Source organism: Phytohabitans sp. LZ39 (assembly GCF_059359075.1).
Genome location: NZ_JCADBM010000015.1, coordinates 115,044 through 230,386, shown reverse-complemented (window position 1 = coordinate 230,386; position 115,343 = coordinate 115,044). Strand labels below are relative to the sequence as shown.

Sequence of the window (115,343 nt, the reverse complement as noted above, 5' to 3'; positions counted from 1 at the left end):
CCGCGAGGCGGTGGTCGACGTTTGTCCACAATGCCCGTTCCCGGATCGGCGACCCGGAAAGCAAACGAAGTCCCGCCCCTGGGCTGGTAACGCTGCGTCAGGACGGCGGAGGTAAAGCCCGCGAAGACCCTGTCTCGCGGAGCTGGCAGTGGACGGCCGGGGGGTCGGCGAGCGCTGCGAGCCGCCGGCCGGGAGCGGTGCCCGCGGGAGCATACGGTCCGCCGCTGACGCGGACGCGGGCAAATATGCCTCGAAGCAACGCCACGACGAGCGACCCTTACCCGAAAGGTCTCTCGTGACACGGCGAACTCCGTCTCTACCGCCCGTAGCTCGTACGCGGGCGGCATGCTCACCCCTTGAACGCGCCCTTCGCGAGGTCGGCGATGAAGCCGCGCGCGAAGATGGTGAACGCGATGACGAGCGGGAACATGGCCAGCAGCGCGCCGGTGACGATCCGGCTGTAGTCGAGCTGGTGGGTGCCGTTGAGCTGCGAGAGCGCCACCTGCAACGTGACCTTCTCCGGGTTGGTCAGCACGATGAGCGGCCACAGGTAGTCGTTCCAAGTGCTGACGAACGTGTAGATGCCCAGGAACGAGAGGCCGGGACGCAGCACCGGCAGCGCCACGCTCCAGTAGAGGCGGAAGAACCGGGCCCCGTCGAGCCGGGCCGCGTCGAGCAGGTCGTCGGAGATCGCACCCTTGATGTACTGCCGCATCCAGAAGATGCCGAACGCGTTGGCCGCGGCCGGGATGATCAGCGCTTTGAGGTCGCCGATCCAGCCGAGCTCCGCCATCGTGATGAACTGCGGGATCACTGCGAGCTGTACCGGCAGCATGAACGTGCCCAGCAGCAGCCCGAAGAGCAGCCGCCGCCCCGGGAAGTCGAACTTGGCGAACGTGAACGCGGCCAGCGAGTCGAAGAACAGCACCAGCACGGTGACCGAGCAGGCGACGATCAGCGTGTTCAGCATCGAGCCGAAGAAGTCGATGCTGTCGAAGACGTTGCGCACGTTGGTGCCGAACTCCGAGCCGAGCGTCAGCTTCGGCGGGAAGCGGTAGATGTCCTCCGTGCTGTTGGTCGCCATCACGAGCGTCCAGTAGAACGGGAACAGCGACACGATCGCGCCGAAGACGAGCGCGGCGTGCAGCAGGACGCCGCGGCGGCGGATCCGAACCTTGAGCACCGACATCAGTCCTCCCGCCGTTGCACGAGGCGCCAGTTGATGACCGCGAAGAGCAGGATGACCATGAAGACCGCCCACGAGATCGCGGCCGCGTACCCGAAGTCGTTGTTGTCGAACGCCTGGTGGTAGAAGTAGAGGACCATGGTCAGACCCTCCTGGCCGGGCCCGCCGGTGTTCGGCGTGGTGTTGTTGCCCGGGATCATGACCTGCGGCTCGGTAAACGTCTGCATCCCGCCGACCGTCGAGACGATCACCGTGAAGAGGATGACCGGGCGCAGCATCGGCAGCGTGATCCGGAAGAACGACTGCACCGGACCGGCACCGTCCACCTTGGCCGCCTCGTAGAGGTCGCCGGGGATGGCCTGGAGGCCGGCGAGGTAGATGATCGCGTTGTACCCGGTCCACTGCCAGGTGCCCACCGCGGCGATCGCGATCTTGAGGCCCCACGGGTCGCTGAGCCACCGCACCTCGGGCAGATGCAGCCAGTGCAGCACCGCGTTGGCCAGCCCGAAGTTGGAGGCGAAGACGGCGCCGAAGAAGAGCGCCATCGCGACCACCGACGTGACGTTGGGGACGAAGTAGGCGATCCGGTAGAAGCCCCGGAAGCGGACGGCCGAGTTGAGCATCGCCGCGATCACCAGCGCCAGGCACAGCATCGGCACGGTCGAGAACAGCCAGATGATCACGGTGTTGCGCAGCGAATGCCAGAACGTGGCGTCTTCCACCAGGTACTTGAAGTTGGCCAGGCCCACGTACTCCATGTCGCCGAAGCCGTCCCAACGCTGGAACGCGAGGTAGAGCGAGAACAGCATCGGGAAGAGCCCGAACACGGCGAAGAGCACGTAGAACGGGGAGATCGCCAGGTACTGCGGCCAGAACCGCCACGGCCCGCGGCGCCGCCGGGTGGGTGCGGCATGCGCACCCACCCGGGTCACCGTTGGCGCCGCCGGCCGGTGGATGGTGGTCACGTCAGCTGACTCCCAGCCGTTCCCCGATCTTCTTGGCCTCGCTCACGGCGTCGTTCCACGCCTCGTCCGAGTTCTTGCCCTTGGCCTCCACGTTGGACAGTTGCGTGTAGAACGGCGCCTTGACGGCCGCGTCGTTCGGGCCCTCGTACGCGACCGGCACCTTCTCGGCGGCCGGGCCGAAGACCTTGATCGTGACCTGGTCGCCGAAGAACGGGTCCGGCTGGTTGAGCGCCGGCATCGCGTACGTCGCCGGGGACGCCGGGAAGATGGCCGCGTCGGTGAAGCCCTGCGCCTGGTTGTCCGGGCTGAGGATCCAGCTGATGATCTCGAACGACTTGGTGGGGTTGCGGCTCGCCTTCGGGATGGTCAGGAACGAGCCGCCGTAGTTGCCCGGGCCGCCCGGCGTCGCCGCGACGCGCCACTTGCCGGACGTGGACTCGGCCGCCGACCGGATGTCCAGTGCCATCCACGCCGCGCCGATGACGCTCGGCAGCGTGCCCTTGGTGAGCGCGGCGTTGAAGTCCTGGCTGCCGCCCGGGGTCTTCGCGTTGATGCCCAGCTCGAGCGACTTGACCGCGAGGTCCCACGCGGCGCGGACGTGGTCCTGGTCGCCGATGAACTTGTTGTTCTCGTCGACGAAGCGCTTGGCGCCCTGCCCGATCGCCATGTCGAACACGGCCGTCGTCTCCACGACCATGAACGCGCCGGGCACCTTGCCCTTGAGCTCGACCCCGGCGTCGAAGAACGCGTCCCAGGTGGGCATGGCCGCGGCCACCTTGTCCGGATCGGTGGGCAGCCCCGCCTTCTCGTACACGTCCGCCCGGTAGTACAGCGCGGTCGGCCCGATGTCGATGGGGAAGCCGATCACCTTGCCGTCCTTGGTGGTGGCCTGCCGCCACTTCCACTCCACGTACTGGCTCTTCAGCGTGTCGAACCCGAGCTCGTTCAGGTCGAGGAACTGCTCCTGCTGGGCCAGGAACGTGGAGATGTCCTCGCCCTTGACCCCGGTGATGTCGGGGATGCCGGACCGGCCGCTCATCGTGGTCAGCAGCTTCTCCTTGAAGGTGCCGCCGATCTCGGACATCGTCACCTTGACGTCGGGGAACCGCGTGGCGACGCCGTCGAGCACCTTCTTGCTCAGCCCGCCGCTCCAGTACCAGAGGGTCAGCTCCTTGCTGTCTCCGCCGGTGCCGCCGCCGGCCGCGTCGTCGTCGCCGCACGCGGCCAGCCCGCCGAGCGCCGTGCCGGCCAGCCCGAGGGCGCCGAGCTGGAGCAGCCGTCTTCTGTTCATATCCATGGGGGTGCCTACCCTTCACGTTCCACAATGGATCAGTCTGCTATCGCGGTGTCGAGGAAGCCGTAGTCGGTGCCGCCGTTGGTGCGCCGCCAGGCGGCGATCTCCGCCCAGGTCGGCGCCGCGGGCGCGCCACCCAGCCGGCGTACCGACAGGGCGGCGGTGAGGTTCGCGAAGCGCAGCCGGTCGGCCAGCGGCCAGCCGGCGAGGCTCGCGACGATGAACCCGGCGCCGAACACGTCCCCGGCGCCGGTGGTGTCCAGGGCCGGGACGGAAATCCCGGGCACGGACGCGGATTCCCCCGTCGTGGCGTCCACCGCGAGCGCCCCCTCGGCGCCGCAGGTGATGACCGCGACCGGCACGAGGTCGGCCAGCCGGTGCAGCGCGCCGGCCGGTGTCGAGGCGCCGGTGTAGTGCATCGCCTCCATGGCGTTGGGCAGGAAGGCGTGGCAGTAGGAAAGCTGGCGCAGCACCTCGCGCGACCAGGTGCCGGACGGGTCCCATCCGACGTCGGCGAAGACCAGGCTGCCCTGTGCGTGTGCCCGGGCCAGCCAGTCCTGCTCCCACGGTCCGATGTGGACCATGGCGGCCCGGCTCGCCGGCGGCAGCCCGATCAGCTCGTCGGCGGTCACAGGCGGCGGTGTGCCGTGGGTGACCAGGGCCCGGTCGTCGTCGTACGCGAGGGAGACGGTGACCGGCGTGGACCAGCCGGCGAACCGCCGTGACACGGACAGGTCGATGCCCTCCTGCCGCGACAGGTTGTCCCAGCAGATGTCGCCGTAGGTGTCCGCGCCGAACGCGGCCGCGAGCGACGTGCGGGCGCCGAGCCGGCTCAGCGCCACCGCGAAGTTCGCGATGCCGCCCGGTCCGACGCCCATCTGGTCGGTCCAGACCTCGGCGCCCAGCGTCGGCGGCTTCGCCAGTCCGGTGAAGACCATGTCGTAGAAGAGCAGGCCGGACAGGAAGACGTCGACGGGCTCCGCGTCAGCCATGGACAACCTCCCGTTCATAGTTGCGCAGAATTTTGCACCCCATGAGCGAGGTTGGCAATAGTCGCTCAAACTCCGTCATAGCGCTGAGCGAGTTTGAGTGATAGCTTCTTGCCGTGCTTCCCCAACAGCGTCACGAGATGATCTTGCGTACGCTGCGGGCCGATGGCCCCGCGGCGGTGCGGGTCCTGGCCGACCGCCTCGGCGTGAGCCAGGCGACGGTCCGCCGCGACCTCGTCCAGCTCCAGCAGGAGGGTCGCCTCACCCGGGTCTACGGCGGAGCCGTGTCCTCCACCGACGTCGACGAGCCGTTCGCCGAGGTCGCCGCCGTCCGCGTGCGGGAGAAGGACGACATCGCCGCACGCTGCGCCGAGATCGTCAAGGACGGCGAGACGATCATCCTCGACATCGGCACCACCGCACACCGGCTGGCACACCGGCTGCACGGGCGCTCGATCACGGTCATCACCAGCAGCCTCGCGGTGTGCGAGGAGCTCGTCGATGACCACGACATCCAGCTCGTGCTGCTCGGCGGCGTCGTGCGCCGCAGCTACCGCTCGATGGTCGGCTTCCTGACCGAAGACGCGCTGCGCCAGGTGCGCGCCGACCGCCTCTTTCTCGGCACCAGCGGCGTGCGGTCGGACGGGCAGGTCATGGACACCACCGTGGTCGAGGTGCCGGTCAAGCGCGCGATGATCGCGGCGGCCGAGCAGGTGGTGCTGATCGCCGACGAGAGCAAGTTTCCCGGCACCGGCATGGCCCGGGTCTGCGGGCCGGAAGACCTGCACGTGGTCGTCACCAACGGCACCGCCGACGCGGGCACCCGGGCCGCTTTCGCCGACGCGGGCGTGGAGGTCCAGACCGTATGAGGCTGACCATCCTGGGCGGCGGTGGCTTCCGGGTGCCGCTGGTGTACCGGGCCCTGCTCGACGACCGCCGGGCCGGGCGGGTCACCGACGTGGTCCTGCACGATGTCGACGCCTCCCGCCTTGCCGCCATCCGGCGGGTGCTGGCCGAGCAGGCCGACGGTGTCGCCGACCCACCGCGGATCACCCACACCACCGACCTCGACGAGGCCATCCGCGGCGCCGACTTCGTCTTCTCCGCGATCCGGGTCGGCGGCCTCGCCGGCCGCGCGTCCGACGAGCGGATCGCGCTCGACGAGGGCGTGCTCGGCCAGGAGACGGTCGGCGCCGGCGGCGTGTCCTACGGGCTGCGCACCCTGCCCGTCGCCATCCAGGTGGCCCGCCGGGTCGCCGCGCTGGCGCCGGAGGCCTGGGTCATCAACTTCACCAACCCGGCCGGCATGGTCACCGAGGCGATGGCGGCGCATCTCGGCGACCGCGTCATCGGCATCTGCGACTCGCCGGTCGGGCTGGGCCGCCGCGTCGCCCGCGCGCTCGGCCTCGACCCGGCCGCGGTGCAGCTCGACTACGCCGGCCTCAACCATCTCGGCTGGCTGCGCGGCGTGCACGCCGGCGGCGTCGACCACCTGCCCCGGCTGCTGGCCGACCCGGAGGCGCTCTCCTCGTTCGAGGAGGGCAAGCTCTTCGGCACCGACTGGCTGCGGACGCTGGGCGCCCTGCCCAACGAGTACCTGCACCACTACTACTACACGCGCGAGGCGGTCACCACTGGGCGGGCGAGCGCGCAGACCCGCGGCGCCTTCCTGCTGGAGCAGCAGGACCGCTTCTACACGGCGACGGCGAGGGGCTCCGGCTCGGCGCTCGCCGCGTGGGAGGACGCCCGGCTGGAGCGCGAGCGGACGTATGGCGCGGAGAGCCGGGCCGCCACCGGCGCCGGCCCGCGCGACTCCTGCGACCTGGACGGCGGCGGCTACGAGCAGGTCGCGCTCGCCCTCATGCGCGCCATCGCGCACGACGAGCCGGCCACGCTCATCCTCAACGTCCGCAACCGCGCCCCGGGGCCGGCAAGCTCCGACCCGAGGAGCGGAGCGACGAGGGCGGAGCGCGCCGGGCGCCCGGGGCGCTCCGCGAGCGAAGCGAGCGCAGCCAGCAGAGTCACGCTGTCCATCTTGGACGCGGACGCGGTCGTCGAGGTGCCCTGTGCCGTCGACGGCGGCGGTCCCCGGCCGTTCGCGGTCGACCCGCTGCCCGAGCACGCGGCCGGGCTCGTGTGCGGCGTGAAGGCGGTGGAGCGGGCGGCCATCGAGGCGGCCGTGACCGGCTCGCGCGCCGCCGCGCTCAAGGCGATCGCGCTGCACCCGCTCGTCGACTCGGTCACCGTCGCCCAGCGCCTGCTCGACAGGTACGTGCGGCACCATCCACACCTGGCCTACCTGAGCTGAGGGAGACGGCGTTGCACGACAACCGGAGACTCGTCGAGGAACGGCTCGCCCGCGCGCTGCGCGAGCGGATCCGCCCGGCGCGCTACGCGGCGTCCGTCCCGCTGCGGGTGGAGGCCTGGCAGGCGCCGGGCGAGCCGGTGCCGGTCGCGGAGGCGCTCGCCGCCGGCTACTCACCCTTCGCGATCGGCGAAGCGTGGGGTCCGCCGTGGTCCACCACCTGGTTTCGGGTACAGGGAAGCGTGCCGGCCGCCTGGGCCGATCGCCAGGTGGAGGCGGTCTTCGACCTCGGGTTCGTCGGCGACTGGCCAGGCAACCAGGCCGAGGCGCTTGTCTACGACCACAGTGGACGACCGATCAAGGGTGTCGCGCCGCGCAACCAGTACGTCCCGGTCCCGTCCCGCGGCGACGTGCGCCTGTTCGTCGAGGCGGCGGCCAACCCGGACATCCTCGCCGGCGGCTTCCGGCCCACGCCGCTCGGCGACAAGGCGACGGCGGGCGACGTGCCGCTCTACCGGCTGACCCGCGCCGACCTCGCCGTGCTCGACCTCGACGTGTGGCACCTGACGCTCGACATCGAGGTGCTCAGCGAGCTGATGGCCGAGCTGTCCGTCAACGAGCCGCGCCGGCACGAGATCCTGCGCGCCCTGGAGCGCGCGCTCGACGTGCTCGACCTGCTGGACGTGCCCGCCACCGCGGGCCGGGCCCGCAAGGAGCTGGCCGACACGCTGGCCCGGCCGGCCCACCGCAGCGCGCACATCCTCTCCGCCGCCGGCCACGCGCACATCGACAGCGCCTGGCTGTGGCCGCTGCGCGAGACCGTGCGCAAGTCCGCGCGCACGTTCGCCAACGTCACCGCCCTCGCCGCGGAGTACCCGGAGCTGATCTTCGCGGCCTCGCAGGCGCAGCAGTACGACTGGGTCAAGCGGCACCAGCCGGAGATCTACGCCCGCGTCAAGGCCACTGTCGACAACGGACAGTGGGTGCCGGTCGGCGGCATGTGGGTCGAGTCCGACGCCAACCTGCCCGGCGGCGAGGCGCTCGCCCGCCAGCTCACGCACGGCAAGCGGTTCTTCCTCGACGAGTTCGGCGTGGAGTGCGAGGAGGTGTGGCTGCCCGACTCGTTCGGCTACACGGCCGCCTTCCCGCAGCTGGCCCGGCTGGCCGGGATGCGCTGGTTCCTGACCCAGAAGCTGTCCTGGAACCAGACCAACCGGCTGCCGCACCACACGTTCTGGTGGGAGGGCATCGACGGCACCCGGGTGTTCACCCACTTCCCGCCGATCGACACGTACGTGGCGGCGTTCGAGGGCAAGGAGCTGGCCCACGCCGTCGCGAACTACTCGGAGAAGGGGCGCGGCACGCGCTCGCTCGTCCCGTTCGGGTACGGCGACGGCGGTGGCGGCCCCACCCGGGAGATGATGGAGAAGGCGCGCCGCCTGCGCGACCTGGAGGGCTCGCCACGGGTGGTCATCGAGCGCCCGTCCGACTTCTTCCGCGCGGCCGAGGCAGAGTACCCGGACGCACCGGTCTGGTCCGGCGAGCTCTACCTGGAGCTGCACCGCGCCACGTACACCACCCAGGCGCGCATCAAGGCCGGCAACAGGCGCAGCGAGCACCTGCTGCGCGAGGCCGAGCTGTGGGCGGCCACCGCGTCCCTCCACACCGGACACCCATACCCCTACGACGACCTGGACAGGTTGTGGAAGACGGTGCTGCTGCACCAGTTTCACGACATCCTGCCAGGCAGCTCCATCGCCTGGGTGCACCGCGAGGCCGAGCAGACGTACGCGCGGGTCGCCGCCGAGCTGGAGTCCATCATCGACGGTGCGGTCGCCGCGCTCGGCGGTTCCCCCGCGGTCTTCAACGCCGCGCCGCACGCGCGGGCCGAGGTCGTCGACGGCGTCTTCGTGCGGGTGCCCGCGCTCGGCGCCGCGCCGCTGACCCCGGCCGACCCGCCGAGCATGGTGGCGGTCACCCCGCGTGTCCTCGACAACGGCCTGGTCCGGGTGGAGATCGACGACGACGGGCTGCTCACGTCGGTGCGCGACATGTCCACCGGCCGGGAAGCGCTCGCGCCCGGCGGCCGGGGCAACCTGCTCCAGCTCCACGCCGACCTGCCCAACGAGTGGGACGCGTGGGACATCGACGAGCACTACAAGCGGCAGCGGGTCGACCTGACCGCCGCCGACGCGATCACCGTCGAGTCCGCCGGTCCGCTCGTCGGCGCGGTGCGGGTCGAGCGCAGCTTCGGCTCCTCGCGGATCAGCCAGACCATCACGCTGCGGGCCGGCAGCCGCCGCGTCGACGTGGTCACCGAGATCGACTGGCACGAGACCGAGAAGATCCTCAAGGCGGCGTTCCCGCTCGACGTGCACGCCGACCGGTCCACATCGGAGATCCAGTTCGGGCACGTGCACCGGCCCACGCACGTCAACACCGGCTGGGAGGCCGCCCGTTTCGAGGTCTGGGCGCACCGCTGGGTGCACGTCGGCGAGACCGGCTACGGCGTCGCGCTGGTCACCGACTCGACGTACGGACACGACGCCGGCCGGCACACCCGCGAGGGCGGCGGCACGACCACGACCGTGCGGCTCAGCCTCGTGCGCGCGCCCCGCTCGCCCGACCCGCACGCCGACCAGGGCGCGCACCGGTTCACCTACGCGATCGTGCCCGGCGCCACGGTCGCGGACGCGGTGGCCGAGGGCTATGCCCTCAACCTCCCGCTGAGGGCGACCCCGGGTGCGGCGGCGGCCGGTGCGCTCCCGCCGCCGCTGGTGACGTGCGAGGGCGCCACCGTGGAGGCGGTCAAGCTCGCCGACGACCGCACCGGCGACGTGGTCGTGCGCCTCTACGAGTCGCTCGGCGGCCGCGCCGAAGCCGTGCTGCGGGCCGGCTTCCCGCTGGCGGCGGCCGAGGTGGTCGACCTCCTGGAGCGCCCGTTGCCCGACACTCCGCTGGAGGCCGGCGAAGTCCGCCTACCCCTACGCCCCTTCGAGATCGTCACCCTCCGCCTCCGCCCCGCCGCCTAGCCGTGTTGATCAGGGAGTTGGTGACGCGGCGCGCCGGCCGACCCGCCCACCAACTCCCTGATCGACGGCAGAGGGGCTAGCCGCGGAGGGCGGCGGCGCCCGCGGGGGAGAGGGTCAGCGCGCCGTCGAACGTGAGCCAGGACTCGCCGCTCGGCGACGGCAGGCCGGTGATCGCGTCGAAGATGTCGGCGATGATGATCGGGCACCGCCACGTGCGGTTGGCGCGCGGGATGGCGCCCTCGTTGCCGACGAGCTTGCCGGTCAGGTTGGCCGGGTCGGTGCCGGCGAACGGCGCGCCGGTCAACGATCCACTTTGGTCGGTCGTGAGCGACGTGCGGAACGGGCCGATCGTGCAGGTGTTGAGCAGCACGTCCGCCTCGGCGACCACCTCGCCGCTGAGCGAGATGTGGATCCCGTCCGCGCCGAACGTCACCGGGCCGGTGAAGTCGCTGGCCGGCTTGATCCGCACCGGGACGTCGATCAGGCCCAGCTTGTCGATGGGCACCGACAGCGGCGCGAACGCGAGGTTCGCCCGTGGGATGGTGGCCTCGAGGGTGAGCTCCGGCGTGAAGTCGACGACGCCGCAGGCCGTGCCGCTGGCCCCCGTCGCCGGGTCCAGCCGGCCGATCTTGACCTTGCCGTTGCTGAGCGTGCTGGTGAACGGGATGCCGTTCGTCGGGCATGCCGGAGCGGCCACCGCCGGGGAGTGGGGAATCGCGGCCGCGGCCACGGCGAGGAGCAGCACGGTGAGTAGGGAGACCGGACGAGTGAGCGACATGTGTACACCTCCACAAGGTGCGTGCGGGGCCCCGCAGCGTCGCTACCGATCGGTAAGTTACCGGCGAGTTTAGGACTCGCAACGGTGTCCGTCAATGTCCCGACCACGTGCGGATGGGCCACCCTGAGGCTAGTTTCCTAGGACGCTCTAGGGGGTGTGCCCGTCCGGCGGCCGTGCCACAGGTCGCGGGCGATGAGCTGGATGGTGCCGGCGACCGGGATGGCCAGGAGGGCGCCGAGGATGCCGGCCAGCTCGACCGCGATCAGGATGGCGATCAGCACCGTGAGCGGGTTGAGCTGGACGGTGCGGGCGAAGACCAGCGGCTGGAGCAGATGGTTTTCCAGCTGCTGGTACGCGACGAAGAAGACGATCAGCACGATGCCGGCGGTGACCGACTCGGTGAAGCCGGCGAGGATCGCGACCGCGGCGCCGAGGGTGGCGCCGACGAGCGGGATCAGGTCGGCGATCGCGACGAACAGGGCGATCAGGCCGGCGAACGGCACACCGAGGATCATCAGGACGACGTAGGTGAGGACACCGCAGACGAGGCTGATCAGCAGGTTGCCGGTGATGTAGCCGGTGACGGTGCGGGCGCAGGCGGAGCCGACCCGCCGGATCCGCTCGGCCGTCGCGGGCTCGAACAGGCCGAGGAGCGCGGCGACGAACTTCGGGGCTTGAAGCACCATCAGGTACGCGAGGACGAAGATCGTGACGATGCCCACGACGGTCGTCGCCACACCGGTGAGGAAGCCGAGGGTGGGCCCGCCGAGGTTCGACGCGTACTGGCGGATCTGGTCGGAGTGGCTTTCCAGGTACGACACGACGTGGAAGCGCTCGGCGAGGTGGCCGACCGGGCCGCGGCCCGCGCGGATGTCGGCGACGATCCGGGGAAAGTCGTCGTAGAGCTGGCTGCCCTCGCGGACCAGCGGCACCGCGAACAGGGCCACCAGCCCGGCGAGGAGGAGGGCTACCGCGAAGAAGACGAGCAGTGTCGCCAGCCATCGCCTGCACCAGGTGAGCCGGCGTTCCGTCCAGTCGACCGCCGGCTTGAGCGCCACCGCGAAGAACGCGGCGACGACGATCCAGACGAGCACCCGGGCCGTGTGCACGACGAGGTACAGCGACACCGCCGTCGCCAGTACCAGGGCGATGACGACAAGAGTGCGCCGCGCGGTGGTCCGCGTATCGGCGGAGGCCATGGGGCGGGGCTACCCGCCGGCGGGCGTTCCATGCATGGGTGAGGGGTCGTCCCGGGTGCGGCTGTAGAGGTAGCCGTCGCGCCACTGGCCGGCGCGAAACTCGCAGGCGCGCACCACGCCCTCCAGGTGGAAGCCGGCCTTCTCCAGCGACTTCTGCTCGGCGATGTTCTCCGGGTGGGTGCCGGCCTGCACGCGATGCATGGGCGTGTGGGTGAAGAGGTAGTCGGTGAGCATCGCCTGCGCCCGCCAGCCGATGCCCTTGCCGCGCCACTCGGGGAGCAACGCGATCCCGATCTCCCAATGCTTGGTCGGGCCGCCGAAGTCGCGCAGTGCCCAGCTCACGAAGCCGGCGGCGACCTTCTCCGGCGCCACCTCGACCATCAGCCGGCTGCTCGTCGCGCTGAGGTAGCCGTCGGCGGCGAACCGGCGCGCGGGCTCCTGCGCGTCGCGGAAGCCGGTCCAGTCGAGCCCGACGAGCCCCGGCTCCGTCGCGAACCGGCGGAACATCGCCAGATCTTCCTCGACGACCGGGCGCAGGCGGATCTCCAGATCGTTCATGCCGGAACGGTAGCCGGCCGCGGCGGGGGAGCGCCGCGGCCGGTACTCAGGGGTTCGATACCCGGCGTCAGGTGTCGGAGAGCACCGCGTAGGCGCGGTTCCAGTTCTTGGCGTCGGTGTCGGGGCGGTAGTTGTTTTCGATGTTGCCGGCGGCGTCCACGGAGAACCAGAAGACCCGCGTGCCGTACGGCACGGTGAGGGTCTCGCCCGCCTCGCGGATGCCCGCCGACGCGTACAGGGTGGACTCGAAGGTCGGCTTGGCGCCGTCGAGCGTGTAGAACACCGCGGCCGGCTCGCTCGTCTCGAACTTCACCTCGACCATGCCCTCGGTCGGGCTCGGCGCGACCGCGAGGGTGCTGGTCGGGCGCTTCTTGTCCTTGTCGTAGTCGCGGGCGACCCGGAAGAGCTCGACGAGGCCGTTGGAGAACTCCATCGTCTCGGCGTGCGCTTCCTCCCACTCCGGCTGGAACTCGGTGCCGACCTCGAAGTTCCAGGCGTAGATGCCGTACTTGTACCAGAGCATGTCACCGGAGTTGCCGGCCGCCGAGTACAGCACGTCGGAGATCGGGCCGGTCCGGGCCGGGGTCACCGCCATGTTCCGGTGGCGCTTGATGGCGGTGAGGATCCGCGAGGACGCGCCCCAGAAGTACGACTCCTCGGCCAGCGTGGGCCGCGGCGCGGAGATCCGGCCCGGCAGGCTGTACGAGCCCGGCGACCACATGAAGTAGTTGCCGGAGGAGTGCAGGTTCATCGAGAACTTGATGTTGGGGCGGCTGGCCAGCCAGTTCAGGTTCTTGTTCTCCGGTTCGGTGAGCTCGCTCGGGCCGGCGAACGTGCCGCTCGTGCAGCTCGTCGACGCGCCCGAGTACCCGTCGAAGAGGCTGTACTCGGTGTAGTTGCGGTTGTTGTCGACGCCCCAGGAGTTGCGGCCCAGCGCGTCGGTCTCGGCGCCCGGCGCGCAGTGGTTGGTCATGTTCTTGCGCTGCGAGTTGAAGTCGTAGAACGAGTAGTGCCCGCCGTCGGGGTTGATCGACGGGGCGATCCAGATGTCGAGCGAGCGGAGCAGCTCCTGGGTCTTGGGGTCGTGCTTCTGGTTGCGCAGCAGCCGCTCGGCGGTCTCGATAGTGACCAGCGGCGGCACCCACTCGCGGGCGTGTTCCTGCGCGTAGGCGAGCACACCGGGCCGGGAGCCGTCGCGGAACTTGCCGATCCGCAGCGCGTACACCGGCTGGGGACCGCGGATGACGCTGGCCGGCGCGTGCAGGTTGTCGGTCAGCGGCGTCGCCGCGATCGGCGCGACCACACCGGCGCCGGCGTTGCCCCGGTAGGTGTACGCCTTGACGAGGCTGCCCGCCGCGCCGTTGATGACGGCGGCGACCTGGGCCGCGGTGCTGGTGACGGTGCCGGCGGCGTCGGTGGACAGGCTCACCCGGATGGCCTTGCCGGTCACGGTCGCGGTGAGCGGCTGGTCGGCGGCGCCCGGGTTGGCCAGCTCGACGGTGATGTCGTTGCCGCCCTCGTGACCCCAGGCCAGCGAGTCGACCGCCACCCGGCTGTCGTTGGCCGAGCCGAGCACGACCTGCGCCTTGCGCCGGTAGCCGTTGGTCTTGTAGGGCAGCTCGACCACCTCGGCGAGCTGCGGGTACTCCGCGGCCAGCCGCTTGATCCGGTCGTACAGCTCGGTCGGGGTGAGGTAGCTGGTGACGAAGTCCTTCTGGTAGCCGGGGCCTTCCGGGGACTCGCCGGGGATCGGCAGCCACTCCTTGACCTGCGCGACCGCGACGTCACCGGTGGGGCTGGTGATCTGGATCTTGTCGGGTCGGCTGGTGACGGCGGCGGCGCCGCGGTGGTAGAGGTACACGCCCGCGTCGACGAACCGGGAGATGGTCTGCGTGCCGCCCGAGCCCATCTCGGTGCCGGGGCCGCTGTCGCGGCTCACGGTCAGCGTGTTGGCCGCGGTCTGGCCCTGGGCCCACTTCGCCTCGACGGAGAGCACCTGGCTGGTTCCTGAGGTGTAGTAGTCGGCCCGAATGATCTTGACGTCGGAGACGGTGGCGCTCCGCGCCGCGGCGCTGAACGCCTGGTTCTCCGCCTTGTGGTCGGCGATCGTCGCGTCGCGTTCGGCGATCCGGTGGGCGCTGTCCGCCGGGTCGAAGAGCGTCCCGCCGACCCGGTAGCCGAGGGTGCGCAGGCCCTTGACCTCGTTCGGGGTGACCACGGCGTGGACGACGATGCCCGCGTGCGTGTGGGAGACGTGGTGGTCGAGGTCGACGCCGGTGGCGACGAGCCGGTCCAGCTCGTCGCGGTCGGCGACCGTCACCTCGACGACGCTGGCCTCTTCGTCGGCGAGGCGTTCGAGGGCGGCGGGGGCCGGCTCGGCGGGAGCGGTGGTGGGGATGGCGGTGGCGGGAGTGGCCACGATCAGGAAGGCGGCCGCCGCCGCGGTGGCGATGACGATAGCTCTTCGCGACATCTCGGTACCTTTCATGTCCATAGTGGACGGAAGGTCGGGGGTGTTCGACCATCGTGGATGGCGCCGACTTGATCTGTCAATCACCGGCGAAAGCGTTCGTCACCTGTAACAAAGCCAGGACCGCCGCACGCGACACATGTCGCGTGGATCTAGCAGAATGTCCGCTGTGTACCGCGTTCTAGTGATCGCCCTCGCCCTGGTCGTGGCCGGCTGCACGTCACGGGACACCGTGGCGGAGCCCCTGCCGTCGCCCTCGCCTACGCCCTCTCCAACCCCGGCCGCGTCTCCGTCCGGGCCCTCGCCGATCCCGACCGCGTCGCTGACCGGGCCGCTGCGGGTGACCGCCGGCATGACCCGGCCGGGGACCCGGCTCCGCTTCGGCCAGAAGGCGACCGTGCCGATCCGCCAGTTCAACCCGCGGCGCGACGCCTATCTCGAAGGGGTGCTCGGCATCGTGGTGCAGCCCATCCGCAGCATCCCCGGCTCCCAGGTCAAGGGCAACTTCGACGCCCGGAGCGCCGCCGAGCTCAAGCGCAGCCGCGCCTACTACGTCAAAATCATCATCACGAACGAGAGCGGCAACCCGCTGCCGCTGGAACGCCCCCAGTTCGACGGGCTGTACGGCGACGGTGACCTCTCCTACAACGTGCTGATCGGCGGCGAGATACCGGGCTGCGAGGAGGTGGGCGCCCCGGAGGCCTTCGACCGCAAGGGCGCGCGCTGGGAGACCTGCGACCGGTGGATCTCCTCGCCGTCCGAGCCGATCCGGCAGGTCAGCTACCAGGGAGTGCCGTACGGCGAGGCGCCGAAGGCCTTCGCCGACTCGAAGTTCAACCGGCACTACAACCTCGGCCCCATCGTCTGGCGCTAGAGACTGACGATGGCGGACGATCTGGAGTTCCGGCTGCTGCGCTACTTCGTCGCGGTGGCGGAGGAGCTACATTTCGGCCGGGCGGCGCAGCGGTTGTTCGTGGCGCAGCAGGCGGTCAGCCGGGACATCCGGCGGCTGGAGCAGCGGCTTGGCGTGACCCTGCTCGACCGGGGCACCCGGCGGGTGGCGCTCACCCCGGCCGGCGAGCGGCTCCTGGCGCGGGCGCGGCAGCTGCTGGCCCTGCACGACGAGACGGTGCGGGAGGTGCGCGCCGGCACGGCCCCGCTCTACGTCAACGTGGTGGGCCAGAAGCTGACGCCGGCGCGGCTGCTGGCCTCGGCGCGGGAGGAGGCGCCGGACCTGGAGTTCGCGGCGACGTTCCACGCGCGGTTGGAGACGTCGGTGCCGTTGCTGCTGTCCCATCGCCTCCAGGTGGTGTTCGGCCGGCGGGCCGGTCTTCCCGCGCACCTGGCCGCGCGGGTCGCGCACCGGTTGGTGCGGTGGGAGCCGCTCGCGCTGCTGCTGCCCGAGGGGCATCCGCTGGCCGGCGGCGGGAGTGTGGCGTTCGCGCGGCTGGGCGGGCTGGAGCTGTGCCTGCACGCGGGTAACCAGTCGTCGCCGGAGTGGACGGACGTGGGTGTCCAGCTGGCCGCGGCGAGCGGTGCGGTCCTCGAGCCGGACCACCCGCCGGCGTACGGCGTGGACGAGTTGGCGCACCGGGTGCGGCGGCACGGTACGCCGGTGCTGGCGTTGAGCACGCAGCCGGCGGTGCCGGGGGCGGTACTGGTCCCGATCGTCGATCCGGTGCCGGTGTACCCGTGGAGCATGCTGTGGCACCGCGACGTGCGCCACCCGGGCCTGGACGTGCTGCGGGCGGTGGCCCGGCGGGCCGCGCGGGCCGAGGGCTGGCTCGACCTGCCCGGTGGCGCGTGGCGGCCCGAGCCCGAGGCGACAACCGGAGTGCGTTAATCGGGCGTGGACAGGTGTTGGACCGGCGGGTGGGCCGGCGCCGACCGTTGAGTCATGCCACCGTCCTTCGCCCGCTTGTGGATCGTTCAAGCCGTGTCCGACTTCGGCACGTACCTGACGTTTGTCGCGCTGCCGCTGATCGCCGTCGTCGAGCTGGACGCGTCGGCGGGGGAGCTCGGCCTGCTGGTAGGCGCCGGCACGGCTCCGCTGGCGTTCGCCTGGCCGCTGTTCGGGGTGCTGGCCGACCGGGTCGACCGGCGGCACATCATGCTGGTGACATACGCCGGCCGGGTGCTGCTCCACGCCTGGGTGCCGGTCGCCGCCGTGGCCGGTGTGCTGAGCATGGCCCAGCTGGTGGTCGCGTACTTCCTCGTCTCGTTCCTCAAGGTCGGCTTCGACGTCGCGGCGCCCAGCCTGCTGCCGGCGCTGGTCGGACCGGACCACCTCGTCCTGGCGAACAGCAGGCTGGAAGCCACCCGCTCGCTCGCGATGATCATCGGGCCGGCGCTCGGCGGCGCGCTCGCCGAGGTGATCCGGCCCAGCGGCGCGGTCGCGGTCGCCGCCACCACCTACCTCGCCGCGGCGCTGCTGGTCGGGACCATCCCGCCGCTCAGGTCCGCCGGCGGGCCACCGCGCGCGGTCGACGAGGCGCTCGGCCGTCGTGGTGGGGCCGACCGCGCCCGGCGCCGCGGCGTGGCGCGGGAGATGTGGGAGGGCGTCGCGGCCGTGTGGCGGCACCCGGTGCTGCGCCCGATGGCCGTCTCGTCCGCGCTGCTGAACGCCTTCTACGCGCTGCGCACGCCGCTGGTCGCCGTCTACGTCGTGCGCGACCTCGGCTTCCCGCCGGCCGCGTTCGGCCTGGTCCTCGGCGCGGCCGGACCGGGCGCGCTGCTGGGCTCGCTGGCCGCCGCCCGGGTCGCCGCCCGGCTCGGCTTCGGCCGCACGATGGTCGCCGCGGCCCTCCTGGCCGGTGCGCCCGTGCTGCTCGTGCCGCTCGCGACCGGCCGGGGCCCGGGCTCGCTCGGGCTGCTCGCCGGCAGCGCGCTGCTGGTCGGCTTCGGCATGCAGGTCTACAACGTCACCCTGATCGCCGGCCGCCAGGCGATCACCCCGGACCACCTGATCGGCCGCGTCACCGCCAGCTTCCGCTGGGCCGCGTGGGCGGCGGCACCGCTGGCCGCGGCCGCCGGCGGACCGCTCAGCGGTGCGCTCGGGGTACGCGGGGCCATCGCGGTCGCCGGCGCGGGCCTGCTGCTGCCGGCCGCCCGCCTGCTCGCCTCGCCCGTGCGCCGGACGGCCGCCCTCTCGGCCCGCTGATCCGCCGGTGCACGCTGTGCGTATTCATGGTTATCGTCCTGACGTGGGAGGTGGTATGCGGGTCGTCGGTCGGATGGCGGCAGCGGTCCTGGCGGTGGGTGCCCTCGTCGCGTGCGACGGTTCGGGCACAGATTCACCGCCGGCCGGGGTGTGGACGGCCGCGAGCAGCCCACCGCCGAGCGTCGCGCCGAAGGCGGCCCCGGCCGCGGCGGGCTTCTACGTCGACCCGGACACCTCGGCCGCCGACTGGGTCGCCGCCAACCCCAAGGACCCGCGGGCCGCCGTCATCCGCGACCGCATCGCGCGCGTGCCGCAGGGCCGGTGGTTCACGCAGAAGAACACCGCGGCGGTACGCTCCGAAGTGGACGCTTTCGTGGGTGCGGCCGCCGCCGCGGGGCAGACCCCGATCCTCGTGGTCTACAACATCCCCAACCGCGATTGCAGCGGTGCCAGCGCCGGCGGCATGCCCAGCCACGACGAGTATCGAAAGTGGATAGACGAGGTGGCCGCCGGGCTGGCCGGGCGCCCCGCGACCGTCGTCCTCGAGCCCGACGTGCTGCCGCTGATGAGCAACTGCCTCAACACCGCCCAGCAGGCCGAGGTGCACGCCTCGATGGCGTACGCGACCCGGAAGCTGAAGGCCGCCTCGGCGGCGGCGAAGGTGTACCTGGACGCCGGACACTCCAACTGGCTGCCGCCCGCCGAGATGGCCGGCCGGCTCGTCGCCGCCGGCATCAAGGAGAGCGGGGACGGCATCTCCACCAACGTCTCCAACTACCGATCCACGCGGGACGAGGTGGCGTACGCGAAGAAGGTCCTCGCCGCGGTCGGCGTCGCCAGGCTGCGCGCCGTGGTCGACACGAGCCGCAACGGCAACGGGCCGCTGGGCGACGAGTGGTGCGACCCGAAGGGCCGGGCGATCGGCACGCCGAGCACCACCGCCACCGGCGACCCCAAGGTCGCGGCGTTCCTGTGGGTGAAGCTGCCCGGCGAGTCGGACGGCTGCATCGCGGGCGCCGGCCGGTTCGTACCCGAGCGGGCGTACGAGCTGGCCACCGCCAGGCGCTAGAAGAGCTGGAGCGAGCCGGTCTTCTGCGCGTGGCGCTCGCCGACCCGCAGCGTCACCGCGGTCAGGGCGAAGAGCGCGGCGGAAAGGACGCCCAGCAGGGCCAGCTCGCCGCCCAGTTCGCGTACGCCTTCGCCGTCGAGCAGGGCGCCGCGGAGCACGGCGAGGCTCGTCGTGAGCGGGAAGGCGAGGCCGATCGCCTTGACCCACAACGGCATTGCGAACAGCGGCAGCCGCACACCAGCGACGAACCACAGTGGATCGTCCAAAAGGGTGTAGAGGAACGCCGAGTCGCGGGAGAACATCAGCAGGCTGTTGAGAAACGCGCCCCAGGCGACCGCCGGCACGAGGAGGGCGGCCAGCGCGAGCGGGTACATGCCGGGGTGCGCCACGTGCAGCGTGCCCGTCGCGGCCGCCGCCGCCACCGCGAAGGCGCCGAAGAGCCACGCGTTCTGCACGAGCGCGCCGGAACCGTTCGCCACCACCAGGGCGAGCCGGCTCGCCGGCGTCAGGAACAGCGCCTCCAGCGTGCCGCTCACCCGTTCGAACGAGAAGTGCCACGCGGACTGCACGAGCGAGAAGAAGAACGTGTACGCGAGCGCGCCGGCCGCCAGGAACGCCGCCAGCCGCTGCGGCTCGGCGACCAGGGGCCAGCGCGCGGCGGCGCCGGGTGTCGCGGTGACCGGCAGGATCGTGTAGTACGCCGTCGCGAGCGTGAGCACCGGCCACACCAGCATCGAGAAGACGACGAGCTTGGTGCCGAAGATGCGGCGGTGCTGCTTGAGCGCCTCGGCGAGCACCACCCGCCACGCGGCGCTCATCGGGCGGCCATCGCGAGGATCGCGTCCTCCAGCGTCGGCGGCGACACTTCGACGCGGGCGATGGCGCCGCCCGCACGTACCACGGTGGTCGTCAACTCACCGGCGAGGTCGTCGGGATGGCGGAGGGTGACCCGCGGCCGGCCGTCGACGTCCGTGTCGTGCCAGACCTCGGCGCCGGCGCGGGCGGCGAGCGCGTCCACCGCCTTGCTCGCGTCCGGCGCCGGCTCGGTCAGCGTGAGCTCCACGGTGTGCGGCAGGCGGGTGCCGGCGGTCAGCTCGGCCGGGCTGCCGGCGGCGACGAGCGCGCCGCGGTCGATGACGTGGACGTACCGGCACAGCTGCTCCACCTCGGCCAGGTAGTGCGAGGTCAGCAACACGCCCACGCCGCCGGCGGCCAGGTCGGCGACGACCGCGCGCAGGTCGCGGGCGATCGGCGCGTCCAGTCCGAGCGTCGGCTCGTCGAGCAGCAGGTAGGCGGGGGAGTTGACGAGCCCGCGGGCGATGCTGAGCCGCTGCCGCATGCCGCGCGAGTAGCGCTCGACGAGCGTGCCGGCCGCGTCGGTGAGGCCGACGAGGTCGAGCAGCTCGCCGATCCGGCGGTGGAGGGTGGCGCGCGGCACGTCGTAGAGCTGACCGAAGTACCAGAGGTTTTCCCGGCCGGTCATCCGCGCGTACACCATGCGCTCGCCGCCGGCGATGAGGTTGATCCGGCGCCGCACCTCGCGCGCGTCGCGCACCACGTCGAGACCGTCCACTGTGGCCGTGCCCGAGGTGGGGCGGAGCAGCGTGGCCATCATCTTGATGGTGGTGGTCTTGCCGGCGCCGTTGAGCCCCAGCAGGCCGGTCACCGCGCCGGGCGGGATGCTCAGCGAGAGCCCGTCGACGGCTGGCGCGCCCGCCGGCGGCCGCCTGCCGAACAGCCGGCGCGGCGGCGGAAACGTCTTGGTCAGCCGCTCGGTGACGATGCCGGCGCTCACGCGGCACCGCCCCGCTGCACGGCGATCCGCTCGGCCGGCCCGAGCAGGCGGAGCCCGACGGCGAGGTACGCCAGCCCGAGGCCCGCGCAGAGGAGCAGGTCGGGAAGGATCGCGCCGACGGTCTCGTGTCGCAGGGCGGCGCCGCGCAGCGCCCGCAGCCCCGAGGTGAGCGGCAGCGCCTCGCCGAGCCACCGCAGCGGGTCGGGCAGCGACGCCGGTGGAAACGTGAACCCGCAGAGCAGCGCCATGCCGACGAACAGCGTGTTCTGCGTGATGTGCGCCTCGCCGACCGAGATCATGATGGCGCTGAGCGGCACCGAGATCCCAAACACCGCCGCCCCCGCCGCCGCGACCGCGCAGAGCAGCGCGAGCGGGTCGGGCGCCGGCAGCCGCACCCCGATCGCCACCGCGAACGCGAGCATCACCGCCACCTCGGCCACCGTCGTGGTGAAGGCCTGGAGACCCACACCGACGAGGTACGGCAGGCGCCGGGCCGGTGCCAGGAGCTGGCTTTCGAAGGTGCCCTCGCGCTGCTCGGTGATCTGCGCCTTCGCGACCCACAGCACCATGCGGGTGGCGAACATGAGCGCGGCGGCGCCCACGGTGACGTAGCCCAGGTAGTCGCTCGTCCCTCCGTCGGCCAGGAAGACGGCGCTGACCTGGCCACCCCCGATCGCGTGGAAGGCGAGATAGGCAAGGCCCACCGTGAGCACCCCGGTGGCGACGGTGCCGACGAAGTACGTCCATGGGTACGCGCGCAGGGTCACCAGCCAGTTGCGGCGCATCGTGGGCAGAGCGGTCGGCACGTCGTATCCTTCCTGGCGAGGACTGAGTGAGTTTCGAATGGGAACTTACCCCGGAGGGGGTGGTCATGTACATAGGCCGGGTCGCCGACGAGACGTGCGGCATCGCCCACGCCGCCGCCGTCATGGGCGACTGGTGGAACCTGCTCGTGCTGCGCGAGGTCGCCCGCGGCCACATGCGCTTCGACGAGCTGGTCGGTGAGCTGGGCGTGTCCCGCAAGGTGCTCACCGAGCGCCTCACCCACCTGGTCGAGCACGACGTGGTCGCACGGGTGCCGTACCAGGACCGCCCGCCCCGGTACGAGTACCGCCTCACCGAGCGCGGCCGGGCGTTCCTCCCGGTGCTGGTCGGCATGCAGGACTGGGCCGACCGCTGGCTGCTCGGCGACGGCACGCTCAGCGCCAGCGCCCCGTCCGACGGCGCCGAGGCCGCCCGCGTGCGCTCACTGCCCGGCGGCACGATCCCGGCCGACCTCACCCTCGTCGACTCCACCGGCGCCCGACGCGACCCGGTGGCGCCCGACGTGCCCGCCACGGTGCTCTTCACCTATCCGGCGACCGGCCGCCCCACCCCACTGCCCGCGGGCTGGAACGACATCCCCGGCACCGTGGGCTGCACGCTGGAGAACCGCCTCTTCCGCGACCGGTGGCCGGCGTTCACCGGCGCGGGTGTCGCGGTACACGGGGTGAGCACGCAGCGCCCGGAGGAGCAGGCCGCGTTCGCCAAGGCGGAAGGCGTGCCGTTTCCACTGATGTCCGACGTCGACCTCCGCCTGGCCGCCGCGCTCCGCCTGCCCACCGCCCGCATCGGCCAGCAGCCCCGCCTCAAACGCGCGGTGCTCGTGGTCACCCGCGACCGCACGGTCCGCCACACGATCTTCCCGGTCACCGACATCCCCGCCGCCGTCGAGGACGCCCTCGCCGTCGCCACCGCCCTTTCGAAACCCTGACGCGACCGCCTTCGGCCCTAGCCCGCCCCCGCGGTGGGGTGGCTTCGATTCCCTATTTGGACAGAGATTTGAGCTACCGCGACGTCCCGTCGTGGTCCAGACCGTTGCTCCCGCGGCCTCACCCGTCCGCCGCTGGTCCCGCTCACCCCTTCCCCGCCCGGCTCTCAAGAGGGCAGCCCTGTCACTGTCTGGGCGGGTATACGGGACCCCTGTTGGGAATTCACGCCCAAGAGGGCTGCCCTCTTGGGGCAAGGGGCGGGGCTTGTCGCGTGGAGCTGGCAGTGGACGGCCGGGGGTTTCGGCGAGCGCTGCGAGCCGCCGGCCGGGAGCGGTGCCCGCGGGAGCATACGGTCCGCCGCTGACGCGGACATGGGCAAATATGCCTCGAAGAAAACGTCACGACCGGCGACGCCTTCCGCGAAGGGTGGGCCTGCTTGGAGGGTGGGCGGCGCGGGTACGGGCGGGAGATGAGGATCGCGCATCGCACGGTCGAGGTGGACGGGGCTCGCGTCTTCTACCGGGAGGCTGGGCCGCCGGACGGGCCGGTCGTGCTGCTGCCGCACGGGTACCCGTCGTCGTCGTTCCAGTTTCGGCACTTCATGGCCGCGCTGGGCGACCGATGGCGCCTGATTAGCCCGGATTATCCCGGCTTCGGCTACAGCGTGGCGCCCGCCGGCTTCGCCTACACGTTCGACGCGTACGCGGGGTTTCTCCGCCGCTTCGTCGACACGCTGGAGTTGCGCCGCTACGCGATCTACCTCCAGGACTACGGCTCGCAGTTCGGGCTGCGGCTGGCCATGTCGGCGCCGGATCGGGTGGCCGCGCTCATCATCCAGAACGGTGACATCTACCCCGACGAGCACGGGCCGAAGTACGCGCCGCTGAAGGAGTACTGGGCGAACCCGACCCCCGAGGGCCGCGAGAAGCTCAAGGCGGCGGTGAGCGAGGAGGGGTTCCGGGACGAGTTCGTCGGCGAGATCCCCGCGCACCTGCGCGAGCGGGTGAGCCCCGACCTGTGGCGGCTGTCCTGGTCGGTGCTCGGCGACCCGGAGCGGCGGGAGAACGTCACGACGCTGCTGGCCGACCAGGGGAGCACGGTCGCGTGGTTTTCGCGGCAACAGGCCTACCTGCGCGAGCATCAGCCGCCGGCGTTGATCGTGTGGGGGCCGGAGGACGGGTACATGCCGGCGGGCGCGGCCCGCGCCTATCTGCGGGACCTGCCGGACGCCGAATTGCACCTGCTGGACGGGGCCGGGCACTGGCTGCTAGAGACACATCTGGACGAAGCGGTCACACTGGTCCGAGATTTCCTTGATCGCGTGCACGGCACCTGACAACCGGATCGTCTGCCGTACCCGTCTCAGGGGTTGATGACCGTGACGGAAGGGCGGGCGATGCCTGACGCTTCGGAAGAGGAGTACGTCGAGTACGTCTCGGCGCGGATTCCCGCGCTGCGGCGGCTGGCGTACCTCCTGGCCGGCGATGAGCACCGCGCCGACGACCTGGTCCAGCAGACCATCACCCGGCTGTACGTGAAGTGGCGGCACGCGCGGGCCGCCGACAACATCGACGCGTACGTGCGGACCATGCTGGTGCGCACGTACGTCGACGAGCGGCGGCTGGGTTGGGCACGGGTCCGGCTGTTTCGCGACGCGCCGGAGCCACCGCCGCTCCACAACGACGGGATCGAAGACCGCCAGGTCGTGCGGGCGGCGCTGCGCAAGGTGCCGCGCCGGCAGCAGGCCGTGCTGGTGTTGCGGTTCTTCTACGACCTGTCGGTGGACGAGGTGGCCGGGATGCTCGGCTGCTCATCCGGCACGGTCAAGAGCCAGACCGCTCGCGGGCTCGCCACACTGCGGCGACTGCTCGGGGAGCGGGAGCTGGCGGGGTTCTCCACCAAGCAATAAACGAGGAGCCGATAGATGCCATCCGAAGTAGATCTGCTGCGGTCGCTCGACGCCGAGCCGCGTACACCGTCCACGGTGGACATCCGGCGGGCGATCGCGGACGGGCGCCGCCACCGGGTCCGCCGGGGCGTGGGGTACGCGGGCGCCGCGACCGTGACCGCCCTCGCCGTCGCGGGCGTCTCGGTCGCCGGCGGGCTTGCCACCGGTTCGGCGCCGCAGACCGGGGCGACCGGTGAGCCGCCGCCCACCACCGCGTCGGCCGTGCCGAAGGGGGAGTACACGATCCCGGGCACGCCGGATTGGCGCGCGCCCGTCACGCCGCCACCGACCTCCTGCACGCTCGAACAGCTGCCCACGCCCGACGGCGAGCCGATGGCGCTCATCTCCGGCGGCGACCCCACCGGCCGCTACCACGTCGGGCGCTCCTACCCGAAGGGCGGCGGCTACCAGGCGGTCATCTGGAACGACGGCGCACCGAAGAAGGTGATGCTCCCTGGCGACCTGGAGGAGTCGCTGCGCGACGTCAACTCGTCGGGCACCGCGGTCGGCTGGAGCTACGCCGGCGGTGAGGACGACAGCGGCCCGGTCCCGTACGCCTACCACGACGGCGAGGTGTCCAAGCTGCCGGGCGTGCGCCGCGGATCCGCGTCGGCGATCAACGAGGCGGGCGCGATCGTAGGCGACGACGACGCCGGTCACGCGCTGGTCTGGCCCTCGCCGGCGACCGCGCCGATCCGGCTGCCGGTCCCCGCCGGCACCAAGGAGGCGACGGCCGTCGACATCGACGAAGACGGCACCACCGTCGGCAACGTCGGCAACAACCGGGCCTACGTCTGGTTCCCGGACGGCACCCACCGCGCGCTCCCGGTGCCCGACCTCGACGGCAAGCCGGGCGCGACCACCCGGGTCTTCGCGATCCGCAACGGCTGGGCGACCGGCCTGGTCGCCCACGAGGGTGCCGCCAGGGGCATACCCGGCGGCGCGGAAGCCGCCAAGTCCGGCGGCGGTAGCGTGCCGATCCGGTGGAACGTCCGCACGGGTGAGGTGATCCGGTTCGACGGGTTGACAGGCCCCGCGGACGCGGTGAACGCGCAGGGGTGGCAGGTCGGCATCGGCCAGCGGGACCGCGCGGTGCTCCTCGCCGGCGACGCCACCGTCGTGCTGCCGGACCTCGGCGAGCCGGGCAACCTCGCCACCATCGCCAACACGCTCAGCGACGACGGCCGCACCGTCGCCGGGCAGTCGGACGACTCGACCGACACGATCCAGGCGGTCGTCTGGCACTGCGAGTAGAGCCAGAGGAGGGTCGGCCCTCGTCGGGCCGACCCTCCTTCATCACCTGGCGCGCTGGAAGACCGTGATGAGCACACCGGCTCCGACGGTGGTCGCGCTGGTCAGCTTCCAGGCCGACTTGTCCGGGGTATCGGCGAACAGCCGCCGCCCCGTGCCGAGGATGACCGGAAACGTCATGAGGTGGATCTCGTCGACGAGGTCGCGGGCGAGCAGCCCTTGCGCCAGCCGGATGCTGCCGGCGACCGAGATCTCACCCTCCACCTCGGACTTGATCCGCGCCACGTCGTCGACCTGGATCACCCGGGTGTTGTTCCACTCTGGACTTTCCAGCGTGGTGGAGACGACGTACTTGGGCATCCCGTTGTACTTGTCGGCGAGCTCTCCTTCGTATCCCGGCCAAGCCGCGGCGAAGCCCTCGTAGGTGCGGCGGCCGAGGAGTAACGCGTCGGCGCCGAGCGCCTCGTCCACTTTGAACTGCTCGCCCTCCTCGCCGCGGTCGAACTCGAAGCTCCAGTTCGGATACTTGAAGTCCTCCCCGCCCGGCGCCTCCACGACGCCGTCGAGCGAGATGAACTCGGTGACTACGATCCGTCCCATGTCGTGCCCCCTCACTTGCCCACGAAGTCGCGCAGCGCGGCGGCGAGCACGGCGGGTGGGGCGCTGTGCTGCTCGCCCTCGACCGGGCGCAGCGTCGCGGTCGGCAGCAGCTCGGCGAGGGCCCGCGCGGCCGGGATGATAGACGGGAACGTGCGTATGCCGTACATCACCAGGACGGGCACGGTGATGGCGTCCCACCGGTCGCGGGGGAGCGGGTTGCCGGACATCGTGGTGCCCATGATGCGGCCGTCGTACGAGATGGTCGGCGCGACCGCCTCCATGATCGGCCAGAAGTCGCTCTTGCGGAGCATCTCGACGTCTTCGGCCGACCCGCCGACCGCGTCGGTCATGAAGATCGCGGCGGCGTCACCCGGACGCCCGGCGGCGACCGCCGCCTCGAGGCGCTCGACGTAGTCGGCGGGGAGCGGCGGGCGGCTGTCGTCGACGACGAACGGCGGCTCGAACAGCGCCAGCCGCGCGATCGGCAGCCCGGCCGCCGCGGCGTCGAGCGCCAGGACGGCCCCGGACGACCACCCGAACACGGTCGCCGGCGCGCCCGCGACCTCGATGAGCGCGGCGATGTCCTCGATCTCCCGCTCGACCGCGTACGGTGCGGTGTCCGTGCTGTCGCCACGCCCGCGGCGGTCGTAGGTGTAGGTCCGGAAGTCGCCGTCCAGCTCCTGGGCCAACTCCCGGTTGAGCGGGTTGATCGCCGGGTATGCGGTCGCGCCGTCGACGACGATGAGCGGCTCACCCGCCCCCCAGGCGTCGAATGCGATCACGGTGCCGTCGGCGGACACGGCGGCGGCTCGTGCGTTCTCGGACATTTCGCTTGCCCTTTCCTGATGTCGGTTGCGTGCGACTCACGTTAGGGGCCGGCGGTGTCCTCGATCTTGTACAGAAGCGACAGGGGCTCGGCCGGCTCCGGGCGGCGCAGCTCGGTGGCGGTGCGGCCGATGAAACGCTGGAGCGAGCGTGCCAGGTGCGGCTGGTCGTAGTAGCCGAGCAGGTCGACGACCTCCAGCGGGGTACGCCCCTCGGTGAGCAGGATCGCAGCCTGCCGGGCACGCTCGATCTGCCGGATGCTGCCCTGCGTGAGCCCCGTCGCCGCGGCCACCCGCCGCTGCACCGACCGCGTGCCGACCTCCGGTGACCCGCCGGCCACCACCTCGTCGACGAGCGGATCGCGCACGAGCACACCCTCCCGCACCAGCCGCGCCACGAACTGCTCCGCGCTGTCGAAGTCGGGCACCGGCCACTCGTCGCCCCGCAGCAGGAACGTCGTCGCGGTCGCGTGCGGACTCTCCAACGCCGAGTCGACAAGGCGCGCCGGCGGCAGATGCGGCATCGACGAGCCGTGCGCGAACGTGATCCCCCACGACTCCGCACCGTCACCCACGTCGACGCTCGTGACGGTGGTCTCCGGGCCGCGCACGGCGGCGTGGAGGCCGCCCTCCCACCGCCAGAACACGATCTCCCAGTTGGAGGTCGCGACCGACGTCATCCGGGCGACCCCGGACGCGTGGCTGCGCCAGACCCGGTGGATGTACGGCGAGTCCGAAGGCCGGTCCTCGTTTTCCAGGGGCACCCGCCGAGTCTGCCACGCGCCCACTTCTGTGTGCCTTACAAAAAGTTCGACATGTATGGACCGAAGTTTCGAGTGACAGGACTTAACATCTAGACGACACGCGCGAAACATCTTAGTCTCGCCTCAGGTTATCGCCAGACTCCAATGTGTCGGTGGTGATCGGCGTGATCGGCGCACGCCTGTCCGGAAGTTTGTTCGACAGGAAGCGAGACAGCCGATCATGTTCCGAAGATTGGCCTTCTGCCTTGCCTTGATCATGGCGGCGGTCGGCTTCACCACCGTCCCGGCCCAGGCGGCGGCGGACTTCAATGTTCTGGTCTTCAGTAAGACCGCCGGCTTCCGGCACGACTCGATCCCGGCCGGCATCGCCGCGATCCAGCAGCTGGGCGCGCAAAACAACTTCACCGTCGAAGCCACGGAGGACGCGGCGCAGTTCACCGCGGCGAACTTGGCGCGTTTCCAGGCGGTCGTCTGGCTCTCCACCACCGCGGACGTGCTGAACGCCAGTCAGCAGGCGGCGTTCGAGGGCTTCATCCGGGGCGGCGGGGGATACGCGGGTATCCACGCGGCGTCCGACACCGAGTACGACTGGCCGTGGTACGGCAACCTCGTCGGCGCCTACTTCGCCAGCCACCCGGCCAACCAGAACGCCACCGTGCGCATCGAGGACACGACGCACCCGTCGACGGCCGGGCTGCCCACGGCGTGGCAGCGGCTGGACGAGTGGTACAACTACCGGACCAACCCGCGTTCGCAGACCCACGTGCTGGCCACATTGGACGAGAGCACCTACACGGGTGGCTCGATGGGTGGGGATCACCCGATCGCGTGGTGCCGCGGCTACGACGGCGGCCGCTCGTGGTACACCGGCATGGGCCACACCATCGAGAGCTACGGCGAGGCCAACTTCCGCTCCCACCTGCTCGGTGGCATCCGGTACGCGGCCCAGGGGACCGGCAACTGCTCGACCGGCCAGCCGCCGCAGGCCGGCTACCGCCAGGTGACCCTCGCCAAAGGCGTCGCCGAGGTCGGCGAGCCGATGGGCCTGACCGTGCTGCCCAACCGGGGCGTGCTGCACACCTCGCGCGACGGCACCGTCCGCTACACCGACCCGGCCGGCAACACGAAGGTGGCGCTGACCATCCCGGTGTACACGCACGACGAGGAGGGGCTTCAGAGCATCAAGGCCGACCCGAACTTCGCGTCGAACCGCTGGGTCTACGTGTACTACGCGCCGCCACTGTCCACGCCGGCCGGTGACGCGCCGGCGACCGGCACGGCCGCCCAGTTCGCGCCGTTCAACGGGGTCAACCGGCTGTCCCGCTTCACCGTCAACGCCGACTTCACGCTCGACCCCAACTCGGCGGTCACGGTCCTGGACGTGCCGACCAGCCGCGGCATGTGCTGCCACGTGGGCGGTGACATCGACTTCGACGCGGCCGGCAACCTCTACCTGTCCACAGGGGACGACACCAACCCGTTCGACTCCAGCGGCTACACGCCGATCGACGAGCGGGCCGACCGCAACCCCGCGTTCGACGCGCAGCGCACCTCCGGCAGCAGCAACGACCTGCGCGGCAAGGTGCTGCGAATCCGGCCGAGCGCCGGCGGCGGGTACACGATCCCGGCCGGCAACATGTTCCCCGCCGGCACGGCCAACACCCGCCCGGAGATCTACGCGATGGGGTTCCGCAACCCGTTCCGGATGGCCGTCGACCGGGCGACCGGCGTCGTGTACCTCGGCGACTACGGGCCGGACGCCGGCACCAGCAGCCCCACGCGCGGGCCGGCCGGCACGGTGTCGTTCGAGCGCATCACGCAGCCCGGCTTCTACGGCTGGCCGTACTGCTCGAACTACAACACGCCGTACATCGACTTCACCTTCCCGTCCGGGCCGTCGGGCGCCGCGTTCAACTGCACCGGCGGGCCGGTGAACAACTCCCGCAACAACACCGGCATCACCCAGCTGCCGCCCTCCCAGACGGCGTGGCTGCCCTACGGCGGTGGGCAGGACCCGCCCGCGCTCTGCTGCGGCAGCCTGTCGCCGATGGGCGGCCCGGTCTACAACTACAGCGCCACGCTCGCGTCGGACGTGAAGTTCCCGGCGTCGATGAACGGCAAGGTCTTCCTCGGCGAGTTCGGCCGCCGGTGGATCAAGACGGCCACCGTCTCCGGCACCGTCGAGGCTTTCCCGGCGTACACCGGCACCCAGGTGATGGATCTGGAGTTCGGGCCGGACGGTGCCCTCTACGTGCTCGACTACGGCACCGGCTGGTTCGGCGGCGACGCAAACTCGGCGCTCTACCGGATCGAGTACCACTCCGGCGGTGGCCGGTCGCCGGTCGCGTCCGCCGCCGCGAACCCGACGAGCGGGAACGCGCCGCTGACCGTGCAGTTCAGCTCGGCCGGCTCCGGCGACCCGGACGGCGACCCGATCACCTACGCGTGGGACTTCACCACCAACGGCAGCACCGACTCGACCGCCGCCAACCCGGCGTTTACGTACACGACCAACGGCGAGTTCACCGCCACACTCACGGTGAGCGACGGCACCGGCCGCAGCGCGACGGCGAGCGTGGTGATCGGCGTCGGGCGGCCGACGGTCACGCTCGGCCTGCCGGCGAACGGGCGGGTGTTCAACTTCGGCGACGCCGTCCCGTATCAGGTGACGGTCAGCGACCCGAACGCGCCGACCGTCGACTGTGGCCGGGTGCGGGTCAACTACATCCTCGGCCACGACAGCCATGGCCACCCGATGACCAGCGCGACCGGCTGCTCGGGCACGATACAGACCACCGTGGACGGTGAGCACGACGCCAACGCGAACATCTTCGGCGTGATGGTGGCCGAGTACACGCCGGTCGGCGCGACCACGCCGGTGACCTCGCCGCAGGCCGTGCTACAGCCACGGACCCGCCAGGCCGAGCACTACAGCGGCCAGCAGGGCACCACCACCGTCGCCAAGCCGTCGGCCAACGGCGGCAACGCGGTCGGCTTCGTCGAAAACGGCGACTGGATCTCGTTCACCCCGTACAACCTGAGCGGCGTCGGCTCGTTCACCGCGCGGGTCGCGTCGGCCGGCACCGGGGGCACCATCTCCCTGCGCACCGGCTCGGCCACCGGCCCGGTGGTCGGCACCGCCACTGTCGCGCCGACCGGCGGCTGGGAGACGTGGACGGACGTCACCGGCACCGTCACGCCGCCGGCCGGCACGCACAACCTGTTCCTGGTGTTCACCGGCGGCGCCGGCTCGCTGTTCGACATCGACTCGTTCACCTTCAACGGCGGCACTCCGCCGCAGTCGCCCAATCTCGCGCTGAACAAGCCGGCGACGGCGTCCAGTGTGGAGGCGGCGGAGTATCCGGCGTCGAACGCGGTGGACGCTTCGGCGACGACCCGGTGGGCGAGTGCCTTCTCGGATCCGCAGTGGATCCAGGTGGATCTGGGGGCCACCTACACGGTGAGTCGGGTGCGGTTGGTGTGGGAGGCGGCGTACGGTTCGGCGTACCAGATCCAGACGTCGACGAACGGTACGACGTGGACGACGGCGCGGTCGGTGACGGGCGGCAACGGTGGTGAGGACGACAACACCGGTCTGAGCGCCCAGGCACGTTATGTGCGGATCAACGGGACCGCGCGGGGCACCGCGTGGGGGTATTCGTTGTTCACCTTCGAGGTCTACGGCGACCAGGGCCCGCCGCAGGCGACCAACGTGGCGCTGAACAAGCCGGCGACGGCGTCCAGTGTGGAGGCGGCGGAGTATCCGGCGTCGAACGCGGTGGACGCTTCGGCGACGACCCGGTGGGCGAGCGCCTTCTCGGATCCGCAGTGGATCCAGGTGGACTTGGGGGCCACCTACACGGTGAGCCGGGTGCGGTTGGTGTGGGAGGCGGCGTACGGTTCGGCGTACCAGATCCAGACGTCGACGAACGGCACGACCTGGACCACGGCGCGGTCGGTCACGGGCGGCAACGGTGGTGAGGACGACAACACCGGTCTGAGCGCCCAGGCACGATATGTGCGGATCAACGCGACCGCGCGCGGCACCGCGTGGGGGTACTCGCTGTTCACCTTCGAGGTCTACGGCAGCTGATCCACTACAGCGGCCCGGGAGCGTCGCGCTCCCGGGCCGCTGGCTCCCGGAAAGCGCTTGCCATATGATCAGCGTCAATCCCTGCGAATTGAGGCTCCGCTAAACCCACCGAATAACGCGCATATCTGGACCGACCGCCGCGTCGGCATGCCGTGTTGAGCGGATTTGGTGCAACAAACCTGCACATGGCCCCCATTGACTGGTTTGATTCCTTCTTCCTACGTTGGCAGGAAAGCGCATTCCAGCGCGGGGAGGTCCTTTCCATGCAGAAGGCAAGACGCCATCAGATCGCGCTGGTGGCCGGCATCACCGCGGCGGCCACCGCACTCGTGTTCACCATCGGAAGCGCGGCCAACGCGGCCACGCTCTTCTCCGACAACTTCGACGACGGCAACGCCAGCGGCTGGAGCACTTCCGGCGGCACCTGGTCGGTCTCGTCCGGCGCCTACTCCCAGTCGGGCACCGGCGCGAGCGCCAAGGCGCTGGCCGGCTCCACCTCGTGGACCACCGCCACGGCCTCGGCCCGGGTACGGGCCAACACGTTCAGCAGCTCGGGCTCGCGCGGGATCGGGGTGGCGGCCCGCGTGCAGAGCACGTCGAGCTTCTACGCGCTGGTGCTCACGCCGACCTCGGTGCAGATCCGCAAGGGCGCGACCACCACGCTCGCGTCGGCGTCCTTCTCGGCGAGCACCGGCACCTGGTACACGCTGACGTTGAGCGCGACCGGCAGCTCGCTGGTCGGCTCGGTCAACGGCGCCCAGCTGGTGTCCACATCGGACAGCTCGTACGCCACCGGGCGCGCGGGCCTGGTGGCCAACTACACGGCCGGCTCGTTCGACGACGTGCTGGTGACCGACGCGGCCGGCCCCAGCCCGACGACACCCTCCTCGCCGTCGGTCTCACCGTCGGTGTCGCCCTCCGCCTCGGTGTCGCCCTCGACGCCGCCGACCAGCAACCCACCGCAGCCCGGCGGGATCGTCGGCTGGGCCACCCAGGCCGGCGGCACCACCGGCGGCGCGGGCGGTGCGACGGTCACCGTGAGCAACTGGAACGACCTGCGCACCCAGGCGCAGGCGTCGGGCACCCGCACGATCCTCGTCAACGGGATGCTCAGCGGCTCGGGCACCATCGAGGTCACCGCCAACAAGACGATCCGCGGCGTCGGCGCCGGCTCCGGCGTCTCCGGCACCACCCTCAACATCGAGGACATGCAGCCGGCCAACGTCATCATCCAGAACATGAACATCCGCGGCGTGCCCGGCGGCGACGCGATCCAGATCGAGAACGCCACCCACATCTGGATCGACCACAACACGCTCTCCAGCACCATCGAGGACGACGTCGACTTCTACGACGGCATGATCGACATCACCCACGCCGGTGACTACATCACGATCTCGTGGAACGTCGTCCGCGACCACTGGAAGACCTCACTCGTCGGCCACTCCGACGGCAACGCGGGCGAGGACGTGGGTCACCTGCGGATCACGTACCACCACAACTGGTTCGACCGCACCTTCGAGCGCAGCCCGCGCGTGCGCTTCGGCGAGACGGTGCACGTGTTCAACAATTACTACACGAACGTCAACAACAACACCTCCTCGTACGCCATCGCGTCCACGATGGACGCCGGCGTGCTCGTCGAGGGCAACGTGTTCGAAAACGTGCAGCAGGCGTGCTGGTCGGCGAGCGGCTACGCGGACTCCGACCCGGGCCGCCTGGTGGCGCGCAACAACTCGCTCACCAACTCCGGACCCTGCGAGGTCAACGGGACGGTGGACCCCATCCCGTACGGCTACACGGCGGAGAACGTAGGCACCGTCAAGGCGACCGTCACCTCGGGCGCCGGCGCCGGCAGGATCTAGCCACCACGAGACGGTGGAGCCGGCGACCGGGCGTCGCCGGCTCCACTAGCGTGGACCGCATGACGCTGATCATCACGGACCTGCCCGCGGAGCTGCGCCTGACCGCCGCGCCCCGCACCGACCTCTTCGTCGACCCCGGCGGCTCCGCGCCCACACTCAACGCGGACCCGACCCTTGCCACACCGCCGGACGGCCCGTTTCAGCTCTCCGCCCGCGTCCGTGTCGACTTCGCCGGCACCTACGACGCCGGCGCGTTGCTGGTGTGGGTCGACGAGTCGACCTGGGGCAAGCTCTGCTTCGAACGCTCCCCGCAAGGCGACACCATGGCCGTCTCCGTGGTCACGCGCGGCCTCTCCGACGACGCCAACTCCTTCACCGTCCCGCCCGGCGACCCGCTGTGGCTGCGGGTCTCCCGCCTGGGCCCCAACTGGGCCTTCCACGCCAGCGTCGACGGCGGCCACTGGCACTTCGTCCGCCATTTCGCCCTGGGCGAGGGCGCGGCACCGGTGCGGGTCGGCTTCGTCGCCCAGTCACCCATGGGCGAAGGCTGCACGGTCACGTTCGACCACATCACCTTCACCCACGAGCTCCTGCCCGACCTCCGCAGCGGGGTGTAGCCGCGCCGTTTCCCCCAAGCGGATTTGCCCGCGCCAGCCGCACTTCCAGCCAAAGCACCCGCCACGCACCGAGTGTCGCCGCAAGGCCTTGATCGGCGGCGAGGGTGGGGAAGTCCTGGTGATCGTGGTCGTCTAGACCCCCGTCACGTGGGAGATGTCAGGGCCGCAGCGGCGGCGTGCATGATCGTTCGCCCGATACCTGCACTCTTCCCGGCGTGTCGTGTCGTTTCCGGGCGAACGATCCTGACGCCGTCCACATGCTGAGCCACATCCCCAACGAGTGGGAACGTGGGCCGGCGATCCGCCGGTCGGTCGGCCCCTAGCCGCAGCCACCCCACCAACAGAACGAACCAAGCCGGGGACGGCCCGGCCGGAGCCGGAGGCCCCGCCGGAGGCGCGCTAACCGCAACCAACAGCGGACGGCGAGGCCGCGGGCTTGCACCGCGGACCTGGCAGTGGAGGTCGGGGGTTTCGGCGAGCGCGCATGCGGTCCGCAGGTGACGCGGACGGGGGCAAATCCGCGTGAGTGGAAACGTCACGACAGGTGCGACCCGGAGGCGGCGACGGGTGACGGCGGGGTGGTGTGCGCGGCGAGGTGGGGGGCGAGCAGCCCGCGGAAGTGGCGGGTGGGGACTATGCCCAGTTCGTTCGCGAGGATGTGGCGGCACTGCTCGTACTGGCGGATGGCCTCGCAGATGTTGCCCTCGGCGAGGTGGACCTGGGCGACCACGCGGTGGGCGCTTTCCCGCAGTGGGTTGAGGCGGACGGCGGTGAGGCCGGCCTGGAGCGCGCGGTGGTAGTCGCCGTCGCGGGTGAGGAGTGCGGCCAGGTGCTCCAGGGCGTGGAGTTGTAGCTGGTGCAGGCGTTCGCGGTGGAGCATGACCCAGTCCTCGTACCAGCCGGGAAGCAGGTCGCCTGCGGACAGCACGGTCAGCGCGTCCGCTGGGGTCTGGCCCTCCTCGAGGATGGCGGCGGCGCGGCTGAGGATGCGGTCGACGTCGAGGCGGACGGCGGGGTCGAGGGCGATGGCGCCGCGCGCGGTCCGGACCAGGCCGGGGTGCTGGTGCCGGATCCGCCACAGGGCGGAGCGGAGGGCGCCGTGGGCGTGGCGTTCGTTGCACTCGGGCCAGAGTTGGCCGGCGATCCAGGCGCGGTCGTGCGGGCCCTGGAGGGCGAGGAAGGCGGCGAGTCGCTGGACGGCGGGGGTGGTGGCGACGGGGTCGGCGCCGCTCCGCAGCTCCCAGCGGTCGATGAGGGTCATCGACCACACGAGGGTGGGAAAGACGCCGAACACCAGTCCAGGTTTGTCCCCATTTGTCGCAGGGTCAATCGACCGAACGTGGCCGCTGCTCCCACATACGTCCCGCTTTTCTAGCTGGTCACCGGTCCGTTATCCGCGATCCGGTGACTACCCGGCGGTAGTAGCCCAGTGTGACGGCACGGTGACGCAGCGACAACGGAAGTGGTGTTAGCCACGGAGGGTTACCTGACGCACGCCGACCTGGGAGGCGGGGAACCCATGACGACATTGACGTGGCGGGCGCGCGGCCGATCGGCCCTGGCGCCGCTCCGGATCGACGGCCACGCTCTCCGACCTCGGATCAGCGTCGTCGTCCCCGCCCTCAACGAGCAGCGGAACATCGCCTGGGTCCTGCGCCGGATGCCGGCACTGGTGGACGAGGTGGTGCTGGTGGACGGGCGCTCGGCCGACCGCACCCGGGAGGTGGCGGGTGCGGTCCGCCCGGACCTCGTGGTCGTGACCCAGCGTGCCCGTGGGAAGGGTGAGGCGCTGCGGACCGGGTTCGCGGCCGCCAGCGGCGACATCATCGTGATGATCGACGCCGACGGCAGCATGGACCCGCAGGAGATCCACCGGTTCGTCACGCCGCTGTTGAACGGGTACGACTTCGTCAAAGGCTCGCGCTTTCTCAGCGGGGGCGGCTCCACCGACCTCACGCCCCTGCGCCGGCTGGGCAGCCAGGCGCTCGTCCGGATGGCGAACGGGCTCTTCCTCATCCGCTTCACGGACCTGTGCTACGGGTACTGCTCGTTCCGGCGCGCCTGCCTGCCCGCGCTGGCCCTCACCGCGCACGGGTTCGAGATCGAGACCGAGCTCGCGGTGCACGCACTCAAGGCCAACCTGCGCATCGCCGAGGTGCCCAGCTACGAGCTGCCCCGGCTGTCGGGCAGCTCGCACCTGCACACGTTCCGGGACGGGCAGCGCGTGCTGCGCACCCTGCTCCGGGAGCGGGTCTCCCGCCGGCCGCGGCCGGTCGTGGACCCGATCGACCAGCGCGCCCTGCGCGACTGGTGGGCGGTGCTGGAGGTCACCCGATGACCGTCGCCCTGCCGCGCCCGGCGCCGGCCAGCGAGTGGCCGGCGCCGGACCTACCCAGCCAGACGCCCGCCTGGCTGCGGTGCGTCTGCGCGGTCGGCGGCTACCGGGACGCGTCGCGGCTCTACGAGGTCGGTGACGGGCGGCGCCTCGTGCTCCCGCTGGTATGGCGCCGGGGACGCGGCGCCTCGCTGCCGCTGGGCTGGGGGCCGGGCGGGATCGTCGCGGACGGCGGGGTGCGCCCCGGCGACGTGCGCCTGGTCGGCGCCGACCTGGCCGGCCTGCGCGCGCTGGGTGTCCACATCAGACCCGACCCGGCGTACGCGGCGGTGTGGGAGGCGGCGATGCCGGCCGGCGTACGGCGTGAACGGCGGATGTCGCAGGCGCTGCCGCTGGACGGCGGCTTCGACCGGGTGTGGCGGACCCGCTTCCACTCCGACGCCCGCAACCGGGCGCGCCGCGCCGAGCGCCACGGCGTCACCGTCGAGCGAGACGACACCGGCCGGCTGCTGCCGGTCTTCCACGCGCTGTACGCGGAGTCGGTGGACCGCTGGGCGCGGCACGAGGGTGTGCCCCCGGCGCTGGCCCGGTGGCGGGCGGCCCGCCGGGAGCCGCCACGCAAGCTGCGGGCGGTGATGGCGGACCGGGCCATCGCCTGCCGGCTCTACGGCGCGTTCCTGGACGGCCGGCCGGTCGCCGTGATCGTCGTCCTCTTCGGCACCGGCACCGCGGTCTACTGGCGCGGCGCGATGGCGGACCGGCTCGCCGGCCCCTGCTACGCCAACTACCTGTTGCAGCGCACCGCCATCGAGGACGCGGTCGAGGCGGGATGCGCGGTCTACCAGATGGGCGACTCCGCACCGGACTCGCCGCTCGCGCTCTTCAAGAGCCGGTTCGGTGCGGTGGCGCAGCACTACGCCACGTACGACATCGAGACCGTGCCCGTCTCCGCGGTGGCCGGCCGGGCGCAGGCCGCGGCACGGCGGGTCCTGCGGGCGCGGGCGGACCGGAGCTAGCCATGGGTGCGGCGCGGTGGGTGGTGGTCGGGACCGCGGGCCTGGCCGCGCTGCTCGCGCTGACCGCGCTGCCACCGCGCCAGGAGTCGGCGCCGGTGGTGTCCGGGTACGACTGGGCGGCGCCCGCCGGCCACCGGCCGCACCCGAGCGGGTTCGCGGTGGGCGTGACGCACACCCAGTACTCCATCGACGACTGGGGCGACGAGGCCGCCATCGACTCCGCGCGCGGCGTGCTCAGGGCGGCCGCGACGTACCAGAACCAGCATCTGTTCGGCTGGGGCGCGCTCAACCCCGAGCCGGCGCCGGGCGTCTACGACTGGGAGTCGCTGGACCGCCGCATGGAGCTGATCCGCGCCACCGGCGGCACGCCGGTCCTCACCCTCTGCTGCGCGCCGGACTGGATGAAGGGCGGCCGGGCCGGCGAGACCGACTGGAACAGGCTGCACACCGCGCCACTGCCCGAGCACTACGGCGACTTCGCCGACCTGGCGGTGCGGGCCGCCGAGCGCTACCCGGACGTGCGGCACTTCCAGGTGTGGAACGAGCTGAAGGGCTTCTGGGACGACGCCGCCGAGCGCTGGGACTACGAGGCCTACACGCGCCTCTACAACACGGTCTACGACGCGCTCAAGCGGCGCGACCCGGGACTGTCGGTGGGCGGGCCGTACGTGGTGGTGGAGACCTGGGCCAGCCGCTCGGCCGGCGGGCACCCGTCCGTCCTCTCCGGACAGTGGGGGACCGTCGACCAGCGCAGCCTCGACGTGCTCGGCTACTGGCTGCGGTACAAGCACGGCGCGGACTTCGTCGCCGTGGACGCCGGCATGGTCACCCGGGACGAGGGGCCGCTGTCCCGCGACGCCCGGGTCAACACCGCGGTCTTCGGGGCCGTCACCGCCTGGCTGCGGCAGATCACCCCGCTGCCGGTGTGGTGGAGCGAGTTCCACGTGGGCCGCGCCGACTCGGGCGGCCAGCCGCGGCTGCTGGCGACCGCGGTCACCGCGCTGCTGCACATGGCCGAGCAGGGCGCGGCCGTGGCACTGGTCTGGCAGCCACAGCGCGGCGCCGAGGAGGCACACGGGGTACGGCCGCCGGCGCTGTGGAGCTCCACCGAGGTGGCCGGCGGCGGCCGCCCGCTGGCCTTCGCCGAGGCGCTGGCGTGGATGCAGGAGGTGCTCGCCGACCCGGCCGCGACGCCCGTCGCCTGGCCGGCGCCACACGTCGGCCGGCTGAACGGGCGGACCGGCTCCGTCGCCGTCGACACGCTGCCGCCGTACGAGGTGCGGTACGTACCGGCGGGAGGTGCGCCGTGACCGCCGTCCAGACGGGACTGTCCGCACTCGACGGTGCCGGCGTGCGGTGGTCGCTGATGCACGGCTGCGCCGGCGGGCGGGACGTCGACGTGCTGGTCGCCCCGGCCGACCTGGACCGGGCGATCGCCGCGCTGGAGCGGCGCGGCCTGCGCCGGGTGGGCCGGCGCCGGAGGTCCGGCGCGTTCCTGACCGGGTGGGCGCGGTTCGACCTGATGACCGGCTTCGCCTTCGGGCGGCGCGGCGAGCTGCGGATGGCGGCCGCGCGTGCCTGCCTGACCCGGCGGCGGCGGGCGGACGGCGCCTGGCTGCTCGCGCCGGAGGACGAGTTCTGGGCGCTGCTGCTGCACTGCCTGCTCGACCGCGGCGGCTTCGCCGACCGGCACCGGCGCCGGCTCGGCACGCTCGCCCCGGCCGCCTCGCTGTCCGGCCCGGTCGTGCGGGCGCTGCCCCCGGGCGTACCGATCGCGATCCTGCTCGCGCACGCCCGGGCCGGGCGCTGGCCGGCACTCGTCGCCGTACGACCCCTGGTGGTGCGTGCCTGGTGGCGGGCGGCGCCGGTAGCCGTGGGCGCGGCGCGTACCCGGGCGGCGGTACTGCGCACGGCCCGGCCGCTGCTGCGCGCGTGGAACCGGCGCGGCGCGAGCGTGGTGCTGCTCGGCCCGGACGGCGCCGGCAAGTCGACGCTCGCCGTCGGGATCGCGGCCCGGTCCGGCCGGCCCGTGCGCCTTGTCTACATGGGACTGTGGCCACGCAGCGGGGCGCCCTCGCCCGGACCGGTCGGTGTGGCACTCCGGCCCGCCCTCGTGTGGTGGCGGTACCTCGGCGCGCTGCGGCACCGGGCGTTGGGGCGGCTTGTCGTCTTCGACCGGTACGTGTACGACGCCATGCTCCCGCCGAGCCCGCCGCTGGTCCGGCTCAAGCGCCCGTACCTGTGGCTGCTGCGCCGCTCCTGCCCGGCGCCCGACCTGACCGTGGTCCTCGACGCACCGGGCGGTGTGATGGCGCGGCGGTGCGGCGACCGGGGCCGGGCCGAGCTGGAGGCCGAGCGGGCGCACTTCCGCCGGATCGCCGACCGCGTCCCGCGCGCCGTCCGGATCGACAGCGACCGGCCGCCCGAGGTCGTGCTGGCGGACGTCCTGGCCCACATCGGGCGGCTCCACGCGTCCCGGCGGCTGCGATGAGACGGCCGTCGCGGGCCTGGTTTTCCGCCGCCGCCGCCACGCTGCCCGGCCCGGCCTGGCGGGTCACCCGCGTCCGGGTCAGCGACACGCTCGTGGCGGTCGCGGTGGCCAGCTGCGACGCGACCGGCCGGCGGGTGGTGCTGAAGGTGCCGCACACCGCCGAGGGCGCGGAGAACCTGCGCCGGCAGGCCACGGCGCTCGCCGCCCTGTACGCCGACCCGCGCCTGGCCGGCTGGCGCGCGGTCGTGCCCCGCCCGCTTGGCCAGGCCGCACTGGCGGGACGGCCGTACTGGGTGGAGGAGGCGCTGCCGGGTGCGCCCGCGCGTACCCTCGACGGCGCCGAGCGGGTCGTCACCGACCTGCACGCCCGGACCGCACAGTGGACGGTGCTCGGCGCGGCCGAGGTCGACGCGTGGATCGATCGGCCGCTGCGCCGGATCGGGCGGGGGGCCGACCGGCTGCGGGCCGAGCTCGTCACCGCCGTCGCCGGACGCCGCGCCCGCACCAGCTGGATCCACGGCGACTTCTGGACCGGAAACGTGCTCGCCGAGGGCGGCCGGGTCACCGGGATCGTCGACTGGGACCGCGCCGGCCCGGGCCAGCTCCCGCTGCACGACCTCGTCCACATCAGAGTGATGGCGACCCGCGCCGAGCTGGGGGACGTGGTGGTCCGCGCGCTGCGCCACGGCCTGGCCGCCACGCTGCGCGTCGACACCGGGACCGCACTGTCCTGGCTGGACGGCATGCCCGAGCGGCCCGCCCTCCTTCTCTACTGGCTGCGCCACGTCGCGCTCTTCATCGACTCGGAGGGACACCGTGACAACCCACGCTGGCTACGCGGCAACGTCGACCGCGTACTCGCCCGTATCTGAGCCCACCGTCGTCATCTGCGCCTACACCTCGCGCCGCTGGCCGATGATCGTCCGTGCGGTCCGCTCGGCACGCACCCAGCGGACCGCCGCCGAGCGGGTCGTGCTGGTCATCGACCACAACCCGGCGCTACTGGCCCGGGCGGCAGCCGCGTTCCCCGGCGTGACCGTGGTGCCCAACGCCGGGCCGCGCGGCCTCTCCGGCGCCCGCGACACCGGCGTGGCCCACGCCGGCACGGAGATCGTCGCATTCCTCGACGACGACGCCGAGGCGGACGGCGAGTGGCTCGCCCGGCTCACCCGGCTGTACGCCGACCCGGACGTCGTCGCCGCCGGTGGTGCCGCGGTGCCGGACTGGGAGACCGGGCGGCCGCGCTGGCTGCCGCCCGAGTTCGACTGGGTGGTCGGCTGCGCGCATACAGGGCTGCCGCGGGCGGTCGCGCCGGTGCGCAACCTGATCGGCTGCAACATGTCCTTCCGGCGCGACGCGCTGCTGCGGGCCGGCGGTTTCGACCCGGCGCTCGGCCGGGTCGGCGGCGACGCGGCCGGCTGCGAGGAGACCGAGCTGTGCATCCGCCTGCGCGGCACGGTGCTCTACGACCCGGCCGCGGCGGTGCGGCACCGGGTGCCCGCCGAGCGCGGCACCTGGCGGTACTTCCGCCGCCGCTGCGCCGCCGAAGGCCGCTCCAAGGCCGTCGTGGCCCAGCTTGCCGGCGCCGGGGCGGCGCTGTCGGCCGAGCGGGACTACGTGCGCCACACGCTGCCCCGCGCCTTCTGGCGTTCGCTGACCGCCGGAAGGTTGCGCCAGGCGGGGGCCGTGGTCGCGGGGTTGGCAATCACCGCGGGCGCCTACCTCGTGGCACGGGCCGGCTACTTCGTCCACAAGCGACCGCCTCCACCGGAGCGGGTCCTCGCGGTGGATCTGGAGGACGGGATACCGGCGGTGCCGGCCGACGACCGGTACGCCGCCGCCCGGGTGCTGGTCCGCGTGCGGGGGGAGGTCCTCGGGGTGCTCCGCACCGACCTCCCGCCCGGCGGCCTCACCGCGCCGGCGCTCTCCGAGCTGATCCGGCGCCAGCTCGGCTGGGAGATCGACCACCAGGTCCGGCGGGCACCGGCCGAGACGCCGTTCGCCAGCGTGGTCGTGCCGACCTGCGGCCGGGAGACGCACCTGCGCCAGGCCTTGGCCAGCTTGACCACATTGGACTATCCACACTACGAGATCGTCGTGGTGGACAACCGGCCGGAGCGGCCCGGCACCGCCGGCCTCGTCGCCTCCTACGGCCCGCGGGTGCGGTACGTCGCCGAGCCCCGGCACGGCGTGGCGTACGCGCGCAACCGCGGGCTGGCCGAGGCGACCGGCGAGATCGTGGCGTTCGCCGACGACGACGTGGTGGTCGACCAGTGGTGGCTGCGTTCCCTCGTGGACCGTTTCGCGGACGCCGGCGTCGCCGCGGTCACCGGCCACGTGCTCGCCCGCGAGCTGGAGACGCCCGCCCAGCTGTGGATCGAGCGCTACGGCGGTTTCGGCAAGGGCTGCCTGCGGCGCCGCTTCGACGCCAGCGGGTACGAGACGGTCGAGCGCGGGCGGGTGCGCCGGGTGGCCGCCGCACCGCGGTCGCTGTACCCGTACCTGCCCGGCACCTACGGCACCGGCGCGAACGTCGCCTTCCGCACCGGTGTGCTGCGCGCGCTGGGCGGCTTCGACCCGGTGCTCGGCTCACCCGCCGCGGTACCCGCCGGCGAGGACATCGACGTGCTGATGCGGCTGGTGCTGGCCGGGCACGCCCTCGCCTACGAGCCGTCCGCGATCGTGTGGCACGCGCACAAGCGGGAGCTGCGGGCGCTGCGGCGCACCATCTACGCGTACGGCGTCGGCCTCGGCGCGGTCATGGCCAAGAGCCTCGTCACGGCCGACCGGGTGGGCCGGCGCGAGCTGATCCGGCGGCTGCCGCGCGGCATCGTGTACGCCTTCTGGCCGCGGTCGCCGAAGAACGCCGGCAAGCGCGACGGCTACCCGGCCTCGCTGACCGCGCTGGAGCTGTGCGGCATGGCGCTCGGGCTCGCCTACTACGCGTGGGCGGTGTGCTTCGGGTCGGAACGAGCGCGGTCGTGAACGACCTGCGGCCGACCGCCGTCCCGGTGCTGTGCTACCACAGCATCAGCGACGACGCGCACGACGGGACCCTGCGCTGGTCGGTGTCGCCGGGCGACTTCGACGAGCAGATGGCGCTGCTGAAGGAGCGCCAGTGCACGCCGCTGACCGTCACCCGGTACGCCACCTGGCTGCTGGGCGACCTGCCGATGCCCGAGCGGCCCGTGCTGGTGAGCCTCGACGACGGGTACCGCGACCTCGCCACGGCCGCGCTGCCGGTGCTGCTGCGGTACAAGCTGTGGGCGACCGCCTACGTGGTCACCGGGCGGATCGGCGCGGGCCGGCCGGAGCTCGACTGGGACCAGCTCGCCGCGCTGCGGGCCGGTGGCGTCGAGATCGGCTCGCACAGCCACACCCACCGGCCGCTCGACTGCCTCGGCGCCGACGAGCTGCGCGCCGAGGTGACCGGCAGCCGGCACGTGCTGGAGGACGGGCTGGGCGCCGCCGTCGACTCGTTCGCCTACCCGTTCGGATACCACGGCGACCGGGTGCGGCGGGCGGTGCTGCTGGCCGGGTACACCTCCGCCTGCGCGGTGAAGCACGCCCTCAGCCACGGCGGCGACGACGTGTACGCGATCGCCCGCGTGCTCGTCGAGCGGGACGCCGGCGCCGCCGGCATCGACGCCCTGCTGCGCGGCGAGGGCCGGCCGCTGGCCTGGCGGGGCGAGCGGCTGCGCACCAAGGGCTGGCGGGTCTGGCGCCGCTTCCGATGGGCACTGGGGCCGGGGTCATGACGGCCTTGGGGGTGCGCAGCCCGCTCTACACCAACGTGTACGCGCTCAGCCTCAACACCGTGGCCAGCCTGCTGCTGGGCGGCGTGTACTGGGTCGTCGCCGCCCGCCTGTACACCCCCGAGGACGTGGGCACCGGCGCGGCGGTCGTCTCGACGATGCTGCTGCTGAGCAGCGTCTCCCAGCTCAGCCTCAACGGTGCCCTCGCCCGGTTCCTGCCGACGGCGGGCCGCGACGGCGGGCGGCTCGTCGCGGCCGCGTACGGCGCGAGCTGCGCCGCGGCGGTGCTGCTGAGCACGGTGTTCCTCGTCGTCGTGCGGCCGTCCTCGCCGCTGGCCGCGTCCGCGTTCGTGCTGTCGGTCGCGGCGTGGAGCGTGTTCACGTTGCAGGACAGCGTGCTGACCGCGCTGCGCGGCGCCGCCTGGGTGCCGGTGGAGAACGCGGCCTTCGGGCTCGCGAAGGTCCTGTTGCTGGTGCCCTTCGCCCTGCTGGTGCCGGGCCTGGGCATCTTCCTGTCGTGGAGCCTGCCGGTCGCCGTCGCGATTGTCCCGGTCACCCTGCTCGTCTACCGCCGCCTGCTGCCGCGCCTCGACGGGACACAGTGGACCGGCGGGCTGCCCGGACGTGGCGTGCTGATCCGCTTCGTGACGCTCGACTACGTCGCGTTCCTCTTCCTCCAGGCCGGCACGAACGCGCTGCCGGTGCTGGTGACCGCGGTGCTGGGCGCCGAGGCGAACGCCGTCTTCTACGTCGGCTGGCTGGTCGGCGGCTCGATCGGGCTGATCGCCGACCACTTCGGGATGTCGCTGACCGTGGAGAGCGCGGCCCGGCCGGGACACCTCGCCACGTACACCCGGCACCTGCTGCGCAAAGGGCTGCTGCTGTTCGCCCCCGGCGCGCTCGTGCTGTGCGCGTTCGCCCCGATGCTGCTGCTGCCGTTCGGCGACCAGTACGTCCGGGACAGCGCCACCCCGCTGCGGCTCTTCGCCCTCGCGGTGGTGCCGCGCTTCGCGGTCGCGGTCTACGTCGCGGCCTGCCGGGTGCGCCGCCAGGTCGGGCGGATCGTGCTCGCCGAGGCGGCGGTCAGCACGATCGTGGTGTCCCTCGCGGTGCTCACCATGCCGTCCTGGGGCGTTACCGGCGTCGGCGCCGCGTACCTCGTGGCCCAGCTCGCGGTGGCGGCGGCGGTGGCGCCGGCCCTCGTGCGCCTGGTGCGGAGCGCGCCGTGAGCGGGCCCGGCGCGATGCCCGCGCGCGCCCTCCGGCCGGCCACCGCGTGGCGCCGGGTGGCCGAGGTCGCGACCGCCGCACCCGCCCCGGTCGCCCTGCTGGCCGGCCACGCCGCGCTGCGCGGGGCCGAGGAGGACGCGATCGGCTCACTCGGTCTCGTGGACGTGCTGCCGATGCGCTTCTGGGCCGCGATCCTGCTGCTCACCGTCGGGTTCGCCGCCGCGCTTTTCCTGGCCGCGCGCCCGGTCGTGCTGGCGGGTTACGTGGTCGCGTTCACCGTCCTGCTGCACGGCGCGGCCTCCATAGTGGAGTCGATGCCGCGCTTCGTGCCGGCGTGGCTGCACGTCGGGTTCGCGGACTACATCGCCCGCACCGGCCAGGTGGCGCCCGACCTCGACGCCCGCTTCAGCTGGCCGGGCTTCTTCACGCTGTCGGCGATGCTCACCCGCGTCGCCGGGCTGCCCGACGCGATGCCGCTGCTCGACTGGATGCCGGTCGCGGCCAACCTCTGCTACGCGGCCGTCGTGTACCGCCTGGCCCGGTTGAGCTTCCCCGACTCGCCGGGCGCCTGGCTCGTGGTGTGGCTGTTCGTCCCGGCGAACTGGGTCGGCCAGGACTACTTCTCGCCGCAGGCGGTCAACTTCCTGTTCTACCTGCTGATCTTCGTCGCGCTGCTGGTGTGGTTCCGCACGTCCAGGTTGGACCGCCTGCGGCACCGCCAGCACGGAAGGCCGCGGCACGGCGCCGGCCCACCCGGTCGCACCCTCCGGCTCCCGCGTCCGATGTGGATACTGCGCCTGGCCGGGCTGCCACGGGCACCACTGCGCGGCGAGCCGGAGCCGGTCGCCGCCGGCGGCCGGACGCTCGCCGGCGTCATGGTCGTGGTGCTGTTGCTGTTCACCGCGAGCACGATGAGCCACCAGCTCACCCCGGTCGCGATGGTCGCGCCGGTCGTGACGCTGGTGCTGGCCCGCCGCTGCGCGGTACGCGCGCTGCCCGCCCTGCTCGTGGTCATCCTGGCCGGCTACCTCAGCTATCTCGCGCAGGCGTACTGGTCGGGCCACCTCGACGAGCTCCTCACGTCGTTCGGGCGGCTCGGGCAGACCGTCGACAGTGGAATCGCCGACCGCGTGCGGGGCGACCCCGGGCACCTGTTCGCGTTGCGGGTGCGGCAGTGGCTGACGCTCGGCGTGTGGGGGCTGGCGGCGTTCGGGGCCTGGCGCTCGATGCGGCGCGGCCGCGGCGACCTGGCCGTGTTCGTGCTCGCGCTGGCCCCGTTCCTGCTGCTGTTCGCGCAGAGCTACGGCGGCGAGGTGTTCCTGCGGGTGTACCTCTTCGCGCTGCCGTTCGCGGTCGTCCTGGCGGTCGCCGCGCTGCTGCCGGCGCGGCACACCGCGGTGGCGGCGGTGCTCACCGTGGTGGTCAGCCTGGCCATGACCGGCGCGTTCTTCGTGGCCCGCTACGGCAACGAGAGCTTCGAGCGAGTACGCCCCGGCGACGTGGCCGCCGTCGAATGGCTGTACGCCAACGCGGCACCGGGCTCGACGTTCGTGGCCTTGACGTTCAACGTGACGTGGCGGGCGCGGCACGTCGACGAGTACCGGTACACGCCGCTGACCGACGACCGGGGACCCGACGAGGTGACGGACATCGAGGCGACGATGCGCACCAACCCGCGCGGCGCCTACCTGATCCTGACGCCGGGCCAGTACGTGATGGCCGAGTCGTTCTTCGGCAGGCCATCCGGCTGGGGCGAGGCGATCGAGCGCCAGGTCGCCACCTCCGGCCTGTTCCGGCTCGTCTACGCCCGCGAGGGCGCCAAGATCTTCGTCCTGGCTTAGGAGGCACCGATGAGCGTTCCCGCCCGTATCCTGCGACCGGACCCGCTCCCGGCCCGACCCGGCCCGGTCACCGGCGGCCGGCCGCCGTGGTGGCGCCGCAGCGGCGCGCCGCTGCTCCTGCTGCTTTCCGGGCCGACCGTCCTGCTGCTCGCCGCGCTCGACGCGCCGGCCCGCGCGGTGCCGGTGATCCTCTACGTCCTCGCCGTCCCGGGGATCGCCGTGGTGCGGCTGATCGGCGTGGCCGACCGGCTGATGGAGACCATGCTCGGCGTCGGCCTCAGCCTCGCGCTGGGCATGCTGGTCACCCAGATCATGGTGTACACGGGCGTCTGGTCACCGATGGCCGCCCTCGCGATCCTTGTGGCGATCGCGACCGCCTGCCTCGCACCCGCGCTGCGGAGAGGTGCGCCGTGAGCCCCGCGCTGCCGCCCACGCTGACCGAGTTCCTAGGCCGCGGCGACGCGGCGTCGTCCGTCTCGGTCGGCCTCGTGGTGCTGGGCGTCCTGCTCGCCGTGCTCGTCGCCCGCGTGCTGATCCAGTCCGCCGACCCGTTTCCGCGGCGCGACGTGCTGCACCTGCTGACCGTGGTGGCCGCGCCGCTGCTGGTGGTCTTCGCCGCGATCGTCCTGGAGCGCTTCCGTGACCTCTCCTAGCCTGGCACCGGCTCACCCGCCGGACGGCGCGGCGCCGGCGCCGGCACTTCCCGTGCCACTTCTCGGCGGCTACCTGGGCGGCCTCGTCGTCGCCGAGCTGCTGCTGACCGTGGACGTGCCATCCGGCGCGGCCGCGTTCGGAGCGCTGGCGCTCGCCGCGTGCCTCGGCCCGCTGCTGCCGCTCGACCGCCCCGGCGCGATGCTGCTGCCGGTGCTCGCCGCGCTTCCGGCAGTGCGACTGTCCATGATGGCCATCCCGGCCGCCGACCTCAGCCCGGTCGGTCGGAGCGCGGCACTCGCGGTGCCCGCCCTCGTCGCCGTAGGCGTGGTCGCCGGCGTGCGCCCGAGGTGCTGGCGCCTCCTACGCCGCGGCCCGGGCGGCTGGCGCCAGCAGGCGGCCGTGGCACTCGTGGCGCTCCCGCTAGCACCCTTCGCGGCCTGGCTCGCGCCACCACTGCCGGCCGGCGGCCTCGCCGCGGTCGCCGTGCTGGCGCTGACCGTGGTGCCCGAGGAACTGCTGTACCGCGGCCTGCTGGTCCCAGCACTGGCCGGCGTCGTGGGAAAGCGCGCGGTGCCGATCGCGGCCGCGGTCTACGCCGCCACGTTCCTGGGCTACGGCTCACCGCCGTCGGTCGCCTGCGCGTTCGCGGTGGGCCTGCTGCTCGGCTGGCTCCGCCAACACACCGGCTCCGCCGCCGGCGTGGTAGGCGCACGCGTGCTGCTCGTGCTCCTGACGGGGTGGCTGCTCGCTGCCTAGAAGACCTATTTCGAGAGGGCTACCGCGATGTGCGCCGTGGCCCATGCCGTCGCTCCCGCGGCCTCACCCGTCCGCCGCTGGTCACCGCCACCTCGCCGCCTCCGGCGAGAGGTGACGTAGTAGCCGTCGCACGCCCGGGGGTCGACCGCGGCGCACGCGGGCCTTTGACTGGCGCGCGTCGCGCGCTCTGGTCGTCGCGGTGCGCTCAGCTCGTCGCGGTGCGCCCGACTCGCCGCGGGAGCTGTGTTTCTTGGCCAACGTGGACGTCGAACGTGGGCACCGATCCAGGAATGGAAGACGGCGTCGGGTAAGTCGCCCCTTCGACGGGATGCCGATAACGGAGCGTAAACAGGTCGGCGAGGGGCTTTGAGATCTAGGAGACTTAGGGTTGAAATGGCGCCCTAACTCTCCTAGGTCTGGAATGTTGCGCTGTTCATGCTGCCGTCGCGGTTACTCGCGGCGACGACGCCTTAGCTGCGGCCTCCCGCAGTGGCCGAAACGGGCATTGTGGTTACGCGTGCTTACGATTTGTCTTCGCCCGGACTGATCCTTAGTGAAGCCACACTGAGCGCGCGTATTCGAACTCTTGGCATGTCGGAAACCGCACGGTCTGGCCAGGCAAATTGCGCATGATCGATCGCTGTCCGGGGCAGAAATTTCGCTACGGGTGCGGGATAATTGGTGGATGCGGCAGCTTCAGCTGTTCACCTCGGCGGCGCTTGCCAAAATGCGTGACCGGACCGCGTCGCGTAACTATTCTCCCGCGGCTGAGGAGTTTCGTGGCGCGCATGAGCGTCATCGTGCCTGGGGGCTGGCCCAGCGTCACGGCGAGCGCCGGCGCCGCCTGCGCGACAGCTCTTGTGCGACTCGAGCGGTGAGCCCGCGTGAGAGCCGCCCACGAGAGACGGCGCGACTCGTGCCCTCGGCGCCCGTGTCTGGCGTGGTCGAGCAGCGGCAACGCCCGGTGTCGGGCACTGACGCCTCGACCAGCCGAGAGTCCACGCGCCGGGGCGGGACGGACGGCGGCGTTCCGGCATCCGCACGCCAAGGTCTGCCCGCCCAGGCCGCCCAGGCCGGGCTGGTCGATGCTCGCGACCGTGCCGCGCCGCCTCGAAGGCCGGTATCTACCCCGGACGGACCCGCGCCGGCCAGGTCGCCGCTTCGCTCACCACAGCGAAAAGCCTTTGCCCACCGAGCGGGGCCGCGGTCCGGCATTGCGATTGCCGGTGCGTCGAGATCCGCGTTCCGTCATCCGGAGATTTCGCCCAAGCGGCCCGATCGCGGGATTGTGGAAACATTCCTGTCGCGCGGAGCGCCGACCGCGAGACGAATGCGAAGTCCGCCGATTCGCCGTGGCCGTGAGCCGCGTCGCCGAGCCGCTGAGAGCGAGCGGGGATGGACCGAACGCGGCCCGGAGTGGAGGTCGGGGGTTTGGCTCGCTTTGTGAGCCGCCGGCCTCCACTCCCGGCCGCGGGAAGGTACCCAGGAAATCCGCAGGTGTCGCGGACCGAAGGTGCCTCAGGCTGGTGCGGGTAGGCCGACCGTGTATTCGTGGGCGGCGGTGGTGGGAGCGGTGGCGGTGAAGCGTACGACGCCGGCCTCGTCCGCCGTCACCGTCGTCAGGGTCGTGCCGTCGCGGCGGACCGTGTAGCGGACGCGGGCGTGTAGGCCGGACACGGTGAACGCGATCGACGTGCCGGCGGTCTGGGCGGTGATGCGGACGGTGGTCGGGCCGGTGGGGGTGACCGCGGCGGTGCCGGACGACGGCTTGACGGTGAACGGGTGCGGGGTTATCGACGCGGCTGTCGTCAGGTGTAGGCGGGTGCCGGACGGGGTGGCCGTGGTGGCGGGGCCGCCGGTGAAGACGCGGCCGCTGGCGCTTGTCAGGTTGGCGGTGCTCGCCGCGTCGAGGGTCAGCCGGAGCGAGGCTTTGGGCTCGGCGACCGTCAGCGACGAGCCGACCAGCTCGATCTGCTGGCGGGCGGGCATCCGCACGCCCTGGAGGACGGTGCCGGCGGAGTTCACGAAGACCAGTGGGGCGCCGCTGGCGGTGCTGCCGGCGATCCGGTTGCCGTCCGCGTCGGTGAACTTGACCAGGTTGGCGCCGGCGCCCTCGATGGTGTTGGTGTCGAAGACGTTGCCGGTCGGGCGGCCGCTGCTCGTGCTGTAGGTCGGCAGGTCCGTGCCCTTGAAGAGGAAGATGCCGTACTTCGTGCTGGTCCGGATCACGTTGCGGCTGATCGTGTTGCGGGCGGAGCCGACCGAGAGCCGGACGCCGACCATGTTGTCGTCGAGCTGGTTGTTGGTGACCGTGTTGCCGGCGCTGTCGAAGATGGCGATGCCGGCGCCGTGCGGGTGGTTCCACACCCGGTTGCCGGAGATCACCGTGTTGGTGACGCCGCGGTGGATCATGATGCCGTGTACCTGGCCGGCCACGTCGGAGTCGCCGGTGGGTCCGGCCCAGGGCCGGCGGCCGTTGTCGTGGCTGGCGTTGTCGACGATCCGCAGCCGGTCGCAGCGCTGCGAGCAGATCACGCCGTGGTTGCCGTTGTGGGCGAAGGTGTTCTTCTCGATGACGAGGTTGGACGAGGCGTCGTGCGGGTCCAGGCCGTACGACACGTTGTGCTCGTACCGGTTGCCGCGAAACGCCATGTCCCGCGCGCCCCACGTGTACGTGCCCATGTAGTTGTGGTGGAAGCGGCTGCCGATCTGCGACCCGGTCACCTTCACCCGGGCGCAGAGCGCCGGCGCGGTGCGCGCGCAGGGCCGCGACTTGTAGGTGACGCCATAGCTCTCGGCGCCGTAGTAGCCGAGGTGCGACACCTCACTGTCCACGATGTCCAGTCGGGACTCCAGCGGGGTGCGGCCGTCGGCGGCCAGTGTGGACAGTACCCGGATGAACGCGCGGCCGCGGGCGCCGCCGGCCGGGACGGCCGGGTTGGTGTCGGGGCCGCCGGCGAGGTCGTCCCACGAGGTCACGCTCGTGGAGCGCATGTCGACGGTGCCGTGGTTGGCCATGATCTGGCTGACCTCGGTCGCGGCGCCGCTGGGCCGGCTGCGCAGGCGGAGCGTTTTCACCTCGCCGCCGTGCAGGCGCAGCGTGCTCCCGTTTTGCAGTACGAGGTCGGCGTCGAGCTGCCACACCCGCCGCGCCGCGTCCACCTGGACGAGCGGTGCGGTCGGGCAGGCCTGCTTGATGGAGGCGAGGGTGAAGGCCTGCCGGGCCACGAGGTAGATCGTGTTGGTGGACGCGGCGTACCGCACCGGTGCGGTGCAGGCGGCCGCGGATGCCGGCGTGGGCAGGCCGATCGGAGTGAGTGCGACGGCGGCGGTGGTCAGGACGGTGACGGTACAAGCGCTACGGCGAATCACAACAAGCGGTTCCTCGGTTAGGCGGTGTTGGTCACGTGGTCGGGTGCGGAGACGGTGCGTTCCTCGCGGCGTTCGCGGAGCCGGCGCAGCACCTCGAGGGTGATGGCGGCCGCGACGACGAGCAGGCCGAGCAGGGCGATCCAGCGCACCGGCATCGCGGGCAGCTCGGTGGTGCCGCGCAGCCGTACGGGGCCGCGGGCACCGGTGGGCGCTTCGACGCTGGTGTCCTCGAGCACCACGGCGGACAGGTCGTGGGCCCGTACACCCACGCTCTCCCCGCCCAGCCGGCCGCCGGTGAACGTCACGCTCGCGCCCGGCCCGGCGTAGAGCGCCTCGTCCTTGGCGGACACGCTGCTGAGCCGCACGGTGGCGACGCCCTTGAGGTGCATGCCGAGCGCCGCGCCGTCGACCGTACTGTCCACGATGGACATGCCGTCGGCGGCGGAGCGGATGCCCTGCCCACCACTCTGGGCGATCCGCAGGTGTTCGATGGTCACGGCGTGCGAACCGGTGTTGGCCTGCACTCCGGTGCGGGAGTTGGCCACCCGCAGACCGTGGACAACGGCGGTGGTGGCGTCGCCGCCGATCCGCACGCCGGTCAGGGCGCCGGTCACGGCGGTGTCGACGACGCTCGTGCGTTCGCCGTCGGTGGACACGGCGATCGCGCCGCCGTGAAACGCGCCGGACTCGACCCGGGCGTCCGGCACGCCCGGTGGCACGCGCAGCCCCACCGCGCCGGCCGCCGACTCGACGGTCAGCCGGCGGATCCGCACGCCACCGGCGGCGACCATCACGCCGACCCGCTGGGCGGCCCGCACGGTGCCGCCGTCGACGGTGCTGCCCGCCGACTGCCGCTTCACCAGGATCCCGGTGCGGTCGCCGGTGGCGTCGACGCCGGCGAGCACGCACCGCGGGCAGCGGTCCAGGACCACCCCGGACCGCCGGTTGTGCGCGGTGCGCAGCGGGCCGACGGACACGCCGCCGAGCCGGGAGAGCTCGACGCCGGTGCCGTTGGCCTCGCTGGCGACCCGGACCAGCGCCGGGGCGCGCAACGGCCCACGCAGCACCAGCCCGGTGCCGGGGTTGTCGCCGGCCGTCACGTCGGTGAAGGCCACCCGGCCGGCCTGGTTGACCAGCACGCCCGCCTCGGTGTTGCCGGTCGCCCGTACCCGGGTGAGGTTGACCCGGGCGGCGCGGTAGACGTCGATGCCCCGGCTGCTGGCGCGAAACGTGCTGTCGACCGCGTGCAGCACACCGCCCGCGCCGACCGTCACGCCGTGGTTGCGGGTGGACGCCGAGCCAAGCCCCTCGAAGGTGCTCGACACGATCGAGACGGTGGACCGGTTGAGGTAGCGCAGGTAGGGCCGGTGCGGCGACTCCGGCGCCGGGCGGCCGCCGGGTGCGGGCGCCGACGTGACGGTGACGCCGCGGAAGTACACCCGGGCGTGCGTGCCGGCCAGGAACGCCGCCGAGTCGACGAGGCGCAGCGTGCGCACCGGGGCCCGCACGTAGAGCTCGGTGCCGGGGCGCTGGGAGATGCCGGCGCGCAGGACGACCTCTCCCTGCCGGGACAGACTGGCCCAGGCCGGATCCCGGACCGTCCGCACCAGCGTGGCGATGGTGACCGCCCGGCGGGGCAGCGGCACGGTCCGGTGTACGACGCCGTCCTGTACGAGCTGGGCGTGGCCCGGGCGCAGGACGATGACCCGGCCGCGGTCGGCGGCGGCCGTGGCCGGCGCGGGTGGGAGCAGCGCCGCGGCGGCCCCCACCGCGGCCGCCACGAGCAGCGCGGGTCTCACGCGCCCTCCAGGGCGGGCTCGCCGGTGCGGACCACCGCACCGTCCACGACGGCCACCTGGCGGGTCAGCCACCGCTGCCTGCGGATCGTGGCCAGCGCGATGATCCGGATGACCGCCATGCCGAACGACAGCAGCACGAACGGCGGGATCAGGAAGAACGACGAGGGCCGGCGGCGCAGGTGCGGCAGCATCTTGACCGCCCGGCTGAACCACCACCAGCCCGCGAGGAGCCCGACGAAGAACCAGTCGTGGCGGATCACCGCGAGCGCCATGAACACCGGCGAGGCGAGCAGCGTGAAGCAGCCGATCGCCTTGTCCAGCATCGTGTACGCCAGGAACGGGTAGCGCCACGCCCACCGGTCGATGAACAGCGCCCGGATGTCCGACCGCCAGGTGTTGCGCGACCAGCGCAGCCGCTGCCGGAAGAAGGTCCGCGGGTTGCCGGGAAACGTGGACCAGACCCGTGCGGTGCGCTGGAGGACGGTGCGGTGGCCGCGCTTGAGGATCTGCGAGGTCAGGCACTTGTCGTCGCCGGACATGCACGGCACGCCGAGAAACTGCTCCGCCATGAAGTCGCCGGAGACCTCCAGCAGCAGGTCGCGGCGGTAGACGGCGGTCCGGCCGGACAGGCAGGAGATCGCCTGGCCCATGACGGTCTGCGCGGCGTTCTCGTCGAAGTAGCGGTAGTCGAGGTACATGTCGTTGACCCGCTGGAGGAAGCCGACCGGGTTGTAGACGTTCTGCCGGGTGCTCACACCGCCCACGCCCGCGTCGGCGAACGGCATCCGCACCCGCGCCGCGACGTCGTCGGCCCAGATCGTGTCCGAGTCGACGAGCGCGACGAGTGGCGTCGAGGCCGCCTCCCAGCCGCGCCGGAGGGCGTCCCGCTTGCCGGGCACGTCGGTGACCACGACCCGCACGGGGTAGCGGTCGGCGACCTCGCGGCACGTGTGGTCGCTCTCGTCGATCACGAGGATCACCTCGGCGACGTCGTTGCGCAGCCAGGACTCGATCGCGTACGCGAGGATCCGCGGGTCCTCCTGGTAGACCGGCACGACCACGGTCAGTGGCTCGCTGTGGTCGTTGGTCACCGGCCGGTAGAAGGCGGCCGGCACGCGGCGGACCAGCCAGCCGACCCAGCGCACCAGGCCGATGGTCGCGATCGGCAGGTAGTACAGCCAGTCGCTGAGAAACCGTACGTCAGAGCGCATCCGGGCCGCCTCAGCGCGCCACGCTGGAGTCGGACTCGGCCTGGAGTGTGGCCAGCTCGCGCTCGACAAGGTCGGCCATCTGCTCGTTCACGTCGACGACCGCGCTCAGCAGGGGCATGTCGATCTCGTGCTGGGCCGCGAAGCCGAGGAACCCGTTGGTGTCCTTGGGCAGGCACACGCCGCCGTACGGGGCGCCGCCGCGGATGCCGTACTCCGGGTTGTACGAGGCTTCCGCCGAACGGGCGACGGTCGTGGCCACCTCGTCGTGGTCGACGCCGATCGCCTGGCAGACCCGCCACATCTCGTTCCAGAAACTGATCTTCGCGGCATTGAAGATGTTGTGCGCGCATTTGATCATTTCGGCGGTGGTGGGCTGGTCGAACACCCGCAGTTCCCCGCCGAACGGGGCGAGCAGTGCCGACAGCCGCTCACGCACCCGCTTGCTCCGCGCGCCGATGACCGTCATCCACGGCCAGCGGAAGTCCTCCACCGCCGAGGCGGCGCGCAGGAACTCCGGGTTGCTGGCCAGGCAGAAGCCGGTGCCCTCGACCTTGCCGGACGCCTGCTCGAGCAGCGGCCGGACGAGGTCCTCGGTGGTGCGCGGCGGCACGGTGGAGCGCACCACGACGGTGTGTACCGCGTCGGCCTGTGCCAGCGCCGCCCCCACGTCGCGGACGCCGCGCTCGAATACGGACAGGTCGTACCGCCGGCCGTGGTGCGGCGTCGGCAGCGTCAGGAAGACGAACGACTCCGGTTCGTCGCGCAGGTCGAGCCCGATGCGGGCGTCGAGGCCCTCGGCGCGCAGCGCCTCCACCCGTTCGGGCAGGACGTCGATCAGCGTGACCTTGTGCCCGCGCTCCGCGAAACCATGGCCGGTCGCCTTACCGACGACGCCCGCGCCAACAACGAAGACCCGTTCCATGACAATCGCCCCCCGTGGAATAAATAGGTCGAATTACCCCTATAAACCCTATGGAGCATTTGCGGTGTACGGCGATTGCCACGCCTGTTCTTTCGGATTTGATTTAGGTCACGCGGCCGGCGTGGGGCTTGCCGCGGGATCCGGCGACGCGGTCGGTGCCGTGGACGGGCTCGGTGACGCCGGCCCGGTGGCGCCGAGCACGAGCCGGCCCGGCCCGGTGAGCCGGAAGCTCGTCATCTCGCCGTCGCTCTCGCCGGCCACCGCGACACCCTCGAAGGTGGCCGCGGCGTGCTGGCCGGCGACGCTGAGCACGTACTCCTGACCGGACCGCGCCGCGACGTCCACCACCGGATGCTCGGCGGTGAGGTCGGCGGTGAGCGAGAGCCGCTCGCTCACGGTCGCGTAGACCCGACCGCCGTAGCCGAGCCGGGTGCCCTCGACGAGGTGCCACGCCGTCAGCGCGTCGCCCGCCTGCCGGGCCCACCCGAGGTGGCCGTCGGTGGTGAGGCCGCCGGCCGTCCGCTCGGTGCCCTCCACCTGCTTGAGGACGGTGTCGGTGTGCCCGTCGTACGCGACGGTCGCGGCCAGGGCGCCCGGCTGGCTCAGGTCGGCGAAGACCGGCGGCGCGGCCGACGCGGCACGCGGCACCGCGAGGCTCAGGAACTGCGCGTCCGCCGCCCGCTGCTGGACCCGCAGGTACGTGGTCGCCTCGGTGTCCGGCGCCTCCTTCTTGGCGCCGAAGAGGTTGCTCCAGCCGCTGCCGACCGACTCCTGGCCGCCGGCCGGGAGGGTCAGGGCGTACAGCTTGGCGCTGTCGCCGAAGACGTTGTCCGGGGTGGTCCAGACCGCGACCGGGCCCTGCTGCGCGAACGCGCCGCGGGCCCGCAGATAGCTCGTCCACTCCTGCTGCTGCGGCGAGCGCAGGCTGTCGGCGACGACCACGTAGTCGTGGGCCGGGAAGAGCACGCCGCGCCGCCACGACTTCGTACCCGGCTCGCCGGCCACCGTCTGGTCGTAGTAGGCGAGCTTCTCGCTGTAGTCGGCGGCGGCACCGGCGAGGTTGACCGTGTTGGCGAAGACGTCCCGCACGCCGGCGCCGTCCATCGTCACCACGTTGTGGCGGTCCGGCGGCGTCCACGCCGAGCGCTCCGAGAACCGCTTCGGCCCGTACCCGCTGTCGTTGAGCAGCACCGTGTTCTCGGCGTTGAGCAGCACCTGCATGACGTCGCAGTGGTCGTGGTTGTTCGACTGCGGCGCCCCGTAGAACATCACCCAGCGGGTGGCCCGGTCGCCGTACCGCCAGTCGCTGCGCATGACCGTCGTGTTGCCGCCGCGGTCGTAGAAGTCGAACCCGTCCGCGTCCGGCGCCACCTCGGCGATGTCCTGGTCGATGTGGACGATCTCGTCGGGCCACAGGTAGACCTGGTTGGAGGCGCCGGTCCAGTTGTCCGGGTAGCGGGTGGCCGCCCAGTCCTGCGCGAAGAAGCGCCACTGGAGCACGTTGCCGAGCTTGGCGGTGCCGCTCAGCTTGGTCTCCGTGGCGCGGTAGGCTCCGGCCACGACGGCGGTCCAGGCGGTCTTGACCCAGGAGTCCTCGACGTTCATCAGCCAGCCCTGCGGGCCGCTGTCGCGGACCATCCACTCGAAGACCGGCCGCATCACGCCGAACGCGTCGACGCCGGCCGCGTTGCGCGCCGCGTAAAGGAACGGCACGACCTGGAAGATCTGGTACGTCCAGTAGTACGCGTAGCCGTCGAGGTAGACGCCGTCCCGGGTGAACATGTACCGGTACACCGTGTTGACCTGGTCCACGGCGAGCCGGAGCCAGTCGCGGGCGGCCGGGTCGGCGGAGAAGCCCAGGGCCCATAGCCCGAGCGCGAGGGCCGCCTTGGAGCGGTGGTTGTGCGGGCGGGGGTTGCTGCCGTGCGGCTGCTCGCCGTTGAGCCAGTCGGCCAGCCACGCCGCCCCGCGCTTGATCGACGCGCGTGCCTCGCTCAGGTCGGCGTCGCCGGCGCCGCCGGCCAGGTAGTCGTACGCCTGCGTGTAGTTGGTCAGCTGCGCGGCGATGTAGGCGTCGTCGGCGTCGAAGTCCCGGAAGGCGGATGCCAGCGCGGACAGCGCCTGGTCGCGGTAGCCGGGGTTGCCGGTGACCGCGAACGCGAAGGCGTACGCCTTGGCCCGCCGCGAGCCGATGTCGTCGGGATGGTCACCCTCGAACTCGCCGTTCGTCACGTCGGCGAGGATCTTCTGCCAGTTGCGCGCATAGAGCCGGTGCGGGTCGGCCGCCTTGCCGGTGACCCGGTCCCGGATCGCCGGCAGGTCGGACTCGACGAAGTCCAGCCGCGGATGCCGCTCGTCGGCGGGCAGCGGTATCTCCGGCAGCGCGATGCCACGGTCCGGATAGGACGTGAGCTCGGAGTCCGAGTCGCCGCAGGTGAGCAACGACGAGTCCGCCGCGCCGGGCGGCGACGGCGTGCCGCCGACCCCGCCGTCGCCTGACGACAGCATCGCGACGCGAGGCGTGTAGTTGGCCGCGACGACCGCGCCGACCAGGAGCGCCGCTCCGATCCCGAACAGCGCCAGACTGGTCCGGCGTCGCTTCAGCAGTCCCAAGGCTCGAGTCCCATAATGTCGCCCTTATCTCAGATGCCTGGTTTGCCCAAGCTAACCGCGCAGCGCGACGCCAGCGGCGATGCCACGCCGACACGACAAGGGGGCTTTGGGCTTGAACCGCGGGCCCGCCGGCCCGCGGGAGCGTGCGGTCCGCAGGTGATGCGGACGTGGGCAAATCTGCTTATAAAAGGCGCTGGTAGCGGTGGGCGAGGGCGGAGAGGGCGAGCGCCGCGGCGGCCGTGGCGGCGGCGGACCACATGATCGCGGTGAACGTGTGCGGCACCAGCCACTCCGTCGCCACCACGAGGCCGGCGCAGGAGATCCAGAGCGGGGCGGACGGCCAGCGCGCGCCGGCGGCCACCTGGGCGTTGACGACCACGAAGACGAGCGCGTAGAGCGCGCCGGTCAGCGCGAACACCGGCGCGTAGCGTCCCAGGTCGACGTAGTCGGCGCCGCCGGCGAGGCGGAAGGCGAGCGCGCCGGACAGCGCCGACGCGGCGACCAGCGCGGCGCCGGACGCGGCCACGACCGCGGTCGCGACGAGGAGGCTGCGCCGGCTGCCGCGGGCGAGGCGGGGGAGCGCGATGACCGTCACCACCTGGGGTGCCCAGATCGCACCCTTGGTGAGGACGGTGCCGACCGCGTACGCGCCGGACGACGCGGCCGGCAGCAGGTGGCGGGCGAGCAGCAGGTCGGCGTACGAGACGGCGAGCATGGCCAGCGTCGCCGAGCTCGCGGTGACGACCTGGCGGGCGGTGATCCCGCCGCCGGCCGCCGGCGTGGCGCGGGTGAGCAGTGCCAGAGCCGGCGGGATCAGCAGCGCGGTGGCCGTGCCGGCCAGGACCGAACCGGTGAGGCCGGCGCCGAGCAGCAGGCCGGCGACAAGGCCGCCGTACCGGCCGACCGCCAGGATCGCCATGCCCAGGGCGAGGCGGCGGAAGCGTTCGTCGCCTTGCAGCTCGCCGAGCCAGCGGCCGGCGACCACCACGGCGCCGGTGTAGAGCGCCAGCGGCGGGACCGTCGCCAGCGGGAGGTCGAGCAGGCCGCCGGCGACCGGGGTGAGCGCGAGGACGGCGCCGGCGCAGGCGGCCGCGGTCAGCCAGCCGACCCGCCCGGCCGGTGCGCCGGGATGCCTGGCGCGGTGGACGGCGCCGGCGATCTGGAGGCCGAGGCCGGGCACGCCGGCGATCGCCGCGACCGCCGCGATGGTGACCAGCGCGCCCAGGTCGCCGGCGCTGAGCTGGCGGGCGCCGAGCACCGGGACCAGGTAGGCGATCGCGTTTCCCGCGACGCCGGCCAGCCACACCCAGGCGGCGGACGCGCCGACACGTGGGGCGGGGGAGCGGACCGCCTGGGCCTGAGCCATCGTCGCAGGTTACTGGTGGGAAACTTGGCGGTCCACCCGGTACCTGTAAAGCGAGCGAGGAGGCTAAGGTTCCCCACCATGGCCGGCAGCTTGTCATCCACCCTGAGTGCCCGGTTCGCGGCGGGCCTGCCGGCCGGCCTGGTCGGGTCCGCCATCAGAGCCGTGTACCCGCGGGTAGAGCCCGAGCTGGCCCGGCTCGCGAGCTACGCGCCCCGCGGCGGCACCGCCGTCGACGTCGGCGCCTGGTACGGGCCGTGGACCCGTGGCCTGCGCCGGCTCGCCGACCGGGTGGTGGCCCTGGAGCCCGCCGCCGACCTGGCCCGGCTCGTCGCCGCCGCGTACCCGGACGTGCGCGTGGTCCAGGCGGCCGCCTCCGACCACGTCGGCACGGCGACGCTCTACCTGCCCGACGGCGGCGCCGGGGTCGGCACCTCCTCGATCGAGGGAGCGGGCGGCGAGGGCCGGCCGGTGACGGTGCCCCGGGTGAGCCTGGACAGCCTGGAGCTCACCGGCGTCGGCTTCGTCAAGCTCGACGTCGAGGGCCACGAGATGCCGGCGTTGCGCGGCGCCGAGCGGACCATCCGGCGGGACACGCCGCTGCTGCTGGTCGAGCTGGAGGAGCGGATCCAGCCCATCTCGCCGATCCTCGACCTGCTGGGCGGGTGGGGCTACCGGCCGTACGTGATGCCGGGCCGGCGCTGGCTGCCGCTCGACGACTTCGACCTCGTGGCGCACCAGAAGGCGGCGGTGGGGCGGGTGCGGCACAGCTTCGCGCGCCGGGTGGTCGCGCCCTGGCCGCGGTACGTCAACCTGGTCCTCTTCCGGCCCGAGGGGCGCCGATGAGCGTGGAAACGGCGCCGCCGCGGGCGACCGTCAACATCAACATCGCCATGCCCGCGTGGGTCCTGCGCGACCCGATACACGTCGTCGCGGCGGTGCTGATCGTGGCCAGCGTGGTCTGGCGGGCCAGCATCACCACCCGGGGCTACCTCGCCGCCGACGACTTCGTGCTGATCTCACAGGCCGACTCGGCCAGCCTCAGCGTGGGCCACCTCTTCGAGCTGTACAACAACCACCTCATGCCGGCCGGCCGCCTGGTCATGTGGCTCGTGCAGCAGGTGACCGAGCTGGAGTACTGGCCGTACGCGACGCTGATGGTCGCCGGCCAGGCCGCCGTGAGCATCGCCTTCTACCGCCTGCTGCGCCTGATGCTGCCGGCGACCTGGGCGCTGCTCGCGCCGCTGTGCCTGTTCCTGTTCTGCCCGCTCACCCTGGAGATCAGCGCGTGGTGGGCGGTCGGCGTCAACCTGCTGCCGATGCAGCTGGCACTGATCATGGCGGTGACCGCCCAGGTCCGGTACCTCCGCACCCGCCGGCCGCGGCACCTCGCCGCGCTCGCCGGCTGGGTGGTGTTCGGGCTCGTCTTCTTCGAGAAGTCGCTGCTCGTCGTCGCGCTCGTCGCGCTGCTCACGGTCTGCCTGTACGCGCCCGGCGGCCCGATCCGCGCGGTCGTCACGGCCATCCGCCGCTGGCCGCTGTCCTGGCTCGTGCTCACCGGCGTCTCGGTCGCGTTCCTGGCCGTGTACCTGACGCTGTCCACGTCGTCGCTGCGCGAGCCGTCGTCCGGTCGCGAGGTGGCGACGTTCCTCCAGCAGTTCTTCGGGCAGTCGGTCAGCGCCGGGATGCTCGGCGGCCCCTGGTCGTGGCTCGACACCGGCGACGGGCCGGCGGTCGCCGCGCCCACCTCCACCGCCCAGCGGGTCTCCTGGGTCCTGGTGCTGGCGTTCGTCGCGCTGACCCTGTGGCTGCGCCGCGGCGTCGCGCTGCGCGCGTGGACCCTGCTGCTGCTCTACTCCTCGCTGTCCGCGGCGGTCATCGGCGCCACCCGCCTCGGCTCGGCGTACAGCGGCGTGGCCGGCCTCGTCCCGCGCTACATCGGCGACGTCCTCGTGGTCGCGGCGATCTGCGTGGGCGTGGCGCTGTGCGGCCTGCGCCCGATCGACGAGGAGAAAGAGCCGGAGCCCGTGCCGGCCCTCCCGCGGCGGTTCGGCGGTGCGCTGGCGGCGGGCACGGCGCTGCTCGTGGCCAGCAGCCTCTACAGCGGCGTCGACTTCGGCACCGACTGGGCGTCCAAGCTCGGCCGCGACTACGTGAAGACGGCCCGGGCGGGCCTCGCCGAGGCGCCCGCCGGCACCGTCTTCTGGGACCTGCGGCTGCCCGCGACGATCGTCGACCCGCTTTCCTATCCGTGGAACATGCAGTCGCGCTTCTTCGCGCCGCTCGACCGCGACCCGGTCTTCGTGACCCAGGGGCGGCAGCTGTGGGTCTTCGACGACTCCGGGAAGGTACGCCCGGCGTGGGTCAAGGGCGTCAAGGCCCAGCCGGGGCCGGCGCGGGGCTGCGGCTACCAGGTCGCCGGCGGGCAGACGGTCACCATCCCGCTCGCCGGTACCGTCACCGAGTACTGGCAGGCGGTGCGGGTGGCGTACATCGCCGACCGGGACACCAAGGCGACGTTCCGGCTGGGCACGGGCGAGGTGCGCTCGTTCGACGCGCACCGCGGGCTCAACGCCGCGTTCATGCTCGTCTGGGGCGGTGGCGGCCAGGTCGAGATGACCATGCTCGACCCGCGGGCCAACCTCTGCACCGACGAGATAGAGATCGGCCAGATCGTGCCGCAGCCGGTCGGCTAGCCGGTGCGCCAACGGCTCGTCCCACACGCCGCGGCGGCGCTGATCACCGCGGTCGTGCTCGCCCCGCTCGCCGCGCCCGGCTACGTCCTGCGGTACGACATGGTCTTCGTGCCCCGGCAGCGGCTGAGCTGGGAGATGGTCGCGCCGGCCGGCGAGCTGCCCCGGGCGGTGCCGCTGGACGCCCTGGTGTCGCTGGCCAACCTCGCCGTGCCGGGGTGGCTGCTCCAGCGGATCGTGCTCGCCGGGATCGTCTACTTCGCCGCCCTCGGCATGGCGCGGCTGGTGCCGACCGAGCGGACGCTGTCCACAGTGGTCGGCGCGTTCGCGTACGCCTGGACGCCGTACCTCGCCGAGCGGCTGCTGCTCGGGCAGTGGGGGCTCCTGATCGCGTACGCCGCGCTGCCCTGGATCGTGGCCGCGGCGCGGGACGTGCGCGCGGGCCGGCCCGGCGCGCTGGCCCGGCTCGTGCTCGCGGCCGCGCCGGCCGCGGTGACCCCGACCGGCGGCCTGATCGCGTTGGCGACGGTGGCCGTGCTGACCTGGAAAGCGGCCCTGCCGGTCGCCGCGCTCAACGCGCCGTGGGTGGTCGCCGCGCTGACCAGCGCCGCCGGTGGCCGGTCCGACCCGGAGGGCGTCGGCGCGTTCGCCGCGCGTGGAGAGAACTGGAGCGGCGCCTGGGGCGCGCTGGCCGGCACCGGCGGCATCTGGAACGCGCAGACCGTCCCCGGCAGCCGCGCGTCGGTGCTGGTGCCATTCGCGACCGCGGCGGTCCTCGCCGTCTGCGCCGCCGGCTTCGTCGCGCTGCGCCGCCGGTGGCACGCCGCCCGCGCCGACGGCGAGTGCAACCGTGGCGACGGCGGTCGGCCGGGCGTCACCGTGCGCCTGGCCGTGCTGGCCGGCGGCTCGTTCCTGCTCGCCCTGGCCGGCACCGGGCCCACCGCGCCGGCCCTGGAGTGGCTGGTGGCGCACGTCCCCGGCGCCGGGCTGCTGCGCGACGGGCAGAAGTTCCTGATCCCGTACGCCCTGCTGCTGGCCGTCACCTTCGCGGTCGGCGCCGAGGTGCTCGCCGAGCGGCTGGCCCGGCGCCTCGACGGTACGGCCGGGCGGGTGGTGCTCGTCGCGGCCGCCCTCGCGCCGGTGGCGATCCTGCCCGACCTGGCGTACGGCGCCGCCGGGCAGCTGCGGCCGGTGCACTACCCCGCCGACTGGCGGGAGGTGGCGGCGCGGGTCGACGGTGAGGTGCTGTCGCTGCCGTTCCACGGCTACCAGGCCTACCGGTGGAACCACGACCAGGTGGTCCGCGACCCGGCGCCGCGCTACCTCGGCGTACCGGTGCTGATCAACGACGCGCTGCGGGTGGGCGAGGTGACGGTCGACGGGGAGAGCCCGCGGGCCGCGCGGGTCCAGGCCCTGCTCGACGCCGGCGAACCCGTCGCGCGGATCGGCGTCCGCTTTGTGCTGGTCCGCAAGGAGCCCGGCGTGGACGTGCCGGCGGGCGCGCTGGCCGGGCTGCGCCCGGTGTTCGACGGCCCGTACCTGGCGCTGTGGGAGAACCCGTCGGCCGCCGCGTCCCGCCCGGAGCCGGTCCGCCGGTGGCCGGCCGCCGCCGCCCACCTGCTCGCCGCCCTCGTCGTGCTCGCCGCCGGCATCTCACTGCTGCGCACAGTGCGTACTCCGTGGTAACGTCCGCACACTCGTAAATCCGAGGAGGATTCCAATGGCCAAGCTGGCCACGTTCGTCGTCGCGGCCGTGCTCGGTGCGGCGCTGGGCTTCATCGGCATTTACGCGACGGTCGGCGCGGTGAGCCCGTCGGCCGACACGGTCGCCGACGAGGTCAAGCAGGACCCCGCGCAGACCGTCTACGGCACCCGCTGACCCTGCGGCACCCCGGCTAGCCGGTCGCTCACCAGGCCGGCGAAGGCGTCGCCGGACGCCTCCCACGTAAAGCCCCGCGCGTAGACGCGCCCCGCCCTGCCCATCTCCGTGCGGCGCTCGTCGTCGCGCAGCAGGCGGCGCACCGCCCGGAGGAAGTCGAGCTCGTCGTCCACCAGCGTGCCGGTGTGACCGTCCAGGATGGCCTCGGAGACACCGCCCGCCGACCGGAACGCCACCGACGGCGTGCCGTGCGCGGCGGCCTCCACGATGGTCAGACCCCAACCCTCCTTGATGGACGGAGTCAGCGCCACCCACGAGCGGCCGAGCAGCTCGTGCTTGTCCGCTTCAGTCACAAAGCCGGCGAACCGGACGCGGTGCTCGATGCCGAGGTCGGCGGTCAGCTCGCGCAGCGGCGCCTCCCACCAGCCCTGACCGGCGATCACCAGCTCGATGGTGGGCAGCTCACGCGCCAGCAGCACGGTCGCGCGCAGGGCCAGCTCCACCCGCTTGTGCGGGACGAGCCGGCCCAGCACGAGCAGGCTCGGATGGTCGGTGCGGGGGACCGGCGAGGTGAGGACGGCGGGCGTGCCGTTGCGGATGATGGTGATCCGCTCGGCGTCGACGCCCAGGCCGACAAGCTCGGCGCGGCTCGACTCGGACACCGTGACGTACGGGCAGGAGCGGTAGACGCGTACCGCCAGCCGCGACTCGATCCACCAGCCGATCCGGGCCGGCACCGGGCCGAAGATCACCCGCCACTGCTCCCGGTGCACGTGGTGGACCAGCGCGATCACCGGCCGCCGCGCGTAGACCCGGCTCAGGAACGGCAGCCCGTTGCACACGTCGACGATCACGTCGGGGCGGCCGAACCGGCGGCCGGACAGCGGGCCGAAACCGAGCGCGCCGGCCAGGTAGACGAGCGCGGCGAACAGGTACACCGTGTGCCGGCCGCCGCGCCGCACGACCTGTACCCCGTCGGGCTTGACCTCCTCGGCCGCCGCGCCGGCGTAGGCCTGGCACAGGATCGTGGCCCGGTAGCCGCGCGCGACCATCTCGGCGGCCATCCGCTCGATGTAGACCTCCGAGCCGCCGCCTTCGGGGTGGCGCGTGTCCCGCCAGTTCAGGAACAGTATGTGGCGACTTAGGGCCTCGGTCATGGTCCCTCGTCACCCCTACTCACGAGTACGATATGCGGTCGCGTCACACTAGGGCGCTCACCGGACCATCCGCAATGGGGAGGCACAGCAGTGACGGACGGCGGCAGCCGGCGCCGGCCGGAGTTCTGGCCGGTCGTCCTCTTGAGCGTCGCCCTCGTCGCCGTGCTCGGCGGCTGGACCGCCGTCACCTACCTCCAGCGCACCCGCAACGACCCCGCCTGCACCGACCGCACGTCACTGCGGGTGGCGGCCGCGCCGAGCGTGGCGGCCGCGGCCCAGGAGGTCGCGCAGGCGCTCGCCGCCCGCGACCGCTGCCTCGACGTCGTCGTCGAGGCGCGCGAGTCGGCCCAGGTCCTGCGCGACCTTGTCGGTGCGGCGCCCGCGGGCTCCTCGCCGAGCGCCGCGCCCCCGCCCACGGCGGCCACCGCGCCGCCGCCCGACGTCTGGCTGCCGGAGTCGACGCTCTGGCTGCGCCGGGCCCGCGACGGCGGCGCCTTCCAGGTGCCGGAGGCGGGCGTCTCGGTCGCGACCACACCCGTCGTGCTCGCCCTCGACCAGCGGTCGGCCGCCCGCCTCGGCTGGCCCGCCCGCACCCCGGACTGGGCCGCCCTCGTCGCCGCCGAGCGGCCGCCGGTGCCGGTCGTCGTGCCTGACCCGGCGGTCAGCCCGCTCGGGTTCGGCGCCCTCGTCGGCATCCGCGCCCTCGCCGGCGACCGGGCCGGGGCGGCCGCCGCGATCATGCGCCGCCTGGCGCCGCGTACCGCCGCGATGACCGGCGAGGCGCCACCCGCGCCGGGCGGGCCGGGCCGCGCGGAGACCGCGGTGGTCAGCACCGAGCAGGAGGTGCTGCGCGCCGGCACGCCGCAGGTGGCGGTCTACCCCAAGACACCGGTCCCCGGCCCCGACTACCCGTACGCCGTCCTCTCCTCGACCGGCTCGCGGGACGCCGCGGCGGCGTTCCTGCGCGCGCTGCGCGCCGACGAGGGCGGGGCGGCGCTGGCCCGGCACAGCCTGCGCACGGCGGCGGGCGCCCCGCTCACCGGCCCCTCGACACCCGGCCGGATCCGCGACACGGCGTACCCGCCCGCGCCGGTGCCCGCGGCGGCGGAGGCGGCCGCGCTGCTCAACGCCTGGGGCGGCGTCCACCTCACCGCGCGGCTTCTCGCCGTGCTCGACGTCTCCGGCTCGATGGCGGCGCGGATCGGGCCGGGGGAGTCCCGCCTGTCGGCGACCGTCAAGGCCGCGCAGGGCGGCGTGCGGCTGCTGCTCGGGGCGACCGAGATCGGGCTCTGGACGTTCTCCACCGACCTCGACGGGCAGCGCGACTACCAGCAGATCGTCCCGGTCGGGCCGGTCGGTCCGCGGCGCGCGGAGATCATCGAGCGGCTCGGCCAGGTCCGGGTCAAACCCAACGGAGGCACCGGCCTGTACGACACCACCCTCGCCGCCTACCGCGACGCCGCGCGCAACTGGACCGCCGGCCGGATCAACCTCCTGCTGGTGCTGACCGACGGCACCGACGACAACGCCAGCGGGATCAGCCGCCCGCAGCTGCTGCGCGAGCTGGCCACGTTGCAGGACAAGCGGCGGCCGCTGCCGATCCTGTTCATCGGCGTGGGCCCGGACATCGACCGGGCCGAGCTCGACCAGATCGCCAAGGCCACCGGCGGGCGGGTGGCGCTGACCGCCAACCCGGCCGGCATCCGGCAGATCTTCTTCACCGCGCTGGCCGAGTTCAGCTGCCTGCCGCCGAAGTGCCGCCGATGACCGCGGTGCTGGAGAAACCCGCCGTGGCCCCGGCCGTGACCGCCAGGCCCGCCGCCGCGACTTCGCGAAGAGGCGCGATCGCGGGCGCCCTGCTGCTCATCGCGGTCGCGGTCGTGCAGCGGCCCGGCGAGGTCACCTTCGACACCAAGCTCGACCTGGCCGTCGACCCGCTCGGCTTCATGGGCCGCGCGCTGCACCTGTGGAACCCCGAGGCCACCTCCGGCGAGCTGCAAAACCAGGCGTACGGCTACCTGTTCCCGATCGGGCCGTTCTTCGCCGGCGGCGACGCGCTCGGCGTACCGCCGTGGATCACCCAGCGGGCCTGGTGCGCGCTGCTGCTGTGCACCGCCTACCTCGGCGTGCTGCTGCTCGCGCGGGCGCTGCGGATCGGCTCGCCGACCGGGCGGCTGCTCGGCGCGCTCGGCTACGCGCTCGCGCCCCGGATGCTGACCGAGGTCGGGCCGCTCTCCTCCGAGATGCTCCCGGTCGTCATGCTGCCGTGGGTGCTGCTGCCCCTGGTGACAGTGCGACGCATCGGTTCACCCCGCCGCGCGGCCGCCCTGTCCGCCCTGGCCGTGCTCTGCATGGGCGGCATCAACGCGGCCGCCGTGGCGATGTCCCTCGTGCTGCCCGCGCTGTACCTGGCCACCCGCCGCTGGGATCGCCACCTGGCCGGGCTCGCCGCGTGGTGGGCGGTGTGCGTCGCCGGCGTGACGCTGTGGTGGATCGCGCCGCTGCTGCTGTTCGGCCAGTACAGCCTGCCCTTCCTCGACTACATCGAGTCCTCGGCGACGACCACGGCCGTGACGTCGCAGTTCCAGGCCTTGCGCGGCACCAACCAGTGGGTCGGCTACATCGTCCAGGGCGAGCCGTGGTGGCCGGCCGGCTGGGTCCTCGTCGACCGGCCGTGGCTGATGGCGGCGACCGCGCTCGTCGCGGTGACCGGCCTCGTCGGGCTCGCCATGCGCGGCCTGCCCGAGCGGCGCTTCCTCGTGCTCGGCGCGATGACCGGGCTGACGCTGCTCACGATCGGCTACCTCGGCACGCTCGACAGCCCGTTCGCCGCCACCGCGCGCGACCTGCTCGACGGGCCGCTCGCGCCGCTGCGCAACGTGCACAAGTTCGAGCCGGTGCTGCGGCTGCCGGTCGCGCTCGGCCTGGCGTACGCGGCCAGCCGGCGGTTCGGCCTACGCCGCGTCCGGATGCCCGCGGCGCCGGTCGTGGCGTGCCTGTTGCTCGCGGCGGCCGCGCCGGCCTGGATGCTCCTGTTGCGACCCGGGCCCGGCTGGTCGGACGTGCCCGGGCACTGGCGGCAGGCGGCCGGCTGGCTCGCCGCTCAGGACCCGACCGCGCGTACGCTCGTCGTGCCGGGGCAGGGGTTCGCGCAGAACACCTGGGGCCGCACGGTCGACGAGGCGATCCAGCCGCTCGCCGGAGCGCCGTGGTCGACCCGCCACCAGATCCCGCTCGGCTCCGAAGGCAACATCCGGGTGATGGACACGGTCGAGGCGGTCCTGGCGCAGGGGCGCGGCTCGCCCGGCCTCGCCGACTTCCTGGCCCGCGCCGGCTACCGCTACCTGCTGGTGCGCCACGACATCGACCGGGCGGCCACCGGTGCGCCGCCGATCGCCGTGGTGCGCCAGGCCGTCGCCGGCTCACCTGGCCTGAGTCCGGTGGCGTCCTTCGGCCCGGCGGTCGGCGCCGGGAGCAACCCGGTCGACGCCACCGCCGCCGTGCCGTCGATCGAGATCTACGAGGTGCGGTCGTCCACCCCGGTCGTCTCGGCGACGGCGCTCGGCAACGTGCCGGTGGTCAGCGGCGGGCCTGAGTCGCTGCTCAGCCTGCTGGAGCAGCGGCTCGTCGACGGCCGCCAGCCGGTGGTGCTGGCCGGAGACGCGGGCGGGCTCGACCCGGCGGGCCGTTCGTGGCTCGTCACCGACGGGCTGCGCCGCCGCGAGCTCAACGTCGGGCGGATGCGAGACAACCTGAGCCAGACGCTGACCGCCGACGAGCAGACCCGCCAGCGCCGGCTGCGCGGCGACCTGAGCCCGTTCGCCACCCCGGGGCACGAGACCGTCGCGGCCTACCAGGGCATCCGGTCGGTCGACGCGTCGAGCAGCGCCGCCTTCGCCGACACGGTCGGGCCCAGCGAGCCGTCGTACCTCCCGTTCGCCGCGCTCGACGGCGACACCCGCACGTCGTGGCGCTCCGACCCGTTCGCCGCGCCGGTCGGTCAGTGGCTCGAGGTCACGTTCGACACGCCGCGGCGGGTGGACGACCTGACCGTCGACTTCGTCGACGACCTGCGGGCCGGTTCGCCGGTCGGGTACGTGCGGGTCAGCACCGACCAGGGCGCCGTCGACCGCGAGGTGCCCGGCACCCCCGGGCCGCACCGGCTCTCCACGCTGCCCGGCCTCACCACCACGGTCCGGGTGACGGTGCTCGCGCTGCGGCCCGGCCACAGCGGCGGTGCTGTGGCGCTGCGCGAGCTCGGCATCCCCGGCCTGGCGGCACAGCGTGCCCTGCGCGCGGCCGACGACGTCACCGGCGGGCGGCCGCCGGTCTACGCGTTCAGCCGCGCGCCGCAGGACCGGGGTGCCTGCTTCACCGCCGGCGGGCAGACCCGGTGCGACCAGTTCCTGGCCCGCGAGGGGGAGGAGCCGCTGGGCGTCGACCGGTTCTTCAGCACGCCGGTGGCGTCCGCGTACGCCCTGCGCCTGACCGTGCGGCCCCGCCCCGGCGGCCCCGTGCCGGTGGACCTGCCGGTGACCGCGTCGGCGTCGTCGGTGCTGACCGGCGACGCCACGGTCGGCGCGCACGCCGCCGTCGACGGCGACCCCACCACGGCCTGGCTCGCCGAGCCGGTCGACGGCGCACCGACCCTCCGGCTCGCCTGGGACGGCCAGCGGCGGATCGACCGGCTGCGGCTCGTCACCCCGGAAGCCCCGGTGGCCGCGGCACCGCAGGCCGTGCTCCTGCGTACCCCCGCCGGCGAGACCGCCGCGAACGTCGGCGCCGACGGATGGGTCACCTTCCCCCGGCTGACCACCGACCGGCTCGAGATCGAGGTGACCGGCTACGCGGCCACGCGCGCCGACACCCGCGGCAACGGCTGGCCGGCCCCGGTCGGCGTGGCGGAGGTCGAGGTGCCGGCCCTCGGTGGGCTGCTGCGCCCGGCCACCCTGTCGACCGCCGTCACCGCGCCGTGCGGCAGCGGCCCCACGGTCGAGCTGGACGGCGTCGCGTACCCCACGTCGGTCTCCGGCACGCTGGCCGACGTCCGCGCCGGCCGGCCGCTGCCGGTGACCGTGTGCGACGAGTTCGCCGGCGACACGGTCGAGCTCGCGGCCGGCGAACACCGCCTGCGCACCAGACCCTCCGCCGCCTTCCTCGTCGACTCGGCCGCGCTCCTGCCGCCCGGCGCCGGCACCCCGGCCGCCCCGGTGGAGCGCGCCGTCGAGGTCGTCGAGTGGCACCCCACCGCCCGCACCGTCACCGTGGCGGCCGGCGACGCGGCGCTGCTCGTCGTGCCGGAAAACTTCAACGCCGGCTGGAAGGCCACATTGGACGGCCGGTCGCTGCGCGCGCTGCGGGTCGACGGGTGGCAGCAGGCGTTCGAGGTGCCGGCCGGGGTCGGTGGCACGGTCACGCTCACGTTCGCCCCCGACAGGCCCTACCGCGCCGGTCTCGCGGCGGGCGCCGGCGCCGTGGTACTCGTCGGCCTGCTGGCGCTCGCCCCCGCGGGCCGGCGCCGCCGCCGGTCGGATGTCGCACCGGCGCGGGGGACAGGCTGGTTCGTCGCCCTGCCCGTGATGGCCCTCGCCGTGGCCCTCGGCGGTGTGGCGGCGGCCGTGCTGCTGCTCGCCGCGATGCTGGTGCGCCAGCTGCGGCCGGGCGCGCTGCCCGCGATCGCCTTCGTGGCCGGGGCCGGCGGCGCGGCCGTCGCGGTGGTCGGCCGCCTACAGGGGCACGGGCAGGAGTGGGCCTACGGCGGCTTCGTGCAGGCGGCGACGCTCGCGGCCGTCTGCGCGGTCGCCGCCACGCTCACGCCGTCCGCCCGCGCCGCCCCGGATCCGGTGCTCGAACCCGCGCCGCCCCCGCCGCACCGCGCGACGCTCGGCCGCTCGATCCGGCTGTTCCGCGGCTTCCTGCACGAGCAGAGCGACCCGGACCGGTTCTACTCGATGCTCGCCGACGACTCCGTGCGCCAGCTCGGGTCCTATGTGGACCTCGACGGCGCGGTCGTGCTCGACGTCGGCGGCGGGCCCGGCTACTTCGCCGCCGCGTTCCGCGAGGCCGGCGCGACCTACGTCGGCCTCGACCCGGCCGTCGGCGACTTCGCGGCCGCCGGCGCGCCGGTGACCGGCATGATCCGCGGCGCCGGCACCGCCCTGCCCGTCCGCTCCGGCAGCCTCGACGTCTGCTACTCCTCCAACGTGCTGGAGCACGTGGCGGATCCGGAGGCGATGCTCGACGAGATGGTGCGGGTGACCCGCCCCGGCGGCACCGTCTTCGTCTCGTTCACCCCGTGGCTGTCGCCGTGGGGCGGGCACGAGACGGCGCCGTGGCACTACCTCGGCGGCGAGCGGGCCCGCCGGCGGTACGTGCGCCGCAAGGGCAAGGAGCCGAAGAACCGCTACCGGCACACGCTCTTCCCGATCAGCGCCGCCCGGGCGGCGCGCTGGGCCCGCGCGGCCCGCCGGCAGGGGCGCGTCGAGGTGGTGGCTGTTCTGCCCCGTTACCACCCCCGATGGGCGCATTGGACCGCCCGGCTTCCGGTCCTCCGGGAGCTCCTGACGTGGAACTTCACGATGATTCTGCGCCACGTGGAGGGTCAGGGGTCGCAACAGATGTGACTCAGTAGTAACCTGCTCGCCTACCGGCGGACTTTTTCAACCCCCACCTGTCCGTCCCTACATTGTGGAGGGCACTATGAGCTCCCGCGTGACCCACGCCGTGCTCTTCGGCCTTGGTGTTCTCGCGTTGGTGTTCGCGGCGGGCCTGGCCTTCATCGTCGGCCCCCGGGTAAACCAGCTGCCCTACGATCTGGAGCGCACCCAGACGGTCGCCGAGGCCCCCAACGCGACCTTCTTGCAGATAAAGGACGGCAAGGCCGAGGTCAACCAGGGCACCCTGCGTTCGACCATCACCGTGCAGCCGGACGCCGCAGCGACGGCGAAGCTCGAGGGCGACCTCGACGGCAAGGCCGCGGTGTGGCTGGTCGGCCAGCAGGTCGTCCGCACCGACAACGGCGAGCTGGTCAGCGCCTACAGCACCGAGCTGGCCATCGACCGCAAGTCCGCGGCCGCCCAGCCGTGGGACGGGCAGTGGCTCGACACCGGCAACGAGCGGCAGAGCGTCGCCTACACGGGGCAGATCTACAAGTTCCCGTTCGGCACGGAGAAGAAGACCTACCAGATCTTCGACCGCGACATCAACGCCGCCCAGCCGGCCGTCTTCGTCAAGACCGAGGAGATCGAGGGCCTGGAGACCTACCAGTTCACCCAGGAGATCCGCGGCGGGCGGCAGGAGGTGCCGGCCGACCGGCTCCAGCTGCTGCTGGGCCAGCTGATCCCGGGCGCCACCTCGGGCCAGATCGTGTACAACAACACCCGCACCGTCTGGGTCGAGCCGACCACCGGCCAGTACCTCAAGGTGCAGGAGGTCCAGGAGAAGAACCTGGTCGCCGACAGCGGCCAGTCCGTCAACGTCCTGAACGCGACCTTCACCTACACCAACGACACCGTCGCCAGCGCCGCCGACCGCGCCTCCAACAACCGCCAGCTGCTGCGGATCGTCAACCTGTGGGCCCCGATCGGCCTCGTGGTGCTCGGCCTGGTCCTGATCGTCCTGGCCGTGCTCCTGAGCATGCGCCGCCGCAACGCCGGCAAGCACGCCGGCCGCGCCCCGGCCCCCGCCCCCGCGCCCGGCACCACCGCGGCCGCGGTCCCGCCAGCACCACAGGCCCGCTGAGAACGTCCTCTTAGGACCCCGCACCTGTACCGTGATTTCGGCGCCCTGGCGCTCTACCTGGCCGTCCGCCTCGGCGTCCGCGACGGATTCGCGGACGCCGACAAGCGGCGACCCATCGTCGTCAGGATCCTTCCGCGGATTTACCCCCGTCCGCGTCACCTGCGGACCGTATGCGTGGGCCCCCGGGGAGCAGCGTCCGATGCCAGATCTTGGAGAGTTAGTGCGCCATGTCAGCCCTAAGTCTCCTCGATCTCGAAGTCCCGGCGCCTGGGCTGGTAACGCCGCGTCACAACCGGTGCGACCTGCGGGCACCCCGTCCGACAAGGGTCCGGCCCACCGTGGGGCTTGCGGCGCGTACTCCGGCGGGAGCGGCGGTCCGCGGGTGACGCGAACGCGGGCGAATATGCCTGGGAAAGAAGCGTCACACGGTGCGGAGGTCGATGCTGTGCCAGGTGGTGTTGTCGCCGCCGCTGGTCGACCACCAGAGCACGCCGCCGCGGTACGAGACGCGGCTCGCGGCCTCGGCGACGTTGACGAGCTGGCGGGTTTTCAGGTCGTAGATGAGCAGGCGCGCGCCGCCCACTGCCGTCGCCAGGGTGCTCGAGTCGCCGGCCAGGACCTCGAACCGGTCGAGTACGGCCACGTCGGCGATCGCGGCGGTGGCGCCGTCGTCGGTGGCGGTCTGGCGGTCGCTGCCGTCCGGCCGCATCAGGACGCTGCGCACCGGGTCGTCGCCGCGTAGCGCGAAGAGGCGGCACCACGTCGGTCCACATTGGTCGGGTGTGTCGTCGCCGGCCTTCACCGTGGTGGTCTGGCCGGTGTCGAGGTTGAGCAGGCGCATCGGGCCGCGCTGGCCGCTGCCGGTGCTCACCAGCCAGGGCCAGGCGGTCAGCGCCCACGCGCCGGGCTCGGTGCGCACCCGCACCGGGCCGCCGCCGAGCGGCACCGAGCGGATCTCGGTCGACGACCGGGCGGCGGCCGTCCAGTGCAGCTGGCCCGCGGCTGCCACGATGTCGTGGTCGGAGTTTTCGAACGACACCCAGCCGGTGTCCGCGGTGACCTTCCGGGGTGCGCCGCCGGCCAGGGCGGCGCGCCACAGCTCGGTGCGGGTGACGCCGTCCTCGGCCGTGACCGACTCGGCCCACACGAGCTGGTCGCCGTCGCGGGTGAAGCCGGCGTAGAACCGGCCGGTACCCCGGCGCAGCTCCCGGATCGCCCCGTCCGCGGCGCGCAGCACCAGGCGCACGCCGCCGCCGCGCGGGTCGAGCGCGGTGCCGACCGACGCCCGCTCGTCGAGGAAGTAGACCGGGGTGTACGCGGCGCCATCCGGCAGCGTGCCGGGGATGGTCGCGCGCGTGACCTGCGGCCAGGCGGCCGCCACGGGTGGTGGCGGCGTCTTGGGCGAACGCGCGCCGACCGGCGTCTGCGCCAGCAGGGCTCCGGCCGCGACGAGGGCGGCGACCAGCCCGAAAAGGCCGCTGCGCATCCGTCCCGCCACGCCCGTAACGGTAGCCACCTACCCGGCGGGCGCGACCGCACCGTCCGTAGGGTGGCGTTGTGCGATTCGGGGTGCTGGGGCCGCTCGCGGTGTGGACCGACGCCGGCGAGCCGGTGGCAGTGCCGGGGCGCAAGGTCCGGGCCCTGCTCGCCGACCTGCTGGTGCACGAGGGCCGCCCGGTGTCCGCCGACCGGCTCGTCGCGGACCTGTGGGGCGAGGCGGCGCCGGCCGATCCCGGCGCGGCGGTACACGTGCGCGTCGCCCAGCTGCGCCGCGCCCTCGCCGGCGCCGAGGCGGGCGGCCGTGATCTGGTCGTCTCCCAGCCGCCCGGGTACGCGCTGCGGGCCGAGCCGGACGCCGTCGACGCGGCCCGCTTCGCCGCGCTGGCCGGCCAGGCACGCTCGGCGGCCGACGCCCGCACCCGCGCAGGGCTGCTGGCCGAGGCGCTGGAGCTGTGGCGGGGGCCGGCGCTGGCCGACTTCGCGGACGAGGAGTTCGCCGGGGTGGCCGTGTCCCGGTGGGAGGAGCAGCGGCTGGCCGCCCTGGAGGCGTACGCCGAGGCCCGGCTGGAGCTCGGCGAGCACCGAGACCTCGCCGTCGACCTCGCCGAGGCGGTGACCCACCACCCCTACCGGGAGCGGCTGCGGGCGGCGCACATGCGCGCCCTCTACCGCGCCGGCCGCGTCGCCGAGGCGCTGGACAGCTACCACGACCTGCGGCGGCGGCTCGACGACGAGCTGGGGCTCGACCCGTCCGCGGAGCTGGCCGCGCTGCACCAGGCGATCCTGGCCGGCGACCCGGGCGAGGACGCGCCGGCCGAGCCCACCCGCCCGGTGCGCCCGACCACCAACGTGCCGGCGTCGCTGACCGCGCTGATCGGCCGCGAGCAGGCGGTGCGCCGGGTACGCGAGCTGCTCGCCACCGGCCGCCTGGTGACGCTGACCGGCGCGGGCGGGGTGGGCAAGACGAGCGTGGCGCTCGCGGTCGCCCGGAGCGCGGTCGACGTACACCCGGACGGCACCTGGCTCGTCGACCTGACCACCTGGGACGGCCGGGGCGACGCGGCCGAGCCGCTGCTGTCCGTGCTGGGCGTGCCCGACCCGCCGGGAGCGCCCAAGCCGGCCGCCGAACGCCTCGCCGCCGCGCTCCGCGACCGCCGCACGCTGATCGTGCTGGACAACTGCGAGCACGTCGTCGACCAGGTCGCCGGCCCGGTCGCGGCGCTGCTCGCGGCGGCGCCCGACCTGCGGGTGCTGGCCACCAGCCGCGAGCCGCTGCGCCTGCGCGGCGAGGTGCGGTGGGAGCTGCCGCCGCTGGAGGTCCCGGACACCGACGACCCGGCCCGCCTCCTGCGGTCGCCGGCGGTGCGGCTCTTCCTGGCCCGCGCCGGCCTCGACCCGGCACCCGAGACGGTCGCCGACGTGGCCGAGGTGTGCCGCCGCCTCGACGGCATCCCGCTCGCCCTGGAGCTGGCCGCCACCCGGGTACCGGCGCTGGGCGTGGCCGAACTGGCGGCCCGGCTGCGAGTGCCACACGACAGGTTCGGCCTACTCGGCACCGCCCCGCGCGACGCGCCCGCCCGCCAGCGCACGCTCGCCGCGGTGATCGACTGGAGCTGGCAGCTGCTGTCCGACCCGGAGCGCGCGGTACTGCGCCAGCTGGCCGTCCACACCGGAGGGTGCACGCTGTCCGCCGCCGAGGCGGTGTGCGCCGGAGACGTGCTCGACCTGGTGGCCCGCCTCGTCGACCGCTCGCTGGTGGTGCGCGTCGACGACTCCCGCTTCCGGCTGCTGGAGTCGGTCGCCGCCTACTGCCTCGACCGCCTGCGCGAAGCGGGGGAGGAGGCACCGGCGCGCCGCCGCCACGCCGCCTACTACCTGACGCTGGCCGAGGAGGCCGACGGCCGGTTGCGTGGCCCCGCCCAGCGCGAGTGGCTGCACCGCCTGGACGCCGAGGCGGCCAACATGCGCGCCGCCATGGAGACCTTCCGGCGGGAGGGCGCCGCCGGCGAGGCGATCCGGCTGGCGAGCGCCCTGGTCTGGTACCGCGTGATGCGCGGACGCCTGAGCGAGGCGCGCCGTGCCCTGGCCGCGGCGCTGGAGGTGCCCGGCCCGGCGCCGGAGGCACTCCGCGCCGAAGCCGGGTGCTGGGCCGCCGGCCTCGCGATCCGGCAGGGCGAGGCCGGCCCCGAGGTCATGGCGCGGCTGACCATGCCGAGCGCCCGCGCCGAGTGGTTCATCGCCGCGTCGATCATCGACTTCGGCGACGAGGCGGCCACCGGCAAGCTGCTGGAGAGCGCGCTGGAGGCGTTCCGCGTGGCGGGGGACCGGTGGGGCGAGGCGGCCGCGCTGAGCACCAGGGCGATGCTCGCGCACATGAAGGCCGACCCGGCCGCGCTCGAACACGACGCGCGGCGCAGCGCCGACATCTTCGCCACCCTCGGCGACGACTGGGGCGTACTCCAGGCCACCGACTGGCTGATCGGCCTCGCCGACATGACCGGCGACCGGGCGGAGGCCGCGCGGCTGGCCCGGTCCGGCCTGCGGATGGCCGAGGAGCTGGAGTTCTGGCCCGACGTGGCCGGCCACCTCGCCTGGCTGGCCTGGATCGCCGTGCAGGAGGGCGACCACCGCCACGCGCTGGAGCACGGCGAGCAGGCGCGGCGCCTCGCGGCCGAGCAGGGCCAGCGGGCCGGGGAGGTGTTCGCCACGATCACCCTGGCGTACGCCGCCCGCCGCGCCGGCCACCTCGACACCGCCGAGCAACACCTGCGCTGGCTGCTGGCCTCGGCCCGCGCCCAGCAGAGCGGCGAAGCCAGCCCCCCGTACCTCGCGATGGTCCTCACCGAGCTGGGCCTGCTGGCCGCCGACCGCCGCGACCCGGCCGCCGCGCTGGCGTGGCAGCGCGAGGGCTTCGACACCCACCGCGACACCGATTCGCGGCCCGGCATGGCCTGGGCGGTGGTCGGGATGGCCGCCGCGCTGGCACTGGACGGCCGCGCCGCCCTGGCCGCGCGACTGCTCGGCGCCGCGGCCACCGCCCGCGCCGCCGCGGACCTGCCGCTGTCCGATATGGATCAGGCAGAGCTGGCCCGGACGACCGAGGCCGTCCGGGCCGCGGAGCCAGACTTCGAGGCCCTCTTCGTGCAAGGCCGCGCCCTCACGCTGGAAGAGGCGGCCGAAATGCCCTACTTGGGCGCGTAGATGTGCACGACGATCCCCGACTCGAAGCGCTTGATGTCGGCCAGCTTCAGGTGCGTCGTGTCGAAGCCGGCCCCCTCGAACAGCCGCTTACCCGCCCCGACGATGACCGGGAAGTACCAGAAGTGGAACTCGTCGATCAGCCCGTGCTCCACCAGCGTGCGGTCGAGCTCACCCGTGCCCCACTTCAAGAGGTTCTTGCCCGGCTGCTCCTTGAGGCGGGCCACCTCCTCGGCCACGTCACCCTGGAGGAGCGTCGAGTTCCACGTCACCTCGGTGAGCGTCCGCGACGCCACGAACTTCGGGATGTCGTTCATCGTGTCCGCCTGCGGCCCGCTCTGCGCCGACCACGCCTCCGCGAACCCCTCGTACGTCACCCGCCCGAGCAGCAGCGCGTCCGACGAGGTCAGCAGCTCGGCGGCGTATCCGTCGTGGTCGGCGTCCCAGTAGGGCTGCCCCCAGTGTTGTGGCTCAGCCCGCGACGCGGTCGAGGGCCGGGTGTCGTCGATGACGCCGTCCAGGGACACGAACGTCGACTCGATCAGCTTGCGCATGTCGGTACCTCCGGTAGTGGTCTCGCTTCCTGCACACCACCCTGCGGGGGCACCCTTACGGTTTTCTTCAGGTCACCCTTCGGGCTGGGTTTTGTCTCATTTGCCCGCGTCCGCGTTTGGTCGCCCGTCGTTGCTCCCGCGGGCTCCCGCTCCGCTGTTGGTCGCGGTTTTGTGCGGCGCCTCCGGCGGGGCCTCGGCGCCGGCGCTGGTCTGCTCCCCTGCGGGTGGACGGCGGCATACGGCACGGCTCGGCTTCGCGCGCTGGCTGCGGCTTCGCTGGGGTCAGGCTTTGGGCGCCTGCTGCGCCGGGTGAGCGCTGCGGGGCGGCGTCTTACCGGGGGGTGGGCTTGCAGCGGACCGCTTGGACCTTGCCGCGCAGCGTGCAGCGGCCGGCGCCGTGTGGCACGAGCACCGTGTGGCCGGCGCGGACCTCCAGCGGCGGCTCGTGCTCGGCCTCCAAGCGGCCGGCTCCCGCCGTCACCACCACCACCGAGAACGCCGGCTCCAGCACGCTCGCGCCGCCGTCGGGCCGCAGCCGCTCCACCGCGAAGAACGGGTCGGCCGCGGCGGGGAGCAGGTGCGCGCCGCGCGGGCCGGAGAGGTCGCCCAGGCGCCTGGGTGACCAGGCCTGCCGGTCCACACAGGACAGTGCCAGGTCGTAGCCCAGCCCCAGGTGGCCGCCCTCCGGGCCGTCGGCGAAGCCCTTCCACTCCAGCAGCACCGAGAAGTCGGTCGGCTCCTGTACCTCGACCATGAGGACGCCGGCGCCGATGGCGTGGGGTAGGCCGGCCGGGCAGAGGACGGCGTCGCCGGCCCGGATCGGCACCTGGTTGGTGGCGGCCAGCATCTCGTCGATCCGCTGGTTGGCCACCCAGTCGGCGAGCTCGTCCGGCGGGACGTCCCTGGCGAAGCCCAGATGGACCGCCGCGTCCGGGTCGGCCTCGACGATGACCCAGGCCTCGGTCTTGCCGTACGGCGAGGCCAGGTGGTCGTCGGCGAACGCGCGGTCGGGGTGCACGTGCAGCGGCAGGCGTTCGCCCGCGTCGAGCAGCTTGACCAGGATCGTCGGGTCGGGGCCGTGCGCGGCCACGTGTTCGGCGCCCAGCCACCACTCCGGCCGCTCGGCGATCGCGTCGGCGAGCAGTGTGCCGTCCGGCAGGACGGAGAGGCCCAGCGGGGCCTGGCCGAAGCGGCTCGTGGTGGAGCCCACCCAGTCTTCCGGGTAGTACGGGTCGTCCGGCGCCGCGATGCCCCGGAAGCGGTGGATCCGGCCGGCCCCGCGGTAGAACGAGCGGGGCGTGTTGGCCGGCAGCAGCGTCAGTGCCATGTGCGATACCACTCCGCGGGCAACTCCTTGAGCACCTCGTCCAGCGGGCGCGTGGGCGTGTACGGCCTACCGTACTGGCGGGTGATCGCGTTCAGCTCGTCGAGCCGGGCGCGGGCCGCGGCGATCGCGCGCTCGCGGGCGGCCGGCTCGTGCGTGGAGACCGCGTCGCGCCAGATCGAGCGGCCGGCGAGGTAGCCGGAGGCGCCCGCCTGGCAGGCGATGCGCACCTGTGTCTTGAAGTCGGTGTACCCCACGCCGGCCGAGAGGATCACCCATGGCACGTGCACGGCCGCGTCGAGCTCCGCGCAGGCCTCGGCCGCCGCGTCCTGGCCCGCCGCCGTCTCCACGTACCCGGGGAACTCGACCTTGAGCATGTCGACGCCGAGCCGGTCGGCGGCGATGGCGGAGGCGATGATGCCGCGCACCCGCGCGGCCTTCCACTCCTCGCCGGTGGGGTCCTCACCCGGCAGGGGGTACCAGATCGGCTCGACCACCAGCGGCAGGCTGAGGTCGGCGCACTGGGCGACAAGGTCGGCGACGAGCCGCCGCTGATCCTCGGCCACCGAGGTGTCGGGGCGGTAGAACCACAGCAGCTTGAGCACGTCCGCGCCGGCGAGCTTGACGCGCGTGGCGTTCCAGTCCGCGCGGATGCGGGTGCGGCGGGGCCCGGCGGGGTGCTGGTAGTCCTCGTCCTCGATGCTCGACATGAGCCCGACCGCGCCGGGCACGGCGCCCGAGCCGACCAGGTGGCCGAGCGCGTAGAGCGGGTCGAGCAGGACCGCCGAGACGGACGGCGCGACCGCACGGACGACCGCGTCCTTGGCGGCGACCACGTCGGCGAACCGCACGGTGGCGGGGTCGGGGGCGAGCAGCTCGGCGAAGTCGGACAGGTGGTCGATGGCGCAGATGAGGAAGTAGCCGTCGGCGCTGGTCACGCGCTGAAGGCCGCGGACCTTGCCGGGGTCGACGGTAGTGCTCACGACTTGCGAGAGTATGCCGATCTCTGCGGGTTCGTCAACGCTGTACGGCATGAATGCGTAGGAAACCGCAAGCAACAGCGTTCTAGCGATTTTCAATCGACGTACAGCTATATTCGCGGCGGATGGGAGACCGACTTCGAGGAGCTTCTATGCGCAGAATCCGCACAGCCATCGCCCTCGCCGGCATCGGCGCGGCGCTCGCCGTCGGCCTGGCCGCACCGGCCCAGGCCGCTGCCACGACGACCCGCGCCGCGGCCGCCGCCGACCCGATGCTCTTCGGCGTGTACTACACGCTCGAGTACTGCGAGTACTTCGGCAACAGCCTCGTCTCGGGCGGCCAGTTCAGCTCGTACTACTGCTCCTACCAGTACTACCCGTCCGACGGCCAGTACCACTGGTACCTGTACGTGTGGTTCCGCTGAGCCGTCCCAGGTGGGATGAGGTCCGCCGGCCGGGCAACCGCCGGCGGACGTCACCGCCGGTCTGGATGGACGCCTGAACCGCTTCCGGCGTGCCGGCGTATTACCATCGTCGATAGTCGAGCTCGCGGCGACATCACGCGCGAGTGGGGTGGTGAGGGCAGTGACCGCGGATCTGCATGCGTTGTCCGGTGCCTACGCCCTCGACGCCGTCGACGACATCGAGCGCGCCGCCTTCACCCGCCACCTCGCCGACTGCGAGCCCTGCCAGCTCGAGGTGGCCGAGTTTCGCGAGGTCACGGCCAGGCTCGCCCTCGACGAGGGCCCACCGGCCCGGATGCGTGACAGCGTCCTCGCGATCGTGGCGCAGACCCGCCAGGTCAGTCCCGCCGACCGGCCCGAGCGTGACACCGCGCCCGCCGCGCGCGCCGAGCGGTGGCGGCGGGCCACGCTGGGCGTCGCCGCCGCGGCCGTGCTCGCGGTCGTCGCCACCTGGGTCGTGATGGACCAGCGCCTCTCCGACGAGCAGCAGCAGGTGCGGTCGCTGCGGTCCGAGCGCGAGCGCATCTACGCGGTCATGAATGCCAAGGACGTCCAGATGCGCGGCGCCGACCTGCCGACCGGCGGGCGGATCGCCGCCGCGGTCTCCGACAGCGAGCACGGCGGCGTGGCCATGCTCGCCGGCCTGTCCAGCCCACCGGCGGGCCAGACCTACCAGATGTGGGTGGTCACCGGCGCGACGTCGAGGCCGGCGGCGCGGCTGCCGGTCGGCGTCCAGGGTGGCACGCTGGTCTTCGACTGGACCCCGGGCGCGACCGCCTTCAGCATCACCCGCGAGCCCGAGATCGGGTCGCTCACCCCGACCATGGACGCGTTAGCCACCATCGACCTGTCCTGACCGGGCGCCGCCCGGTGCGGCTCGCAGCCGGCCGACGTCTACGTGGCGAAGCGGCGCGCGAGGTCGCGGTGGCGGCCGGCCGCCTTTGCCGCCTGGTCGGGGGTGATCTCCATCTCGGGCATCCGGCCGAGGCGCTCGACCTGGTCGGCGAAGCGCAGGTGCTCGCGCTGGGCGTGCTCGCGGCAGGCCAGGCAGGTGACGCTCTCCGGCCGCGGCGAGGTCATCGCGTAGGGCACCCGCAGCCCGCAGCCGGTGGTGACCGAGCTCGGCGCGTCGGCCACCAGCCCGAACGCCGACGCCATCACGTCGCGCATCGGGACGCTGGCCTCGACCACCTTCCGGTCGACGTGGATGTGTGGATCGCCCATCTGCCGCGCGCCTCCATCCGAGCCGCCACAGGGCGACTCCTCGCCCGCCCCCCCGATTGTCTCGCCGGCACGGCGGACGCGCACCGCATCCGCGCCCCTCGAACCACCGCCCGGGTCGCGGGCCGTCGGGATGGGCGCGGGCGAGTGGGTGTGCGCGTGGCTCGCGACCCGGGCGCGTAGACGGGGCAGCTCGACAGCAAACGCGGTGACCGCGACCAGCGGCGGACAGGAGCGACGGCCCCGGACCACGACGCACATCGCGGTAGCCGGACCTGGATCGCGGCTTACGGGAAGTAGCGGTAGATGACCTCGGCCACGGCGACCGGTTTGTCGGCGCCGTCGCGTTCGACGGTCATGGCGAGGGTGAGGTCGACGGCGCCGCCGGGGGCCTCGCGGGCCGACTCGACGTGTGCGTGCAGGCGGATCTTCGAGCCGACCGGGAGGGGGGACGGGAAGCGGAGCTTGTTGAGGCCGTAGTTGACGCCCATGCCGATGCCGTCGATGCGCAGCAGCTCCGTCCACATCGGAACGAGCAGCGAGACGGTCAGGTAGCCGTGGGCGATCGTGCCGCCGAAGGGGCCGGTGCGGGCGCGTTCGGCGTCGACGTGGATCCACTGGTGGTCGCCGGTGGCGTCGGCGAAGCGGTCGACCCGTTCCTGGGTGATGTCCCACCAGTCGCCGGGGCCGAGCGTGGTGCCGGCGAGGTTGCGGAGCTCGTCGAGTCCGTTGACGGTGAGCATCTGGTGTGCCTCCTGGGGTCAGTGACGGTCGCGTAGCCGCTGCTTGAGGACCTTGCCGGAGGCGGTCCGGGGCAGGCTCTCGGCGAACACCACGGTCTTCGGGATCTTATAGCGGGCGATCTTGCCGTCGAGGAAGGCCAGCAGGGCGGCCGGGTCGAGGGTCTTGCCGGCGCGGAGCACGACCACGGCCCGGCCGACCTCGCCCCACCGCTCGTCGGGCACGCCGATCACGGCGCACTCGGCGACGGCCGGGTGCTGGTAGATCACGTCTTCGACCTCGGCCGGGTAGATGTTTTCGCCGCCGGAGATGATCAGATCCTTGATCCGATCGCGGATGTAGAGGTATCCCTCGTCGTCGGCGATCGCGACGTCGCCGGTGTGCAGCCAGCCGTCCGCGGTGAACGCGGCCGCGGTCTCCTCGGGCAGCCCCCAGTAGCCGGCCATCACGTTGGGGCCTTCGATCAGCACCTCGCCGGGCTCGTGCGGTGGCACCGGGGCGCCGTCCGGGCCGGCCAGGCGCACGTCGGTGAAGAACGCCGCCGTGCCGGCCGAACCGGCCTTGGCGGGGCTGTCGCCGACCCGCAGGAACGTGGCACCCGGCGCGGCCTCGGTCAGGCCGTAGCCCTGGAGGAACGTCACCCCGCGCTGCCGGTAGGTCGCGATCAGCGGCTCGGGCACCGGCGCCCCGCCGCAGATGGCCGAGCGGACCGACGACAGGTCGGCCTCCGCCCAGCGCGGTGACCGCGCGACGGCCAGGAACATCGCCGGCACCCCGAACAGGAACGTCACCCGGTGGCGCTCGATCAGCTCCAGCGTCTCGTCCGGGTCGAAGGCGGACACCAGGATCGCGGTGCCGCCCTTGCAGAACGTGGGCAGCACGGTCTGGCCGAGCGCGGCGACGTGAAACATCGGCGCGCTGACCAGCGTGACCTCGGTGCTGGCCAGGTCGACGTCGACGAGCAGGTTGACGGTGTTCCAGGTGACGTTGGCGTGGGTGAGCATGACGCCTTTGGGCCGGCCGGTGGTGCCGGAGGTGTACATGAGCATGCAGGTCTCGCCCGGGTCCACCGGCAGGTCGATCGGCTCCGGCTCCACGATGGACAGTGCGGCCTCGTAGTCGTCGCCGAGGCGGAGCTGGAACGGCGGGGGAGTCAGCCGCTCGACCACCGTCGCCAGCCGGGGCGACCACACGAGAGCGGTGGCGCCGCTGTCTCGCAGGATGTAGGCCAGCTCGGGCGCGGCGAGGCGGGTGTTGAGCGGGACGAACACGGCGCCGAGCAGCCCCGTGGCGAAGAGCGCCTCCAGGAACGTCGGGTGGTTGGGGCCCAGGTACGCCACCCGGTCGCCGCGACCGATCCCGCCCGCGGCGAGGACGTGGGCCAGCCTCGTCGCGCGCGCGGCCACCTCGCGGTAGGTGTACTCGTCTCCATCGTGGACGGTCGCCACCCGCTCCGGGGACATGCGGGCGCGGCGGGCCGCCCACGAGCCGATCCCCTGGTTAAGCACCTTTGTCCTCCAGGCCGAGGAGGCGCACCGCGTTCTCCTTGAGTATTTTGGGCCGCACCCCGGGGCGGATGTCCAGCTTTTCGAAGTCGGCCAGCCAGCGGTCCGGTGTAATGACCGGAAAGTCCGAGCCGAAGAGCACCTTGCCGGACAGCAGCGTGTTGGCGTAGCGCACGAGCTGCGGCGGGAAGTACTTCGGCGACCAGCCCGACAGGTCGATGTGCACCAGCGGCTTGTGGGTGGCGACGGCGAGGGCCTCGTCCTGCCAGGGAAACGACGGGTGCGCGATGACGATCTTCAGGTCGGGAAAGTCGGCGGCCACGTCGTCGAGGGCGAGTGGGTTGGTGTACTTGAGCCGGATGCCGCCACCGCCGCGCACGCCCGCGCCGATCCCGGTCTGTCCACTGTGAAACAGCGCGACGGCACCGGCGGCCTCGATCGCCTCGTACAGCGGGTAGCACACCCGGTCGTCGGGGTGGAAGGCCTGTAGGCCGGGGTGGAACTTGAAGCCGCGCACCCCGTACTCGCCGACGAGCGTGCGCGCCTGGCGCACGGCGTCCGCCCCGCGCCACGGGTCCACGCTGGCGAACGGGATGAGCACGTCGGCGTTGGCCGCGCAGGCCTCCGCCACCTCCTCGCTCGGGATCGGCGGGTGCCCGGTGGCGGTCTCCGCGTCGACGGTGAAGACCACGGCGGCCATCCGGCGCTCGCGGTAGTACGCCGCGATGTCCGGGATGGTCGGTGTCCGCTCGTGGCCGGACTTGAAGTAACGGGTCGACGCGGCCATCAGCTCGGCCGGCAGCGACTGGTGGCCGTCGCGGCCCACCTCGGCGTGGACGTGCATGTCGACGGCGACCAGCGCGTCGAGGTCCATCACTCCGGCACCCGCGGAGCTCTGCTGTCTGGCTCGCTCCGCTCGCTGGGGCCCGGGCTGCCGGCTCGATCCGTGCTGGGCGCTCCGCGCCCAGCTTCGGGTCGAGCCAGCCCCGGGGCCGGGATGCCGACCTGTCGCGCCTCGCGACCGAGGGAGCTGGGCCAGACGGCGGCGATCGCGTCGGCGTCCCACCCGCCCTCGCGGATCGCGGTGGCCACCTCCTCCGCGTGGGACCACAGCGTGAGGCGGTCGCCGCCGATGCCGATCGCCTGGCCGGTGACGTCGCCCGCCTCGGCGGAAGCGAGGAACACGACGAGCCCGGCCGCGTCCGCCGGCGCGCCGAACCCCTCCCCGGTACGCAGCCAGCCGGGCAACGGCGTGCCGTCCGCCTGCCACGCCTCGACGTACGGCGCGAAAGCCGGGATCGTCGCGGTCATCGCCGTCGCGGCCACCGGGATGACCGCGTTGACGGTGATCCCGGCGCGGGCGCACTCGAGCGCCCAGGTGCGCACCATCCCGACGATGCCGGCCTTGGCGCCGGAGTAGTTGGTCTGGCCGAAGTTGCCGCGCTGCCCGGCGGGGGAGCCCACGGCGACGATCCGGCCGCCGTCGCCCTGCTCGCGCATCCGCCGCACGGCCGCTCGGACACAGGTGAACGTGCCTCTCATGTGGACGGTGACGACCTCGTCGAAGTCTTCGTCGGTCATCTTCCACAGCACCCGGTCGCGCAGGATGCCGGCGTTGGTGACGAGCACGTCGAGGCGGCCGAACTCTTCGACGGCACGGTCGACGAGACGCTCGGCCGTGGCGGTGGGACCGACCGCGCCCGGCTCGGCGACCGCGGTGCCGCCCTCGGCGACCAACTGCTTCGCCGCCGCCGTGGCGGCCGCGGGGTCGGCGTCGTTGACCACCACCGACGCGCCGGCCGCGGCGAGCGCGCTCGCGTACGCCAGCCCGAGCCCCCGGCCGCTGCCGGTGACGACGGCCACCCGGCCCGTCAGGTCCACCATGGACGCTCCTTTCAACGACGACTCGATGTCAGGCGGGTCCGCACGGAAGGCACGATCCCGCGCGGGAGGAAGAGCGCCACCAGCACGAGCACCACCGCGTACACCGCGTAGGAGAGCACGCTCGGCGCGTAGCTGGGCATGCCTGGCTGGGTGCCGATGGTGGTGAGCAACTGCACCAGCAGGATGACCGCAGTGGCGCCGGCGACCGCGCCCCAGACCGTGCCGAGCCCGCCGACGACGGCCATCACCACGTACTCGATGGACAGCAGGATCGGGAACGAGCCGGGCGCCAGGTAGCCGAGGTAGAACGCGTAGACGCCGCCGGCCAGCCCGGCGAACGCGGCGGAGAGCGCGAAGACCGCGAGGCGGTAGCGGCCCACCGGCACGCCGCTCGCCGCGGCGGCGACCTCGCTGGTGGCCAGTGCCCGCAGCCCGCGCCCCGGCCGGGAGGCCATCACGTTCGCGGTGACGAGCACGGTCAGGCCGAGCACGGCCCAGGCAAGGTACGCGTAGCCGAGGTCGCCGGCGAGCTCGTAGCCGCCGACGGAGAGCCGCGGGATGCCCTGTAGGCCGATCGCGCCGCCGGCCCACTCGCCGCGGGCCAGCAGGGAGAGCAGGATCAGCTGCATCGCCAGCGTCGCGAACGCGAGGTGGTGCCCGCGCAGCCGCAGCAGTGACACGCCGACGGCGGTGGCGAAGAGCGCGGCGACGACCGGCGCGGCCGCGAGGCCGGCGAGGGTGGGCACGCCGTGCGTGGACAGCAGGCCCGCCGTGTACGCGCCGATGGCGTAGAACGACGCCTGGCCGAGCGAGACCTGCCCCGCGTACCCCATGAGGAGCGAGAGCCCGACGGTCACGGTGGCGGCGAGGCCGAGCAGCGTGAAGACGGCGAGGTGGCTGCTGGACAGCAGCGGCGGCAGGGCCAGGACCACCGCGACCGCCGCCGCGACAAGGAGGTGGCGTCTCATTCCGGCATCGCCTCCGTCGGTGTCCGGGCCGCGCGCACCACCATGACCGCGAGCATCAGGCCCAGAGCCAGTTCCAGCTGGTACGCGCCACCGCCGTAGCCGGCGATGACGGTCTGTGCCACGCCCAGCAGCAGCCCGCCGGCCAGCGTCACCGACGGGCGGGTCAGTCCACCGAGGACGGCGGCGGCGAAGCCGTTGACGATGAGCGTGACGTCGCTGTCGAACGTGACCTGCTGCACCGGCGTGACGAGCACGCCGGCGAGGCCGCCCAGCGCGCCGCCCAGGCCGAACGACAGCAGCCCCATCCTTGTCACGTCGATCCCGACGACCCGGGCGGCGTACCGGTTGGACGCGCACGCGGACAGGGCCTTGCCCAGGTCGGTGCGGGCGAAGAAGACCGCCAGCAGCGCGAAGACCGGCAGCGTCACGCCGATCACGAGCAGGTACTGCGCCGGTACGCGGGCGCCGGCGACGGACACCGACCCGCCGACACCGGGGAAGGACCGCGGCTGGTCGCCCCAGACCAACACCTCGACGGCGTACGCGAAGACACCCAGCCCCAGCGTCACGATGAGCGCCGCGCGCGGGCTGGTGCCGGGCTTGCCGATGGCCACGATCCCGACGAGGACGCCGGTGACGGCCGCCGTGGCGACGGCCACCAGCTCCGCCACACCGTGCGGCAGGCCGGTGGCGAGCAGCGTCGAGGTGAACATGGCGGCGATGACGGCGAAGGCGCCCTGCGCGAAGTTGACCACGTGCGTGACCCGGTAGATGACCACCAGGCCGCTGCCGACGAGCGCGAAGCCCGCGCCGATGCCGGCGCCGGTCAGCAGGTACTCCAGCAGCTGGCTCACCGCGTTGCCTCCACCGGTCCGCCCAGGTACGCGGCGGCGACCCGGCTGTCCGCCGCGAGCTTGCCGGCGGCCCCTTCGGCGACCACCCGCCCGGCCTCCAGCACGTAGCCGCGGGAGCAGAGGTCCAGGGCCATCCGGGCGTTCTGCTCGATGAGCAGCACGGCCAGCCCGCGCTCGCGGTTGAGCGTGCGCAGGTGCTGGACCAGCCCGGTGACGACCATCGGCGCCAGCCCCAGCGACAGCTCGTCCACCGCGAGGACGTCGGGGCGGGCCATGAGCGCCCGGCCCACGGCGACCATCTGCTGCTGGCCGCCGGAGAGCCGGCCGGCGCGCTGGCGGCGTAGCGGGGCCAGCTCCGGCAACACTTCGTACACGTGGCCGGTGTCCCGCCCGCGGCGGCCGTTGCGCCAGCCGCCCAGCCGCAGGTTGTCGTCGACGGTCAGGTCGGGGAACATCTCCCGCCCCTCCGGCACGTGGGCCAGCCTGCCTCCGATGTGTACGGTGCCGGAAGCCGGCCGGACCAGTCCGGAGAGCGTGTTGACCAATGTGGACTTGCCGGCGCCGTTGGGCCCGATCAGCGCGACCATCTCCGCCTCCTCGACGGCCAGGCTGACGCCGTCGAGCGCGGTCGCCGCGCCGTAGCGGACCACGAGGTCGTCGACCCGGAGCACGGTCATGCCCGGGCCTCCTCGCCCAGGTACGCGGAGACGACCGCGCCGTCGGCGCGGATCTGCGCGGCCGTGCCCTCGGCGAGCACCCGGCCGAGGTGCAGCACGGTGACCCGGTCGGCGAGCCGGGTCACGAAAGCCATGTCGTGCTCGACGAGGATCATCGCGAGCCCGTCCGCGCGCAGCGCCTCCAGCAGGTCGGCGAGGGCCCGGCGCTCCGCGGCGCGCAGGCCGGAGGCGGGCTCGTCGAGCAGGAGCAGCCGGGGGCGGCCGCACAGCGCCCGCGCGAGCTGGAGCGCGCGCTGCTGTCCTAAAGGGAGGGTCTCGGCCGGCCGGTCGGCCCAACCGGACAGCCCGACCCGCTCCAGGCACTCCCGCGCCCGGCCGCGGATCTCGGCCTCCTCGCGGCGGTGGGCCGGTGCCCGCAGCGCCGCCGCGACGAGACCGGAACGCGTCGTGGCGTGCGCGCCGACCATCACGTTCTCCAGCGCGGTCATGCCGTGGAAGACGCGGGCGCCCTGGAAGACCACGCCGACGCCGAGGGCGGCGCGGCGGTGCGGGGCCAGCCGGTCGATCCGCGCGCCGTCGAACGTGACGGTGCCGGCGTGCGGGCGCAGCTGCCCGCCGACGAGGTTGAACACAGTGGACTTGCCGGCGCCGTTGGGGCCGATGAGGCCGCGCAGCTGGCCGGGCGCGACCTCGATGTCGACGTCGCGGACGGCGTACACGCCGCCGAAGGAGCGGCTGAGCTGGTGCACGGTCAGGAGCGCGGCCATCGGGAGTCAGCTGCCGGTCAACGTGGCCAGCTGGGACTTGGCCCAGTCGGTCGGCACGAACGCGCCGCCGGTGACCGTGTTGATCGAGATGAACTCCGGCTTGAGTCCACTGTGGTCAGTGGCCGAGTAGGCGTAGGTGCCGTTCGGGGTGAGCAGCCGCAGCCCTTCGAGCGCGTCGCGGACCTTGGCCCGGTCGGTCGAGCCGGCCGCACCGATCGCCGCGACCAGCAGCTTGACCGCGCTGTACCCGTCCTGGGCGAACTGCGGCGGCGGATAGCCGTACTTGCCGTTGAAGGCCGTGGTCAGCTCCTCGATCGCCTCGCGCTGCTTGCCGGCGGGCAGGTGCGTGCCGACGACCCCGATCGAGCTGGACAGGGTCACCCCCTCGGCCGCGGCGCCGGCCGGTTCGAGGAACAGCTTGCTCGCCTGGGCACCGGTCAGCATCAGCGGGATGTCGACGCCGGAGTTGGCGTATCCCTTGGTGAAGGCTACCGCGGGCGGGCCGGTGGCCCACACGGCCAGGCCCTGCGCGCCCGACGTGCGCACGTGCGCGAAGACCGCGCCGAACTCGGTCGCCGTGGTCTGGAACTCCTCGGTGGCGACGAGGTTCACGCCGTACTGCGCGGCCTTGTCCCGCATGCCCTTGAAGCCGGCGACCGCGTACGAGCTGCGGGTGTCGTAGGCGACGGCGACCTTGCTGACGCCGGTCGCCTTGTAGTACTGGAGCATCCGTTCGGCGTAGGTGGCCGACGTCGCGGGGACCACGAAGACGTAGGGATGGACCGGGTTGACCTGTTCGTCGGCGGGCGTGAGCGACAGGTAGGGGATCTCCTCCCGGTCGACGAGCGGGATGGTCGCCAGCGCCGAGTTGGAGAACGGCGAGCCGATGATGGCGTCGGAGCGCCCCTTGAGGTCGTTGAAGGCGAGCACGGACTGGTCCGGCTGGCTCTTGTCGTCGAGGACGGCCAGCTCGATTTTGCGGCCCAGCACGCCGCCGGCGCTGTTGATCCGCTCGACGGCCAGCTCGACGGACTTCTTGTTTTCCGTGCCGAGCGCGGAGTAGTTGCCGGTGAGGGAGACGATCTGGCCGACCCGGATCGGGCCGTCACCGCCGGCGGAGCCGGCGTCATCGCCGCAGGCGGCGAGGGGCATCGCGAGGGTGAGTGTGGCGAGAAAAGGCACGTATCTGCGCACGAGTACCTCCCAGTACTACGAGTGCGCGCGGGCCGGTGACAACACCGTGCCGGCCTGCGCCTAGCCATTGAAGTTAGGCGCGCTTGCGGCGACCGTCAAGATTGTGCCTAACATGATCCCGATCGTTACGCTCACCGCGAGGAGGCCGCCCCGTGTCGAGCAGCACGACCACCGCCGCGGAGCCCGGCGCGGACCAGACCGGACCACGCCCGCAGACGCTGCTGTTGATGCTCTTCGGCGACTTCGTGCTCGACCGCGACGTCTGCGTCTTCTCCGGCAGCCTCATCGACGCGCTCGGCCGGCTCGGCGTCTCCGAGCACGCTACCCGCTCCACCCTCACCCGGATGGTCAACCGGGGCCTGCTGCGCCGGCAGCGCGACGGCCGCCGCATGTACTTCGGGCTGACCCCGCGATCGGTCGAGCTGCTCCACGACGGGCAGCACCGCATCTGGGAGATGGGCGCGGTCAACGACCGGTGGGACGGCACCTGGACGCTGCTCTGCTTCTCCCTGCCGGACGCCTGGCACCGCGAGCGGCACGGCCTGCGGTCGCAGCTGGCCTGGGCCGGCTTCGGCCCGTTACAGGGCGGGCTCTGGATCGCGCCCGGACACGTCGACGTGGGCGGCATCGTCGGCGGCCTCGGCGCGGAGGCGCAGGTACGGGTCTTCCGGTCCCGGGCCGACGAGCTCACCGACGTCGACCGGATGGTCCGCGACGCGTACGACCTGGACGGGCTCGCCGCCCGCTACGAGGAGTTCCTCGCCCGCTGGGGCGACGGCGGGCGGGTGCCGGCCGATCCGATCGCCGCCCGGCTGTCGCTGGTGGCCGAGTGGCTGCGGGCGATCCGCCGCGACCCGCGCCTGCCGGTGCGGCACCTGCCGCCGGACTGGCCCGCCGTCCGCGCCCAGAAGGTGTTTCGCGACCTCGACCTGGCGCTCAACCCGCCGGCCCGGGCGCTAGCCGCCACTCTGCTAGACACCCGGCCCGACAAAGACGCCGGCCCGCGCTAGGCGCACGCGGTGCCGTTGAGCGTGAAGCGCGCGGGCGCCTGGTTGGTGCCGCTGTAGGTGCCCTGGAAGCCGAACGTAACGCTGGCACCCGGGGCGATCGTGGCGTTGTACGACATGTTGCGGGCCGTCACCTGCGTGCCCGACTGGGTCACCGTGGCGTTCCACGCGTTCGTCACCTGCTGGTTGCCCGGCCAGCTCCATTGGACGGTCCAGCCGTTGACCGCGCTGGCCGACGTGTTGGTGACCGTGACGCCGGCGGTGAACCCGTTGCCCCAGCTGTTGGCCGTGTACCCGGCGCGGCACGCACCCACCGGCGGACCGGTCGTCGGGGGAACGCTGGTCGGCGGAGCACTCGTCGGGGGAGTGGTCGGCGGCGTCGTGGGCGGCCCCGTCGTCGGCGGCGGGCTGGTCGGGTTGCCGCCGGTGATGCCGAAGAACTGGATCGCCGCCAGCGCCATGCCGGTGGACGGCAGGCTGTGACCGGCCCCGTTCACACTGATCGCCTCGACCAGCGCGGTGCCGCCGGCGACCCACCGCCGCCGGTTCCAGCTGGGCTGCGGGGTGTCCGTGGCGGTCGGCGTGAGGCTCAGGCCGTGGACGTTGGTCCACTGGTCGACCGACTCCTGGAGCAGCTGGAACGGCACGAGCGTGTCGTTGGTGCCGTGCCACAGCTGGATCGGCGGACGGGGCCCGGTGTAGCCGGGGTAGGCCTGGCGGACCGCGTCGCCCCACTGCTGCGGCGTGCGGTCCATCCGGCCGTTGGTGCACTGGCTGGCGCCGGGCGGGTAGTCGGCCGCGTTGGCGAAGCAGTTGAAGGGCACGCCCATGAAGGACGCGCCGGCCTTGAACAGGTCCGGGTACACGGCCAGCATGTGCTGGGTCATCATGCCGCCCGACGAGCTGCCTGTCGCGTACACCCGGTTGGGGTCGCCGCCGTACGTCCGCTGGACGTAGCCCACCATCGAGGCGATCGACACCGGGTCGCTGCCGCCACCGCGCCGCTTCGAGGCGGCCGACCAGGTGTCGAAGCAGTTGCCGAAGCCGGCCTGCTGCATGGCGGACGGGTAGATGACCACGAACCCGTAGCGGTCGGCGAGCGAGGCGAACTCGCTGCCGGAGTAGAAGCCCGGACCGGAGCCGCCGCAGCCGTGCATCGCCACGACGACCGGCGGGTTGGCCGGGCGGGAGTCCGGCACGTAGACGTGCATGCGCATCCCGCCCGGGTTGTCGCCGAAGCTCGTCACCTCGACCAGGGACGCCGCCGCGGCCGGGGAAGGGAGCGCGATCGCGCCGCCCGCGACGAGCGCCGCGGCGGCCAGGCCAGCAAGGGCGGTCCGCACACGGCGGTGCCGCCAGGCATCGACAATCATCATTTCGACAAAGTTAGTCACAATCTCGACGGCCGTCAAGAGAGTGCCCAACATGTCGCCGCCGCCAGACCGACCGGCCGAGCGCTGACAACCTCACGCCGGGCCGTCTCGTACAGGAAAGTGAGGGCGGCCGAGCGAAGGTGGAGCGATGCGGGATCCGGAGCACGACGACAGCTTCGTCCGGTTCGTCGGCGAGTGCGGTCCCCAGCTCTACCGGGTCGCCTACCTGCTGACCGGCCAGACGGCCGCCGCCGAAGACCTCTACCAGGCCGCGCTGACCCGGTCGTACACGGCGTGGCGCCGGATCCGCCGGGAGGACGCCTACCGGTACGTGCGCAGGGTGGTGGTCAACCTGCACACCGACTGGTGGCGCGCGCCGCGGACCTGGCGCGAGAGATCCGTGCCGACCCTGCCGGACCGTCCCACCGCGGACGACCCGGCCGCGGCGGTCGCCCACCGCGACCAGCTCAGCCGGGCGCTGCGGGCGCTCACCCGCCGGGAACGGGCGGTGCTCGTGCTGCGCTACTTCGCCGACCTCAGCGAGCAGGACACGGCCGTGGAGCTCGGCGTCGGCGTGGGCACCGTGAAGAGCACCACCGCCCGCGCGCTGGCCAAGCTGCGGCTGTCGCCGGAACTGACCGAACCGTCCGAAGAGGAGCTGAGTCCCCGTGCGTGACATCACGGACCTGCGGCAGGCGATGACGAGCGAGACCGCGGACCTGGTGCCGCGAACCGGCGCCGAGGAGATCCTCCAGGCCGGCCGGCGGCGCGCCCGCCGCCGCCCGGTCGTGGCGGCCACGGCCAGCGTGGCACTCGCCGCCGTGGCGGTGCCGGTCGCGGTCTGGGGCATCGGCGCCGGCGATGGCGGCGTCATGGTGGGCGGCGCGCCGCCGAGCGTGTCACCGCCGCCCGGGTACTGGTGGACCACGTCGCCGATGACCGGCCCGCCCGGGAGGCTGGAGCCGTACCGGGAGCACTGCCCCGACGACGCGAAGGCCGCCCGACCGATCGGGGACACCATCTGGACCGGGGCCATGAACTCCAAGGGCGAGGAGGTCGTGGTGCGGTTCGTCGAGAACGACAAGGCCGACACCGACACCGCGGGGTTCGCGATCGGCCTCGGTGACTCGGCCACCGGCAGGTTCGCGGACCTGCACTGCTCGTTCGCCTTCTCCCTGCCTCCCACCGCCGACGACTTCGAGGGCGTCACCGCCGAGTTCGACGGGCCGGACTTCAGCGGGCCGGGCAGCACCACCACCATCATCGACACGTTCGTCGGGCCGGCCGACCGGATCACCGCGACGTACGACGGCCGACCGCTGACCGTCGAGCTCCGGCGGTGGAGCGCCTACCCGCAGCTGGTCGTCTACTGGATCACCGGCGTCCCGGCCGACCAGCCGGTCAACCCGCGCGGCGTCAAACACCCGCTCGTGACCATCTACGACGCGGCCGGAAAGGTCATCGGCCCGGCGAACTAGCGGGTGCGCCGGCGGCCCGACCCCGATTAACATCATCGATGGGTGGCGGCGGCGCGCTCCCGGGTCCATTCCCGCTGCGCGAGGAGAGTCGCATGCCGTCTTCCGTGTCCCGCCGCACCGTGCTGCGTGTCGGTGGTGCCCTCGTCGTCACCACCGCGGGTGTGACCGGCTTCGCGCCGGCCGCTCTGGCCGCTCCGCTCGTCACCGCCGACCTGGTCATCTACGGCGCCACCTCGGGTGGGCTCGTCGCGGCCGTCCAGGCCCGGCGGATGGGTCGCACCGCCGTCGTGCTGGAGGCGTCCCACCACATCGGCGGGCTGAGCACCGGCGGCCTCGGCCAGACCGACAGCGGCGTCGCGGCGTCCATCAAGGGCATCGCCGGCGAGTTCTACCGGCGGATCTACGCGAAGTACAACGGCACCGCCGTCACGCCGACCTCGCCGGTCCGGATGACCTTCGAGCCGCACGTGGCCCGCGCGGTCTTCGACGACCTGCTCGCCGAGGCGGGTGTGCCGGTCTACCTCGGGATGCGGCTGGCCTCCGTGTCGAAGTCCGGCAACCGCGTCGTCGAGGTCGCCGCCGAGAACGGGCAGGCGTTCCGCGGCGCGATGTGGGTGGACGCGTCGTACGAGGGCGACCTCATGCACCGGGCCGGCGTCGCCTGGACGGTGGGGCGGGAGGGCAACGCCACGTACGGCGAGACCATCAACGGTGTCCAGTTGCGTGGCGGGCACCAGTTCACGCTTCCCGTCTCGCCGTACGTGGTCGAGGGCGACCCGGCCAGCGGCCTGCTCCCGGGCATCTCCGCGGCGCCGCTCGCGCCGGCTGGATCGGGCGACGACCTGGTACAGGCCTACAACTACCGGATGTGCCTGACGCAGGCGGCCGGTCGCATCCCGTTCCCGCGCCCGGCCGGCTACGACCCGGTCCGGTACGAGCTGCTGGCGCGCCACATCCGGGCGGGTGCGACCGGGCCGTTCTTCACCACGCACGGCGTCGGCGGCGGCAAGACCGACTCCAACAACAACGGCGCGTTCTCGACCGACTTCATCGGCGCCAACTACGCCTATCCCACGGCCTCCTACGCGGTACGGGACAGCATCGCGGCGGACCACACGACGTACCAGCAAGGGTTGATGTGGTTTCTGGCCAACGACCCGCGCGTGCCCGCCGCCATCCGCGCCTCGACGGCGTCCTGGGGATTGGCGCCGGACGAGTTCACCTCGACCGGTGGGTGGCCGCCGCAGCTGTACGTCCGCGAGGCCCGCCGCATGCTCTCGGTGTACGTGATGACCGAGCGCGACTGCCGGGGGCAGGCCGTCGCCGCCGACCCGGTGGGGCTCGCGAGCTACACCATGGACTCGCACAACTGCCAGCGTGTGGTGGTCTCGGGCCAGGTGAAGAACGAGGGCGACGTGCAGGTGGGCGTCCCCGCGCCCTACGGGATCAGCTACCGCTCGATCGTGCCGGCCGAGGCGCAGTGCGCCAACCTGCTCGTGCCGGTGTGCCTGTCGGCGAGCCACATCGCGTACGGCTCGATCCGCATGGAGCCGGTCTTCATGATCCTCGGGCAGTCGGCGGCGACCGCGGCGGTGCTGGCGTTGGCGGCCGGCTCGGCGGTGCAGCGCGTGCCGTACCCCACGTTGCGCGCCCGCCTCCTCGCCGACGGGCAGTTGCTCCAGTGGCCGCCGCCACCCGGGCCGGGCGAGTTCGTCGTGGACAGCAAGGACGTGGGCGTGACCCGGGCCGGCACGTGGGTGACGAGCACGTCGATCGGCGGCTACTACGGGTCGGACTACGAGCACGACGGCAACACCGCCAAGGGTGTCAACCGCCTGCGCTTCCGGCCGTCCCTGCCGTCGGCCGGCACGTACCAGGTCTATCTACGGTGGACGGCCGACCCCAACCGCGCGAGCAACGTGCCGGTCGACATCGTCCACGGCGGCGGGATCGCCAACCGGGTGGTCGACCAGCGGGTCGACGGCGGCCAGTGGGTCTCGATGGGGTCGTACACCTTCGCCGCGGGCACCGCGGGCAGCCTGCTCATCCGCACCGAGGCCACCGACGGTTACGTCATCGCCGACGCCGCGCGGTGGGTGCTCACCACGCCGTAGGAAGAGCTCGCCCAGCTCGAGCGCGACGGCCCGGCGACGGCGGCGGGCCGCTGCTGACCGCGCGGGCACACCGCGACCCGCCTCGACACCGTGCGGTACGGGTGAGGCGGGCCGGGGTCGTCCTTGCCGCCGCCTACAACGGGATCGGCGGGTCCGTGCACGTCGTCCCGGCCGGCGGGATGACCAGCCGCAACAGGTTCTCGTACATGTGCGCCTCGGTGCAGGCGCTCTTGCGGCGCGCGGTGTGCCCCTCGCCCACCCAGGTCACCAGGTGGCCGTTCTCCAGGATGCCGGCGAGCGCCACCGCGTCGGCGTAGGGCGTGTCCGGGTCGCCGGTGTTGCCGAAGACCAGGATCGGCGCCGAGCCCTTCGCCTCGAACGAGCCGCCGTAACGGCTGTGCCGCTTGGCGGGCCACTGCACGCAGGCCGGGGCGTGCGTCTGGTCGTAGGCCGGCGGGCCGTACGCCATGCCGGGCGCGGTGAGCGGCGCGTCGTTCGCGGCCTTGGCCAGCCGCGCCCGCAGCTCGTTCAGATCTCTCGGGTACACGCGGTCCGCGCACTCCACGGAGACGTTCGCCGCGTTGAAGGTCGTGTCGGAGTCGCCGATCACGTACATCAGCGGCCCGGTCCGCGACTCCGCCGCCTTCAGGTCCGCGCCGAGCGCCACCCAGCGGCGGGTGCCGCCGTTCAGCCGGAACGTGAGATCCGACAGCATCGTGGCGCCGTTGACGGCGACCGCGCCGTTGGCGTCGAGGATCGGGTTGGCGTCCAGGTCGTCGAGGATGGCCCGGATCTTCAGCGCCAGGCTGGCCGGTGTGGAGCCGGCCGAGCCGAACGCGCAGTCCGGCCACTTGTTCGCACACCAGTCGAGGAACCGGTACATCGCCCGCTCGGTCGCGATGTACTGCCCGTAGTCGTAGGCGTAGGGGTCGTCGCGGTACTTGTACGGGTCGTAGCCGGCGTCCAGGTTCATCGCCCGGACGCGGGTCGGGAAGAGGTTGGCGTAAACCGTGCCGACGTAGGTCGCATACGACTCGGCGTGCAGCGTCAACTTCGGGTCGCCGACGGCCGCGCGCAGCAGGTCGAGGTCGCGCGCCTGGTTTTCCGACCCGAGGAAGGGCAGCAGGTCACCGGAGTACTTCTGGCACGCGGCATCCCACTCGGCCGCGAGCTTGACGGCCGTGTCGAACGACCCCGGCAGCACGCGCGTGGACACCTGCGCCCACTGCGCCTTGTAGGACGCGGTGTCCAGGCAGCTCACCGCCTGGCTGCGCTGCACACCCCGCGGGTCGTACCCCACGATGTCGAACCGGTCGCGGATCTCCTGCGGCGACGACGACGCGAACGACGACACCCAGCCCCACCCGGAACTGCCCGGCCCACCCGCGTGGATGAACAGCGTGCCGATCCGCGTCGCCGGGTTGGCGGCCGGCCACCGCCGCAGCTGGAGCGTGACCTTCTTCCCCGACGGCTGGCGGTAGTCCAGCGGCACCTCCGCGGGCGTGCACTGGTACACGCCGTCGCCGCAGTCGGTCCAGGCCAGCGCGGGGACCGGCAGACCCGGCAGGCCACCCGGCGGCGGATCGGCCCCGGTAGCGCCGCCGGCCGCGTTCGCCACGGCCGGTCCGAGCAGCACCAGCGCGGCCGTCGCCGCGAGACACGCGGATGCGATGCGAGGGATATCCATTCCATCGAGGATGGCGCACGTCGCTTTCAGTCCGCTTTCACTGCGTGAAGCCGCAACCCCACCCCCGGGTCAGAACGTGGCGATCGGGTTGACCGGGCTGCCGGACGTACCCGCGAAGCGGACCGGCGCCACCGCGAGGTGGAAGTCCCACTGGCCCAACTCGGCGGCCGTCTCCGCGCACACCTCCAGGTCGCAGTTGTCCAGCAGCCACAAACCCATCGCGACCAGGCTCACGGCGTGCACCGGCATCAAGACGTCGTCGTACCCCGACGGCTGAACGTCCTGTGGGGTGTCGGCGCCGATCAGCGCCACCTGCCGGTCATGTAGCCACGGCAGGCAGGACGCGTGCCAGCCGGCCTGGACGACACCGCCGGCCGGACCGCTTTCGTGCCGGGCGCGGCCGTAGCCGGTGCGCAGCAGCACCGCGTCGCCGGCCCGCACCCGCACACCCTGGCGCCGCTCGGCCTCCTCCAGGTCGTCGGGGAACACGGCCTCACCCGGCTCCAACCACGGCACGTCACGGACCCGCGCGATGTCCAGCAGGACACCACGCGTGACGATCCCATCCGCCGCCGCCGTGACCGCCGCCCACCCCGATCCGGTCGCGGCGTCGACCAACGAGTGCGGCCGCCCGTTGTACATCGTGCCGTCCCAGTAGATGTGGCACGGCGAGTCGAGGTGGGTGATGGTGTTGCCGTGGAACATGATGCCGAGCCGCTCGGACGAAAAGCCCCAGCGCCGGTCGGCGTGGAAAGCGGGCGGCATGTTTTCGCCACCCGGCATGTCGGCGGCGCACGGGCACGAAGTCGTCGACCGCTCCATCTCCGCCGGCACGGCAACCTCCCAAGCGCACGACACACTACGGCCGTGACGCACAGCCCGCGCCGCCGCCACCCGGACGCCGTCGGTGATGTGGTTGAGAGTCCCGCGCTGGTCGTCGTCCCCCCACCGTCCCCAGTTCGACAGCGTGTCGAAATATCCGAGCACGTCATCCTGTGTAGGCATCGGCCGTCCTGCCGTCATCCGAGCATCGACTCCTCCGGTCACGCGGTTCGAAACACCGCAGCAGAGTATCCCGCCCTCCTGTCGAGGTGCCTCGGCCTGCCCATTCCTGTTAGGACGGAGATTTGAGCTACCGCGACGCTCATGATCGTTAGCCCAAAACCCGCGTTCGTGCCCGCGTGTCACACGGGTTCCGGGCTAACGATCACCACGCCGCCCACATGCTGAGCCACATCCCCAACCAGTGAGAAGGCGGGCCGGCGATCCGCCGGTCGGCCGGCCAACCCCAAGCCTCTCCATCGGGCGCTGGCTACCCGAGGCGGAGGATGGTTTCCTCGATTTCGGCGCGGCGGGCGGGTGCGTAGGCGGTCTCGGTGCCGATGACGGTGAAGCCGGCCTTCTGGAGGACGCGGAGCGACCCCGCGTTGTCGCTCGCCGCGCGGGCGTACACCGGACGCGTCTCGATGCCCTCGAGGAACAGTGCCAGCGCCCGGCTGGCCACGCCCTGACCCCAGAAGGCGCGGTCGATCCAGTACGTGACCTCGGTGTCGCCTTCCATGACCCAGCTGCCGATGCTGCCGACCAGCCGCCCGTCGCTGGTGATCGCCCGCTGGGTCACGTCGGGGGACGCGCGCAGCCGGGCCATGTGGGCGTCGAACGCCGCGCGGTCGGCCGGATCCCGCGCCGTGAACGCGGCCATGTGGACCGACTCGGGGTCGCGCATCTGCGCGAAGAGCGCGTCCATGTCGGCATCGACAATCGGGCGCAGCGCCACGTCTCCCACCGTCGTCCCCTTCACCGGCCACATCCTGTGACAACCTATCAGCTGGCCGTGCCCAGGCCGTAGACCCGCCGTGCGGTGCGGCTGAAGACGTCCTCCTGGGCGTCCGATGTGTACGGTCGCAGGGCGCGCTTCCAGGCCGAGACGAGCGGGGGCAGCTCGGTCCAGATCTTCTCGACCGGGAAGTTGCTGCCCCACATGCACCGCGCGGAGCCGAACAGCTCCAGGCAGGTCGCCGTCACAAGGTCGATCAGCGGCTGGTCCACCCGGTGTACGAAGGTGCCCTGTCCGGTCAGCTTGACCACCACGTTGGGCTGCTCGGCCAGCCGGCGCAGGCCGCGGATCCACTCGTCCACGGTGGACGGTGCGCGGCCGTCCAGCATGCCGGCGTGTACCAGGACGAAGGTGGTCTCCGGGAAGGCCGCCACGAAAGCGGCCGCGTCGTCCATCTGGCCGGCGAAGACCTGTAGCTCGAAGAGCCAGCCGAGGTCGGCGAGGGCGGCGATGTTGCGGCGGAAGGTGGGGTCGTTCATCCGGTCCGGCGCGGACGCGAAGCGGAACTCCGGGCGTTCGTGCCAGTGCAGCTGGAGCCGCACGCCGCGGACGAGTGGCGTGACGGCCGCCTGGCGGCGCATGACATCGGCGGCACCCTCGGCGAACAGGTCCGCGGAGCCGACCACGGCCATGGGCCATCCGCTTTCCGCGTGTACCTCCCGGAGCCACCGGATCTCGTCCACCGACCGTTCGAGGGGCCAGTTCGTCTGGATGTACACGGAGGACGTGATGCCGCACGCGGTGGCCTCGGCGATGTACTCGGGCGCCAGGTAGTCGCGCCGGATCGGCTCGTACGGCCCGAAGATGCGCGGCACCATCTCGCCGCTCAGCCACGGCAGGTCCCGTCGCCGCCAGATGTGGTGGTGCGCGTCCACGAGGTCAGTCATGCGGGGACTCCCAGGAGAGATAGGCGGCGCGGCGTGGACCGGCGGTGACGGCGGGGATGCGTTCCACTTCGGACAGTCCGGTCGCGAGGTCGCGTACGCCGCCGAGGTGGTCGAGGTGGCGCAGCACGCCGGCCATGCCCCGGGTCACCGGGCGGTAGGTGGGGGAGCAGGCGAGCGGCGACCACCACACCAGCCGGTGTCCGAGGCGGGAGAGGCGTCCGGTGGCGCGGACCATGGCGGTCGGGTCGCCGCGTTCCAGGCCGTCGGAGATGACGACGACCAGGGCGCCGCGGGCGAGGGCGAGGAAGCGCGGGTTGGCCAGAAACCGGCCCAGCGCCTCGCCGATCGCGGTGCCGCCGTCGGCGTCGGTGACCGCGCGGGAGACGGCCGCCAGCGCCGGGTCCACGCCGGCGCGGGCGAGCGCGCTCGTGACGCGGGTGAGGCGGGTGCCGAACGTGAAGACCTCGGTGCGTGCCGGCGCGGTGTACGCGAGCCGCAGCAGGTCGGGTGTGTGCTGCTTGAGCGAGCCGGACACGTCGAGCAGGATTAGCAGCCGGCGGGTCCGCGGCGGCCGGGTGGTCCAGCGCAGCTGGGCGAGCTCGCCGCCGTCGCGCCGGGCCTGCCGCCAGACGCGCCGCATGTCCAGCGTGCGTCCCGTGCGGGCCGGCCGCCGGCGCCGCGAGGGGATCACCGGGAGGTTGGCCGGCCAGGCGTCGCGCAGCAGGCGCATCATGTCGCGCTGGCGGGCGTCCGAAGGGCCGAAGGTGCGGCCGCCGGTGGTGGAGACCGCGCTCGCCTCCGTCCCGCCGCCGGGCCGCGCCTCCGCGGTGGACAGGGCGCCCGACGACCCCACGACCGCACCGTCCACATCGTCCGGTGGCGGGACGACCGCCGCCTCCGCGGCGCCCCGCACGAACCAGGCGTCGAAGACGGCGTCGAACGCGGCCAGGCCGGTGATGTCGGTGAGCAGCGTGACCCGGGCGTACCAGTAGAGGGCCTCGACGTCGCGTGGTGTGGCCTCGGCGATCGCGCGCAGGAAGTCCGCCTGCTTCGCCGGTGCGGCGCCCACGCCCGCGCGGCGCAGCGCGTCGAGGAAGCCCCACAGGTGGTCCGCCGCGAGCCGGCGAGGGTCGTCACCGATGGTCGAACACCTCCTCCGCGTGGCGTTCCAGGACGCGGGTGTCCTCCTCGTCCTTGATGAGCAGGCCCAGCGCCCGCCGCAGCGCGCGCGGCCAGCCACCGGCGCCGCCGGCGAGGGCGGCGGCGCCGCGTGCCCAGTCGACCGACTCGGCGATGCCCGGCCGCTTCAGCAGCGGCAGCGCCCGGATCCGCCGCACCGCCTCGACGAGCGCGGTCGCGGCCTCCTCGGTCAGGCCCGGCACGTGCGCGTGCAGGATCGCCCGCTCGCGCTCCGCGTCCGGAAAGTCGATCCAGTGGTACAGGCAGCGGCGGCGCAGCGCGTCATGCAGCTCGCGGGTGCGGTTGGAGGTGAGCACGACGACCGGGACGTGCGTGGCGCGCAGCGTGGCCAGCTCCGGGATCGTGATCTGGAAGTCGCTCAGGAACTCCAGCAGAAACGCCTCGAACTCGCTGTCGGCCCGGTCGATCTCGTCGACGAGCAGCACCGCGCCGCGCGCGGAGCGTACCGCGCGCAGCAGCGGGCGCTGGAGCAGGAACTCCTCGGCGTACAGGTCGCCGATCTCCTGCCCGCGCGACTCGGCGGTGCGCACCCGCAGCAGCTGCTTGGGATAGTCCCACTCGTAGAGGGCCTGACCGGAGTCGAGCCCCTCGAAGCACTGTAGGCGGATCAGCTCGCGGCCGAGCACGCGGGACAGCACCGCGGCGACCTCGGTCTTGCCCACGCCCGGCTCGCCCTCGAGCAGCAGCGGCCGCCCGAGGAGCAGAGCCAGGTGTATGGCCGTGCGGAGGCCCTCGTCGGCGAAGTAGCCCTCCCGCGCCAGCGCCGCCGCGAGCCGCTCTTCGCCGAGGACCATCAGAACAGCTCGTGCGGCGTCGTCAGCACGTGTACCCGGCTGGACGTGTGCGCGCCCGCGTCGGCCGCCGCGGCCTTGCCGTGCTCCGAGGCGAACGCGGCCACCCGCGCCTCCTCGTCGTCGAAGTACAGCTCGTTGACCGCGTCGTAGGGGGCGTCCTCGGGCACCGCCACGTTCACCGTGTAGCGGCGCAGGCCGGGCAGCTTCTTCGCGAACTCAAGGTGATCCTCGACGACCCACTTCGCGAACTCCTCTTTGGACAAGCCATCCGCGCGCTTGAGTAGCGAGACGACCTTGAGCATTGCGAATCCTCCTGTTAGTAGTTTCCGCCGCGCAGCTCGTCGAGCCCGCGCAGTACCCGTTCCGGCGTGAAGGGCATGGTGTCCAGCCGCACGCCGCAGGCGTCGAAGATGGCGTTGGCGATCGCCGGGATCGGCGCGTTCGCGGTCATCTCGCCGATCCCCTTGGCGCCGAACGGCCCATTGCTCGCCGGCCGTTCGAGGATCGCGTTGTGGTACGCGGGGATGTCCGCCGCACCGGGCATCAGGTACTCGTTGAAGTCGCCGGGCCCGTGGTCGCGGGCGGGGTAGTAGGGCTCGGTCGCCTCGAAGAGCGCGTGCGACATGCCCATCCACGCGCCGCCCTCGACCTGCTGGGCCACCAGCGCAGGGTTGAGCGCCCGCCCGATCTCGTAGACGTTGTGCATCTCCAGCACCTCGACGACACCTGTCTCGTCGTCGACTTCGACCACCGCCACCGTGCAGGCGTGTGCCTGGCACGAGTCGGGGTCCATCTCGCCGGTCTCCGGCACCGGGTCGTTCTTCTCCTTGAGGAAGATGCCCCGGCCCGAGATGGTGCGCCCGTGGGTGAAGTGCGCGGCCAGCGCCAGGTCGGTGATGTGGATCCGCTTCTCCTCGGCGCCCCGGACCTGGATGTAGCCGGTGCCGTCGGTCTCCAGGTCGCCGGCGTCGACCTCCAGCTCCTCCGCGGCGACCGCCAGCATCACCTCACGTGCCTCGGCGGCGGCCATGATGACCGCGTTGCCGACCCGGTGGGTGCCGCGGCTGGCGAACGTGCCCATGCAGTGCGGCCCGGTGTCGGTGTCCGCGGTGTCGACGAGGACGTTTTCGATCGGCAGGCCGAGCGTCTCCGCGGCACACTGCGCGACCACCGTCTTCAGGCCCTGCCCGAGGTCCACGGAGGACAGTGACACCACGAACGTGCCCGTGGTGGTGGCGTGGACGAGCGCCTGCGACGGGTCGCCGCCGAGGTTCATGCCGGTGGGGTAGTTGACCGAGGCGTATCCGCGCCCGCGCAGCCTGGCCATGCGTCAACGCCCCTTCCGGTCCAGAGAGGACATCCGGCGGTACTCGTCGGGAAGCTCGTGCCCCACCATCTCCGCGGCCTTCTGGATGACCTCGACCAGCGCGGTGCCCTCGGCGACCTTGCGGTGTGCCTTCATGTCGCCGTCGCGGTAGGCGTTGATGAGCCGCAGCCGCAACGGGTCCATCGAGAGCGCGCGGGCGATGCGGTCCATCTGCGACTCCAGCGCGAAGTCGCCGATCGTGACGCCGAAGCCGCGCATCGCGCTGGACGGGGTGCGGTTGGTGTAGACGCAGTGGCAGTCGACCCACACGTTCGGGATGCTGTACGGCCCCGGCATGTGTGCCGCCGCCTTCGTGGTGCCGTACGGGCTGTGCCGGGAGTAGGCGCCGGCGTCGACGTACAGCGTGACCTTCCGGCCGGTGATGCGGCCGTCGGCCAGCACCGCGTCCTTGATGTAGATGCGCTCGGCCGCCCGGGGCGAGGAGACCTGCATCTCCTCGTACCGGCTGTACACGTACTTGACCGGCCGCCCGGTCAGCATCGCGGCGACGCAGGCGACCGGCTCGACCGCGATGTCCACCTTGCCGCCGAAGCCGCCGCCGACCGTGCCGCCGACGATGCGCAGCTTGTTGAACGGGGTGCCGAGGATCAGCGCGGTGTTGTCGAGCGTGAAGAAGCAGGCCTGCGTGTCGGAGTGGATGCGCAGCCGGCCGTCGGGCTGCGGCACCACGACGCAGCCCGTGGTCTCGGTGGGCGCGTGCTCGATCGGCGCCGACTGGTAGCGCCACTCGAAGACGTGGTCGGCCGCCGCGAACGCCTCCTCGACGTCGCCGAACCGGATCCGCCGGCAGTGGTGCCCCTCGTACGTGAAGTAGTTGTTGCCGTGGTACTCGTTGACGATCGGCGCGCCTTCGGCGAGTGCCTCCTCCACGTCGAAGACGGCCGGCAGGTCCTCGTACTCGACCCGCACCCGGGCGGCGCCCTCGTGCGCGGCGGCCTCGGTCTCGGCGACGACCGCGCAGATCGGCTCGCCGAGGTAGCGCACCTTCCCCTCCGCCAGCACCGGCTCGTCGTCAGGCTGTACGCCGATCAGCTTGAGCGGGGTGAAGACGTTGTTGGGGATGTCGGCGTGGGTCAGCACCCGTACCACGCCCGGCACCGCGAGCGCCGCGGACACGTCCACTGTGGTCAGCCGGGCGTGGTGCCGCGCCGAGCGGTGCGTCTTCAGGTGCAGCAGGTCCGGCGGCGTGAGGTCCTCGAAGAACGCGGTGCGGCCGGTGACGTGGCCGAGCGCGTCCGACCGCTGCACCACCGAGCCGATCACCGTGAAGTCTCCGGCCGGCTCGTCCGGGAAGTACGCGCGGTCGATGGGATTGGTCTTCATGACCGCCGCCGCGCCGCCGCGTCGAGGATCGCGTCGACGATCGGGCCGTATCCCGTGCAGCGGCACACGTTGCCGCTGATCGCCTCCACCACGTCGGCACGCGTCGGGTCGGGGTTGCGGTCGAGCAGCGCCTCGGCCGCCATGATCATACCTGGGGTGCAGAAGCCGCACTGGGTGGCGAACCCCTCCAGGAAGGCGCTCTGCACCTCGTCGAGCTCGCCGTCGCGGGCCACGCCTTCGAGCGTGTGCACCGAGGCGCCGTCGACGGTCTCCACCGCGACGAGGCAGGCCATCACCGGCCGGCCGTCGAGCAGCACGGTGCAGGTGCCGCAGCCGCCCTGTGCGCAGCCGCGCTTGGCGGCCGTCAGGCCCAGCGTGTCGCGGAGGCTGGACAGCAGCGAGGTACCCGGTGACGCGAGGAACTCCCGCGACCGTTCGTTGACGCGGAGATTGACCACCGATGACGCCATGCCGTCGACCTCTCTAACCGAGGAACGCTCTGCGGAGATGAACGGGGAGGACGCGCGAGCGGTACCAGGCGCTGGCGTACGCGTCGTCGAACGGGGCGATGTCGGCGCGGGCCGCCCGCCCGGCCTCCTCCAGCACGCCGCTCTCCAGTGGACGTCCGATGAGGACGGTCTCGGCGGAGACCGCGCGGACCGGCGTGGGAGCCACGCCGCCGAGCGCGATCCGCGCGGACGTCACGACCCCGGCTGCCGTCTCCACCACCGCGGCGACCGCGACGATGGCGGCCGAGTTGAGCTTGCGGCGCATCGCCTTGTGGTAGAACCACGTGCCCGGCGCGGGCACGGCCAGCCGCACGGCCGTCACCACCTCGCCGGACGCGACCCCGCCGGCGAGCACCGCGCCGACCGGCACCTCCCGGTGCCCACCCGGGCCGGTGATGTCGGCGCTGGCGTCCAGCGCGAGCAGGCACACGGCGAGGTCGCCGTAGGGCTGCGCCACGAAGAGGTTTCCACCGACCGTGGCCAGGTTGCGGACCGTCGGCGAGGCGACCGTGCGCACCGCGCCGCGCAGGAACGACAGCTCTTGGCTTTCCTCGACCTCGGCGAGCGTGGTGGTCGCGCCGACGCGGGCGATCGGGCCGTCGAGCTCGATCCCGCCGATGCCGGCGCGGCGCAGGCTGACCAGCTCGGGGAAGCCGACCGCGCCGTTGTTGACCTGGGGCATCACGACCGTGCCGCCGGCCATCAGCCAGCCGCCGGCGGCGGCGTGGCCCACGGCGGCCGCGACGGAGTCCGGAGTACGCACTGCCGAGATCATCGACCGTCCTCCTTCACCGACTATCGATAATCGGTTACAGCGACGTTAAGACCGCGCGCCTCGCCACGTCAAGGTCAGCACGTGGTTACGATGGCGCCATGACGCCCGACGAGCCCGCCGTCACCCCGCTTGTCACGCGGATGACGCTGGCACAGCAGATCCGCGAGTCACTCGTGGTCCGCATCGTTTCGGGCGAGATCCAGCCCGGCGAGCGGCTCGTCGAGACCAAGCTGGCCGCGATGTACGGCACGAGCCAGGCCCCGGTCCGCGAGGCGCTGCGCGACCTGGAAGCCATGCGCATGGTGGAGACCCGGCCGCGGCGCGGCACGTTCGTCCGCCACTTCGTGCAGCAGACGCTCCGGGAGAGCTACGTCGTCCGCGCCGCCCTGGAGGAGACCGCCACCCGGCTGGCGATGCTGGCCGGCACCGTGCCCCTGGAAGCCCTGCGGGCCGAGGTGAAGGCCATGCGCGCGGCGGCGCGTGCCGACGACGCGGCGGCCGCCGCCCGGGCCAGCGTCGCGTTTCACCGGCACATCGTCGACGCGGCCCGCAACGAGCTGCTCAAGCTCTCCTGGGAGGCGCTCCAGATCGAGGCCCGCACCTCGGTGACGATGGTGGCCGCCGAGGTAAAGCTGAAGGACATCGCCCGCGACCACGCCGAGCTGCTCAGGTCCATAGCGGACGGTGACCTGGAGACCGCCTGCAAGCACGCCCGCGACCACCAGTGGCACTACGCCGACCTGCCGCACGACGCCCACGGCCGGGCCCGTCGCCAGGTCAGCTGACGGCGGGCAAGGCCGGCGGGGTCAGCCCGCGCAGGGGTCGGTGCCCGGGGTGCCGGGGCGGGCGATGCCGCGCTCGTCCAGCAGGCGCTCCATCCGCGTCGGCCACGACGACATCAGGCCGTCCGCGCAGGCGTCGATCAGCGCGTTGTACGTGGGCTCGTCCTCGGGCGCGGTGCCGCTGAACCACACGTGCACCGCGTACCCGTCGGCGTGGGCGCGGGCGATGAAGGCCGGCGTGGCGATCGGGACGCCCTGGTAGGTGACCGGCACCTGGAGGGCGACCGTGCCCTCGATCGGCCGTACCCCGGCGAAGAAGTAGTTGGTCAGCCCCTGGAGCCCCGGCGCCAGCGCGACCGCCGGCGCGAGCCGGTGGAACTCGGCCACCGCGGCGTCGTTGAACGAGGTCACGATGACGCCGCGGGTGCGGCCGGTCCTGGCGAGGAGGTCGGCGAGCAGCCGCGCGTTGTGCAGGAACGACTCGGTGTCGGCGTCGCTGGTGCCCTTGATCTCGATGCTGAGCGGCACGTGCCGGAAGGTGCGGAGGATCTCGCGCAGCGTCGGGATCGCGAAGTCGCCGGCGTGGTAGCCGCGCGGCGGTCGCTTGTCGTGGGTCCGGACCCCGCGCAGCGGGTACGACTCCGGTGGCAGGCCCGGCACCGCGTTCCGGCCCGGCACGAAGTGGTACGCCGCGTCCAGTTTGCGTAGTTCGCGGTATGTCTTCTCGCGGATCAGGCCGCTGCCGTCCGTGGTGCGGTCGACGGCCGCGTCGTGGCTGGCGACCAGCACGTCGTCGGCCGTCGAGTGGACGTCCAGCTCCAGTACGTCGGCGCCGACGCGCACCGCCCGCTTGAACGCGTACATCGTGTTCGACGGCGCCTCGCTCTCGCCGCCCTGGTGCGCGATGTGCAGAAACCGCTTCTGCGGCCAGGGGACGGGTCGCCCGCCGGCGCCGGCCGGGGCGGCGCCGACCGTGAGCGCGGCCATGGACGCGATCATGGTGGTGGCGGTGACCCGCCGGAAAAGTCGAGTAGCCCGCATCGGGACAGTATGCGTCGATCCACCGATGTGTTGGCTACCTGGTCGAACAACCGCGAACAAGGTCGAACGAGGTTGGTACGGGCGTCTGCCGACATCGTGCGAACAGGCGAGCCGAGGCGCGGGCATCGATGGGTATTCTCCCGGTCCATACGCGTAGGGGAGGGGCATGTCGCCGCACCGCCGGGTCCTGTCCGGGCTCCTCGCCGCCGTGCTCGCGGCCGGCGCGTTCGCGATCGTCGAGCGCGCCTCCGACGTGGTCGCCGCCGCCGTGGTGCTGCCGTCCGGGTTCCAGGAGCAGACCGTCTACTCCGGACTCAACCTGCCGATGAATATGGAGTTCGCGCCCGACGGGCGGGTCTTCGTGGCTGAAAAGCGCGGCCGGATCCTGGTCTACGACGGCCTCGCCGACCCGACGCCCACGACGTTCGCCGACCTCTCCGCCAACGTCCACAACCAGAACGACCGCGGGCTGCTGGGCCTGGCGCTGCACCCGGGTTTCCCCACCGAGCCGTGGGTCTACGTGCTCTACGCCTACGACGCCCCGCCCGGCCAGACCGCCCCGGTGTGGCACGACAACTGCGGCGACGTCGGCGGTGCCAACAGCGGCCGGTGCGTGGTCAGCGCGCGGGTCTCCCGGCTCCAGGCGGCCGGCAACGTGATGACCGGCGCCGAGCAGGTCCTGGTCAGCGGCTGGTGCCAGCAGTTTCCCAGCCACTCGGTCGGCGACCTCGACTTCGGCGCGGACGGCATGCTCTACGTCTCGGGCGGCGAAGGGTCCAGCTACAACTACGTCGACTACGGGCATCTGGGCACGCCGACCAACCCGTGCGGCGACCCGGCCAACGAGGGCGGCGCGCTGCGCGCACAGGACGTGCGTAGCACCGGCGACCCGGCCGGGTTCAGCGGCGCGATCCTGCGCGTCGATCCGGAGACCGGGCTGGCCGCGCCGGGCAACCCGCTCGCCGCGAGCGGCGACGCCAACGCGCGCCGGATCGTGGCGCACGGCATGCGCAACCCGTACCGGTTCACGATGCGCCCCGGCACCAACGAGGTGTGGGTCGGCGACGTCGGCTGGAACGACTGGGACGAGCTCAACCGGATCGCCGACCCGCTCGCCGGCGTGACCAACTTCGGCTGGCCCTGCTTCGAGGGCGCCGGCCGCCAGTCCGGGTACGACGCGGCGAACCTCCCGCTCTGCGAGAGCCTCTACACGGCCGGTGGCGCGGCCGCGCCCTACTACGCGTACGGCCACGCGGGCACGGTGGTGCCCGACGACGCCTGTCCCAGCGGCGGCTCGGCCCTCTCCGGGGTCCAGTTCTACCCCAACGACGGGCCGTACCCGGCGCAGTACCGCGGCGCGCTCTTCTTCGCCGACTACACCCGCAACTGCATCTGGGCGATGCTCCCGACGGCCTCCTCGGGCGGCCTGCCCGACCCGGCCAGCCGGCTCACGTTCGCCTCCGGGGTGTCGACACCGGTCGACCTCGCCGTCGGTCCCGGCGGCGAGCTGTACTACGTGGACATCATGGGCGGCACGGTCCGCCGGATCCGCCACTTCGCCGGCAACCAGCCGCCCATAGCCACCCCGGTCGCGACACCGACGTCCGGTCCGGCACCGCTCGCGGTCACGTTCGACGGCTCCACGTCGTCCGATGTGGACCCGGCGGACCAGGGGCGGCTGCGGTACGAGTGGGACTTCACCGACGACGGCACCGTCGACGCCACCACCGCGCGGGCGACCTTCACCTACCCGGCCGGCGGCCCGTACACGGCACGGCTGACCGTCTACGACACGCTCGGCGCGAGCGGCACGGGCGTCGTCACGATCCAGTCCGGCAACGGCGCGCCGGTCGCCGTCATCGACAGCCCGACCGCCGCGCTTACCTGGCGGGTCGGGGACCTCGTCACGTTCACCGGGCACGCGACCGACCCGCAGCAGGGCCGGCTGCCCGACTCGGCGCTGCGCTGGCGCCTGCTCCAGCACCACTGCTACGCGGCCGACAGCTGCCACGTCCACACCTACCAGGAGTGGAACGGCGTGGCGAGCGCGTCGTTCTCGGCGCCGGACCACGAGTACCCGTCGCACCTCGAGCTGGTGCTCAGCGCGACCGACTCGTCCGGGCTGGAACACACCACCCGCATGCGGCTCAACCCGCGGACGGTGCCCCTGACGTTCACGAGCAGCCCGCCCGGCCTCCAAGTGGTGGTGGGTTCGACGGCGCAGGTGACGCCGTTCACCCGCACCGTCATCCAGGGCTCGGGCAACTCGGTCAGCGCGGTCACGCCGCAGGTGGTCGGCGGCGCCTCGTACACGTTCCTCACCTGGAGCGACGGCGGCGCGCAAAACCACGTCGTCCAGGCGCCGCAGACGGCCACGACCTACACGGCGACGTTCACCTCGGTCACCAGGGTGCCGCGGGCCGACCTGCGCGTGCGCGGGTTCGACAGCCAGGAGACCGTCGGCGAGAACGGTCGCGCCACCAACGCGATCGACGGCAACAAGGCGACGTACTGGCACACCCGCTGGAAGGGCGCCGCGCCGCCGCACCCGCACCACGTCGACATCGACCTCGGCGCGACGTACCCGGTGACCGCCCTCCGCTACCTGCCGCGGCAGAACGCCGACTACGGTCGCATCGCCGCGTACGAGGTGTACGCCTCGACCGACGGCGTCAACTGGGGTACACCTGTCGCGAGTGGACGGTTCGGCAACTCCGCCGCCGAGCAGGCCGCGGCGTTCGCGCCCAAGCCGGCGCGATACCTGCGGTTGCGCGCGCTCGGTGAGGTCAAGGGCCGCGCCTGGACCACGGTGGCGGAGCTCGGCGTTGGAGTGGTCGCGCGGCTGCCGCGGTCGACCATCACCGTGCGCGGGTTCGACAGCCAGGAGACGGCCGGCACGGACGGGCGCGCGGTAAACGTGCTCGACGGTGACAAGGCGACGTTCTGGCACACGCGGTTCAGCGGGGCCACCCGGCCGCACCCGCACAACATCGACCTCGACCTCGGCGCGACGCGGACGGTCAGCTGCGTGTACGTGCTGCCCAGGCAGGACGTCAACCGCGGGCGGATCGCCCGCTACGAGGTGTACACGTCGATGGACGGCACCGCCTGGATCCCGCGCGCCGCGGCCGGCACCTGGCCCAACGGCAACGCCGAGCGGGCCGCCTGCTTCCGGGCGAAACCCGCCCGGTATGTGCGGCTGCGTGCCCTGTCCGCGGTCGACGGCCAGGCCTGGACGACCGTCGCGGAGATCAACGTCGCCGCCCTGTGACGGGCCGCCCGGCGATCACGCCGCCCGTGTGTTATGCCGGCAGGCGGGTATCGCGCCTCGTTTGGGAGGTGACGCGTGTCCGGTAGGGCGAAGCTCTGGTTGGGGATCGCCATCGTGGCGGTCGTGGTAGTGATTGTCATCGTCGCGCTGTCCGCGGGCGGCGGTGGGGGCGGGGGCGGAGGCGGTGGTTACTGACCGCGGGGCGTAACGCGTGGCCCGGGGGCTAGCCTGTCCCGGTGTCGTCGATGTTGCGCCCGGCCCGCGTGGCCGTCGCGGTGGCCCTGGCCATCCTTACCGGCGGGTTCGCGCTCGCCGCCCCGGCCCGGGCGGACCGGCCGATGCGCCTGGACGGCCAGGTCACCGACGAGGTGGGCGCCCTGGACGGGCGCCGCGCCGAAGTGGAGGCCGCGCTCGACCGGCTGCGGGCCGACGGCGGGCTGCGGCTCTTCGTCGTGTACGTACGCTCGTTCGACGGCACGCCCGCCCAGCAGTGGGCCGACGAGACCGCCACCCGCAGCGACTTCGGCCGGCGCGACGCGGTGCTCGCCGTGGCCACCCGCGACCGCTCGTACGCGTACGCGTTCGACACCGAGTTCCCGCTGACCGACACCCAGCTCGACGTCGTCGCCGCGGTGGCGATCGAGCCGGCGCTGTCGGCCAACGACTGGGCCGGCGCGGCGGTCGGGGCCGCCGACGGCTACCGGGCCGTGCTCGCCGGCCAGGCGGTGCCCAGCCCGCGGATCCGGCCGGGCGAGGCCGACCCCGGCGGCGGTGGCGGCGCCGGCACGTGGATCGCCGGCGCGCTCTGCCTGCTCGCCGTCGTGGCCGGTGTCCTGCTGGTCCTGTGGCTGCTGCGGCGCCGCCGGCCACGCCCGCCGGCACCGGCCGGGCCGAGTACGGCCGAGCTGACCACCAGGGCCAACGACCTGCTCGTCGAGCTCGACAACGACCTGCGCACCAGCGAGCAGGAGCTGGCCCTGGCCACCGGCCGCTACGGCGCGGAGGCGACCGCGTCGTACACCGCGGCCCTGGAGAGCGCGCGGCAGGACGTCGCCGAGGCGTTCCGGCTGCGGCTGACGCTCGACGAGACGCCCGGCCCGGACGAGGCGACCCGGCGAAGCACGCTCGAGGAGATCATCCGGCGGTGCACTGCGGCGGACGGCCGGCTGGACGCGGAGTCCGAGGCGTTCGACGCGCTGCGTGACCTGGAGGCCCGGGTCGAGGCCGAAGCGGCCGAGGCGACCGAGCGGCGTACGGCGCTCGAGGCGCGCATCCCGGCGGCGTCCGCCGCGCTCGACGCGGTACGCGCCGGCTATGTCGGCCCGGCGGCGACCGCGATCGCCGGCAACGTCGACCAGGCGCGGCAGCGGCTGGAGTTCGCCGCGTCCGTGACCGCGCAGGCCACCGAGGCCGTCGCGGCCGGCGACCGCCCGCGCGCCGCGCTCGCCGTGCGCGCGGCCGAGGAGGCGCTCGACCAGGCCGGCACGCTGCTCGACGCCGTCGAACGCGGCCGCACCGACCTCGACGCCGCGCGAGCCGGCATCGACGCCCTCCTGGCCGAGGTCGAGGCCGACCTCGCCGCCGCCCGGGCGGCGCGGCAGGCAACGGCGGGTTCGGCGGCCGAGGTCACCGCGTCACGGCCGGAGACGGCGGGCCTGCCGGCCGAGGTCACCGCGTCACGGCCGGAGACGGCGGGCCTGGCGGCCGCGGTCGCCGTCGCCGAGCAGGCCCTCGCGGCGGCGCGAGCGGCGGTCGCCGCACCCACGATCGACCCGCTCTCCGTGACCGCCCGGCTGGAAGCAGCCGACGCCGCGCTCGACCGCGCGCTCGCCGAGATCCGCGACGCCGGCGAGCGGGCCGCGCGGGCCCGGGCGATGCTCGACCACGCGCTGCTCGCCGCCCGCGCCGAGGTGGCCGCCGCCGGTGACTTCATCGCCACCCGCCGGGGCGCGGTCGCCAGCCAGCCGCGCGCCTGGCTGGCCCAGGCGCAACAACACCTCGCCCGCGCCGAGGCGCTGGCCGCGTCCGACCCGGCCGCCGCGCTGCCCGAGGCCCAGCGGGCCAGCCAGCTCGCCGCCGAGGCCGGCCGCTCCGCACAGTCCAACGTGGACCAGTGGTCGCCACCCGGCTTCGGTGGCGGTGGCGGCGGCACGGACGTCCTGTTGGGCGTACTGCTCGGCGGCATCCTGTCCGGCGGTGGCGGCGGTGGCCGTTCACGCGGCTGGGGTGGCGGTGGGTTTCGCGGCGGCGGCTTCGGCGGCAGCGGCAGCCGCGCCCGCCGCACCGGCGGAGGCCGCTTCTGAACCCGCCGGCCTAGTCCCGCGTTCGGGAGGATCGTGCAAGACCTCGCGCGGATCGGTCTACGCCGGCGTCGTCCCCGGCGTTTCGATGGGAGTACCGATCCGAAACGCGAGGAGAACACGCCATGCCGCTCGACCGCTACGTCACCCTCGGCCGCTCGGGGCTGCGGGTCAGCCCGTTCGCGCTCGGCGCCATGACCTTCGGCGAGGACCCCGGTGGCGCCGGGTGCGGCGTCGAGGAGTCGGAGAAGATCCTCGCCAGCTACCTCGACCGCGGCGGCAACTTCGTCGACACCGCCAACTTCTACACCAACGGCCACTCCGAGAAGATCCTCGGCGACTTCTTCGCCGCACACCCCGGCCGCCGCGAACACGTGGTGCTGGCGTCCAAGTTCTTCGGCAACATGC

General features: G+C 72.9%; 93 protein-coding genes (1 of these 93 only partly in view). 44 read left to right on the top strand and 49 right to left on the bottom strand.

Translation table 11 applies throughout. The features are described 5' to 3' along the window. Positions 1-349: 349 nt before the first annotated feature. From AC5L36_RS27445 to AC5L36_RS27430, 4 genes are read right to left on the bottom strand one after another with little or no spacing between them, the layout of a single operon-like run. A complete protein-coding gene (locus AC5L36_RS27445) occupies positions 350-1,189 on the bottom strand; it encodes a carbohydrate ABC transporter permease (RefSeq protein ID WP_441220607.1) in 840 nt (279 codons plus the stop codon). Then, a complete protein-coding gene (locus tag AC5L36_RS27440; RefSeq protein WP_441220605.1) occupies positions 1,189-2,151 on the bottom strand; it encodes a carbohydrate ABC transporter permease in 963 nt (320 codons plus the stop codon). Before AC5L36_RS27440 ends, AC5L36_RS27445 begins: the two co-directional genes overlap by 1 nt. 1 nt (position 2,152) lies before the next feature. Beyond that, positions 2,153-3,442: an ABC transporter substrate-binding protein gene (locus tag AC5L36_RS27435; protein WP_441220604.1), complete on the bottom strand. Its 1,290-nt coding sequence runs from the start codon at positions 3,440-3,442 to the stop codon at positions 2,153-2,155. A gap of 38 nt (positions 3,443-3,480) precedes the next feature. Continuing rightward, positions 3,481-4,437: a carbohydrate kinase family protein gene (locus tag AC5L36_RS27430; RefSeq protein WP_441220602.1), complete on the bottom strand. Its 957-nt coding sequence runs from the start codon at positions 4,435-4,437 to the stop codon at positions 3,481-3,483. Positions 4,438-4,574: 137 nt separating this feature from the next. Between AC5L36_RS27430 and AC5L36_RS27425 the strand changes: the two genes are divergently transcribed. From AC5L36_RS27425 to AC5L36_RS27415, 3 genes are read left to right on the top strand one after another with little or no spacing between them, the layout of a single operon-like run. Then, positions 4,575-5,303 carry a DeoR/GlpR family DNA-binding transcription regulator gene (locus AC5L36_RS27425; RefSeq protein WP_441220600.1) on the top strand — a complete coding sequence of 243 codons (729 nt, stop codon included), beginning with the start codon at positions 4,575-4,577 and terminating at the stop codon, positions 5,301-5,303. After that, on the top strand, positions 5,300-6,742 hold the full coding sequence (locus AC5L36_RS27420) for a 6-phospho-beta-glucosidase (RefSeq protein WP_441220598.1): 1,443 nt from the start codon (positions 5,300-5,302) through the stop codon (positions 6,740-6,742). The genes AC5L36_RS27425 and AC5L36_RS27420 overlap by 4 nt, the downstream gene beginning before the upstream one ends. Positions 6,743-6,753: 11 nt before the next feature. After that, the gene (locus AC5L36_RS27415) at positions 6,754-9,771 is read left to right on the top strand and encodes an alpha-mannosidase (RefSeq protein ID WP_441220597.1); all 3,018 of its coding nucleotides are present in this window, start codon (positions 6,754-6,756) and stop codon (positions 9,769-9,771) included. A 76-nt stretch (positions 9,772-9,847) separates the two neighbouring features. On the opposite strand, the gene AC5L36_RS27410 is transcribed toward AC5L36_RS27415, so the two are convergent. From AC5L36_RS27410 to AC5L36_RS27395, 4 genes are all read right to left on the bottom strand, one after another. Beyond that, on the bottom strand, positions 9,848-10,549 hold the full coding sequence (locus AC5L36_RS27410; protein ID WP_441220595.1) for a hypothetical protein: 702 nt from the start codon (positions 10,547-10,549) through the stop codon (positions 9,848-9,850). Positions 10,550-10,686: 137 nt separating this feature from the next. Further along, positions 10,687-11,748, bottom strand: coding sequence for an AI-2E family transporter (locus tag AC5L36_RS27405; protein ID WP_441220593.1), 1,062 nt, complete (start codon positions 11,746-11,748; stop codon positions 10,687-10,689). A gap of 9 nt (positions 11,749-11,757) precedes the next feature. Further along, positions 11,758-12,306 carry a GNAT family N-acetyltransferase gene (locus AC5L36_RS27400; protein WP_441220591.1) on the bottom strand — a complete coding sequence of 183 codons (549 nt, stop codon included), beginning with the start codon at positions 12,304-12,306 and terminating at the stop codon, positions 11,758-11,760. A gap of 67 nt (positions 12,307-12,373) precedes the next feature. Then, on the bottom strand, positions 12,374-14,779 hold the full coding sequence (locus AC5L36_RS27395; RefSeq protein ID WP_441220589.1) for a M14 family metallopeptidase: 2,406 nt from the start codon (positions 14,777-14,779) through the stop codon (positions 12,374-12,376). 166 nt (positions 14,780-14,945) lie between these two features. Here AC5L36_RS27395 and AC5L36_RS27390 point away from each other — a divergent pair, with 166 nt between their 5' ends. The 4 genes from AC5L36_RS27390 to AC5L36_RS27375 are packed head-to-tail and all read left to right on the top strand — an operon-like array spanning position 14,946 to position 19,005. After that, the gene (locus AC5L36_RS27390; RefSeq protein ID WP_441220587.1) at positions 14,946-15,650 is read left to right on the top strand and encodes a hypothetical protein; all 705 of its coding nucleotides are present in this window, start codon (positions 14,946-14,948) and stop codon (positions 15,648-15,650) included. 9 nt (positions 15,651-15,659) lie between these two features. Then, positions 15,660-16,619 (top strand): LysR family transcriptional regulator, encoded by a 960-nt coding sequence (locus AC5L36_RS27385; protein WP_441220585.1) that lies wholly within the window; start codon positions 15,660-15,662, stop codon positions 16,617-16,619. Between the two features lie 54 nt (positions 16,620-16,673). Next, complete coding sequence (locus AC5L36_RS27380) at positions 16,674-17,936, top strand: MFS transporter (protein WP_441220583.1); 1,263 nt, start codon at positions 16,674-16,676, stop codon at positions 17,934-17,936. A 55-nt stretch (positions 17,937-17,991) separates the two neighbouring features. Next, a complete protein-coding gene (locus AC5L36_RS27375) occupies positions 17,992-19,005 on the top strand; it encodes a glycoside hydrolase family 6 protein (protein ID WP_441220582.1) in 1,014 nt (337 codons plus the stop codon). On the opposite strand, the gene AC5L36_RS27370 is transcribed toward AC5L36_RS27375, so the two are convergent. From AC5L36_RS27370 to AC5L36_RS27360, 3 genes are read right to left on the bottom strand one after another with little or no spacing between them, the layout of a single operon-like run. Continuing rightward, complete coding sequence (locus AC5L36_RS27370; RefSeq protein ID WP_441220580.1) at positions 19,002-19,823, bottom strand: ABC transporter permease; 822 nt, start codon at positions 19,821-19,823, stop codon at positions 19,002-19,004. The genes AC5L36_RS27375 and AC5L36_RS27370 overlap by 4 nt on opposite strands. Beyond that, positions 19,820-20,800: an ABC transporter ATP-binding protein gene (locus AC5L36_RS27365; protein WP_441220578.1), complete on the bottom strand. Its 981-nt coding sequence runs from the start codon at positions 20,798-20,800 to the stop codon at positions 19,820-19,822. Before AC5L36_RS27365 ends, AC5L36_RS27370 begins: the two co-directional genes overlap by 4 nt. Then, positions 20,797-21,606 (bottom strand): ABC transporter permease, encoded by an 810-nt coding sequence (locus AC5L36_RS27360; RefSeq protein ID WP_441220576.1) that lies wholly within the window; start codon positions 21,604-21,606, stop codon positions 20,797-20,799. The genes AC5L36_RS27365 and AC5L36_RS27360 overlap by 4 nt, the downstream gene beginning before the upstream one ends. Before the next feature lie 26 nt (positions 21,607-21,632). Between AC5L36_RS27360 and AC5L36_RS27355 the strand changes: the two genes are divergently transcribed. The 4 genes from AC5L36_RS27355 to AC5L36_RS27340 all read left to right on the top strand — a co-directional run bounded on the left by AC5L36_RS27355 (position 21,633) and on the right by AC5L36_RS27340 (position 25,753). Then, positions 21,633-22,553 carry a winged helix-turn-helix transcriptional regulator gene (locus AC5L36_RS27355; RefSeq protein ID WP_441220574.1) on the top strand — a complete coding sequence of 307 codons (921 nt, stop codon included), beginning with the start codon at positions 21,633-21,635 and terminating at the stop codon, positions 22,551-22,553. Positions 22,554-23,020: 467 nt separating this feature from the next. Next, entirely contained in the window at positions 23,021-23,887 is an 867-nt protein-coding gene (locus tag AC5L36_RS27350) for an alpha/beta fold hydrolase (protein WP_441223141.1), read from the top strand. 60 nt (positions 23,888-23,947) lie between these two features. After that, a complete protein-coding gene (locus tag AC5L36_RS27345) occupies positions 23,948-24,460 on the top strand; it encodes a SigE family RNA polymerase sigma factor (RefSeq protein WP_441223140.1) in 513 nt (170 codons plus the stop codon). A gap of 15 nt (positions 24,461-24,475) precedes the next feature. Beyond that, a complete protein-coding gene (locus tag AC5L36_RS27340; RefSeq protein ID WP_441223139.1) occupies positions 24,476-25,753 on the top strand; it encodes a hypothetical protein in 1,278 nt (425 codons plus the stop codon). A 42-nt stretch (positions 25,754-25,795) separates the two neighbouring features. On the opposite strand, the gene AC5L36_RS27335 is transcribed toward AC5L36_RS27340, so the two are convergent. From AC5L36_RS27335 to AC5L36_RS27325, 3 genes are read right to left on the bottom strand one after another with little or no spacing between them, the layout of a single operon-like run. Further along, the gene (locus AC5L36_RS27335) at positions 25,796-26,350 is read right to left on the bottom strand and encodes a dihydrofolate reductase family protein (protein ID WP_441223138.1); all 555 of its coding nucleotides are present in this window, start codon (positions 26,348-26,350) and stop codon (positions 25,796-25,798) included. An 11-nt stretch (positions 26,351-26,361) separates the two neighbouring features. After that, the gene (locus tag AC5L36_RS27330) at positions 26,362-27,177 is read right to left on the bottom strand and encodes an alpha/beta fold hydrolase (RefSeq protein WP_441223137.1); all 816 of its coding nucleotides are present in this window, start codon (positions 27,175-27,177) and stop codon (positions 26,362-26,364) included. Between the two features lie 41 nt (positions 27,178-27,218). Continuing rightward, a complete protein-coding gene (locus AC5L36_RS27325) occupies positions 27,219-27,938 on the bottom strand; it encodes an AraC family transcriptional regulator (protein WP_441223136.1) in 720 nt (239 codons plus the stop codon). Positions 27,939-28,158: 220 nt separating this feature from the next. Between AC5L36_RS27325 and AC5L36_RS27320 the strand changes: the two genes are divergently transcribed. The 3 genes from AC5L36_RS27320 to AC5L36_RS27310 all read left to right on the top strand — a co-directional run bounded on the left by AC5L36_RS27320 (position 28,159) and on the right by AC5L36_RS27310 (position 34,513). Next, complete coding sequence (locus tag AC5L36_RS27320) at positions 28,159-32,031, top strand: ThuA domain-containing protein (RefSeq protein ID WP_441223135.1); 3,873 nt, start codon at positions 28,159-28,161, stop codon at positions 32,029-32,031. 263 nt (positions 32,032-32,294) lie between these two features. Then, positions 32,295-33,896 (top strand): pectate lyase family protein, encoded by a 1,602-nt coding sequence (locus AC5L36_RS27315; protein ID WP_441223134.1) that lies wholly within the window; start codon positions 32,295-32,297, stop codon positions 33,894-33,896. Between the two features lie 59 nt (positions 33,897-33,955). Then, complete coding sequence (locus tag AC5L36_RS27310) at positions 33,956-34,513, top strand: DUF1349 domain-containing protein (RefSeq protein ID WP_441223133.1); 558 nt, start codon at positions 33,956-33,958, stop codon at positions 34,511-34,513. A gap of 535 nt (positions 34,514-35,048) precedes the next feature. On the opposite strand, the gene AC5L36_RS27305 is transcribed toward AC5L36_RS27310, so the two are convergent. Then, positions 35,049-35,774, bottom strand: a complete 726-nt coding sequence (locus AC5L36_RS27305) for an AfsR/SARP family transcriptional regulator (RefSeq protein ID WP_441223132.1) — start codon at positions 35,772-35,774, stop codon at positions 35,049-35,051. A 258-nt stretch (positions 35,775-36,032) separates the two neighbouring features. On the opposite strand from AC5L36_RS27305, the gene AC5L36_RS27300 reads away from it, so the two are divergent. From AC5L36_RS27300 to AC5L36_RS27245, 12 genes are read left to right on the top strand one after another with little or no spacing between them, the layout of a single operon-like run. After that, the gene (locus AC5L36_RS27300; RefSeq protein WP_441223131.1) at positions 36,033-36,851 is read left to right on the top strand and encodes a glycosyltransferase family 2 protein; all 819 of its coding nucleotides are present in this window, start codon (positions 36,033-36,035) and stop codon (positions 36,849-36,851) included. Further along, positions 36,848-37,864 carry a GNAT family N-acetyltransferase gene (locus AC5L36_RS27295; RefSeq protein WP_441223130.1) on the top strand — a complete coding sequence of 339 codons (1,017 nt, stop codon included), beginning with the start codon at positions 36,848-36,850 and terminating at the stop codon, positions 37,862-37,864. Before AC5L36_RS27300 ends, AC5L36_RS27295 begins: the two co-directional genes overlap by 4 nt. Before the next feature lie 2 nt (positions 37,865-37,866). After that, the gene (locus tag AC5L36_RS27290) at positions 37,867-39,174 is read left to right on the top strand and encodes a hypothetical protein (protein ID WP_441223129.1); all 1,308 of its coding nucleotides are present in this window, start codon (positions 37,867-37,869) and stop codon (positions 39,172-39,174) included. Further along, complete coding sequence (locus AC5L36_RS27285; protein ID WP_441223128.1) at positions 39,171-40,355, top strand: hypothetical protein; 1,185 nt, start codon at positions 39,171-39,173, stop codon at positions 40,353-40,355. The genes AC5L36_RS27290 and AC5L36_RS27285 overlap by 4 nt, the downstream gene beginning before the upstream one ends. Then, positions 40,352-41,227 carry a phosphotransferase family protein gene (locus tag AC5L36_RS27280; RefSeq protein WP_441223127.1) on the top strand — a complete coding sequence of 292 codons (876 nt, stop codon included), beginning with the start codon at positions 40,352-40,354 and terminating at the stop codon, positions 41,225-41,227. The genes AC5L36_RS27285 and AC5L36_RS27280 overlap by 4 nt, the downstream gene beginning before the upstream one ends. Further along, positions 41,172-43,340, top strand: a complete 2,169-nt coding sequence (locus AC5L36_RS27275) for a glycosyltransferase (protein WP_441223126.1) — start codon at positions 41,172-41,174, stop codon at positions 43,338-43,340. The genes AC5L36_RS27280 and AC5L36_RS27275 overlap by 56 nt, the downstream gene beginning before the upstream one ends. Continuing rightward, positions 43,337-44,113, top strand: coding sequence for a polysaccharide deacetylase family protein (locus tag AC5L36_RS27270; protein ID WP_441223125.1), 777 nt, complete (start codon positions 43,337-43,339; stop codon positions 44,111-44,113). The genes AC5L36_RS27275 and AC5L36_RS27270 overlap by 4 nt, the downstream gene beginning before the upstream one ends. After that, on the top strand, positions 44,110-45,339 hold the full coding sequence (locus AC5L36_RS27265; protein ID WP_441223124.1) for a lipopolysaccharide biosynthesis protein: 1,230 nt from the start codon (positions 44,110-44,112) through the stop codon (positions 45,337-45,339). Before AC5L36_RS27270 ends, AC5L36_RS27265 begins: the two co-directional genes overlap by 4 nt. Further along, a complete protein-coding gene (locus tag AC5L36_RS27260; RefSeq protein ID WP_441223123.1) occupies positions 45,336-47,180 on the top strand; it encodes a hypothetical protein in 1,845 nt (614 codons plus the stop codon). Before AC5L36_RS27265 ends, AC5L36_RS27260 begins: the two co-directional genes overlap by 4 nt. 9 nt (positions 47,181-47,189) lie before the next feature. Beyond that, positions 47,190-47,594 (top strand): hypothetical protein, encoded by a 405-nt coding sequence (locus AC5L36_RS27255; RefSeq protein ID WP_441223122.1) that lies wholly within the window; start codon positions 47,190-47,192, stop codon positions 47,592-47,594. Continuing rightward, on the top strand, positions 47,591-47,833 hold the full coding sequence (locus AC5L36_RS27250) for a hypothetical protein (RefSeq protein WP_441223121.1): 243 nt from the start codon (positions 47,591-47,593) through the stop codon (positions 47,831-47,833). The genes AC5L36_RS27255 and AC5L36_RS27250 overlap by 4 nt, the downstream gene beginning before the upstream one ends. Then, positions 47,820-48,590, top strand: a complete 771-nt coding sequence (locus AC5L36_RS27245) for a CPBP family intramembrane glutamic endopeptidase (RefSeq protein WP_441223120.1) — start codon at positions 47,820-47,822, stop codon at positions 48,588-48,590. Before AC5L36_RS27250 ends, AC5L36_RS27245 begins: the two co-directional genes overlap by 14 nt. 1,518 nt (positions 48,591-50,108) lie before the next feature. Here AC5L36_RS27245 and AC5L36_RS27240 read toward each other — a convergent pair. The 6 genes from AC5L36_RS27240 to AC5L36_RS27215 all read right to left on the bottom strand — a co-directional run bounded on the left by AC5L36_RS27240 (position 50,109) and on the right by AC5L36_RS27215 (position 59,873). Next, positions 50,109-51,962, bottom strand: coding sequence for a right-handed parallel beta-helix repeat-containing protein (locus tag AC5L36_RS27240; protein WP_441223119.1), 1,854 nt, complete (start codon positions 51,960-51,962; stop codon positions 50,109-50,111). A gap of 17 nt (positions 51,963-51,979) precedes the next feature. Then, on the bottom strand, positions 51,980-53,761 hold the full coding sequence (locus tag AC5L36_RS27235) for a hypothetical protein (RefSeq protein ID WP_441223118.1): 1,782 nt from the start codon (positions 53,759-53,761) through the stop codon (positions 51,980-51,982). Further along, a complete protein-coding gene (locus AC5L36_RS27230) occupies positions 53,758-54,972 on the bottom strand; it encodes a glycosyltransferase (RefSeq protein WP_441223117.1) in 1,215 nt (404 codons plus the stop codon). The genes AC5L36_RS27235 and AC5L36_RS27230 overlap by 4 nt, the downstream gene beginning before the upstream one ends. Before the next feature lie 10 nt (positions 54,973-54,982). Next, complete coding sequence (locus AC5L36_RS27225; RefSeq protein WP_441223116.1) at positions 54,983-55,894, bottom strand: 2-dehydropantoate 2-reductase N-terminal domain-containing protein; 912 nt, start codon at positions 55,892-55,894, stop codon at positions 54,983-54,985. Positions 55,895-56,002: 108 nt separating this feature from the next. Beyond that, positions 56,003-58,507: a hypothetical protein gene (locus tag AC5L36_RS27220; RefSeq protein ID WP_441223115.1), complete on the bottom strand. Its 2,505-nt coding sequence runs from the start codon at positions 58,505-58,507 to the stop codon at positions 56,003-56,005. Between the two features lie 181 nt (positions 58,508-58,688). Beyond that, the gene (locus AC5L36_RS27215; RefSeq protein WP_441223114.1) at positions 58,689-59,873 is read right to left on the bottom strand and encodes a polysaccharide biosynthesis protein; all 1,185 of its coding nucleotides are present in this window, start codon (positions 59,871-59,873) and stop codon (positions 58,689-58,691) included. A 78-nt stretch (positions 59,874-59,951) separates the two neighbouring features. Here AC5L36_RS27215 and AC5L36_RS27210 point away from each other — a divergent pair, with 78 nt between their 5' ends. From AC5L36_RS27210 to AC5L36_RS27195, 4 genes are read left to right on the top strand one after another with little or no spacing between them, the layout of a single operon-like run. Beyond that, positions 59,952-60,716 carry an FkbM family methyltransferase gene (locus AC5L36_RS27210; protein ID WP_441223113.1) on the top strand — a complete coding sequence of 255 codons (765 nt, stop codon included), beginning with the start codon at positions 59,952-59,954 and terminating at the stop codon, positions 60,714-60,716. Then, positions 60,713-62,566, top strand: coding sequence for a hypothetical protein (locus AC5L36_RS27205; RefSeq protein WP_441223112.1), 1,854 nt, complete (start codon positions 60,713-60,715; stop codon positions 62,564-62,566). The genes AC5L36_RS27210 and AC5L36_RS27205 overlap by 4 nt, the downstream gene beginning before the upstream one ends. A 3-nt stretch (positions 62,567-62,569) precedes the next feature. Next, positions 62,570-64,249, top strand: coding sequence for an MmpA family trehalose lipid delivery protein (locus AC5L36_RS27200; RefSeq protein ID WP_441223111.1), 1,680 nt, complete (start codon positions 62,570-62,572; stop codon positions 64,247-64,249). A gap of 34 nt (positions 64,250-64,283) precedes the next feature. After that, positions 64,284-64,442: a hypothetical protein gene (locus tag AC5L36_RS27195; protein WP_441223110.1), complete on the top strand. Its 159-nt coding sequence runs from the start codon at positions 64,284-64,286 to the stop codon at positions 64,440-64,442. Here the strand turns inward: AC5L36_RS27195 and AC5L36_RS27190 are convergent. Continuing rightward, positions 64,427-65,599 (bottom strand): glycosyltransferase family 4 protein, encoded by a 1,173-nt coding sequence (locus AC5L36_RS27190; RefSeq protein WP_441223109.1) that lies wholly within the window; start codon positions 65,597-65,599, stop codon positions 64,427-64,429. The genes AC5L36_RS27195 and AC5L36_RS27190 overlap by 16 nt on opposite strands. A gap of 90 nt (positions 65,600-65,689) precedes the next feature. Here AC5L36_RS27190 and AC5L36_RS27185 point away from each other — a divergent pair, with 90 nt between their 5' ends. From AC5L36_RS27185 to pgfA, 3 genes are all read left to right on the top strand, one after another. Continuing rightward, a complete protein-coding gene (locus AC5L36_RS27185) occupies positions 65,690-67,366 on the top strand; it encodes a substrate-binding domain-containing protein (RefSeq protein ID WP_441223108.1) in 1,677 nt (558 codons plus the stop codon). After that, complete coding sequence (locus tag AC5L36_RS27180; protein ID WP_441223107.1) at positions 67,363-72,222, top strand: alpha-(1->3)-arabinofuranosyltransferase domain-containing protein; 4,860 nt, start codon at positions 67,363-67,365, stop codon at positions 72,220-72,222. The genes AC5L36_RS27185 and AC5L36_RS27180 overlap by 4 nt, the downstream gene beginning before the upstream one ends. Before the next feature lie 76 nt (positions 72,223-72,298). Further along, a complete protein-coding gene (gene pgfA, locus AC5L36_RS27175) occupies positions 72,299-73,339 on the top strand; it encodes a cell envelope lipid trafficking protein PgfA (protein WP_441223106.1) in 1,041 nt (346 codons plus the stop codon). 421 nt (positions 73,340-73,760) lie between these two features. On the opposite strand, the gene AC5L36_RS27170 is transcribed toward pgfA, so the two are convergent. Further along, positions 73,761-74,837: a TolB-like translocation protein gene (locus AC5L36_RS27170; protein WP_441223105.1), complete on the bottom strand. Its 1,077-nt coding sequence runs from the start codon at positions 74,835-74,837 to the stop codon at positions 73,761-73,763. A gap of 59 nt (positions 74,838-74,896) precedes the next feature. Here AC5L36_RS27170 and AC5L36_RS27165 point away from each other — a divergent pair, with 59 nt between their 5' ends. After that, positions 74,897-78,040 (top strand): ATP-binding protein, encoded by a 3,144-nt coding sequence (locus AC5L36_RS27165; RefSeq protein WP_441223104.1) that lies wholly within the window; start codon positions 74,897-74,899, stop codon positions 78,038-78,040. On the opposite strand, the gene AC5L36_RS27160 is transcribed toward AC5L36_RS27165, so the two are convergent. The 3 genes from AC5L36_RS27160 to AC5L36_RS27150 form a co-directional block, all read right to left on the bottom strand. Continuing rightward, on the bottom strand, positions 78,025-78,591 hold the full coding sequence (locus tag AC5L36_RS27160) for a dihydrofolate reductase family protein (protein ID WP_441223103.1): 567 nt from the start codon (positions 78,589-78,591) through the stop codon (positions 78,025-78,027). The genes AC5L36_RS27165 and AC5L36_RS27160 overlap by 16 nt on opposite strands. Before the next feature lie 331 nt (positions 78,592-78,922). Further along, positions 78,923-79,918: a class I mannose-6-phosphate isomerase gene (locus AC5L36_RS27155; protein ID WP_441223102.1), complete on the bottom strand. Its 996-nt coding sequence runs from the start codon at positions 79,916-79,918 to the stop codon at positions 78,923-78,925. Beyond that, positions 79,909-80,898 carry a tagatose 1,6-diphosphate aldolase gene (locus AC5L36_RS27150; RefSeq protein ID WP_441223101.1) on the bottom strand — a complete coding sequence of 330 codons (990 nt, stop codon included), beginning with the start codon at positions 80,896-80,898 and terminating at the stop codon, positions 79,909-79,911. Before AC5L36_RS27150 ends, AC5L36_RS27155 begins: the two co-directional genes overlap by 10 nt. Before the next feature lie 149 nt (positions 80,899-81,047). On the opposite strand from AC5L36_RS27150, the gene AC5L36_RS27145 reads away from it, so the two are divergent. Continuing rightward, positions 81,048-81,320 (top strand): hypothetical protein, encoded by a 273-nt coding sequence (locus tag AC5L36_RS27145; RefSeq protein WP_441223100.1) that lies wholly within the window; start codon positions 81,048-81,050, stop codon positions 81,318-81,320. Positions 81,321-81,480: 160 nt separating this feature from the next. Further along, positions 81,481-82,215, top strand: coding sequence for an anti-sigma factor (locus tag AC5L36_RS27140; RefSeq protein ID WP_441223099.1), 735 nt, complete (start codon positions 81,481-81,483; stop codon positions 82,213-82,215). A gap of 38 nt (positions 82,216-82,253) precedes the next feature. On the opposite strand, the gene AC5L36_RS27135 is transcribed toward AC5L36_RS27140, so the two are convergent. The 10 genes from AC5L36_RS27135 to AC5L36_RS27090 form a co-directional block, all read right to left on the bottom strand. Further along, positions 82,254-82,583 carry a YlxR family protein gene (locus tag AC5L36_RS27135; RefSeq protein WP_441223098.1) on the bottom strand — a complete coding sequence of 110 codons (330 nt, stop codon included), beginning with the start codon at positions 82,581-82,583 and terminating at the stop codon, positions 82,254-82,256. A 284-nt stretch (positions 82,584-82,867) separates the two neighbouring features. After that, the gene (locus tag AC5L36_RS27130) at positions 82,868-83,323 is read right to left on the bottom strand and encodes a MaoC family dehydratase (protein ID WP_441223097.1); all 456 of its coding nucleotides are present in this window, start codon (positions 83,321-83,323) and stop codon (positions 82,868-82,870) included. Between the two features lie 18 nt (positions 83,324-83,341). Next, on the bottom strand, positions 83,342-84,829 hold the full coding sequence (locus tag AC5L36_RS27125; RefSeq protein ID WP_441223096.1) for an acyl-CoA synthetase: 1,488 nt from the start codon (positions 84,827-84,829) through the stop codon (positions 83,342-83,344). Next, a complete protein-coding gene (locus AC5L36_RS27120; RefSeq protein ID WP_441223148.1) occupies positions 84,822-85,700 on the bottom strand; it encodes an amidohydrolase family protein in 879 nt (292 codons plus the stop codon). Before AC5L36_RS27120 ends, AC5L36_RS27125 begins: the two co-directional genes overlap by 8 nt. Then, positions 85,700-86,710, bottom strand: coding sequence for an SDR family NAD(P)-dependent oxidoreductase (locus AC5L36_RS27115; protein ID WP_441223095.1), 1,011 nt, complete (start codon positions 86,708-86,710; stop codon positions 85,700-85,702). The genes AC5L36_RS27120 and AC5L36_RS27115 overlap by 1 nt, the downstream gene beginning before the upstream one ends. Positions 86,711-86,721: 11 nt before the next feature. Then, the gene (locus tag AC5L36_RS27110) at positions 86,722-87,678 is read right to left on the bottom strand and encodes a branched-chain amino acid ABC transporter permease (protein ID WP_441223094.1); all 957 of its coding nucleotides are present in this window, start codon (positions 87,676-87,678) and stop codon (positions 86,722-86,724) included. Continuing rightward, positions 87,675-88,532, bottom strand: a complete 858-nt coding sequence (locus AC5L36_RS27105; protein ID WP_441223093.1) for a branched-chain amino acid ABC transporter permease — start codon at positions 88,530-88,532, stop codon at positions 87,675-87,677. The genes AC5L36_RS27110 and AC5L36_RS27105 overlap by 4 nt, the downstream gene beginning before the upstream one ends. Then, positions 88,529-89,209, bottom strand: coding sequence for an ABC transporter ATP-binding protein (locus tag AC5L36_RS27100; RefSeq protein ID WP_441223092.1), 681 nt, complete (start codon positions 89,207-89,209; stop codon positions 88,529-88,531). The genes AC5L36_RS27105 and AC5L36_RS27100 overlap by 4 nt, the downstream gene beginning before the upstream one ends. After that, entirely contained in the window at positions 89,206-89,976 is a 771-nt protein-coding gene (locus tag AC5L36_RS27095; RefSeq protein ID WP_441223091.1) for an ABC transporter ATP-binding protein, read from the bottom strand. Before AC5L36_RS27095 ends, AC5L36_RS27100 begins: the two co-directional genes overlap by 4 nt. A gap of 6 nt (positions 89,977-89,982) precedes the next feature. Further along, complete coding sequence (locus AC5L36_RS27090) at positions 89,983-91,170, bottom strand: ABC transporter substrate-binding protein (protein WP_441223090.1); 1,188 nt, start codon at positions 91,168-91,170, stop codon at positions 89,983-89,985. A 152-nt stretch (positions 91,171-91,322) separates the two neighbouring features. Here AC5L36_RS27090 and AC5L36_RS27085 point away from each other — a divergent pair, with 152 nt between their 5' ends. Further along, the gene (locus AC5L36_RS27085; RefSeq protein ID WP_441223089.1) at positions 91,323-92,180 is read left to right on the top strand and encodes a PaaX family transcriptional regulator; all 858 of its coding nucleotides are present in this window, start codon (positions 91,323-91,325) and stop codon (positions 92,178-92,180) included. On the opposite strand, the gene AC5L36_RS27080 is transcribed toward AC5L36_RS27085, so the two are convergent. After that, positions 92,177-93,550 (bottom strand): extracellular catalytic domain type 1 short-chain-length polyhydroxyalkanoate depolymerase, encoded by a 1,374-nt coding sequence (locus AC5L36_RS27080; protein WP_441223147.1) that lies wholly within the window; start codon positions 93,548-93,550, stop codon positions 92,177-92,179. The two genes, AC5L36_RS27085 and AC5L36_RS27080, sit on opposite strands and share 4 nt — an antisense overlap. A 148-nt stretch (positions 93,551-93,698) precedes the next feature. On the opposite strand from AC5L36_RS27080, the gene AC5L36_RS27075 reads away from it, so the two are divergent. The 3 genes from AC5L36_RS27075 (at position 93,699) to AC5L36_RS27065 (ending at position 97,142) form a co-directional block, all read left to right on the top strand. Further along, positions 93,699-94,226, top strand: coding sequence for a SigE family RNA polymerase sigma factor (locus AC5L36_RS27075; RefSeq protein ID WP_441223088.1), 528 nt, complete (start codon positions 93,699-93,701; stop codon positions 94,224-94,226). Further along, complete coding sequence (locus tag AC5L36_RS27070; protein ID WP_441223087.1) at positions 94,219-95,028, top strand: hypothetical protein; 810 nt, start codon at positions 94,219-94,221, stop codon at positions 95,026-95,028. The genes AC5L36_RS27075 and AC5L36_RS27070 overlap by 8 nt, the downstream gene beginning before the upstream one ends. A gap of 92 nt (positions 95,029-95,120) precedes the next feature. Then, complete coding sequence (locus AC5L36_RS27065; RefSeq protein ID WP_441223086.1) at positions 95,121-97,142, top strand: FAD-dependent oxidoreductase; 2,022 nt, start codon at positions 95,121-95,123, stop codon at positions 97,140-97,142. A 133-nt stretch (positions 97,143-97,275) separates the two neighbouring features. Here the strand turns inward: AC5L36_RS27065 and AC5L36_RS27060 are convergent, their stop codons facing one another. The 11 genes from AC5L36_RS27060 to AC5L36_RS27010 all read right to left on the bottom strand — a co-directional run bounded on the left by AC5L36_RS27060 (position 97,276) and on the right by AC5L36_RS27010 (position 107,541). Further along, the gene (locus tag AC5L36_RS27060) at positions 97,276-98,829 is read right to left on the bottom strand and encodes an alpha/beta fold hydrolase (RefSeq protein WP_441223085.1); all 1,554 of its coding nucleotides are present in this window, start codon (positions 98,827-98,829) and stop codon (positions 97,276-97,278) included. A 69-nt stretch (positions 98,830-98,898) separates the two neighbouring features. Next, positions 98,899-99,834 (bottom strand): cyclase family protein, encoded by a 936-nt coding sequence (locus tag AC5L36_RS27055; RefSeq protein ID WP_441223084.1) that lies wholly within the window; start codon positions 99,832-99,834, stop codon positions 98,899-98,901. Between the two features lie 307 nt (positions 99,835-100,141). Beyond that, the gene (locus tag AC5L36_RS27050; protein WP_441223083.1) at positions 100,142-100,630 is read right to left on the bottom strand and encodes a GNAT family N-acetyltransferase; all 489 of its coding nucleotides are present in this window, start codon (positions 100,628-100,630) and stop codon (positions 100,142-100,144) included. A gap of 23 nt (positions 100,631-100,653) precedes the next feature. After that, positions 100,654-101,553 carry an amidohydrolase family protein gene (locus tag AC5L36_RS27045; RefSeq protein ID WP_441223082.1) on the bottom strand — a complete coding sequence of 300 codons (900 nt, stop codon included), beginning with the start codon at positions 101,551-101,553 and terminating at the stop codon, positions 100,654-100,656. Beyond that, positions 101,546-102,793: a vWA domain-containing protein gene (locus AC5L36_RS27040; RefSeq protein WP_494909072.1), complete on the bottom strand. Its 1,248-nt coding sequence runs from the start codon at positions 102,791-102,793 to the stop codon at positions 101,546-101,548. Before AC5L36_RS27040 ends, AC5L36_RS27045 begins: the two co-directional genes overlap by 8 nt. Continuing rightward, the gene (locus AC5L36_RS27035; protein ID WP_441223080.1) at positions 102,687-103,547 is read right to left on the bottom strand and encodes an AAA family ATPase; all 861 of its coding nucleotides are present in this window, start codon (positions 103,545-103,547) and stop codon (positions 102,687-102,689) included. Before AC5L36_RS27035 ends, AC5L36_RS27040 begins: the two co-directional genes overlap by 107 nt. Beyond that, the gene (locus AC5L36_RS27030; protein WP_441223079.1) at positions 103,547-103,849 is read right to left on the bottom strand and encodes an EthD family reductase; all 303 of its coding nucleotides are present in this window, start codon (positions 103,847-103,849) and stop codon (positions 103,547-103,549) included. Before AC5L36_RS27030 ends, AC5L36_RS27035 begins: the two co-directional genes overlap by 1 nt. A 14-nt stretch (positions 103,850-103,863) precedes the next feature. Then, positions 103,864-104,874: a xanthine dehydrogenase family protein molybdopterin-binding subunit gene (locus AC5L36_RS27025; RefSeq protein ID WP_441223078.1), complete on the bottom strand. Its 1,011-nt coding sequence runs from the start codon at positions 104,872-104,874 to the stop codon at positions 103,864-103,866. Between the two features lie 3 nt (positions 104,875-104,877). Further along, positions 104,878-106,257 (bottom strand): xanthine dehydrogenase family protein molybdopterin-binding subunit, encoded by a 1,380-nt coding sequence (locus tag AC5L36_RS27020; RefSeq protein WP_441223077.1) that lies wholly within the window; start codon positions 106,255-106,257, stop codon positions 104,878-104,880. Beyond that, on the bottom strand, positions 106,254-106,727 hold the full coding sequence (locus AC5L36_RS27015; RefSeq protein WP_441223076.1) for a (2Fe-2S)-binding protein: 474 nt from the start codon (positions 106,725-106,727) through the stop codon (positions 106,254-106,256). Before AC5L36_RS27015 ends, AC5L36_RS27020 begins: the two co-directional genes overlap by 4 nt. A gap of 13 nt (positions 106,728-106,740) precedes the next feature. Further along, positions 106,741-107,541: an FAD binding domain-containing protein gene (locus AC5L36_RS27010; RefSeq protein WP_441223075.1), complete on the bottom strand. Its 801-nt coding sequence runs from the start codon at positions 107,539-107,541 to the stop codon at positions 106,741-106,743. Positions 107,542-107,639: 98 nt separating this feature from the next. On the opposite strand from AC5L36_RS27010, the gene AC5L36_RS27005 reads away from it, so the two are divergent. After that, complete coding sequence (locus AC5L36_RS27005; protein WP_441223074.1) at positions 107,640-108,326, top strand: GntR family transcriptional regulator; 687 nt, start codon at positions 107,640-107,642, stop codon at positions 108,324-108,326. A gap of 21 nt (positions 108,327-108,347) precedes the next feature. Here the strand turns inward: AC5L36_RS27005 and AC5L36_RS27000 are convergent, their stop codons facing one another. Continuing rightward, a complete protein-coding gene (locus tag AC5L36_RS27000; protein WP_441223073.1) occupies positions 108,348-109,364 on the bottom strand; it encodes a glycerophosphodiester phosphodiesterase family protein in 1,017 nt (338 codons plus the stop codon). 166 nt (positions 109,365-109,530) lie between these two features. Between AC5L36_RS27000 and AC5L36_RS26995 the strand changes: the two genes are divergently transcribed. The 3 genes from AC5L36_RS26995 to AC5L36_RS26985 form a co-directional block, all read left to right on the top strand. Then, complete coding sequence (locus tag AC5L36_RS26995) at positions 109,531-112,635, top strand: discoidin domain-containing protein (RefSeq protein WP_441223072.1); 3,105 nt, start codon at positions 109,531-109,533, stop codon at positions 112,633-112,635. Between the two features lie 245 nt (positions 112,636-112,880). Then, entirely contained in the window at positions 112,881-114,938 is a 2,058-nt protein-coding gene (locus tag AC5L36_RS26990) for a TPM domain-containing protein (RefSeq protein WP_441223146.1), read from the top strand. A 122-nt stretch (positions 114,939-115,060) separates the two neighbouring features. Beyond that, a protein-coding gene (locus tag AC5L36_RS26985; protein ID WP_441223071.1) for an aldo/keto reductase crosses the window boundary here: on the top strand, positions 115,061-115,343 show its 5' end (the start). It continues 800 nt past the right edge of the window; 283 of the gene's 1,083 nt are visible here — the first part of the coding sequence; its start codon is at positions 115,061-115,063; its stop codon lies beyond the right edge, outside the window.

Coding starts and splice junctions, on each gene's coding strand:
- AC5L36_RS27445 (WP_441220607.1), bottom strand. CDS start 1,189: ATGTCGGTGCTCAAGGTTCGGATCCGCCGCCGCGGCGTCCTGCTGCAC.
- AC5L36_RS27435 (WP_441220604.1), bottom strand. CDS start 3,442: ATGAACAGAAGACGGCTGCTCCAGCTCGGCGCCCTCGGGCTGGCCGGC.
- AC5L36_RS27430 (WP_441220602.1), bottom strand. CDS start 4,437: ATGGCTGACGCGGAGCCCGTCGACGTCTTCCTGTCCGGCCTGCTCTTC.
- AC5L36_RS27425 (WP_441220600.1), top strand. CDS start 4,575: ATGATCTTGCGTACGCTGCGGGCCGATGGCCCCGCGGCGGTGCGGGTC.
- AC5L36_RS27420 (WP_441220598.1), top strand. CDS start 5,300: ATGAGGCTGACCATCCTGGGCGGCGGTGGCTTCCGGGTGCCGCTGGTG.
- AC5L36_RS27410 (WP_441220595.1), bottom strand. CDS start 10,549: ATGTCGCTCACTCGTCCGGTCTCCCTACTCACCGTGCTGCTCCTCGCC.
- AC5L36_RS27405 (WP_441220593.1), bottom strand. CDS start 11,748: ATGGCCTCCGCCGATACGCGGACCACCGCGCGGCGCACTCTTGTCGTC.
- AC5L36_RS27400 (WP_441220591.1), bottom strand. CDS start 12,306: ATGAACGATCTGGAGATCCGCCTGCGCCCGGTCGTCGAGGAAGATCTG.
- AC5L36_RS27395 (WP_441220589.1), bottom strand. CDS start 14,779: ATGTCGCGAAGAGCTATCGTCATCGCCACCGCGGCGGCGGCCGCCTTC.
- AC5L36_RS27385 (WP_441220585.1), top strand. CDS start 15,660: ATGGCGGACGATCTGGAGTTCCGGCTGCTGCGCTACTTCGTCGCGGTG.
- AC5L36_RS27380 (WP_441220583.1), top strand. CDS start 16,674: ATGCCACCGTCCTTCGCCCGCTTGTGGATCGTTCAAGCCGTGTCCGAC.
- AC5L36_RS27375 (WP_441220582.1), top strand. CDS start 17,992: ATGCGGGTCGTCGGTCGGATGGCGGCAGCGGTCCTGGCGGTGGGTGCC.
- AC5L36_RS27370 (WP_441220580.1), bottom strand. CDS start 19,823: ATGAGCGCCGCGTGGCGGGTGGTGCTCGCCGAGGCGCTCAAGCAGCAC.
- AC5L36_RS27350 (WP_441223141.1), top strand. CDS start 23,021: ATGAGGATCGCGCATCGCACGGTCGAGGTGGACGGGGCTCGCGTCTTC.
- AC5L36_RS27345 (WP_441223140.1), top strand. CDS start 23,948: ATGCCTGACGCTTCGGAAGAGGAGTACGTCGAGTACGTCTCGGCGCGG.
- AC5L36_RS27340 (WP_441223139.1), top strand. CDS start 24,476: ATGCCATCCGAAGTAGATCTGCTGCGGTCGCTCGACGCCGAGCCGCGT.
- AC5L36_RS27335 (WP_441223138.1), bottom strand. CDS start 26,350: ATGGGACGGATCGTAGTCACCGAGTTCATCTCGCTCGACGGCGTCGTG.
- AC5L36_RS27330 (WP_441223137.1), bottom strand. CDS start 27,177: ATGTCCGAGAACGCACGAGCCGCCGCCGTGTCCGCCGACGGCACCGTG.
- AC5L36_RS27320 (WP_441223135.1), top strand. CDS start 28,159: ATGTTCCGAAGATTGGCCTTCTGCCTTGCCTTGATCATGGCGGCGGTC.
- AC5L36_RS27315 (WP_441223134.1), top strand. CDS start 32,295: ATGCAGAAGGCAAGACGCCATCAGATCGCGCTGGTGGCCGGCATCACC.
- AC5L36_RS27310 (WP_441223133.1), top strand. CDS start 33,956: ATGACGCTGATCATCACGGACCTGCCCGCGGAGCTGCGCCTGACCGCC.
- AC5L36_RS27305 (WP_441223132.1), bottom strand. CDS start 35,774: ATGACCCTCATCGACCGCTGGGAGCTGCGGAGCGGCGCCGACCCCGTC.
- AC5L36_RS27300 (WP_441223131.1), top strand. CDS start 36,033: ATGACGACATTGACGTGGCGGGCGCGCGGCCGATCGGCCCTGGCGCCG.
- AC5L36_RS27295 (WP_441223130.1), top strand. CDS start 36,848: ATGACCGTCGCCCTGCCGCGCCCGGCGCCGGCCAGCGAGTGGCCGGCG.
- AC5L36_RS27290 (WP_441223129.1), top strand. CDS start 37,867: ATGGGTGCGGCGCGGTGGGTGGTGGTCGGGACCGCGGGCCTGGCCGCG.
- AC5L36_RS27280 (WP_441223127.1), top strand. CDS start 40,352: ATGAGACGGCCGTCGCGGGCCTGGTTTTCCGCCGCCGCCGCCACGCTG.
- AC5L36_RS27265 (WP_441223124.1), top strand. CDS start 44,110: ATGACGGCCTTGGGGGTGCGCAGCCCGCTCTACACCAACGTGTACGCG.
- AC5L36_RS27255 (WP_441223122.1), top strand. CDS start 47,190: ATGAGCGTTCCCGCCCGTATCCTGCGACCGGACCCGCTCCCGGCCCGA.
- AC5L36_RS27230 (WP_441223117.1), bottom strand. CDS start 54,972: ATGCGCTCTGACGTACGGTTTCTCAGCGACTGGCTGTACTACCTGCCG.
- AC5L36_RS27225 (WP_441223116.1), bottom strand. CDS start 55,894: ATGGAACGGGTCTTCGTTGTTGGCGCGGGCGTCGTCGGTAAGGCGACC.
- AC5L36_RS27215 (WP_441223114.1), bottom strand. CDS start 59,873: ATGGCTCAGGCCCAGGCGGTCCGCTCCCCCGCCCCACGTGTCGGCGCG.
- AC5L36_RS27210 (WP_441223113.1), top strand. CDS start 59,952: ATGGCCGGCAGCTTGTCATCCACCCTGAGTGCCCGGTTCGCGGCGGGC.
- AC5L36_RS27205 (WP_441223112.1), top strand. CDS start 60,713: ATGAGCGTGGAAACGGCGCCGCCGCGGGCGACCGTCAACATCAACATC.
- AC5L36_RS27195 (WP_441223110.1), top strand. CDS start 64,284: ATGGCCAAGCTGGCCACGTTCGTCGTCGCGGCCGTGCTCGGTGCGGCG.
- AC5L36_RS27190 (WP_441223109.1), bottom strand. CDS start 65,599: ATGACCGAGGCCCTAAGTCGCCACATACTGTTCCTGAACTGGCGGGAC.
- AC5L36_RS27180 (WP_441223107.1), top strand. CDS start 67,363: ATGACCGCGGTGCTGGAGAAACCCGCCGTGGCCCCGGCCGTGACCGCC.
- pgfA (WP_441223106.1), top strand. CDS start 72,299: ATGAGCTCCCGCGTGACCCACGCCGTGCTCTTCGGCCTTGGTGTTCTC.
- AC5L36_RS27160 (WP_441223103.1), bottom strand. CDS start 78,591: ATGCGCAAGCTGATCGAGTCGACGTTCGTGTCCCTGGACGGCGTCATC.
- AC5L36_RS27155 (WP_441223102.1), bottom strand. CDS start 79,918: ATGGCACTGACGCTGCTGCCGGCCAACACGCCCCGCTCGTTCTACCGC.
- AC5L36_RS27145 (WP_441223100.1), top strand. CDS start 81,048: ATGCGCAGAATCCGCACAGCCATCGCCCTCGCCGGCATCGGCGCGGCG.
- AC5L36_RS27135 (WP_441223098.1), bottom strand. CDS start 82,583: ATGGGCGATCCACACATCCACGTCGACCGGAAGGTGGTCGAGGCCAGC.
- AC5L36_RS27130 (WP_441223097.1), bottom strand. CDS start 83,323: ATGCTCACCGTCAACGGACTCGACGAGCTCCGCAACCTCGCCGGCACC.
- AC5L36_RS27120 (WP_441223148.1), bottom strand. CDS start 85,700: ATGGACCTCGACGCGCTGGTCGCCGTCGACATGCACGTCCACGCCGAG.
- AC5L36_RS27115 (WP_441223095.1), bottom strand. CDS start 86,710: ATGGTGGACCTGACGGGCCGGGTGGCCGTCGTCACCGGCAGCGGCCGG.
- AC5L36_RS27110 (WP_441223094.1), bottom strand. CDS start 87,678: ATGAGACGCCACCTCCTTGTCGCGGCGGCGGTCGCGGTGGTCCTGGCC.
- AC5L36_RS27100 (WP_441223092.1), bottom strand. CDS start 89,209: ATGACCGTGCTCCGGGTCGACGACCTCGTGGTCCGCTACGGCGCGGCG.
- AC5L36_RS27095 (WP_441223091.1), bottom strand. CDS start 89,976: ATGGCCGCGCTCCTGACCGTGCACCAGCTCAGCCGCTCCTTCGGCGGC.
- AC5L36_RS27080 (WP_441223147.1), bottom strand. CDS start 93,550: ATGATTGTCGATGCCTGGCGGCACCGCCGTGTGCGGACCGCCCTTGCT.
- AC5L36_RS27075 (WP_441223088.1), top strand. CDS start 93,699: ATGCGGGATCCGGAGCACGACGACAGCTTCGTCCGGTTCGTCGGCGAG.
- AC5L36_RS27065 (WP_441223086.1), top strand. CDS start 95,121: ATGCCGTCTTCCGTGTCCCGCCGCACCGTGCTGCGTGTCGGTGGTGCC.
- AC5L36_RS27060 (WP_441223085.1), bottom strand. CDS start 98,829: ATGGATATCCCTCGCATCGCATCCGCGTGTCTCGCGGCGACGGCCGCG.
- AC5L36_RS27055 (WP_441223084.1), bottom strand. CDS start 99,834: ATGCCTACACAGGATGACGTGCTCGGATATTTCGACACGCTGTCGAAC.
- AC5L36_RS27045 (WP_441223082.1), bottom strand. CDS start 101,553: ATGACTGACCTCGTGGACGCGCACCACCACATCTGGCGGCGACGGGAC.
- AC5L36_RS27035 (WP_441223080.1), bottom strand. CDS start 103,547: ATGGTCCTCGGCGAAGAGCGGCTCGCGGCGGCGCTGGCGCGGGAGGGC.
- AC5L36_RS27030 (WP_441223079.1), bottom strand. CDS start 103,849: ATGCTCAAGGTCGTCTCGCTACTCAAGCGCGCGGATGGCTTGTCCAAA.
- AC5L36_RS27025 (WP_441223078.1), bottom strand. CDS start 104,874: ATGGCCAGGCTGCGCGGGCGCGGATACGCCTCGGTCAACTACCCCACC.
- AC5L36_RS27020 (WP_441223077.1), bottom strand. CDS start 106,257: ATGAAGACCAATCCCATCGACCGCGCGTACTTCCCGGACGAGCCGGCC.
- AC5L36_RS27015 (WP_441223076.1), bottom strand. CDS start 106,727: ATGGCGTCATCGGTGGTCAATCTCCGCGTCAACGAACGGTCGCGGGAG.
- AC5L36_RS27010 (WP_441223075.1), bottom strand. CDS start 107,541: ATGATCTCGGCAGTGCGTACTCCGGACTCCGTCGCGGCCGCCGTGGGC.
- AC5L36_RS27005 (WP_441223074.1), top strand. CDS start 107,640: ATGACGCCCGACGAGCCCGCCGTCACCCCGCTTGTCACGCGGATGACG.
- AC5L36_RS27000 (WP_441223073.1), bottom strand. CDS start 109,364: ATGCGGGCTACTCGACTTTTCCGGCGGGTCACCGCCACCACCATGATC.
- AC5L36_RS26995 (WP_441223072.1), top strand. CDS start 109,531: ATGTCGCCGCACCGCCGGGTCCTGTCCGGGCTCCTCGCCGCCGTGCTC.
- AC5L36_RS26990 (WP_441223146.1), top strand. CDS start 112,881: ATGTTGCGCCCGGCCCGCGTGGCCGTCGCGGTGGCCCTGGCCATCCTT.